This is a genomic window from Williamsia sp. z71, assembly GCF_059553375.1.
This window is the reverse complement of record NZ_JCANWX010000014.1, coordinates 1-98,849: the sequence shown is the minus strand read 5'-3', so window position 1 is coordinate 98,849 and position 98,849 is coordinate 1. Positions and strand designations below refer to the sequence as shown.

Here is a 98,849-nt window from a genome sequence, read left to right as displayed (position 1 = left end):
TCTCAAAGAACACACCCACATCCGATCTGCACACACCTTCAACAAGCGTGTCGTCCCGGCGGGATATTTTATTGTAACTTCCTCGTTGTCTCCGTCTCGGAGGCAACTTTTCAAGCTTACCGGACTCGCATCCGGTATGCAACTCGCTGCTCTCGCAGTCCGTCACCACCCGCGTTTGAACCCTCCACCGAAAGGCGGAGCACATTCACACTATGGGCGGTCTGCGTTGTTCCTTCAGGAAAAGACTTCCCTGTCGGTGTTCTCGGCTCCCGGCTTCTTGCTCTCCGGCGCCTCACTCGCTGACTTGAAGAAAGTTACGGGAACACACTGCACCACGTCAAATCGCCTGGTCAAGAGCGTATTCACGATTTGCTGGTTGGTTACCTCCGAAGCAACCGGGCTAATCGTCCACGTCGACGCCATAACCACGAGCCAGCTCCCCCAGTCCGTGGTCGTACCCCTGGCCAACGGCGCGAAGGCGCCACCGATCGTGGCGCCGGTAGATCTCGGCGATGACCATCGTGCGTTCACTGGTGGCGGCATCCAGCACTGACGACGCGACGGCCTGATCGTCGCCAACAACCTCGACCGACAAGGCCCCCACCTGACTGAACGATGCGTCGCCGTCAATGGCTACCGCGATCGCTATCCGTTTCGTCGCGTCATCCAAACAGGTCAGGTCGATGCACACTCCTTGTTCGCAGTCGCCATCAATCGAGAGGGCGACTCCCCCGCTTCCACTGATCGGCTGATTGAAGAACACGAAGTCCTCGTCGGACATCACTTGACCATCGCCATCGAGCTCGAACGCGACGACATCGATCTCGAATCCACGCACGGCGTCGGCACTCCACGCGATGTTCAGCACGTATGTCTCCCCTGACGAAGGAAGGTCCATGACAGCACCGCGGCTCAACACCTGCGCAGTATCGGCCGATGTCACGGGTTCCTGGCTATCCACCTTCGGCGAATCCGCAGAGGCTGAGGTGCCAAGTACGTCGTCGGCAGTCAGTAGTGGAAGTGCGCGTTCTCGGATCCGAGGTAGCCGCTTATCGGAGCTTCCGCCGTCCAACAGCACCACATGCGTCACGCCGGCACTGAGGTTGACGGACGGTTTGGCACCGAGCTCGATCAACTTGGTGCGTAACACCACGGCTTCGGCATGATTGTCGCCGAGAACCAGCACCCGACGCCCTGTCCACGGCCCACGTACTCCCATTTCAGCGGGCCGCGTAGTTCGGGTCCCGCGACGCACGGGTTCGTCGAGCTCGTAGGTTGCCGACTTGAGAGCTCCGGCCTGCACCGCAACCAGCAACGACAGCAGCTGGTCTTCCGAGATGACCCGGATCCCCTTCTCCCGGGCTCGCTGCAGCTTGCCGGTTCCGATGTGCGGCTGATTGCACACCACAACACTGGTCTGGCCGCTGACCGAGTTCATGACATCCAGACCGGCGGCAGTCATCCGATCCGCCAGTTCGAGTCGGGGAATCTGGGTATCCCCGGTGACCGCCACCTTCATGCCCTGGACCAGGACGCCTTGTTCACCCATACGTCCCGGGTTCTTCCACAGGCAAGGGATACGAGTCACGGCGACCGGGTAGCCACGGTTCGAAACGGAGCAGTTGACCACCGGCAGCGGCATTCCCAACGTGCGCGCCAACGCGGCGCTGTGCGCAAAGACCTGGGACGTGACCCGTGCGTCGTCGAGCGCATCGTGCGCATGTCGTTGCTGGATCTTCCAATGCTGAGCGAGCGTCGAGAGCTTGTGGTTCGGCACCTCGAGCTGGAGCCGGCGACTCAGCGCCATCGTGCACAACCGACGGTTCACGGAGTGCTCGACCCTCGCGCGGTTCAGTTCAGAGGCCAGAAATCCGTGATCAAACGAAGCGTTGTGCGCGACCATCGTCCGGCCGTGAAGCATCGCGGTGAGCTGTGGCGCGATCTGATCGAATGTCGGAGCGCCGGCCAACCGGTCCAGTGTCAAACCGTGAATATGGACCGGCCCCGGATCGCATCCGGGATTGAAGAGAGTCGTGAATTCGTCCTCCACGCGGCCCGAAGAATCAAGATTGACCACCGCGACGCTCAGAACCCGGTGGTGGTTCGGACTCAACCCCGATGTCTCAACATCGACCACAGACCATCCAGAAGTTGACTCCGACAACATGATTCATCCTGCCTACAAGCCAACTTACATTCGACCGTTTGATACTAGCCCTGATCCCGCGGTCTGCGAGCGAACCGAGCCGCACTCGCCGCCAAATCCATTCGTCCAGCAACGAATCACAGGCATCCCCATTGTCCGGCGTCCCTGTTAGCATCTCGGCAGAACGAGCGGGGGCTTGTTCGGGTACTCGAACGGGGGGATCGATGCACGTCGACGCTGCGGAATTGAAAAGTGCGGCCGCCGCAATCGGAGTCCAGGCAGAATACGCAGCGTTTTGGATTGCGCCTGACCTCGACTCTGCGGCAACAGCACTGGCTGAGACCTCCACAGGATCTGCACTGCAAGGTGCTCAAGCGACTGTGCAGCAAGCCATGACGACGGTTTCCGGGCGCTACGAGGTGATCGCAGAGAGTCTCAGCGGTGCAGCCGCCCTGATTGTTTCGACCGATGAACTCGCCGCCGCACTGCTCACCTCCATCGGCGATCTGAATCAGCCACAGGCAAGCTGAGTCATCGTGGTCTACCCCACCAAATCTCTGATCATCAGGATCGACGCCACCAGCCTCGGTGCCCAAGCCGCGGGCCTGGATGGTCTCGCCAACTCGATTGAGCACGGCGCACGCACGGTCGAAAGCACGATCGTCAACCTTGATTGGTCTGGCGGTTCCCGCGAAGCCGCGGTCGATCGTGGAACCAGCGAAAAGACTCAACAGTTGCGCGTAGCGACTGCCCTGGACTCGTTGCGAGAAGCTGCCGCAACCGGGAGTACCGGCCTGCAGACGATCATCGACGCCGTTCGACCAGCGATCCAAGACATGGAGCAGCGCGAGTTCGCTGTGTCCGAGGACTGGACAGTCACTGACACCCGGGACTATGAACTTGACGACCCAGACGTCAGTGAGGACGTCGTCAATATCAGGAAAGCCATCCAGGCGCATCGCGCCAGCGAGGCAAAGAACGCAACAGTGTCGTTCAAGTCTCAGGCAGTCTCCTTCGAAGAAATCGACGCCGCTGCATCGCAGCAGATCACCTCCGCTCTCGAGGAAATCGGCCAGTTGGCACCGGTAGTCGCTGGTCTCAGTGGCGGTGACGGTGCGACGCTCGCAAAGAAGATCGAAGCCGGAATGTCGTTGACGCCAGGCGAACTGGAGCAGTTACAGGCAGCTGGTGGACTATCCCCAGAGCAGCAGCATGCGCTCGCCGAAGGCAAACCGGCCACGATGTCGCAGGGTCAGTACGACTACCTCATGGAGATGATGCGCGAGCTTGACGACAAGTCGACCAGCGAAATCGACGCCGCACTTTCCAGCCTGCCACCCGATCAACGGGATGTGGTTCGAGGTGAAATCGGCGACGCGATCAGAATGGTCGGCAATCCGCACATGACCACCACCGCGGGCTCCAGGGGCGGGATGGACAAGCTTCCGAAGGAAATCCGCGACCTGCTGGTCGAGAGCCCGATCGTCCGCGACGTCAACGTCACCAACGGCTATACAGACCCGTACTACACGGACATCCCAAAGCTCGACCAATTCAAATCTCTGAACAACCTACTGAGCAACGGGGACCAAAGCCTGCGATTGGGATCCGACGTAGACCGCGGACTGCTGAAACAGGCTTCCGAAATCGCCGGAGCAACGGAAGGCGACGACAGCGACCGCTATTGGGGCGCATACGATTCCCGTCTCGACATCGAGGACATCAACAGCACTGTCGATGCGATGCTCAACAATGCCTCAGGCGATCACCAGGCTGTTTCTGACTTCTTGAGTGGCGAGAACATGGATGTCACCGTCACGCCCGGCAACCACTACGACGCCAACAGCCACTTCCTCGACCTGGTGACCCACCCGTGGGATGAGGACCAACTCGGTGCAGTCAACGTCATCGACTGGATCGGCGAGAATGCTGACGCGACCGGCTATGAGGGCGAGCTCGCAGGCCGCTCGGCCACCACCCTCGCAAACCTGTTGATCGATAACGAAACTCTTCTGAGCGGGCGGATGCCCGACAGCGACATTCCCGGAACGTATACATCGCTCGGCGAAGTCAATCCGAACCTTACCCAAGCCCTTGCCGTGTCGATGTCTCCATATCTCGCCAACTTTGTCGACGCGTCCGATGGCGCGCTCATCAACCATCATGCCGGCGCGATACCCGAGACCACAGACCTATCGAAGTTGTTCAAGGTGATCGACTCAGACCCCGTTGCCGCCAATGTCATTCACACCGCTGGTGCGCAGTGGCAAAACCATTTGGCGTATGAATACGGGCAGAACCCCGACGACGTCACGCTGGGGAACGATGCCGGCCAACTCGACCAGGCCCTGACCCAAGGCCTCCGCGATCAGCTTTCGGTCCTGAGACAGAACGAACAGTGGGACAACATCGTTCAATACAACCTTGATCAGCGAGACTACGACACGGCGATGGGCATCTTCAATTCAATTCCCCTCCCAACCGGAGTCGGTGAAGTTGCCGGAATTGTGAGTCCAACCATCAAGTACGAGATGTTTGACATTCCGAATGACCCAGCAATCCTTGATGACTCGCAATGGACGGCCGCATTGACGGAGATCGACAACACCGCGCTGACCGACAGCACCATTCGCGAGTACAGCCGCATCGAGGGTTACGCTGCGGCGAACGAAGAAGTGAGGGAAGACTTCACATACCCGGACAGCGTGACCGGCCAGGCGCATAGCTACTTCTTACCTGACGGTAGGCTCGATTGGAATGCAATTGCGGACAACCCTGGGCCGTTCAACATCGCAGCCGCCAAGCTTGGCCTCACCTTTGAAACGCACTATCAGAGCGGGCTCCATGACGAAAACATCACGCACGATCAGATTCCACGGCCTGCGGATCCGTCGAAACCGCCACACCCTCAGAGCGTCCAGGAGCCGTAGCACCATCCTCATTACTATCTCTTTCATTGTCGCTGTCGGTGCTGGTTGCACATCGCCAACAGACACTGCTGCACCAAAGTCATCTGCACCAGTTCAGGAAACAGTCGGCTATCAACTCCCTGCCGAAGTGAAATACTTCGACCGGTGGATGCCGACCGACGTCCTGGACCTCGATTCGGCAGACGCAACGTTTGTTCGTGCGTTCATCGAGTCCACATCCGTTGCATTCTTCGGCGGTGGAGCCGAGCACGCTTACCCCGGATTCGTACAGGCCATGCAACCTGCACTCCCACCGGATCGGTACCTGCGCACGCCACGCGATGGATACGGGGTGAGCTATTTCCGCGTCGTCGATCTTGTCAACCTCGACGGCAACCGAGTGCAAGTCATCGGTTGTGAAGCAGCCCCCAACGGTCACCCCAACACACCAATCGCAGAACCGAATAGGCCGAAAAACCACGGTATAGCTACCGCGTTCTCTCTCACCTACCAACGCCAGGGCCAGTCGCCTCCCATCGAACAGCGTGGAAACCAACGGGCTCCGTCTGAGTCAGTTTTCGGAGACTGGCACGCCCTCGAGTATGTAGGCGACTTTCACAACACAAAACCGGAATCGATAAGCCCTTGCATCGGAAGCAAGGATGAAGGCAACCCGTTTGCATCCTCACCCGGATGGCCCGACTCCCAGCCCCAGGTGTGAATTGAGCAGTGCGGTGAGGGTGCAGACGACACTTCGCAAGGAGTGCCGCGCAACCCAAAGTGGGCCCATGACAAGAACATCACGCACGATCAGATCTCGCGACCTGCCGATCCCTCAAAACCACCGCACCCTCAAAGCATCCCGAATCCGTAGTGGATTTGCGCTCATCACCGCCGCTGCGATCGTGGCACTGACGACAAATTGCAGTACGACAACCACTCCCACGCAGGAGCCATCACCCGCACCACAAAAGTCAGTCGGATATCAACTCCCTCGCGAGGTCCACATCTTCTCTCGCTGGTTACCGCCCGATGTGCTTGACCTCAACACCCCCGATGCGACGTTCGTCCGCGCCTTTGTGGAGTCGACGACAGTTGCGTTTTTCGGTGGCGGAGCAGAACATGCCTACCCTGGATTTGTGGAGGCGATGCAGCCTGCACTTCCTGCCGACAGGTACCTGCGAACGCCGCGAGATGGGTACGGGGTCGACTACTTCCGCATCACCGGGTTCGTCGAACTGGATGGTGACCGAGCGCGAGTCACCGGCTGCAAGTATTCACCCAGTGCGCACCCCAACACCCCGGTCCCGAATCCGAATGAGTTCACAAAATACGGTATCGCTGCGGCGTTCTCCATCACCTATCAACGGCAGGGTCAATCGCCACCGGCGAGCCAACGCGGCGGTCAACGCGCGCCCTCTGAATCAGTCTTCGGAGATTGGCGTGCGCTTGAATACATTGCAGATCTTCAGTCGACTGATCCCGAAGCGTTGAGACCTTGCATTGGGCAGGAGGCGTCCGGCGATCCATTTGCGCCGTCACCCGGATGGCCCATGTCCCAGCCGCAGGTCTGAGCCGACGCCCCCGGCCGGCGATGACCCTTCCTACTGCACCTCCCCGTACTTCCCCGTCACGATCCGGGCGATATTGCGCAGTGATTCCGACCCCTCGTCCCAGTACTTGCTGTGTGCGGCGGTGCTGATCCAGGAACCGTTGTCGGATGTGAAGACCTGGGCACCGAACCCGCGGTCGTGTGGGTCGGCGCCGTGGACTCCTTCGACCATGTCGATCCAGTCGTTCCTCGCCACTGTCGCCCAGACCCGGTCCGAGTTCGGCCGATCATCAGGTCCGGTCAGGTGCAGGTCGTTCACGTCATCGGGTCCGCCCAACCCGGGACTGGCAACAAACACCACGTCATCGACGTTGAGTTCTCGATCCCCACTGGCCGCCTCGGCAACGACAACCGTCCCGTAGGAATGACTGACGATGGTGTTGTGCGAGGCACTCGCCCCTTCGTGAGTCGCCCGCAGACCTACCTGCAGCTCAACGAGTGGTTGGGCCCCACGCGCGGCCGGCGCACCGGAGCCGGCCGCACCGATGTCCTGGGGTGCGTCGTAACCGAACCAGGCAATGGCCGCGGTATCTGTTGTTCCGGGCGGACTGGCGGCCCGGACCATCCGCTCCGCGCGATCGACTCCCCCGCCGATCTTGCTGAGCTTCGAGCCCGTCCCCGGCACGTAGGTGACGACGCGGTCAGCGGTATCGGGATTGTTGACCGCGACCGCTCCTCGTCCCCTGGTGTCGAGTTGCATCAGATAGCGCTTCTTCCCGCCACTCTCCTTGCCGAGCGTGTTCTGCACCCCACTCAGCGCAGCGAGGTCCCGCTCGGCCTGCGCTTGAATCGACCGCTCCGAGTCGGCATCGGCGATCACTTCGCGCGCGGCGTTCTCCAACTCGATCAAATACCGGCGGTTGAAGTGATCGCGGTCGGCGACCGGTACCCCGTCCATGTTCCCGATCTCGCGATTGCTGTTCCACAACGCTGCCTTTTCCGCCGAGGTCAGACCGTCCCAGAGTGTCTTGAGCAAGTACGGGTCGCTGGGCAGCTTGCGTCTGCCATCCACCAGTTCCTGCACCACCTGCCGAAGCGGGACGGGCGCGGTGGCTCGCTCGGCATTGAGCACCAGCTCCCCGAGAGTCTTGGTGATCTGGGCGGCCAGGACCGAATCGGCCTGACCGGCAGCTGCCAATGCCTCCGACAACCAGGCCTGGTGGCCGGCGGCTTTCCGGCCGGCCAGGGCTTGTGCCGCTTCAATAGGGAGACCGGCCGAAATGTCGGTCGGATAGCCGGGTCGAGAGCCCACCGGCGCCGTGACAGTCCCGTCGTCGGCCACGAGGTAGCCGAGCCAGGCGATGGAGTTGGCCCGGTCGCGGGCCACCCGACAGGAGTGGACGATGTCGGGCCCGAGGCGATTGATGTCGTCGGCGATGTCGAGCACGGTGATCGCCAAACGGCTACTCGCCTGAGTTTCGGCGTCGGTACGTGCCTGCGATGCTTCGGCCGCATCGCCCTGCCAGCCCTGCATAGTCGTGGTGACCGCGCGTGAGATGTCATTCATCCGCGCATCGAATGTGTCCACCGCAGAATCGATCTCGATGGCGGTGTCGGAGAGCGCTTGCGCGTGGGTCAACCACGTACGCACCTGTGTCACAGTCGGGTTGCTCATCGGTCACAGCTTCAGCAGGCCGCTGATCGAGTCGGCGTACTGATCGTCGGTCATGCCGTATGCCGAGCCGGCATCTGCGTTCTTCTGCGCCAACGCATCAACGCGAGTTGCGACCGTCGTCAAGCCGGATTCGATCTGTTCTTCCGCTGTTGCACAAGCAGCTGCGACGTCGGATCCCGCGAAACCCCGGAGCAGATCCGAAAATGCCACGTGCATGTCTATCGCCCGGATTCCATGCGCCGCGGCCCGTAGATCTGCCGCCAGGATGGCAAGCGCATCGCGATCTGCCTTGAGTACCGGTGCCATCAGAGTCCCCCCACATCGGTTTCGATGAACGAGGTCGAGGTTATTGACGGCCAGCGAACGGCCCCGGCTGATCAGCCGCAATCATGCAGCGGCTGTGGACTACCCGGTCTCCTGTTGACAACGCGTAGCGACGATCACCGAGCCGACAGCTTGGCGCCCATCTTCTCAGAGAACAGCTGTGTGGCTTTCATCGGCCGCAGCATGACGGTGATTTCGTCGATCAGGTTGTCGGGGGTTTCGTGGATGAAGTCACATCCCTCGATGGCGAGGCCGTCGACCTTGGCCTTGAAGATCAGGCCGGTGTATCCGTCGAGTGGTGAATTCAGTTCGCGCAGATAGGTGAAGTCCTCGAACGTCTCGAAGGCTGCGCGCAGGATCCCATCAACGACATCACGCCCCTTGTAGGCGTTGAAGGCGACCGGACTGTGAAACACCACGTGTTCGTCGAGCATTGCGGCGATGTCGTCGATCCGATGTTCTTCGACCGCCGAGCGGAATGCATGCATGTCCGAACCTCCTCATAGCCGCCTAGAGCAACAGCTTCTTCTGCACCTTACCCATGGCATTGCGGGGTAGTTCGTCAACTACGCGAATTTCCCTGGGCCGCTTATGGTTCGAGAGCTCAGCGGCGACAAGGTCGATGAGCTCGGTCTCGTTGACACCTTCCCCGACCACGACAGCAACGATGCGTTGCCCCAGATCGTCGTCGGGCACGCCGATCACGGCGACCTCACTGACGCTCGGATGCCCGAGTAACACGGTCTCGATCTCGCCGGCGCCGATGCGGTAGCCACCGGATTTGATGAGGTCGATCGATGCTCGTCCGACGATCCGATGCATGCCATCCGGGTCGATGACGGCGACGTCACCGGTCGCGAACCAGCCGTCGTCGAGCCACGAATCAGTGGTGGCGTCGGGCCGATTGAGGTATCCCCGCGACACCATCGGACCACGAATCTGCAAGTCGCCGATGGTTTCTCCGTCGTGAGGGACGTCGGCGCCCTGGTCGTCGCGCAACCGGGTTTCCACACCGGCGATCGGGTGACCGACCCAGCCCGGACGACGTTCACCGTCGAAGCGGGTGCTGATGGTGATCAGCGTTTCGGTCATCCCGTAGCGCTCGACGATCTCGTGACCGGTCAGCTCTTTGATCTTCTCGAACACCGGCACCGGCAAGGGCGCACTGCCCGACACCAGCAAACGAGCCGACGACAGTGCACGGGCGGACTCTTCGTCGGCAGCGATCCTGGTCCAGACGGTCGGGACACCGAAGTACATCGTGCCCGCTGCCGCAGCGTAGTTCTCGGGCGTCGGTTTGACCGTGTGGATCACAGCGCCGCCCACCCGCAGCGGACCGAGGATACCGAGGATCAAGCCGTGGACGTGGAAGAGCGGAAGGCCGTGAACCAAAACGTCATTCGAGGTCCACGCCCACGCGTCCGCCAAGGCATCGAGGCCGGCGGCGATCGCGCGGCGGGTCATCGGAACGCCCTTGGGCAGTCCGGTGGTGCCGGAGGTGTACAAGACAAACGCGGTCGAGTCGGGATGGGGTTCGGGATGGCTGTGCCACGACCGCGCGTACATCCGGACCGGGAGGACCTGCAGACCGCCGGTGTCCTCGGGCGCTGCGCCGAGCCACGCCTGCGCGCCGGAGTCGGTCAGGATGTGCTGCCGTTCGGTCGCCCCGGCATCCGGTGGCACCGGAACCACGGCCACGCCCGCGATAAGGGCACCGACCACCGCGACCACGGTCTGCGCAGTGGGCTGGGCCAGCACCGCGATGCACCGGGCCCCGCGGATCCGCTCGGCAACCGAGGTGGCCGCACCGATGAGATCACTTCGGGACAGGGCGGTGTCGCCGACCGTGACGAAGGCGGGGTCGTCCGCCCGGTTGATGAGGGAGGCCTGGGTCAACGACGGAAAGAGCATCACCCGACCACTTTGTCATATCGCCGCAGCAGGTCTTCGCCGATGCGCTCGCCGCGATCGGGCCGGCGAATGTCAGACCACCCGGGCACACTGCAGCAATGATTCCTCGCCCTGTCACCATCACCGTTTCCGGTCACGCTGACCGGCAGTTCGCCCCGAACCGCTGCACCCTGCATGTCTCGGTGCACGCCGACGGCAGCACCCGCGACAAGGCGTCCGAACCGGTGACAGCCGCGGTCGCCACCGTCACCGATCTGGTGAAGGCGCTGCACGAGCAACCCGAATCACCACTGAAGCGATGGTCGCTCGATCAGCTGCGCCACGACCGGTACCGGCCATACCACCGCGAAGCCAAGAAGCTTCCGTGGGTGTACAGCTCGACGGCGTCAATCAAGGTGACCTTCAAGGACTTCAGCGCACTGGGCGCCTTCATCGATCAGGTCTCGGAGATCGAGGCGGTATCGGTGGGTCGGATCCACTGGTGGCTCAGCCGGAAAGCCCAGGCGAAACGGACCGCGCAAGTTCGCGACCTGGCCGTCCGCAACGCCCTCGCCAAGGCCCAGGGGTACACGCAAGGTCTGGGCTACAGCGACTTCAATGCCGTGGCGATCGCAGATCCCGGGATGCTCGGCCTGGACACCGGCGGTTCGCACTTCGCGTCCGACGGCGGGATACCGCGCGCGATGGCCGTCTCCGCTGCGCCTCCCGGCGAGTTCGAAGACCGTCAGGTCATCGAACTCGAGCCTGATCGGGTCTACATCTCGGCCTCCGTCGAAGCCCGGTTCGAAGCGCTCAAGACCGAGCCGGCCGCCGGGGTCTGACGGCATTCTGAACGCCGGCCCCGAACTGTCTTGGCTCCCTGTCACGCCGGACCGGTGGCCACCGGGTTGTCGGCGTCCGAGCTCCACTGCGACCACGAACCCGGGAACAACGTCGCATCGATGCCCGCCAGTTGCAGCGCCACGAGATCGACCGCCGCGGTGACACCCGACCCGCAATACACACCCACCGGCTCAGATCCGTCCGCTCCGACACCGGCGAAGTACTCCCGCAACTGGTTCGGCGTCCGGAAGAAACCGTTGTCGTCCAGGGTGGCTGTACTCGGCGCGTTCACCGCACCCGGAATGTGCCCGGCCACCGGATCAACCGGTTCGACCTCACCCCGGAAACGTTCGGGCGCACGGGCATCCACGAGGAGGCCGGCGAAATCGGCGACCTGCTCGGCGGTCAGAGCAGGTACTGCCCCGGCGTAGAGGTCGGGTTGGGACACCACCACATCACCGGTCACCGCGGTGGCTTCTCCGGCGGCAACGGGCTCGCCGGCCTTCACCCACGCGCCGAAGCCGCCGTCGAGTATCCGGACATCGGAGATGCCCGCCGCGCGCAGCACCCACCAGGCCCGCGCGGAACCGGCGCGATTCCAGTCGTCGTAGACCACGATGGAGTCGCCGCTGTGGACACCCCAACGGCGTAAGGCCGTCTGCAGCACCTCACCCGACGGCAGCGGGTGACGACCCCGGCCCTCGACAGAGTGGTCGCTCAATTCGATCTCCAGATCGACGTAGACCGCCGTCGGAATATGACCTGCCGCAAAAGCTTCGCGTCCGTCGGGTGCAGGCAGCGACCACCTCACGTCGAGGATCCGCAGGTCGTCGCGCCCGGATGCCAATTCGCTTGCCAGGTCCGAAACACTGATGAGTGTCATACCGCCTACCTTTCACCCCGAATCGACCCTACTCAGGCGGTTCGGTATTCAGCTTGACCGTGCCGGCGCTTCGATGGAACTTTGTGCACAGACAACGCCGGGGCAAGGAGAGATCGTGGACACGCTGAATCGTAAGAAGGAACGCCGGGGCGACCGCGCGCTGCTCGACGAGATCCTCGACGAGGCGCACGTGGCGACCGTGTCCACCGTGGTCGACGGGTTGCCGTGGTCGGTGCCGATGCTGATCGCCCGGCACGGCGACACAATTCTGATGCACGGGTCCACCGGCGCGGGGGCGTTGCGCCACATCGCAGCAGGGGCACCGGTGGCGATCTCGGCGTTCATCGTCGACGGACTGGTTGTTGCCGACACCCTCTTCGACCATTCCATGAACTACCGGTCGGCAGTGGTGCGCGGCACCATCGAGAACTCCGGCCTGGATCCGCGCGAAGCACTGAACGTGCTCAGCGACAGCATCCTGCCGGGCCGCAGCACCGAGGTCCGTCCGCACACCGCCAAAGAGATCGCCGCGACGATCGTGTTGTCACTCCCGATCATCGACGGACAGTGGATCACCAAAGCACGCGCCGGTGGTCCCGGTACCGCGACCTCGGACGATTGGACCGGACACGTACCCATGCGAACCGTCTACGACGCACCCGTCAGCGAGACCGGAGGGCAGATCCCGGAGTCAGTGCGACGCCTGACCACCTAGAGCGCGCCGAGCGACTCGGTCATCTGCTTCTGCGTCTGGTCCGCCAGGCGTTTGAAGACCAGCCCGAACACCGGGTCCGACAACTTTGCGACACCGTTGAAGACGACGTGCGAGTGGTACGCAACCGAAGTCTTCGCCGGCCCCTGCGGATAGATCGAAATATCGTCGATGCTGGTGGCGGTCTTGTTACTGCCTTCGAGGGTGACCCGATCGGGATCGTCACGGGTGAGCTTGTATTTCAGATGGGTCCTGATCCCCGCGATTTTCGAGGTGTTGTCCCACTCGGTACCCAGGACCACCGGCCCGGATCCGACCTGCGTGCATCTCTGCGTTCCAGGGTCCCAGTGCTCCGCATTGGCAAAGTCGCGCAGGTAGGCGCGAACCTTGTCCGCCGGCGCTTCGACCGTGAACGTCCGTTGAACTCTAACCATCCTCCAACGGTAGACGAATTGCCGCCGCGAAACTCCTGACCTGCGTAAACAAACCGGATTGGGATCACGATTCGTCTCAGCTGACCGCGTCACCGATTCGGCGTCGGCGATCCTCGCGGCGCCGGCGGCGTTCATCGATGTCGAGCGTCTTCAGCGTCGCGAGCTCGTACGCGAGGTGCGCTCCGAGGTCGGGCAGAAAGTCCACGACGTCCGTCGTCGATTCACCGAGCACCACGTCGACGATGCCCGAGGCATGCAGGTCGATGGCCCGAATACCCTGCTGCGCAGCCAGATCCGGCGCGTGATCGGTGTCGCGGTACACGATCAGGCTCGCACCCTCCGGCGGCAGCGGCGAGAGCCAGGAGTTCTCCATCGCGATCACCCGGTCGGCCGGGAACAACGCCAGCGCTGCTCCGCCGGCCCCCTGCCCCAACAGCACCGAAATCGTCGGTACGGTCAGCGCGCTCAACTCCGCAATGCAGTGCGCGATCTCGCCCGCCAAACCACCCTCTTCGGCGTCGGCGGACAGGTCGGCGCCCGGCGTATCGATCACCGTCACCAGCGGAAGTCCCAAGCCCTGCGCCAACCGCATCCCTCGACGCGCAAGCCGCAGATCCGCAGGACCGATCAGGGCGCCGGGCACCTGCCGGTTGCGGTCCTGACCCACCACCACCGCCGTCTGCCCGCCAAAGCTCGCCAACGCCAAGATGATTCCACTTCGAGAGTCGACTTCCCCGCCACCGGCCAACTCGATCGACTCGGCAGTCGAGCGCTTCAGCAGGTCGCCGACCCCAGGCCGGTCGACGGCCCGTGATGCCGTGACCACATCCCACGCAACCGGCGCCGACACCTGCGAACCCTCGTTCGGCGTCGGCCGCATGTCGCTCTCGGATTCCCGGCGCTCCAGCAGGCCGACAATCCGGGACACCGTCGCACCCAGCCCATCGACGTCGACAACCAGATCGATCAACCCATGCGACCGCAGATTCTCCGACACCTGCACCCCGGCCGGGAACTCGTGACCGTACAGACCTTCGTAGACGCGGGGACCCAGGAATCCGACCAACGCGCCGGGCTCGGCCAGCGTCACATGCCCCAATGAACCCCAGGACGCGAACACCCCACCGGTGGTCGGGTGCCGCAAATAGACCAGGTAAGGCAGGCTTGCCGCCTTGTGGTCGACCACGGCGGCGGTGATGTTGACCATCTGCAGAAACGCCGGTGTCCCCTCCTGCATCCTCGTCCCACCGGACGCCGGAAGTGCCAGTACGGCAAGTTGTTCGGAGGTGGCGCGGCGGATCGCCGCGACCACCCGTCGTCCGGCTTCCCGGCCGATCGACCCACCCAGGAATCCGAACTCGCTCACCACCACCGCGATGCGCTCGCCGGACAGCGTGGCCTCACCGCACAGGACCGATTCGTCCAGGCCGGTCTTGTCGCGGGCACGGGCGATATCGGCGGCGTACGCCGGATCGTCCGGCAACGTGGTCAACTCGACGTCCCAGGGCCGCCAACTGCCCTCATCCACCAGCTTCGCCAGCAGTCCGACAGCCGTCATCCGATCCGGTGTACCCGTGCTCTCGCTCACGACCTCAACGGTAGGCGGTGTGCGCTCAGAAGTATTGAGCCCCGCCGTCGACCGATACGTGTTCGGCGGTCATGAACGACGAATCATCCGAGGCCAGGAACGCCACGGCACCGGCAACCTCGTCGGGCATGGCGGCGAACTGATTGAGGAAGGACGTGCCCGCTGTCGCGAACCGCGGATTGCTGGCCATGGTCTCTTCGATCCGTTTGACCATGTCGCCCGAGCCCATCTCGGTGATCACCGCACCGGGGTGAACACTGTTGACCCGGATGTTGTGCACACCGAGTTCTGCGGCGAAAGCCCTGGTCATACCGGTGACGGCGTGTTTGCTGGTGGTGTAGTGGACCATGAACGGCTGCAGTTTCTTGCCGGCCAGCGAACTGATCAGGATCACCGATCCACCGCCGCGGGTGATCAGGTGCGGCGCGGTTGCCATCACGGTGTTCCACACACCCGTGACGTTGATGTCCATGTGGTCGCGGAACATCTCCGGCGTCGACTCGTCCCAGGTCGCCGGAATGCAGATCCCCGCGTTGGCGACCACCACGTCGATACCGCCGAACTCGTCCACCGCGTCCGCGGCCAGTTCCTTGAGCGCGTCGAGGTCCCGGACATCACCCTGGCGCAGCAGTGCCTTGCGGCCCTGTGCCTCCACCAGGGCCACCGTCTCGGCGAGGTCTTCTGGCGTCGCGGAGTCGTAGGGCACGCCCGGCAACGGACCGGCCAGGTCGATCCCGACGATGTCGGCACCCTCTGTTGCCAGACGGACCGCATGCGCGCGTCCCTGACCACGGGCAACCCCGGTGATGAATGCGACCTTGTTCTCGAGACGTGGCACGAAAGCTTCCTCTTCTCCGGTGATTCCCTCCAGCTTTCGCACTGTATCGGCAGAAGTTCGGCAGCCCAGTGGTTTCACGTGGACCGAGGGACCCGCTGCTCCCCCGGGGCCGGCTCGACCAAGTCATCTTCCGGTGGCGGTGATCTCCCTCCGATCGCCGCCACCGGCCGATAGCCTCGTCCCCATGGACTTCGAGGATCAGCGAGCCGCGCTGGTGAGCGCCGCCCATCGACTGGCCCACCGTCGCCTCGTGATCGGCACCGGGGGCAACTTGTCGATCCGACTCGAGGACCGGATTCTCGTGACGCCCAGCGGTGCGGACCTCGAGTTCCTGACCCCGGATCAGGCGGTCGTCACCGATCTCGACGGCATGGTGCTCGTGGATACCGCCTACGTACCGACGTCCGAACTGCTCCTGCACCTGCAGATCTACCGGTCGACGAGCGCGAGGGCCGTGGTCCATGCACACCCGGTCGCCTCGATCGCGGTGGCCAACCTCGTCGATGAGCTCCCGGCAGTGCACTACACCGCGGCGCTGGTCGGTGGCGGTGTGCGGGTGGCGCCGCACGAGGTCTTCGGCACCCAGGAGCTGACGGACGCCGTGGCGAAGGCCCTCGTCGAACGCACCGCCGCCCTGATGCGCAACCACGGATCCGTCGCGTACGGGGACACGATCGAATCGGCCTGCCAGCGCATCGAACTCGTCGAATGGCTGGCGGAGATCTACCTGCGGACCGCAGCGGTCGGAGATGGTGCCGTCTTGAATCAGGAGCAACTCGTCGCGGTCGCGGTGGCTGCGGCGCAGCGTGGCTATTCGCCGATCAGCAGGAGATGACGATGCAGATAGTGACGTTCGGAGCCCATGTCCTCGACGTGGTGGCACATCCGGTCGACGAGATCCCGGAAGGCCAGGGTGCGGTGCTGGTTCCGCGGATCCGGCTGGTTCCGGCGGGCCCGGCCGGGGGCACGGCGGTTGCGCTCGCCAAGCTGGGTGCGGCGGTGTCGACCGTCGGCGCCATCGGAACCGACGACTCCGGCGATCTGCTGACCACCCTCCTGCAACGACACGGCGTGGTCACCGAACATCTTGTGCGCGTGCAGGATCAATCGACATCGATGAGCGTTCTACCCATCCGCAGCAACGGTGACCGGCCGGCGATCCACATGCCCGGCGCCAATCTCACCTATCCGCTCGATCGGGTTCCACTCGATCTGTTCACCACCGCCGACCACGTGCACATCGGCGCACCGGAACTGCTGAATCCGACCGAACTGGTGCCGGTCCTCGAAGCGATACATGCTGCGGGGGTGACGATCTCCGCCGACATCCTCGCACCGGGCGACCCCGGCGTCCTGGCCTGGATCGATCCGGTACTGCCGCACCTGGATTACCTACTGCCCAATGACGAGCAGGTGCTCGAATTCACCGGGGCCACCGACCTGATCGATGGGTGCCGCACCCTCATCGGCCGCGGTGTCGGATGCGTGGCGGTCACGGCGGGTGCCGACGGAGCGTGGGTCGTCACGGCGACGGCCGCCGAACACGCAGCGGCCACCGAGGTCGAGGTCGTCGACACCAGCGGATGCGGGGACGCATTCTCGGCCGGCTTCATCGTCGGCCGATTGGCCGATTTCGCACTGCTGCGGTCGGCGCAGTTGGGCTGCGCAGTCGCCGGGGTGGTGGCCACCGGACTCGGCAGCGATCACGGCGTCTTCGACTGGGCATCGTTGACTGCCACACTTCCCGGCTGAACCGGCTCCGCTCCGGACGTTCACCTGCTTTTGCCGTCAATTCAAGAAGTAATCGACCTCAATTGCATGCAGCAACAAAGAAATGCTGAATAGCACCGATGTGCCACGCACATCAGGTCGCATTTGCGATTCAATTCGCGAAAAGATCGCCATTTATTCGACTACCGTCGCGGCCGGCTCCCACCCTCGATCGACATGGCTCTGCGTACGGACACCAAATCAGGCAGCCCACGCTCCCGCTCCCCGGGCCGGCCGCCGTTTCCGGTGACATCCGACCCGCTCGACCCCGGCGCCACCGCGTACCGACTCCCGCCGCCTGCAGAGCACTTTCTCGGCCCTACCTGCAGTGATAGCCATACCGCCGAACGACGCCGGACTCCACTTCCCAAGCTTGCCGGGCTGGTACTTCGACGTGCAGCCATCACGACACCCAAGCTCGCTCGAGGGCCAACTTACACGCATAAGTAACTCGTGTGTGGCCTTTCGGCAGATGCACCCGAGCCGCTACCGACGGCCCGGTCCGGAGACGTTCGGAGAGCGAAAAAACAGTCTGGCTTACACCGGGTAGTGCGTGATAACGTGACTTCCGCTACAGGGGATTGTTGTTTCTTCCAGTCCGAAATATGGAAATCGCCTTCTTTTGTGGCCCGTGCGCTCCCGCTCGGTGTGGACCATTTCGAATTCCGTCGCAACAGCCGGCGATGGAATCGTCTCGCACCCCGGAGTCGATCACGAGGTTGCCCACTTCCCCGACCGCGCGTCATCGCGAACTGCTGCATCCGACGTCTTCATCGGCGTCACGTGAACTCAGCCAACCAGTCGAACAAATGGAGAAGTAATGTCGCTTCATACCACCAGCGCGTCGTTGTATCCGCCGGAAGGATTGGCTCCTCCGAAAGATCGTCGCGGACACGCCGTCGGCGACCTCGGACTCCCCAGCGGCACCGAGGTGTTCTCGGCGGACAACCACATCTCACTCGCCGACGACATCTTCTACGAACGTTTTCCGGCCGAACTTCAGGATAAGGCTCCTCGAGTGTGGTACGAGGAAGGGGCTTTTCAGCTGGGCCGCAAGGGAAAGTCGTTCCTGCCCGGCGACTTCAGCCACGTCCTGATGCAGTATGACCCGCTGGTCGGATCCGGCAGCGCCAACATCGAGGCCAGGCTCGACGAGCTCGCCGCCGATGGCGTCTCCAAAGAGCTCGCCTTCCCCAATGCGCTTCTGGCACTGCTGTATTACCCGGACCGCGACATCCGTGAGCGCGCGTTCCGGATCTACAACGAATACATCGCCGACCTCCAGGAGCGATCAAGCGGCCGGTTCTACGGTGTGGGTCTGATCAACTGGTGGGATGCCGCGGGCACCCGGCGCACACTGGATGAGCTGAAGTCGCTGGGCCTCAAGACATTCCTGATGCCACTGTCGGCAGGCAAAGACCTCGAGGGCACACCCATCGACTACGGCAGCACGTCGATGATCCCGGTGTGGGATGCCATCGAGGAGTCGGGCGTACCGCTCGCCCACCACATCGGTGAGGCCCCGCTGTCGAGCCCGTGCGAGATCAACAGTGTCGCCGTGGGCATGATGCACAACGTCGCACCGTTCCGCGAGATGTTTGCCAAGTACATCTTCAGCGGCATCATCGATCGTCATCCGGGCCTCAAGATCGGCTGGTTCGAGGGCGGTATCAATTGGGTTCCATCAGCCATCCAGGACGCCGAGCACATGCTCGCATCATTCCGCCACATGCTCAATCGTCCGGTGGAACACGATGTTCGACACTACTGGGACAACCACATGAGTGCCTCGTTCATCGTCGACCCACTGGGTCTGGAACTGATCGACCAGATCGGGATCGATCACGTCATGTGGTCGTCCGACTACCCGCACAACGAGAGCAGCTTCGGCTATTCGGAGAAGTCGATCGCGGCGGTCGTCGAGGCGCTCGGCCCCGACGATGCGGTCAAGGCCGTCAGTACCAACGTCGCGAACTTCCTGGGCCTGCCGCAAGAAAGCGAACCGGCATCTTGACCTCATCTGTCTTGACCGGCAACAGAACCACTTTGAGCGTCCCGGACAAACCCGACCTCGCCCGGATGCGGCGCGGGGTCGGTGCCCGGATCCGTGCGGAGATGGTCGAGCGCGGCATCGGTGCATTGATCCTCCTGGGCAACAATGCGGTTGCCTACGCCACCGGGGTGAGCTGGCCGCTGGGTGATGCCGGGCTCTCCCACGTCGAACGACCGGTGGCGGTCATCCTGCCCGACGACGAGTGGCCCTACCTCTTCTTGCCGATCCGCGATGGCGCACCGGAAGACTGGGTACTGCCCGACGACCATGTGCTGCCGCCGGTCTACCTGGAGTTCGACGAGGGTGTCGAGACCTTTGCCCGGGCACTGGCAGACCTGGTGCCGGCCGACGCCGTCTACGCAGTCGACGAGAGCACCGGGGCGATGCTGCGAGCAGCGAAGCGCTTGTTCCCGTCCGGGCCACCACGCGACGCTGCGCTCGTCATCGGTGCCGCCAAGCTCATCAAGACCCCGGATGAGCTGTCCTGCATTCGAAATGCCTGTCGCATAACGGAAGAAGCGATGGTCGAGGTGCAGGCGGCCCTGGCACCGGGCATGCGGCAGATCGACTTGTCCGCCGGTTTCGTCCGGCGGGCGTTCGAACGCGGGGCGACAGCCAACATGCTCGATGCCATCTGGCAGGTGATGCCGTCGAGCAAGGAATCGGGTGTCTGGACCATCCACGGCGACCTGGCCCTTCCGCTGTTGACCACCGAACGTCAACTTGCTGCCGGCGACGTCCTCTGGGTCGACGTGAGCATCACATATTCGGGCTATTGTTCCGATTTCGGTCGCACCTGGATCGTCGGGCAAGACCCCACTCCGCGTCAGCAGGCACAGTTCCGACGTTGGAAAGACCTGATCACCGCGGTGTTCGAGACCCTGCGGCCCGGCGTCGCGCTCTCAGATCTCGCCGCCGCCGCCATCGAGGTGAACGGCGGGACCAAACCCTGGCTCCCGCACTTCTACCTGGGCCACGGCATCGGTACCTCCGCAGCCGAAATGCCCATGATCGGTACCGATCTGGGTCCCACCTACGACAAGAACTTCATCCTGAAACCCGGGATGGTGCTGGTACTGGAGCCGGTCGTCTGGGAAGACGGCACCGGCGGCTACCGCAGTGAGGAGATCGTGGTCATCACCGAAGAGGGCTTCGCGCCGCTCACCGACTACCCGTACACGCCTTATGGCGACTGAGATCCTGGCCGATGACCGCGCTCTCCGCACCGGACGACGAGCCCGCGCACTGGCCCAGATGCAGGCCCACGACCTCGACATCCTCGTCCTGGGTCGGCAGGCCAACGTCCGCTATGTCACCGGCGCCACCCAATTGTGGGTGGCCGGCACGCGGCCGTTCGCACCGAATTGTGTCCTGTCCCGGCACACCGGCGAGGTCCACCTGCTGAGCACCTGGGATGAGGGAATCCCGGACGACATCCCCCACGATCATCTATACGGCATCGCGTGGAACCCGATGAACATCATCGCGGTGCTCAAGGACATCGACGGCGCCGCGACCGCCAGGCGAGTCGGGATCGACGCCCTCTCACCCGGATTCGCCGACCTGCTGCCCCACGCGTTCCCCAACGCCGAGCTGGTGGATGCGGAGGTCGCGCTCCGCACCGCCCGCCGGGTCAAAACCGAGGACGAGATCACGTCGATCCGTGAGGCCCTTCAGGTCGCCGAGGTGGGATTGGCGGCGGCGGTGTCCGAACTGCGCCCCGGGGTCAGCGAACAGCGGCTGACCGGCATCCTCCTGGAGGCGATGGCCGCCGGTGGTGTCAGTACACCGGCCACCCAGGACGGCGCGTGGGTGACCTCACCCGGCCACCACGGACGGCGCGCCAAGGGTTCGGGTGACGTACACACCGGTGACCTGGTGGCCTTCGCCGCCGGAGTTCTCGACAAGGGATATACCGGGGAGGTCGGCCGCACCTGGCCGGTCGGCGACGCGACCGACGGGGTCCGAGACCTGTACCGCCGCTCACAAGCGCTACGGGAGCGCCTTTTTGACGCCTGCCAGGCCGGAGCATCGGCCGGCGCACTCTTGTCGGCGTACGAGGCGGCCGGTGAGCCACTGCCCCCGACCCCGGTTGCCCACGGGCTGGGCCTGGGCTTCGACCCGCCGGTCGTCTCACCGCACCTACCGGAGACCAACGCGTCGGAGATACTCGAGCCGGGCATGGTGCTGGCCGTCACGAGTTACGTCTGGACCGAGGGCATCGGCGCGGTCTTCGGCCGCGATGCCGTCCTGGTCACCGACCGCAGGCCCGAGGTTCTCACCACAGCTCCCTGGTGGACCGGGTAACCCCAGTGGAGCCGAAACCCAGAGGGAGAGAGCGCAATATGTCGGATTCAGTCCCCAAGCCGGAGGAGATCATCCTCTTCGAGAAGGACCGAAAGACCAAGATCGCCACGATCACCTTCAACCGGCCCGACCAGCTCAACGCCCCGACCGCCGCGGCCCGTCTGCGCTACGGCGACCTGATCCACCGATGCAGCATCGACGACGACGTCAAGGTGCTCGTGGTGCGGGGTGTCGGCGACGACTTCGGCTCCGGCGCAGATCTTCCCGAGTTCATGGCCAACCAGAACGCGGAGTCGCCCGAGGCCCGGCTCCGCGAGTTCAAACTCGATGAAGACGACGTCACCGCGCCGCCGCGAGGGTCATTTCGGTTCGGCGCCTCCGTCAGCCAGTGGTATGCCAATCCACAGGCCGGTTGTCGCAGCCTGCAGGAGTTCAAGAAGATCAGCATCGTGGAAACCAAGGGCTACTGCTACGGCTGGCACTTCTATCAGGCCGCGGACGCCGACCTGCTGATCTCGGCCGACGACACCCTGTTCGGGCACCCGTCGTTCCGTTATCACGGCTGGGGACCCCGGATGTGGACGTGGGCACAGGCCATGGGACTGCGGAAGTTTCAGGAGATGGTGTTCACCGGACGGGCTTTCACCGCCGCCGAGATGGACGCCTGCGGTTTCATCAACAGTGTGGTGCCCCGCGCAGATCTCGAGGCGGAGGTCGCAAAGTACGCCTTGGCCTGCGCACGCACCCGCCCGACCGACACCGTCTTCATGCAGAAGACGTTTTTCGAGATCATGAAGCAGCAACAGGGTGAATACATGGGCAGCCTGATGTCGGCGTTCTTCGAGTCGATGGGCAGCAACATCGCGGCCGACGGCGACGAGGTGATGCTCGAGGACGAGGGCACATTCGGGCGCGGCCTCAACAACACCGTCAAAGGCAACGACGACCAGTACCCGCCGGAGTTCAGGTTGAGCAAGTCCGGCCGCAAGAAGAAGAAATAGCCCAGATGCACACTTCCGGTTCGCGATACCCACTCGACGGATACGTGGTGGTCGACCTGTCGGTGGGTATCGCGGGGGCGTACTGCACCAAGCTCCTGGCCGACGGCGGCGCCCGGATCATCAAAGTCGAACCTCCTGAGGGTGATCCGCTGCGCAGGTGGTCGGCCTCGGACGCACCGATCGCGCCGGGTTCCGATGGCGCCCTGTTCAGTCACCTGGCCTGCTCCAAGGACAGCGTCGTCGTCGACCCGGACGACCCCGGCGATGTCGAATTCCTGGAAAAGTTGCTCGCGGGAGCCGATGCCGTTGTCTGGTCGCACAACTCGCGGATCACCGAGCGCCCGTCGCTGACCGCCGACGAAATCCATCGCAGGCACCCGCAGCTGACCGTCACCGCCATCACACCCTTCGGCCTACACGGGCCGTGGAGCGATCGACCGGCCACCGAGTTCACCGTGCAGGCTGCTTCGGGCGGTATCGTCGGCCTCGGACGAGGGTCCCCGGACCGCGCACCGGTCCACGTGGGCGGCCAGGTGGGTGAATGGCTCACCGGCGCCTATGCCTGCGCAGGAACACTCACATCGAGAATCGGTACCGGCCAGAGCGGAATCGGCGACCTGCTGGACGTCTCGATGCTGGAAACCGAGATCCTCTGTCTCACCTACTATTCCGTGAGCTTCTTCGACGTTCTGCAGCGACCGTTCCGCACCAAGCGTGCCGCCGGGGTGCCCGGTGTGGCCACCGCGGCCGATGGTCTGGTGGCCCTGGGCTGCGGCACCATGCAGCAGTGGTTCGACCTCGCGGTCATGGTCGGGCATCCGGAGTGGATGGACGAGGAATCGACACTGACCCTCACCGAGCGGGCGCAGCAGCACGCGCCCGAGATCTACGCCTGGCTGTCCGAGCAGGACGTCACCGGCATCCGCGAGTTCGCCAGTGCGCTACGCATCCCCAATGCCCCGGTCGTCCACGGTGAAAATGCCACCGAGCAGGACCATTTCCGGGAACGCCGGACGTTCACGACCAATCCACGGGATGGATTCGACCAGCCCGCGTCACCGTTCCGGATGCAACCGGCGCAGCTTCGCCCTCCGGCACCGGCACCGGCCCTAGGCGAGCACACCGAACACCACCGCGCCCAGCCTCCGCGCCGGCGTACCCAGCCCACGAATCCCTCGGCCGGCGAACAGCTTCCCTTTGCCGGGCTGCGCGTGCTGGACATGACCGCGTACTGGGCCGGTCCATCCTGCACGCACTTTCTCGCGATGCTAGGCGCCGAGGTGATCCACCTGGAATCCACGCGTCGGCCGGACGGGACCCGGCTCATCGCCGGTGTGCCCGTCACCGAGGACCAGTGGTGGGAACGCTCTCCCATCTTCTCGGGCCTGAACACCAACAAGAAGAGTGTGACCCTGGACTTCTCGACCGACCGTGGGCAGCACTTGCTCCGGGAACTCGTGGCGACGTCCGACATCATCGTCGAGAACTACACACCACGGGTACTCGATCAGATCGGTCTCGACTTCGCCGGCGTCCACGCTCTGCGCCCGGACGCCATCGTGGTCCGGATGCCCGGCTTCGGACTCGACGGGCCGTGGCGGGAGAACCCCGCGTTCGCCTACGTCATCGAGGATGCGTCCGGGTTGACCTGGCTGACCGGGTATCCCGACGCCAATCCACTCGAGCCGTACTGCCTGGGCGACCCGAACGCCGGGGTCCATGCGCTGTCCGCGCTGCTACTGGCCCTGGAACACCGCAAGCGCACCGGCGAGGGTGTGCAGGTCGAGGTCGCGATGGTCGATGCGGCACTGGCCATCGCCGCCGAACAGGTCACCGAATACTCGGCCTACGGGAACATCCTGCAGCGGGACGGAAACCGTGGACCCGTGGCCGCGCCGCAAAACCTCTATCTGACCGCCGACGTGGACGAGTTCGGTCGCGACGACTGCTGGATCGCGGTGGCCGTGGCCACCGACACCCAGTGGACCGCACTGCAGAAGGCGCTCGGCGCGCCGGCGTGGGCAACGGATCCCCGGCTCGATGACGCCGCCGGTCGTCGTGAACAGCACGACCTCATCGACGCCGAGCTCGCCGCCGTCTTCCGGGCGATGAGCAGCGACACCGCCGTCGAATTGCTCTGTGACGCCGGGGTGCCCGCCGCGAAAGTCATGCAGCCGCATCGGATCACCGAGATTCCGCAGCTCGCGTACCGCCGGTTCTTCGAGCAGGTGGATCATCCGGTCAACGGCCCCGCGGCCCACAGCACCACACCGATCCGCTTCACCGACAGCATCGACCACTTCCACCAGACGCCGGCACCGCTTCTCGGCCAGCACAATCAGGAGATCCTGCGCGAACTCGGACTCACGGACGAGGAGATCGCAGCGCTGCAGTCCGACGGCATCATCGGGACCTCACCCGACCGGTGATCCCGCCCCCAGACAAACGAGCCGGGAATACGAAGACGAGCCACAAATTTGTGGCTCGTCTTCGTATTTCCGGCTCGTTTGCGCTACCAGGTGACCGGCAGCTGATAGACGCCGTAGGCCAGTCGGTCGTGCTTGAACTCGACTTCTTCGAACGGGATCGCCAGCGCGAGGCTCGGGATGCGGCGAAGCAGCGTCTGGAAGACGATCTGCAACTCCACCCGCGCGAGCTGCTGACCCACGCACTGGTGAACACCGAAACCGAAGCCGACCTGCTGGCGGGCGGGCCGCAGAATATCGAGCTTGTCGGGCTCGGGGAACTCCCTGGCGTCCCAGTTCGCCGGGGCCAGGTCGATGATGATGCCCTCCCCCGCCTTGATCGTCTTGCCGCCGATCTCGATGTCCTCCACCGCAACCCGCCGTTGCCCGTTCTGAATGATGCTCAGGTAACGCATCAGTTCTTCGACCGCGTTGGCCAGCACCTTCGGGTCATCGGAATCGCGCAGCAGCGCCAGCTGCTGCGGGTTCTGCAGCAGCGCCAGTGTGCCGAGCGAGATCATGTTGGCACTGGTCTCGTGGCCGGCGATGAGCAGTCCGGTGCCGAGCTGTGCGGCCTCCCGCATGGTGAGCTCCTCGGCGCGAACCCGCTCGGCCAGCTCGGTCACGATGTCCTCGGCAGGCTCGTCCATCTTCTTCTTGACCAGCTTGATCAGGTATCTGGCCAATCCGGTCCGACCCTCGGCCGCCTGCTCCGCAGAGGCGAACCGGCTGACCCCCGTCGTCGCGTGTGCCTGGAAGAACTCGTGATCCTCGTAGGGCACACCCAGCATCTCGGAGATCACCAGCGACGGCACCGGCAGGGCGAGGCCTTCGACCAGATCAGCGGGTTGCGGGCCGGCCAGGATCGCATCGATGTGTTCATCGGTGATCCGCTGGATGGCCGGGCGCATCGCGTCGACGCGTTTGAAGGTGAAGGGACGGGTCAACATTCGACGAAACTTGGTGTGTTCCGCACCGTCGGAGGTGAACACCGACCTCGGGCGCACATCAACCGTCGAGAGCATGCCCTCGTTCCAGTGCGGGAAGCCCGGGCGCCTGTCGTCGACGCTGACCCGTGGATCACCCATCAGCGCCTTCAGCTCGGGGTACCCCGTGACCAGCCATGGGGTGCTTCCGTCCCAGATCCGGACGCGGCTCAGCGGTGCGATCTCGGTGAGGGCCCGAACCTGCGGCGGAGGCGCGAACGGACACTGCGCCGACCGCTCCATCGGGTAGTCCGGGACATCACCGGTTCCATCAATTGTTGTGCTGGGCAGCGAATCAGACACGGTCACTCCTTAGCGGGTTATCGGAAGATCGAGGGCGGTGTGCACGGCGAGATGGGTGCGCTCATTCCTCCACGTGGATGGCCATCGCAGGACACACCGCCGCTGCTTCCCTGACGTGACCATGCAGTTCGGCGGGTGGATGATCGTTGAGCAGTTCGACGATCCCGTCGTCATCCCGTTGATCGAAAACATCTGCTGCCTCGAAGACACACTGTCCGGCAGCGATGCATTTGGATTGCTCGACTGTCACTTTCATACGGGCCTTCTTTCTCCGTTGCTGTGGGCAGCGGTGGCCGGCTTGTCCGAGAAGTTCCGCTTCTTCAGCGGTTTGCCGGCCACCGTGCCACCGTCGACCGGCAGCACCGTTCCCGTCACATACGACGACCGGTCGCTACCGAAGTACAGGGCCACTTCTGCCACGTCGCCGGGCGTGCCGTCGCGCCCCAGCGGCCGGTCGGCCTTCATGGCCTCGCGCACGCCCCTGGTGAACCGCTCCCCGGCCTCCGGCGACATCTTTGCCGCGGAAGTGGCGAGCAATGAGGTCGGAATGTTGCCCGGTGCAATGCAATTGACGCGAATGTCGTATTCGGCCAGCTCGATGGCCGCCGATTTCGTGAAGTGGATCGCCGCGGCCTTGGATGCCCGGTACGTCATCACACCACCACCGGCCAGTACGCCGCCGACCGAGGACACGTTGATGATCGAGCCGCCATCGGCAGTCGCCATGTGGCGGGCGGCATTTCGCGTACCGAGCATCACCCCGAGGAGGTTGACCCCCATCACGTGATGGAAGTCGGCCAGGTCATCCTGGAGAAAGCTCTTGTGCATGACCCCGGGGACCCCGGCGTTGTTGACCATGATGTCCAGTGCACCGAAGGTATCGACCGCCACCGCGACGAGCTGTTCCACCTGCCGCGGGTCGGAGACATCGGTCGGCTGGAACATCGCCTCGGGTCCGTGAGCAGCGGCGAGGGTTTCGCCTCCGACGAGATCTGTGTCGGCGATCACCACCCGCGCCCCTTCGGCCAAGAACCGCTCGACAGTCGCAGCCCCGATCCCCGCGGACCCGCCCGTGACCACTGCGACCTTGCCTGACAGTTCGCCCATCGCCATCACTTCCGTTGTTCGGTCGCGCGCGATTCCGCGCACTGTTTCTCGAAGAATTCGATGAGAAGCCGGCTCACCGCGGCCGGCTGTTCTATCTGCGGACAATGACCGGCCTGCGGAATCACCGCCGAGGTCCCCACCCGCACCCGGTCGGCCAGTTCCTTTGCCCAGCCAGGGGGCAAGAGTTTGTCGCACTCACCCTCGACGACCAGCGTGGGTACGCCGATCCGTTCGTAGGGCCGGTCATTCACCAACCCGCCCGAACCGGTACCGGCGGCGGCCTGCGCAGCCGTGTCCGGTCGCCGGAACCGGGCGGCGGCCACCGCTTCCCAGGCACCCGGCGCGGTCGACGACTCGTACCGTCGACGGACGAAGTCCCCGTCCGCGGGGTACGAGGCATCGTGGAAAAGGGCCTCGACGATCCGGCGCATGGCGGGCATCGTCGCGTCATAGTCATACAGCGCCTGCATGTGTGGGCCCGGCTGGATCTCGCCGCCGCCGCAGATGGCCACCAGAGTCCGCACCGGCAACACCGGACGGTCCGACGTCAGATCGGCCAACAGCATGACCGCTCCCATGGAGTTCCCGACAAAGTGTGCCGAGTCCACACCCAGCACCCGACACAGTGCGGCGACATGTCGTATGCGCAGACCTCGGCCGTCGTTGAAGTCGACCACTTTTGCCGATTCCCCGAAGCCCAGCAGGTCGGGTGCCAGAACGTGAAACCGCTCGGCGAGCGGACCGAGGATGCGCTCGAAGCCCAATTCCGCACCGGCACCGAACTCTCCACCGTGCAGGAGCACCACGGTCTCACCTACCCCGCCCTCGAGGTAGCTGGTCGAGTGCCCGTCCACCACCACATATCTGCGCACGATGTGGGCGGGTGAGGTCCGGCTGCCGGAGTTCGTCATGACTGCCGCCCACCGGCTCTCGCGAAGGCCAGCACCTGCGCGGCCAGCATGTCCAGCTGTCCCCGAACCGCCTGGTCCGTCAATTGGCCTGCGTCATCCCAGATCTGGTCGGCCGAGTTGATGGCCACACCCAGCGGTGTGGGCCACGCCCGCAGCGCATGTCCGATGGACCGGAGTTGTCCGAGCGTTCCCACCGCTGCCTGCCAGCCGTAAGCACAGGAGATACAACCCCATGGCGTGTTGTCCAGGTAGGTCCGCGGTTCGTCGCGCAGGTCCTCGATGTAGTCGATCGCATTCTTGATCAGCCCCGAGACCCCGCCGTGATAGCCCGGGGACGAGACGATCACCGCATCGGCACCGCGCAGGGAATCGACCAGTTTGCGCGCCTGTGGTGTGCGTTCGAGTTCGTGCGGCGAGTACATCGGCATGTCGAGGTCGGCGCCGCTGTAGATCTCGGTGTGTCCGCCCTGCCGCTCGATCGAGTCCAGGCAGTACCGCAACACCCGCTCGGTGGACGAGTTGGTGCGCAGCGTGCCGCCGAGTCCCACCACCAGGGGCCCGGCATCTACCGCCGCCGTGGGCGCGTCCGTCGCCGTGGCCCGGTTTGTCGCCGTCGTACTGTGCGTCATCGCCGGCTACTTGATCGCTATCGGATTGACCGGCGACCCCACGGCACCGGTGACCCGCAAAGGCGGTGCCACCAGCTGGAACTCGTAGATTCCGTCGGCCGCGCAATCGGCGGCCAGGGCAGTCAGATCCCAGTACTCGCCGAGCATCAATCCCATGTCGCGCAGACAGAGCATGTGCATCGGCAGGAACGTCCCCTCGACCGCCGACACCGGATCCTCGACCATCAGGTTGTCCGACGCGACCGCGGCGACCTCATGATCGTGCAACCACGATGCGCAGGTCCAATCGAGTCCGGCTCCGGGTTCGGATCCGGCACCGGTGGTCAGGAACCTGGCCCACCAACCCGTTCGGACCAGGACGATGTCTCCGCGTCGGATGGTGACGCCCTGTGCCCGGGCGACGTCGTCGAGTTCGGCCGGGGTGATCGTCTGGCCGTGTTCGAGGTACAGGTCGGCCCCACGGTGGCGGACCACGTCGAGGAGCACGCCACGAGAGGTGATCCCTTTGCTGTCCACCTTGTCGATCCCACAGTGCTTGGCGCCCATGCTCGTCACCGAATCCGCGGGGAAGCCGTTGTACAACTTCTCCTCGTAGTACACGTGTGAGAGGGCGTCCCACTGCGTCGCGGCCTGCAGCGGCATGATGATCATGTCGTCGTTGAACCGGAACGGATTGTCCTCACCGGCAAAGAACCCGCTCAGTTCCTGGCCCACCGAGTTGATATCCCAATCCGTACAGTGCTTGACCAGGGTTTCGGCGTCGCCGCCGTCCACCGTCATCACGTGGACGGGGTTCTGCCGAAACTTGAAGGCGCCCTGGGGTCCGGACGATCCGAAGTCGACGCCCAGCGGAAAAACCTTGCCCGCCTTGGCCAGAGATGCCCCTTCCGCCACTTTGTCGGCCGTGATGAAGTTGAGGGTGCCGAGTTCGTCGGCACTGCCCCACCGGCCCCAGTTCCGGACCTCGTCGGCAACACGGCGAAAGTCCTTCATGGTGGACATCGTGATCGGTTCGACGGTACTGACTCCACTGTGGTCGCTCATGTCAATTCCTTGTGTCATGTGTAGGTGCTTGATGGTCGGTGACCCCGAGGGTTGAGACGGGCTCACGCAGCTCGTTGCTGTTCACGATTCCGCCGTCGACCCAAACCACCTGGCCGGACACGTAACTGGCGGCGTTGCTACCCAGAAAGATCAGAACCGCAGCCTGTTCCGGCGAGGTCGACACCCGGCCCAACGGTTTCGGTATGTCGTCAAGATACTCCGGACCGTACGCGGTGCGCAGCTGATCGAGGATGGGCGTCTCGGTCACGCCCGGGGCCGTGCAGTTGATCCGGATGCCCTGCGCACCAAGGTGTTCAGAGTTCCGTATGCAATAGTGGATGATCGCCTCTTTGGACAATGTGTAGCCACCGTTGGCGTGGGCTGCCGGATGTTCCCGACACCACTGCACACCCTCGGCCATCGATCCGGTGCCGAGCAGGTCCGCGACGGTGGCCCGATTGTCGCGATACCCGGACGCGGCCATCGATGAGACGCAGGTGATCGACGATCCGATTGGCATCCGGGAGACCAATGATTCGGTCAGATGTCGCATGCCGAGAAAGTTGATCGTCACCACCAGCAGCGAGTTCCCGATCCCGGAGGACACGCCGGCAACGTTGAACAGCGCATCGACCGCGCCGCCGCCGATCGCGGCGACGGCGCGGTCGATCGACCCCCGATCAGCGAGGTCCACCTGATGGAACTCGCTGATCGGGGAATCCTGACCCGGCGCAGATATGTCGAGACCGATGACGTCGGCACCCAGCTCGGCACTCTGCCGCGCGACCTGCTCACCGATGCCCGACGAGCATCCGGTGACCACGACACGACGGCCGTCGTAGCGCAACAGCTGGTCTAGATGGCCCATGACCGGAATACCTGCGCCGTGGCGATCACTGTGCCGCCGCCTCCTTCGCGGCTTGTGCCGCCTGGACCCGGCCCTCGTTGATCTCTGCCATCGCCTCGGGAATCTCACTCGCGGTGAAGCTTCCGCCACGACCGGTCGGTAGGCCACCGAATGAGTAGTTCGGGTCGAACTCCGGCGCGCGCGATTCCGGGCGACGCGCCTGCACCTTCTCGATGACCGGGGCGAGTCGCTGAGCCTTTGCCTTGACGGCCTTTTCGTCCCGTTCGATGAACTCCGGCAGGACCTCTTTGCCCATCAGCTCGATCGATTCCATCGTCGCCTCGTGACAGCGTGGATTGAGCAGCAGGATGATCTCGTCGACCCCACTCTCCTCGTAGCCACGCAGGAACTCGCGAACCATCTCCGGCGAACCGATGGCGCCGCGACCCGGGCCGTAGGCGAGGGTCTCGTCGTTGGCCACCTCTTCGAGGTACCGCTCCCACACGCCCGTGCGGCCGGGTATGTGCTGTCCGGTCATGTAGTAGTGCATGATCCCGAACGAGAAGAAGCCGCCGCCGACTCCGAGCCGGTCGAGTGCCTGTTTCTCGGTCGGCGCGACCATCATCGACAAGTCGCCACCGATCGCGAGGATGTTCGGATTGATCTCCGGCGTCGACGGCACACCGCGCTCTTCGAACTCCTGGTAGTACGAGGCAACGCGGTCGCCGAGCGGTCCGGGCCCGGTGTAGGCGAAACTCAGTGCACCGATGGCCTTTTGCGCTGCCATCTGCACCGACGATGGACGGGTGCAGGCCACCCATACCGGCGGATGCGACTTCTGGAACGGCTTCGGGATCACGTTGCGGGCCGGCATCTCGATGTGCTCGCCCTTGAACCCGGTGAACGGCTCCTCGGTCATGCAGCGGATGGTCACCTCGAGGGCTTCCTCCCACTGTCCACGCTTGTCCGCCGGATCGATGTTGAACCCGGCGAGCTCGGCCACGGACGACGATTCACCGGTTCCGAACTCCACCCGGCCGCCGGAGATGAGGTCGAGCGTCGATACGCGCTCGGCGACCCGGGCCGGGTGATTGATCCCCGGCGGCAGGTGCATCACGCCGAAGCCGAGGCGGATGTCCTTGGTCCGCTGGCTGGCGGCGGCCAGGAACATCTCGGGTGCCGTTGAGTGGCAATACTCTTCGAGGAAATGGTGTTCGGTGAGCCACACCGTCGAGAATCCCGCCTTGTCGGCGGCCTCCACCTCGGCCAGGCCCTCCTGGAACATCTTGTATTCGTCGTCCTGCGTCCACGGGCGTGGCAGGGCGAACTCATAGAACAAGGAAATCTTCATTGGTTACCTCCGATGGGAATGAAACGGTTGCGAGGGTGAAGCGGAATCCTCCTGCGGTGCTGCGACTTCGGCCGGACCGGGATTCTGTGCGATGTGACGCGCGGCGACGTATCCGAACGTCATCGCCGGGCCGATGGTGGCCCCGGCCCCGGCGTAGCTCCGGCCCATCACCGCCCCGGAGGTGTTACCCACCGCGTACAGCCCGTCGACGTGTGAGCTGTCGTCGCGCAGGACGCGGGCGTACTCGTCGGTCTGGAGTCCGCCGGAGGTTCCGAGATCACCCAGGACCATCCGGAAGGCGTAGTACGGCGGTTTCGTCACCGGGTACAGATTGGGGTTGGGCAAGGTCGGGTCGCCGTAGTAGTTGTCGTAGCTGCTGTCACCGCGATTGAAGTCGTCGTCATGGCCTCGGCGGGCGAGGTCGTTGAAACGCTCTGCGGTTCTGGTGAGTTCGTCGACCGGTACCTCGATCTTGGTGGCGAGTTCTGCCAAGGTGGACCCTTCTTGGACAACTCCGGACTGCAACCACTCCTTCGGCATCTTGCGCCCGGTGGGTACCGGCGCGAACGGAATCTTGGGTAGCGGCAGGTGTCCTGCCACGACATACCTCGCCCACGACCGCGAGTCGGTGATGAGCCAGCAGGGAATGTGGGTCACCCCGGTCTTCTCGCCGGCGATCATCGCGTGGCTGAAGTCCATGTACGGCGCCGCCTCGTTGCAGAATCGGCGTCCGGCACCGTTGACCACGAACTGCGAGGGCATCATGCGCTCGTTGAGCATGAACTGCATTCGACCGTCAGGCCATTGGATGGCCGGAAACCACCAGGCCTCGTCGAGCAGTTCGGTTGCGGCCCCGACTTTCTCGGCCGCCCGGATCCCGTCACCGGTGGCCAGCGGATTTCCGAAGCTCCAATCCTCCGCCAAGACCGGTTGGTGTTCGCGCCGCCAGTCCATGTCGTGATCGAATCCGCCGGTCGCGAGAATCACGGCCCGTCGGGCCCGGATCCGCAGCGTGGCACCCTCATGCCCGACCACCGCACCGAGCACCGATCGATCAGGCCCTTCGATCAGCTCGATCATCGGCGAGTCCAGCCACAGCGGTATGCCCTGCTCTTTCATGGCCAGCCGCAGCCGGGCCGCCAACGATTGGCCGATCGCGGCGATCCGGTCACCGAACACATGGGCCCGGAACATGCGCCACAGCAGCTTGAAGAGCACTGCTTTACCCGTCCAGGACTGCCGGATCCGATAGAACGCGCGCAGGTCCTTCGGTCCGAGCCACACTCCCTTGGGAGCCAGTGCCAGGGGCGTCAACAGGTTCTGCTCTTCGTCGCCGAGTTCCCGCAGGTCGATGGGTGGAACGTTGATGGTGCTGCCACGTTCGGAACCCCCTGGCAGTTCCGGGTAATAGTCGGCGTAGCCCGGCTTCCAGACGAACTCCAGCCACGGGCTGGACCTCTCCAGAAAATCCATCATCTCGGGGGCGGTCTGGACGTACTGCGCGATGCGTTCGTCACTGACCAAGCCCTCGGTGATTGCGCGCAGGTACTCCTGCACACCCGCCGGTTCCGGGGAATACCCCGCGCGGCGCTGGGCGGGCGCGCCCGGAACCCAGATGCCACCACCGGACAACGCCGTGGATCCACCGAATTGTGCGCCCTTCTCCACCACCAGGGTGTCCAGTCCGGCGTCAGCGGCTGCCAGTGCCGCGGTCATCCCGCCACCGCCCGATCCGACCACCAGTACGTCGACAGTTTTGTCGTAATCGCCGGCGGGGGTGATCGCCGCTGTCTCAGAATCCGTCACTGCGTCCTCCTCTGGCGGTTGTCGGGTTCGTGTGTCATGGGCGGGCTTCGGCGCTGCTTTGGGCAGCCCGGATCGCAAAACCCGCAATCAACTCGGGCGCGGCGCGGTAGTAACGCACCGGCGTCTCGTAGGGCCCTTGAGCGGCCATCGCCGCGAAGGCCGCCACCCAGGTGCGGATCTCGTGTGCCGAATTGCCGGCGTCGGTGGTGATCTGCGTGTTGGACCAGCCGTCGATCTCGTCGAGTCGGCCGGTGTCGACGATCTCCAGGAACTCACGGTCCCAATCCGGATTCAACGGACGAAGTGGGCCACGGCCGGCGGCGAAATCCCGCGCCGCCTCGATGACCGCGCTCTGCCGCGCCGAACGCTGCTGCGGGGTCTGGTCGCCGCCGTGCACCATTCGCTCCCGGGCGCCGCCCGTCGCGGTGGCCAGTGTCGGTACCGGCGGATCATGTGACAGGCCGCCAGAGCCGATGACGAGCACCCGCTGATCCAGACCCCCCAGGTACTCACCCACCGCCTGCCCGAACGCGCGTACCCGCCGCAACGGACCGAGCGGCGCCGCAACGGAATTGACGAAGATCGGGATCACCGGCCGGGCCCGCGAATCACCGAGCAGGCGTTGCAGGGGCTGCACGGTGCCATGGTCGACGTCCATCGATTCGGAGACCGCAACATCGACCCCGGCCTCGAGCACCGACCGCGCGCACGCATCGGCGAGCTCGCGCGGCACATCCAGCGGATCGGCCTGCGTCCCGTAATCACCGACACCCCGGGCGGCGTTGCCGATGCAGAACGGCGGCATCACCCGGTAGAAGAATCCGTTGTAGTGATCCGGTGAAAAGATCACCACCACTTCAGGGTCCCAACTCCGGACGAAGTCGGCGGCCTCTTCGAGCGCGGCCCCCACGTCGTCGACGAGTTCGGGCGGTGTGCCCGGGAGTTCAAGCAGGGGGCTGTGTGACACGCAGCAGAGCGCCAGTGGCATCGGTTTCCCCTTCCCCTGATCCGGCTCGCCCAGATCTGACCTGCCCTGAGCCGAGTACGTCGAGCAGTGCCGCACTTGTCTCCGGGGCACGTTGTGCGACGCAGGCTGCGGCAATACACCGGTCCGGTCGCAGGAACAGGACGGAGTCCGTCTGTGCGTCGAACCAGCGCTTCACGTGGCCGCTGCTGTCACCGATGACGATGACATCGGGATCGTCGTGGCCGGTCCATTCGAGCTGACATCCCGGCCGGGCCGTGATGAATCTGGCGCCCTGGGCTTTCCACGCCGAGAACTGCTGCTCCCCCAGCACCGTGCGTGGATGGTTGTTCCAGCACAGCACTGCGAACCAGGTGCCCAGGACGTCGTCGAGCAGAACACCTTTGCGATCCCGCGTGTCCACGCTCGGCTGGATGAACAGGGTGCCCACCGCTGACCGGGCCGGACGGGGATCGGCATGGACCACCGCACCGTGCTCATACCGGGGCATCGGCTTGAATCGCATGGTCAGCACGTAGTTCTTCAAGGCGGGGAGCACGGATGCGCTGCGGATCAGCAGATCTCGGGCGGCGGCAATCCGCCTGTTCGTCGGCGAGATGACCTTGCCCACCATCGTCGACAGATCGATCATGGCCCGGGCGTGACTGCGACGTTCGCTGTCGTAGGTGTCCAGGAGAACGTCATCGGCACGACCGGTCACCACGGCGGCCAGCTTCCATCCCAGGTTGGCCGCGTCCCGGATCCCGCTGTTGTAACCCTGTCCCTGCCACACCGGCATCAGGTGCGCGGCGTCACCGGCCAGCAGTATCCGACCTTTCCGGAAGGCACCGGCGATGCGGGAGTGGTGGGTGTACACCCGACGCCGGATCACGTCGAGGTCGTCCGGGTACGGCACCAGGGGCGCGAGCAGTTTCGCGAGGAATTCGGGTCGCTGCGCCTCCTCGTCACTCTCGCCGGAGTGAATCATGAACTCGAACCGGCGGATGCCATGGGCGATCGACACCGACACGTTGGGTCGCGCCGGGTCCGCGGCCACCTCGATGTTCGGGTGTCCGAGCGGGTCGGTCGCCAGATCCACGACCAGCCATCGTGTCGGTGATGTCGTCCCCTCGAACGACACCCCCATCAGATGTCTTGTCGCACTACGCCCGCCATCGCATCCGACCACATAGCGCGCGTTCACGATCCGGCGTCCGCCGGTACCGGCGAGTTCCACCACCACCCCCTCGCCGGTGTCGTCGACCGCCACCATCGGGGAGTTCCAGGCCACCTGAACATGATCGAAACGCCCCAGCCCGGCCAGGAGCTCCGCGTCGACGAGCGGCTGGACGAACGCATTGCGCCGGGGCCAACCGAATGAGGTGTCGGTGGGCGCGATCTCGGCCAGCAGCCGGCGTTTGGCGTCGACAAAGCGCAGTATCTGATTCGGGCTGGTGTGCGGGAGGACCCGGTCGACGAGGCCGATCGACTGGAAGGTGCGCAGGGATTCGTCGTCCAGGCCCACCCCCCGTGGATAGTCGATCAGCGTGTTGCGCTCATCGACCACCAGCGTCCGAACATTCTGCAGGCCCAGGATGTTGGCGAGGGTGAGTCCGACCGGGCCGGCCCCGACGATCACGACATCAACCTGCGCGGTCTGCGGTGCGCGACCGACCTGATCACGGTCGGTGGCCCCGCCGTCGAGTGCAGAGGACACGGCTCACCCTCCCAACAGGAACTCGAGATGCAGCGCGTTGAACGTCTTGGCGTCCTCGTACTGCGGCCAATGCCCGCACCCGTGCATCACCTCGAAGCGCGAACCGGGGATCATGGCCGCGATCCGCCGTCCCTCGTCGACGTTCGCGGTCGGATCGTCACTGGTCCACAGCACCAGGGTCGGCGCGGTGATACGCCCGTAGTCCTTCGGGCCCATCATATTTCGGGTCCGGATGTCTGGATCTTGCAAGGCCATGATGTCGCTCATCGCATCGATGAATCCCGGTTGCCGATAGATCCGCTGCCTGCTTGCGACAATGTCGTCGTAGTCCTTCGACTTGTCCGCCATCAGCCACTTGATCCGGGCCTGCACGGTCTCCCAGGACGGATTGCGCGCGGCGGCCATCGACAGATCGATGATCCGTTCCATCACCACCGGATCCGACTGCGAACCACCGGCCGTGTTCAGCACCAACCGCCCGACGCGCTCCGGGTGATCGGCGGCAACGCGCGAAGCAACCCAGCCACCCAAAGACTCACCACTCAGACTGGCCTGCGGGGCGCCGATGGCATCGAGGAATCCGAGGTAGTGATCCACGTAGTGCGGGATTTCCAGTGGGTGTCCGGGTTTGTCTGTGTAACCGTGGCCCAGCATGTCGATCGACCAGGTCGAGAAGTGCTCGGCGTGCGCCTCCAGATTGCGCACATAGGCTTCGGCGTGACCGCCCGATCCGTGGAGCAGCACCAACACCGGCATCGTGTGGTCGCCGGCATGGAGGTAGCGGGTCCGGATGCCACCGACCGTCAGGTAACCCTGCTCGAAGGCAACACCCTGGAGGTCACCCCAGACGCTTTCATGTTCTGGCACTTGTCATCTCCGGTGTCTGGTCGGTGCAGTAGACGAGTCGTCGCGATGAGATCAGGTATCGAAGCTCTCGAGAGCCTGCGCTGTCTCCAGATCCGAGTAGGCCACCGAATAACGTTCGGCGAGTGCGATAGCGATGTCCGGCCGTTGCCACAATTCGCCGGCGCTGGCCGTGCACAGCCAAACGGCCAGACCGTGTGCCACCGAGGCGCGGTACTGCCGCCAGACCTCGTTTCGACTCGGAAGCTCGTCGGCGGGGAGCCCGAGCGCCCCGCGATACTCTTCGAGGAGGTCGCGTTCGTGATTGCGGCGGTCGTCGATTGTCAACGCGCCCTGCAGGAAGTAGCCCAGGTCGAGACCGAAGTTCCCGCGTCGAACCACCTGCCAGTCCAAGAATCCCACCTCGTCACCAGGTAACACGTACGAGTTGCCGATGTGTGCGTCACCATGCAGCAATGTCTGGTCCGACGTGGTCAGGGTGCGGATGTACGGCGCCCAGACACCATTGATGAGGTGATCGATGGTCAGTGCCCTCACCTGCGGGGGTGCCGCGTCACCGAGACGGTCCAGCGCAGCGGGCAGGGGCGCGTATTCCATCCCTGGCCACGGAACAAATGGTTCGACCCAACTCAACTCAGGACGCTTCGACCGTGCGCCCCAATACGCTCCGTGCAGTCGCGCAAGGCCTCGCACAGCACTGCCGGCCTGAGCAACCGACAGCGGGCGCGTCGCGTCACGCGGATCGGCTCCACGCGCGGTCAGATCCTCCATCACAAGGACAAAGTTGTCGTTCCCCTCGTCGGTGAGCGACGCATAGACAGTCGGATGTTCAAGGGGCAGTGCGAGGTTGGAGTTGAACAGACGAGGCTCGTGATACAGGCCGCTGGTGAGTGCGATCAGTTCGGTATGCGCCGGGTCGGCGCCCTTCACGAACACCGTCGCGGGCCCGGACCCTGACGAGTAGGTCAAACCCAACCGTGCTCGGCGGTTGGTTCCGTCGTCGCGCAGCACCACCTCGACCTGATCCACCACCGCCCCCGGGTGATGTCGCGAGATCGCAATGGTCATCCACTCACCCGTGATCTCGTCCCACGACCTGGGTACGGGCAGTTCGGTGGTTGTCATGGGTTTCACTTCCACGTGATCAGCGGATGATGGCGGGCATCGCGTCCCAACCCCGGACCGTCGAGGTCGGGGACAAGGTCGCACGGCTCAGGTCCACGTCCCATTCCGGGAATCGCTTCAGAATCTCTTCGAGGGCAATCCGTCCTTCCAGTCGGGCCAGCGACGAGCCGAGGCAGAAATGTGTGCCGATACCAAAGGCAAGGTGCGGGCGGACTTCGCGATTGATATCGAAAACATCACCGTTCGGGGGGAACTGGCGATCATCGCGGCAGGCGGAGGCCAGCAGCAACATCATCACGCTGCCCGCCGGTACGGTCTGGCCGTGGTATTCGACGTCGCGGGTCACATACCTCGACGCATGCGGCCCTGGTGGCTCGAACCGCAGCAGCTCTTCAATCGCTTTGGGTATCAAGGCATTGTCCTCGACGAGCTGACGCCGCTGATCTGGATGCTCGGCGAGAACCTTGCCGGCCCATCCGATCAGCCGGGTGGTCGTCTCGTTGCCTGCTCCGGCAACCACGTTGACATAGGTGAGCAACTCTGCGCGGGTGAGTTTGCGGGTCGTCCCGGTTTCATCTTCGAACTCGACGTTGAGCAATTCGGTCACGATGTCATCGGAAGGATGTTTGGCGCGCCAGTCGATGTAGTCGGCGAATATCTCACCGGTGTCGATCCCTTCCTCAGCGGCCTTCATCGGTTTGCCCGCCTCTGTACGCATCTGGGCATTGGCGTGTTCCCGGATGGCCACCTGATCTGCCTCCGGGATTCCGATCAGCATCCCGATCACCCGCATCGGCATCTGCGCACCGAGGTCGGCGACGAAGTCGAACTCTTCGGCACCGATCAATGGATCAAGACTGCGAGCGCAGAACTCACGGATCTTCGGTTCCAGCTCAAACACCTTGCGGGGCGTGAACATTCGAGCCAAGAGCTTTCGGTGAACGGTGTGAACCGGCGGATCCTCGAAGATCAGCACACCGGGCGGGATGTCGATGTTCGCCCTGATCAGCTCGAGAATCGCACCACGCGCAGAACTGAAGGTCGTGGGGCTTGCCAGCGCGCCGTGGACATCGGCGTAGCGACTGAGCAGGTAGAAGTCGTGTTCGCTGTTGTAGTAGAGCGGGGACTCTTCCCGGAGCCGCCGGAACATCGGATACGGATCGGCATTCAATTCCACGTCATAAGGGTCGAAATGAACATCACTATTTGCACTCACTGTCACCGGATTGCCCCTCCCTCTGTGCCGTACACCCAGGCTCGGCACGCTTCGCAGACCACCCGGAGATCCGAAAGTGGCTGATGTTCTTCGCACGATCCATCCCGGCAGCCACCCGAAATTGCGGGCCTCACATGCGCCGGGAGCATTTCAACTTGTTGCCAGGCCGGTTGTGGACTGATTCGAGCTTTGCACTGACTCGAGCTTTTGAACTGCTGGTGAGCTTACACGCGTAAGTGACTGACGTCACCGAATTTGCGGAGTTGATTCATCAGGCGATTTCAGAGGTGTTCGACCAGGCGTGATCAGGTCGATTGACGCCGGATCAACTCAAAGACGTTCGCACTGCTGGGATCCTCCTCGGGCTGATACCCGAGCTCACGCATCATCGCAGCCACGGCCGCGTCGACGATCGCACCGGCATGGATCTTCACGGTGGTCAGCGGCGGGTTGCTCACCGGCCCCAGGGTGCTGGCCTCACCACCGATGACCGCAATGTCCTGCGGGCACCGCAAACCCGCCTCACGCAACCCGTGGAGCACCACAAACGCCGCCTCGTCGCTCGCGCCGTAGATGGCGGTCACGCCGCGGTCCGCCCACTCGGTGACAATTGCCGCCGCATTCGAGCCACTGGGATCGAACGACCCGGTCGTGACCTCGGGAAGCCCTCGCTCTCGGGCGGCCGCACGAACACCGTCACGACGAAAACCGTTCAGTGCCAATTGCTTGGGCACGTCGATACCGGCAAATGCCAGGTTGCTGTGGCCCTTGGAGATCAGGTGGTCGACCACCAGCTCGCCCACGGACAGGTTCAGCGAATCGAATCCCGTCAGGTGGGTACTGACCACGTCGATATGCCGGATGCCGGCGGCTTCGACCACCGCACGGGCTTCGCCGGACAACGGAAAGATGCTGGTCACCGCAATCGGGTTCAGATTCGCGATCGCGCCGCTCATACTCGCCGGATCCCTGGTCTCGAACTGCAGCGAGACCACCACACCGTGCTTGGCCAACGCCGTGGTCAGGCGGCTGCCGACCTCGATCGGCAGCTCACTGAGCGCCATGCGGGGCAGCACGTACAGCACCACGCCACTGCCGCCCACGGCAAGATTCCGGGCCGCCAGGTTGGGCCGGTAACCGAGCGTCTCGGCGGCGTCCCGCACGACCGCCTGGGTCTGGGCGGAGATCTTCTGACCGGCGACGTTGTTCAGGACGTAGCTCACGGTCGCCGGAGAAACCTTGGCCAGGCGGGCGACATCGGCTTTTGTCGGCCTCGACGGCCCCTTGACGCCCACTGCCACCTCCGGCCTCACGCTCACGTTCGCCACCGTGGCCCACCTGGCGCGGGTGCGCCGGCAGGGGGTGCCTGTGAGTGCGAGATTATCAACACCCGGGCCGCCGCGCCGTCCACGGCTCTGCCGAAACCGGGCGAATCCGGCAGCGCGCGCCTACAGCGATGCGCCGGTTGCAGCGCGGTGACCTGCACGAAGCCCCCAGACCATGCCGGGCCCGATCGTCCCGCCTGCGCCGCCGTACGCGCGTCCGGTCACCCCCGCCATGGCGTTGCCGACCGCAAAGAGTCCGTCGATCACCCCGCCATCGACATGCAGGACCCGCGCATCACGATCGGTCCGTGGCCCACCCTTGGTACCCATGGCACCCACCGTCGCCGGGACGGCATAGAAGGGCCCGGTGTCCAGGGGTCCGAGGGTGCGCCCGGCGACGGTCGGCGCGTTCTCGTCACCCCACCATCCGTCGTAGGCACTCGAGCCCCGGCCGAAGTCCGGGTCCACCTCGGCGGCGACATTCCGATTCCACTGGGCCACCGTTTTCTCCAGCCCGTCAGAATCGATTCCCACCTTCGTGGCGAGTTCACGTAAATCCCGCGACTCCGAAAACCATTCTGGAACCGCGTCTTTCGGATCAACTCCCAAAAAGCCGAAGCGCTTGAAATGCAAAGCGTCGAACACGATCCAGCCGGGGTCGTTGACGTAACCACCTTTCGGGTCCAGATAATGAAACGCTCCGGCCATCGAATTGTATTCGGACGCCTCGTTGACAAACCGCTCACCGGCACGGTTGACCATGATGCTGCGCGGGCGGGTGCGCTCGAGCCGAACGCTTCGGCTGCGTGGTCTGCCCTCGATCAGATCACCCGGGATCCGGACGATCGGGACCCACCAGGCCTCACTCATGTTCCCGAGGTCGGCGCCGAGTGCCATCGCCATCCGAAGCCCGTCTCCGGTGCCGTTCGGCGGTGACACCGGACCATGCATCGGACCTCGAAGGTACGCCTTGACCAGCGACCGATCCCATTCGAAACCCCCGGTCGCCAGGACGACTCCCCGTCGGGCCCGGACCGCAAACTCCTTGTCGCCCTGCACCATCTGCACGCCGGCCACCCGCCCGGATTCAGTGATGAGTCGACGTGCGCGGACACCGGTCTCGGGGACGACCCCGGCATCGAGCAATCCTCGGAGCAATCCACCGATCAGGGCGGCACCGGCGACGCAGATACTCGACGAGTCCGAAACATCCACGGATGCATTGAGCCTGGCCCGGGTCTCGGCATCAAAACCGACGTTGCTCCAGTCCGCGGGAAAGGTGGTGATCCGATCCTTCCACTCCCCCAGTCGATTGAGATCGAAAGGGATCGGACTCAGCGAACGCCCACCCGACGGCCGACCACCGGGCAATTCCGGTTTGTAGTCCGGGAAGCCGTCCGCGATCTCGAACCGGAGCGCGCTGTGCGCCTCGACGAAGTCGACCATCGTCTCCCCGGTGCGGACGAAGTCCTCGACGAGGTCGTCATCCATCGAGTCCAGCGACTGCGCCCGCAGGTAGCTCAGGGCATCGGCGACGGTCAGCTCGCCATCGGGACTGCGGTGATGCGCCGGTATCCAGGCGATCCCACCCGAGACCGCACTCGTACCACCGACGGTTGCCGCCTTGTCGTAGATGACCACCGAGGCACCGGCGTGCGCGGCGGACAACGCCGCCGTCATCCCGGCGGCGCCCGTCCCCAGGACGAGGACGTCGACCTCACGGTCATATGACACTGGTTCCGTTGCGGCGGTGCGCTCGCCGACCGGACGTTCGTGGATGTCTGACACGAGATGTCCTCTCACCTGGTTGGCGACAATGGCGCCATTGATGTCGTCATGATCAGTGCGTTTGCTGCGATTGAAATAGATTCTGGCGTCGAATCAAATGCTTTTGGACTTTCCCACTCGGGGTCCTGGGAAAGTCGGCCAATTCGGCTATTTGTTCCGGCCATTTGTGGCGGACAACCCCACATTCATCGAAATGTGAACGGACATTCTCCATGGCCGGGAGTTCATATCCTTCGCGGACGCGAACGACGGCGGCAGCGTGCTCACCGAGCCGCCGATCAGGGACGGCAACCACTGCGGCCTCGGCAACCGCAGGCATCCGCAGGAGCACTTCTTCGAGTTCGAGGGCGCTGATGTTCTCACCACCCCGAATGATGAGGTCTGCTTTTCGGTCGGTGATGGTCAGGCACCCATCGGCGTCGATCACCCCGATATCGCCCGTCCGGTACCACCCATCGCCGTCGAATGCCGAGGCGGTCAACGCGTCGTCGGTGTACCCCGCAAACAGGTCCGGACCTCGACTGAAGATCTCACCGTCATCGGCCACCCGGACCTCCACACCCGGCATGGGACGTCCATCGGTCATCAGCCGGAACCGCTGCGGGGCGTCGAACGGGGAACCGGTGATCGACGGATGTTCGGTGCTCCCATACGCGCGGAACGCGACTATTCCGAGGTCGGTGAGGCGTTGCATCAGAGCCGGGGACACCGCGGCTCCACCGAGACCGACATATCGAACGTGTGCGAGATGTTCAGTGGTGAAGTCGGGGTGATCGAGCAGGCTGGTCACGAAGTACGGTGGCCCGCCGCCCACCGACAAACCGTCACGCTGCATCAATGCCAGAGCCCGGCCCGGATCCCAGACATCCATGAGGTTCACCGGCCGGCGATCGAGCACCGGTATGAGGAGCGCACCGACCATCCCGATGAAGTGGCCCACCGGAGTCGCCGTCAGCGCAGCGCCGGTGTCCTGGGCGTTCTGGGCCACCAGCTGCCGGGTCTCGCAACCGAGTGTCTGATGGCTGTGGATCACACCTTTGGGCGCGCTGGTCGTCCCCGAGGTGAATGCGATGAGCGCCGGGCCGTCCGGATCGACCGGAACTGCACCGGCCATCGGATCGTCGGCCAACAGCTCGTCGAAGTCGCGGCCGACCAGACCGACGATGGGCACGTCGGCCGCAACCTCCGGCTCATGGACCAACCGGCCGAATCGCTCCGCGGTGATGAAGACCGTCGGCTGGGCGACCGCCAGGATGTACTCGACCTCACGGCGTCCGTAGATGTGGACGATCGGCACGACGACGGCGCCGAGCAGGCTCGATGCCCAGAAAGTGGCGGCGGCCTCCATCCAGTTCGGCAGTTGAAAGGCCACCACGTCACCGGGCCCGACGCCGCGCGAGCGCAGACCGCCGGCGAGCCGGCGGGCGATCGATTCGACATCGGCGAACGTCCCCGACCACGGCCGGGCGTCGGAATGCACGATGAACGAGAGGTCCTTGGCGTCGGCCAAACCCGTGTCCAGCATCTGCCCGATGGTCTCCCCGCTCCACCACCCTTCCGCCTCGTAACGAGCGCGCACATCGCCTGGGATCTCCCGCATCATCGACGCTCCACTCCTTGTGTCGAGACCTTCGCCGGTGGCGAAAGAGGACCGACCACGGACAGATGAATTCAGTACGAATGTCCCAATATCGGCCGAAATCAGCGCTTTCCGGCGGACTCACTCACCCCTGCCCAGCCGGTCGCGGATGACCAAAAACCTTGTTGCAGAATCGACCGTAGAGTAGCATTCTCGCAAACCACAAGATCGTTCTTCCGGAATGAAATAGCATTCCTGATACCGGGGCGGCTTCGGCCCGAGGCCCTTCGATAAAAGTTACCGAGACGTACAGATCGGTGTTTACGAATAGATCTGATTCACTTTCGACACTGTGACGTAAGGAAGGACATCTCACGTGAGCGCCGAACAATCGACAGAGCAATCCACCGGCGGCCCGACGACGCGGAACGGCTTGCACTTCGATCGCCACACCCCCGAGTACCGACTCCAGTTCGAGTCGATCACCTCCGAGATGCATCAGAAGTGCCCGCTCGCCTGGACCGAAACCTACAACGGACATTGGGTGGCCGCGGGTAACAACGAGGTCTTCGAGCTCGCGCGCTCCCCCTTCGTATCGAACGACAACGACATCAACGGAATTCGCAAGGGGTACAGGGGAATCAGCATTCCCACACCCGAGCACGAAATGATCGCCCGGGGCGGCATGCTCGAGATGGATGAGCCCGAGCACCACCACTACCGCCAGATCCTCAACCCGTACCTCTCGCCCGCGGCGGTGAAGCGATGGGAACCGTTCATCAAAGAGGTGGTCGACGCCAGCATCGACGAAAAAATCGAAAGCGGGACAATCGATTTCGTGGACGATCTGGCCAATGTGGTGCCCGCCGTACTCACGCTGGCGATGCTCGGTGTGCCGCTGGACAAGTGGTCCATCTACTGCGAGCCGGTGCACGCCTCGGTGTACACGCCGGTCAACTCGCCCGAGGCGGTCCGGGTTTACGAGCTTTATCAGGAAATGGCTCTGGACCTGATGTCCAACGTGGCCGAGATCCGCGAGAACCCGCGGCCCGGGCTGATCCAGGCGCTGGTCGACATGCGGATCGACGGGGAGCCGGCACCGGACCTCGAAGTACTCGGAATGCTCGGTCTCATCATCGGCGGCGGGTTCGACACCACCACAGCCCTGACCGCACATGCCCTCGAGTGGCTCTCGGAGAATCCCGGCGAACGGACCCGCCTCAGTCAGGACCGCGACGACCTCTTGAATCCGGCCACCGAGGAATTCCTGCGATACTTCACCCCGGCGCCCGGCGACGGACGAACCATCTCGAGTGACTGCACCTTCGCTGGCGCCGACCTCAAAGAGGGTGAGCGGCTGTGGCTTTCGTGGGCGATGGCCAATCGGGACCCCGAGGTCTTCCCCGAACCGAATACCATCCAACTCGACCGCGGGGCCAACCGGCACTACAGCTTCGGCCTCGGGATCCACCGCTGCATCGGATCCAACGTCGCACGAACGGTTTTCAAGTCGATGCTCCTCGCAGTACTCGATCGCATGCCCGACTACAAGTGTGATCCCGATGCGGCCGTCCACTACGACACCATCGGTGTCATCCAGGGGATGCGCCACCTACCTGCGACGTTCACGCCGGGCCCCAAACTCGGCCCGGGTCTGGACGAGACCCTCGCCAAACTCCAAAAACAGTGTGCTGAACAGGAACTCGCCGCACCGGTCACCACGGTCCGAGAGAAGAGCAAACGATGAGGGTCAACCCGGACGGCACCACCACGCCCGTCATCGACGCCAGCGTGCACATCTTCTTCACCTCGAACAAAGACATGCGTGGCTTCCTGCGAGAACCGTTCAAGAGCCGCGGCATCCCCGACGCCGAGATGGATTGGTACGGCGCGCCCGGTGGTGAGTATGCGCCCGGCACCCGTGGTCCGGGCCGCGGGTATCCGGGCTCAGACCCGGCACTGGTCGCCGGGCACCTGTTCGTCGACCGCGGTGTCGACATCGCCATCCTGCACCCGATGACCCGCGGCATCCTTCCCGACCGGCACCTGACCAGTGCGGTGCTGGCCGCCCACAACCAGATGATGGTGTCGCGCTGGCTCGAGTCGGCAGAGTTCGGGGATCGCTTCCGGGGAACGATCCGGATAAATCCCGAGGATGTCACCGGGGCCCTCCGCGAAATCGACCGCTGGAAAGATCATCCCCGGGTGGTCCAGCTCGGTGTCCCGCTGCAGTCGCGCGAGCTGTACGGCAAACCGCAGTTCTGGCCGATCTGGGAGGCCGCGGCGGATGCAAACCTGCCGGTGGCAGCTCATATCGAGACCGGCGAGAGCATCGCGTTCCCCCCGACCCCGTCGGGTCATGCCCGGACGTACGAGCAGTACCTGGGTTTCATGGACCTGAACTACATCTATCACCTGATGAACATGATCGCGGAGGGCGTTTTCGAACGGATCCCGGGATTGAAGTTCGTGTGGGCCGACGGCGGCGCCGACCTGCTCACGCCCTTCATCTGGCGGATGGACACGTTCGGCCGCCCGCATCTCGAGCAGACGCCGTGGGCTCCGCGCATGCCGAGCGCCTATCTACCCGGGCACGTCCACTTCGTGCAGAGCAGCATCGATGGCCCCGGCAACACCGACTTCGCCGGAGAGTGGTTCGGCTACACCGGAAAAGACGACATGGTGATGTTCGGTTCGAGCTATCCCCATTGGCACTGCAACTCATTGGAGGCGTTGCCCGACTCGTTGAGCGTCGAACAGCGCGAGAAGCTCTGTTGGCAAAATGCCGCCGCTCTCTACGGCATCGACGTCTGCGCCGCACTGACGGCACCAGAGACCGCGTGAAGGAGAAGCCATGACCACCAGCGAGATCCGCGAGCACACACCCGATACCGAGATGATCCCGGTCCGGGTCGTCGACTCCGACGTCCACCCCGTTCCGCGGCGCGGCGAGCTGATCGACCACATCCCGGAGCCGTATCGCAGCGAGTACTTCCTGAGCCACCGGGTCGGGGACACGATCATCTACGACGCGCCCGACTACGCGCACTCCTACGCGATGCGGGTCGACTCGTTCCCGGCGGACGGGGAATTTCCCGGCAGCGACCCCGAGTTGGCCTTTCGCCAGCTCATCATCGATGCCGGTTCGGACATCGCGATCCTGGAACCGTCCGTCAAGGCCACGCGGCTCCCCGAAACCACCGCGGCGCTGGCGACCGGCGTCAACAGCTGGTTGGACGCCCACTGGCTCGACTCCCACAACAACTGGCACCAGCGCTGGCGGGGTTCGATCTGCGCCGGCATCGACGATCCCGCGGCCGCCGTCCGGGAAATCGAGAAGTGGGCCGGGCACGAGTACATGGCCCAGATCCTCATCAAGGCCGAACCACGCCCGGCGTGGGGTAATCCCGCCAACGACCCGGTGTGGGCGACCGCGGTCAAATACGACCTCCCGGTCAGCTGCCATCTGGGCCGCGGCGCGTTCGAGACGATGCCCATGCCGCCGGTGGGGTTCCCGAGTTACAACCACGATTTCATGGTCACCTACTCCCTCCTGGCCGCGAACCAGATCATGAGCCTGATCTTCGACGGGGTCTTCGATCGGTTCCCGGCGCTGCGAGTGGTGTTCGTCGAGCACGCGTTCACATGGATCCTGCCGCTGATGTGGCGGATGGATGCAATCTTCCAGGCCCGCAAGTCGTTCATGTCGATCACCCGCAAGCCGTCCGAGTACGTGAAGGAACACATCAAGTTCACCACCCAGCCGCTGGACTACCCGGAGGACAAGACCGAACTGACCCGCGCCTTCGAGTGGATGGAGGCCGACAAGATCCTGCTGTTCTCCTCGGACTATCCGCACTGGACGTTCGACGACCCCCGCTGGCTGGTCAAGCACCTCCCCCGGCATACCCGCGATGCGGTCATGTTCCGCAACGGCATCGAGACCTACCACCTGCCGGAGTTCGTCCCGGCCCTCGAGAATCAGGTCAGGGTGTTCTGAGATGTCAGAGGAGACGACACCGGCCGATGCCACATCAGCCCGGCTCGCGCAGGGACGTGAGCACGTGGTCGCCACGGTGGCCGAGATCCCGCCGGGTAGCTCGAAGGTTGTCCCGATCGGGCGTCACGGTGTCGGTGTCTACAACGTCGGCGGCACCTTCTACGCCATCGCCAACTACTGCCCCCACGAAGGCGGTCCGCTGTGTTCCGGCCGGGCCCGCGGGCGCACCATCGTCGACGACAGTGTGCCTGGCGATGCGGTGATGGTCCGCGACCTGGAGTTCATCTACTGCCCCTGGCATCAGTGGGGCTTCGAATTGTCCACCGGGACAACCGCGGTGAAGCCCGAGTGGAGCATCCGGACCTACCCGGTGCGGGTCGTCGGCGACGACGTGCTCGTCACCGCATGAGCACGGGAGAAACGTTGTCCAGTCCATCCGTCATGGAAATCAACGGCGGCAACGTCGTCTACGAAATCCTCGGTACCTCGGACGAACTCATCGTCCTGACCCCGGGTGGCAGGTTCGGCAAAGACATCCCGGGCCTGCGCCCGCTGGCTCAGGCACTCGTCGACGGTGGCTACTCCGTCCTGCTGTGGGATCGCCCGAACTGCGGAGCCTCCGACGTCCAGTTCTATGGCCGGTCCGAATCCCACATGCGCGCCGAGACACTCGCGAAACTACTGAACGGGCTCGGTCGCCGGCCGTGCATACTCGCCGGCGGATCCGGCGGCGCCCGGGACTCGATGGTGCTGACCATTCTCTACCCGGAACTGGTGAGCAAACTGGCCCTGTGGAACATCGTCGGTGGTATCTACGGAACGTTCAATCTCGGTGCGCACTATGTACTTCCGAGCCTGCAGGCAGTCCGCGGACTTGGCGCCGAAGGTTTGCTTCGGCTCCGCGAATGGCGTGACCGGATCGAGGAGAATCCGGCCAACAAGCAGCGATTGCTCGACCTCGACCCGGACGAGTTCGTGAAACTCTCGCTGCGGTGGCTCGGCAGCTACGTCTCGAAGCCGGGCCAGACGATCCCCGGAGTCGAAGACGAGTTGTTCGACCGCATCACCGTTCCCACCCTCATCATCCGGGGCGGGGAGAACGACCTCGACCATCCCAAACGCACCTCGCTGGAGGTCAGCTGCCTGATCAGAGGTTCCGTCCTGATCGATCCACCGTGGCCCGAAGATGCCTGGGAACGTGCGATGGAAGACCGCGCGTCGGGTAGATCCAACGGCTTCAACATGTTCGACACCTGGGTCCAGGCCGCTCCGGCGATCCTGAAGTTCCTGGCGGACTCATGAGCCGCGGAGCGGTGCGCTCACACCGGCCGGATGTGGACCTCGCAGTTGAGGGAGGCCTCGAGCGCGGTATGTATGCGGCTCTCGGGAATCCGGTCGAGATCGCTTTCCCGGATGCGGACAACCACCACATCCCAGCCATCGGGTCCGGGTGTTCTGTCGATGTCGGCGGTCAGCCCGAAGCCGGCGAGCACGCCGTGGGCATCGTCGTCGGTTCCCCGGCTGATGAAGGTCACCACCCCGGCACGCGGAGCCACCCGGAACACCCGCTCGCACAACTCGAGTCCTTGCCGATGCAGAACGCCGGGGTCGTCCCCGGACATCAGGAGCTCGATCTCGCGGCGGCCGGCCGCGGCCGACACGAGATCGATGTCGATCAGCTCGGCGCCCAGATGCGCCGCACCGGACCGGAGCTGCGCCATGCCCGCCGTTAGCTGCCGGCCGGTGAGCACACCGTCGGGATCGACGTTGATCCGTAGCACTGCCGTTCTCATGCGGGTGAGCCTAGCCGCGGATTGTGGTGACGGTCGACGGATACCCCAACGCGGCCAAGAGAATCGAGGGACATGAGCACCACTCCCACCGATGTGCCGACCGGCCGCCCGACACAGATCGAGACGGTGGTCGCACCCGGGCTCGCGCCGCGCCTCCTGCACGCCGGTCGTGGATCCACCGAGATCGAGGATCTGACCGACTACCGCCGTGGCGGTGGGTACCGGCCGCTCGACAGCCCGGACACCCTGCTGCGCGAGGTGGACGAGTCGGGGCTGCGCGGTCGCGGCGGTGCCGGATTTCCGATGGGCATCAAACTGCGGTCGGTCCGCGATCACGGTCGACGCGCAGGCGAGGCCATCGTCGTCGCCAATGGTGAAGAGGGCGAGCCCGCTTCGGTCAAAGACCGCTGGTTGATGCGACACCGCCCCCACCTGATCCTCGACGGACTCCGGTTGGTGGCCAGCATCGTCCGCGCGCATCGGGGCCACGTCTACGTTTCCGACCGCGACGCGGCCGCCACCATGGACCGCGCGCTGATCGACGCCGCCGACCTGCTCGGAGACCTCGAACTCTCCGTCTTCACCGTCGAGCCCGGATACGTGGCCGGCGAAGAGACCGCTGCGATTGGCGCCATCAACGGCGGACCGGCCAAGCCGAGCGACAAGCCGCCCCGTCCGTTCGAACAGGGCGTCGGTCAGATGCCGACGCTCGTCAGCAATGTCGAGACACTGGCACACATCACGTATATCGAGCGTTCTGGGGGCGCGGCGTTCCGGACCATCGGGACCACCACCTCGCCCGGCACGTTTCTGGCCACGGTCACCGGCGCCGGCACACCGGCCGTCCTGTACGAGATCCCGCACGGACTGCCGGTCACCGACCTGCTGGCGCTGCACGGCGTGGCACCGGACCGGGTTCGCGGCGTGCTCATGGGTGGTTATTTCGGTGGGCTCCTGAATCGAGACGTCCTGGGCGGCAACCTCGATCACGACAGCGTCCGTGCACTCGGCGGCGGACTCGGTTGCGGCGCCGTCTCGCTGCTCACCGACGAATGTCCGGTCGCGGTCGCAGCGTCGGTGATGAGCTACTTCGATCGGGAGAACGCCGGACAGTGCGGGTCGTGTTTCAACGGCACCGCGGCGATGTCGGCTGTCCTCGATGCCCTCCGCGATGGTGTGGCGGGCAAGGACGATCTCGCCCGCCTGCAGCGGTGGTCGGTGGTTCTCCGCGGACGCGGTGCCTGCGCGACGCTGGACGCCGCCACCAACGTCGCAGGCACCCTGCTGGCCTTCTTTCCGGACGCAGTGGACCGTCACCGATCCGGACGGTGCGCCACCTGCGACGCCTCGCCCTATCGGGCCCGGCGGCCATTCGCAGCAGAGAACGGAGAAGGACTGTGAGGATTCGCCTGGACCGCACGCTCTGCGACGGATTCGGCACCTGCGCAAGGCATGCGCCCGAATACTTTTCGCTCGACGACTGGGGCTACGCATCCCTCGTCGGAAACGGCGAGGTCCCGCCTGCCGACCGCGATCAGGTCATGCGCGCACTCATGGACTGCCCCGCACACGCGATCATCGAGATGACAGAGGCACGAGCAACCGGGTCCGACAGAACCGCGAAGTGAATTGCCCCTTGTGTGGCACAGTCTGCCAGTGGCACACTATGCCATGTGACCTCCGCCACACCCAGCAGTGCGGAACTGCCCCGGTACCAGCCCCGATCCACCGAGGAACGTGCCGAAAAGACCCGGCGCGCAATCGTTGACGCCGCACTGGCCGCATTCCGAATCCACGGATACGAGGCAACAACCATGGGCGCGATTGCCGCCCTCGCCGGCGTCTCGCCACGCAGCCTCTACCGGCACTACGGGAGCAAGAGCCAACTCTTCGCCGAGACCGTCGCGCTTCGCTCCGAGGATCTGATGACGTACTTCGTCGCCAATCTGGAACGAATGCCGCTGCGGGAGGCGATCCTCGATGCCGCCTGCGGGGCGACCGTCGATGCGAACGAGGAGAACCGTGAGCTCTTGCACATGGCGACCACCGAACGCGAGATGTCCCGTTTCCTCCACGTGACCACCCAACGGATGATGCCGCGTCTGGCCGACATCCTGCGTACCGCCGCCGGAGTCGACGCCGAGAACGCGGAGCCGATCGTGTGGGAGACCCGCGCAGCCGCGCTCATCGGCGCGTTGACGTGCGGTTTCGGACACTGGGCGGCAACCCCGGATTCGGATGTCCGAGAACAGATTTCCCTGGCGGTCGACACCGTCGTGCCCATTCTGCAGCCCACGTCCGGGACCGAGGAGTCAATCCGATGAGATATCAGCTCAATGTCGTGGCCCGCAGCATCACCGACGTGGTCCAGCACGCCGGAGGACTCGTATACGACCGGGTGATGGCGGGCTGGGACGTCACCGTGATACTCACCGACCGATGCGACACCCGGCCGGTGCAGATCCTCGGGGCAGATGTCGCCGACCTCGAAAGAGCCCTTGCCACCGGCGGTCTGGGCCGCCGTCCGCAGGCTCTTGCCATAGCCGCCGATCTGTTCACGAGCGATGACCGGATTCACGGAGGCGTGGTGAAGGCGCTCGCGGGTGGCAACGTAGAGGTGTCTTTCTGGGGCGATCGGTGGCCGCTCGATTCCGCCTCCGGCTCCGGCACCGTTGTCCACCGATTGAGCTTCGCCGCGCAGGCCTTCAAGTCGCACGCGCTGACCGCGGCGGCCCTACCCGGTGACATGGTCGATTACACCGAGGTGTTCCACAGCAGTGCCGGGCAACCGGCCGCATGACCATCCGCTCGAGCCCGATCAACCCGTTCACCACCGAAGAGCCGAGGCCCGCCGGGAGGGCACGATGAGCAAAGCCGATACCACCGATCTGGCAGTTCTGGAAGCCGAAGCACTCGCCGAAGCCGCCGAGGCCAGCGCGGTCGCGGCACGTGCCCGCGCCCGAGCCGCCCGACTACGACGCGAGTCCGAGTCGGAACCCGAGCCCAAGCCCGAGCCCAAGCCCGAGCCCGATCCGGCCACGATCGAAACACCGGCCGCGACGGACGATGATGCCGATGCAACCGGCACGGCCACAGCTGATCCGCCTGATGCCGAGTCGGACGATGATGCCGATGCCGCGCAGAAGCCATCCCGCACGTTACGGTCGCGGCTCCGACTCCGTCGGCCGGGCAAGAGGCTCACCGCAATGGTGCTTGCGGTCGTGGTGATCGTCGCAGCGCTGAGCGTCAGTGGGTATTTCGTCTGGCAACACCGAGAGGTGGCCGACACACAGGATCTCGAAGCCGAGTTCGACGCAGCGGCGCGGCAAGGCGTGGTCACGCTCACCTCGCTGGACTTCAATCAGGCACAGGCCGATGTCCAACGAGTGCTGGACAACTCGACCGGCGCCTTCTTCACCGAATTCCAGACGCGCGCCGATGATTTCACCAGCGTGGTCCAGCAGTCGCAGGTCACCACCAAGGGGCAGGTCAACGCTTCGGCCGTCGAGTCGATGACAGACGATTCGGCGGTGGTGCTGGTGGCGGCGACCTCCGAGGTCACCAATGCCGCCGGCGCCAAGGAAGAATCCCGGGCCTGGCGGCTCAGTGTCACCGTGACCAGAGCCGACGGGGAACTGAAGATGTCGAAAGTCGAGTTCGTCCCATGAACGAATCAAGCAAAACGGTGACCCTGACCAAAGAGCACCCCGGTCCGGACGTCGCCGACCCGGAGAACCAACAGTCGGCGCGCCGCTCGCCGTCACGGTTTCGCTCGTTACCGGGTATCGGATCGAGGCCCGGACTCAGTACCGTGGCACTTGTCCTACTGGTGGTCGCATCGTTGATCACCGCCGCTGCCGCATACTTCTTCCTGTACGCCCCGGACAAGCACTCCGATTCAGGCGCAAAGGAATCCGCGATCGCGGCAGCCGGTTCCGGCACCGTGGCACTGCTGTCGTACTCACCCGACACACTCAGCGATGATCTCGCCACCGCCAAAACCCATCTCACCGGCGAGTTCTTGACCTACTACACCGAGTTCACCGACAAGGTCGTCGCACCGGCAGCCCAGGAGAATTCGGTGGACACCCAGGCCGAGGTCGTCCGGTCCGCCGTGTCGGACATCGACAAAGACTCGGCAACGGTCCTGGTGTTCATCAATCAGACCACCACCAGCACCGACAAACCCGATCCGGCATCGACCGCCAGCAGCGTCCGGGTCGCGCTGACCAAAGTCGATGGCACCTGGAAGATCTCGGCTTTCGATCCGGTCTGATCACTTCCGTCCCCGTTGACTCAGCCCTGCGGTAGCAGGCCCTGCCAGGTCGGTCGCGGCGCTGAGTCCGCAAGGTCGGTCTGCTGATACAGCACCCCATCCGGCCCGACATAGGTGCCCGTGGTCGGCGAGTACTGCACGCTCGCCGCAGCGGGCGTGATCCCCTGCGCCTGCAGGTTCGGATCTGGCGGATAGTTGCCCAGCAGCGGCTGGGTGGGAGCCACCGGCACGAATTCCTCGTCGCTGTTGCACAATTCGGCTGTTGCCGCGCGCTTACCAGGGTTGCCGAGACAGGGGATGTTCCGCGCACCCCGCACGGCGATGTCGGAATCCTGCGGCAACTTGCAGTACAGACCCTCGGGTGTGTCGATGGTGGTCGTGTCCGACGGTGGACGCCACTGATCCGGCGGTAAGAAGCCGACCGTGCAGGCCGGTGGATCGGAGATGCCGCTGATCCGGAAGTCACCCAGACCGAGTCCGGACGCGTTGTTCTTGGGTTGTACCGCCTGGATCATCGAGATGGACGGCGGCAGGAGCACCAGCAATTGCTCCAGAGCCGCGTTGTAGGTGACCGCGAGCTGACCCACCGAGGTCAGGTTCGCCAACAGGATCGGCAACGTGAACTCGACCGATTCGAGCAGGCCGGTCACCTCGCCCGAGAAGCCCGGTCCGGACGCCAGAATCGCGCGGATCTGCGGATCGTTGATCCGCAGCTGATCGGTGACACCGGCCAGGGAACGACTCCAGATCTCGATCGCGTCCGCCGACCGCACCTGCGAGGAGAGCAACGGTTCCGCATCCTCGATCAGAGTCCTTGTCGTATCCCCCAATTCACCCAAGTCGCCGGCCAGCTCAGAGGATGTGTCGATGAGCGATTGCAACTCGTAACGCTGTCCCCCGAGCCCCCGGTACAGCTCGTCGGTGAGGCTGTTCAGTTTGTCCTTCGGGATGCTCCCGATGAGGTCGCTGAGCTCGTCGAGCATCGGTCCGACGGGTTGCGGGACCTCGGTCCTGTCGGCGGTGATCACCGATCCGTCATGCAGATACGGCCCCGAATCGGTGTTGGGCCGCAGGTCCACATACTGTTCGCCGATGGCCGACATGCTGCGGACCTGTGCCTGCAGATCCGCGGGGATCCGGACATCGCTGTCGATCGACAGCGAAGCCCGGACACCGTTGTCGGTCAACCCGACCGACACCACCCTGCCGACCTCGGCGCCCCGGTAGGTGACATTCCCGAATCGGTACAGTCCGCCCGCCGCCGGCAGGTCCACGGTCACGACCATCCGGCCCACCCCGAGCTGCGTCTGAATCTGCATGTACGAGAACAGCATTACCACCATCGCGACCGTGGACATGAGCGCGAACGCGACCAGCTGGAAACGGACGAAACCGGAGAGGATCATGATCCGCCTCCGGTGATCGGCGCGCTCAGCGGATCACGAACATGGCGGCCATATCCCGGGTCACCGACCGCGGCCTGGACAACCGCGTTGGGATCTCCCAGCGGGGTACCCAGGAGGAGTTCGCGTTGCAACCGTTCGACCGTGAGGTCGACCGTGGCGTGGAGGTTGATGTAGTCGCCGCGGACGGCGCGATCGATCGTCTTCTGCCCGTACGGGTACACGGTTGCGTAAGCGATGGCCTTGTCCAGTTGTGGACCCACATCGGCCAGGGACCGCAGGGTCGGGGCCAGGTTCTCCAGATCTGTCACCAGATCATCCTGCACCGCCGTGACCACACCGGTGGTGGTGTCGCTGAACACCCGAAGTTTCTCGAGTGCGGTGGTGATCTGCGGCCGCTGCGACACCAGGACCTCCAGCGCCGGCGGGATCTCCTGCAAGGCATCGGCGAGGACATCCCGTTGGGTGGCAAATGTTTCGGCGAGACGATTGGCGTTGGTGATCGTTGCCACGATGTTCTCGCGCTGTTGATCGAGCGCGCCGACGAACACCTCGAGCCGGGTGACGAGGTCGCGCACGGCGTCCTCCCGGCCGCTCAACGCGGTGTTGAGCGAGGAGATGATGTTGTCGATCTCCCCGAGACCACCGCCGTTGACGATGGTGGAGACCGACGCGAGCGTCTGCTCGGTGGTCGGATACGTGGCCGTCTCGTCGAGGGGAATCGTGGCGCCCGCGACCAACTGTCCGGCCGGCGGCACCCCCACCGGCGGGTTCAGTTCAAGGTGATTGGAGCCGAGCAGGCTCGTCTGACCGATGTGCGCCTGTGCGTTCCCCGGGACCACGACGCCCTTCTCGACCCAGACCTCCACGTCCGCATGCCAACCGGCGACGGTCATGTTCCCGATGCTGCCGACCACCACGTCGTCGATCATCACGGGCGAGTTCGACACCAGCGTACTGACATCGGCCATCCGGACGTGGAAGAGCTGGGAGTCGGAACCACGGCCCTCGGTGCCGGGCAACGGCAATGAGTTGACGCCCTGCCAACTGCAACCGGCAACCGTCAACGCCACACACACGACGATCATCAGCAGGTGTGCGCCTCGGCGTCTGCGGCGTCCGGGTGTCATGACGGTCGTCTTTCGATCGGCAGGAGCAGGGCATCGAGTGGATTGGTCGCTGCCGCCGGCTTCTCGGGTGTTGTCTTTGCCGGGACCAGGTCCGGTTCGGTGTAGGTGATGTTCTTCGGATCCGCTGTTGGTCCGAGCACGGGATTGAGCGGGAACGGCAGGTAATTGAATGCCAGGAGCGGCAGGACCGGTCCCAGGTACTCACGGCATTTCTCCGCGCCCTCCTCGGAGGTCAGGTTCTCCACCGCCGCGACACCCGAGCAGATGAACTGGATGGGATTGGAGAAATTGTTCAACGTGAACACCCCTGCCTCCGTGCCGGTGTCGGGGTTGTAGATGTTGTAGAAGTTGGCCATGCTCGTCGGGAACACGTGCAACAACTGCTCGATGTCCGCCCGATGATCAACCAGGTTCTGCGTCACGTTCACCAGCCGCTGCACCTGTTCGGTCACCTTGCTGCTGTTCGATGCCACGAACCGCTGGACTTCGACCACCGCAACCGAGAGATCGGTCAGTGCCGCATCGAGATCGCTCCGGCTCTCGTCGAGCACACTCGACAGCGTCGCCAGACGGTTCTCGAACCGCACGATCTGCTCGTCGCTGTCACTGAGCGTGGTCACAAATGTCTGCAGGTTGCCGATGATGTCGACGATGTCGCCGCTCCCATCGGCCAGGATCCGTCCCACTCCCGACAGTTGATCCACGGTCTGTCGGAGTTTGTCACCGTTGCCGTCCATCGCGTCGGCGGTGCTGTCGATGAACCGGCCGACCGTACTGCCGGAGACGTCGCCGGCGGGCCCCAGATCTGTTGCCAGTCGCGTCAATTGGGTCTTGATCTCGTCCCACTCGATCGGCACCCCCGTCCGTTGCAGTGGGATGACGCCATCGTCGGGCATGACCGGCCCCTCGGTCCGATAGGCCGGGGTGAGCGCGACAACCCGGTCGGCCACCAGATTCTGGGCGATGATGATCGCCTGCGCGTCGGCCGGGATCTTCACGCCGCGATCGACTTTCATGTCCAGCCGCACCGACGTCCCCTGCGGTGTCAGACCGGTGACCGAACCGACCTTGACCCCGGCGACCTGCACCTCATCACCCTCGTAGATGCCGGTTGCGGTGGTGAAGATCGCGCTGATCGATCTCGGCCCGAACGTCTTCTGGTAGACGAACACGCTGCCCGCGAGCACCACCGCCAACAGCACCACGGCGACCACTGCCCGGGCGATTCGGGTACGGGTCATCGGCCCGGCTCCACCGGAGTCCGAGCCGAGCCACCGACGGGGATCTGTCCACCCGGGATCGGGAAGGGAACACCCGGTTCGATTCCGAACGCCTTGTTGATGAACGGCTGAATCATGTGGCCGTCGATGAGGTTCGCGACGAAGGCGTTGTAGAAGGGACCGCTGGAGACCGCTTCGCCCTGGGTCAGCGACACCTTCGCCAGACCCGGCAACGCCTGCCCGATGTTGTCCCGATTCTTCTCGAGCAACGCTGCGACGGAGTTCAATCGGTCCAGGGTCGGCGCCAACTGTGCCTCGTTGTCGGCAACCAATCCGGACAATTGTTGTGCCACCGCAGAGGTGTTGGCCAGCAGGTCCACGATCTCCTGGCGCCGGTCCACCAGAACTCCCAGCAGCGCATCGGCATTGAGGATCAGCGAGTTGAGTTCGTCGCTGCGCTCGGCCAGGATCGTGGTGACCTCCCCGGTACTGCTCAGCAGGTCCCGCAACGAATCGTTGCGGCTGTTGATCGATCGCGACAGGTCGCTCAACCCCTCGAAGGTCGGACCCAGGTGCGGCGCAACCTGATCGATGGTCGACGACAACGTGTCCAGGGATTGGTTCAAGGCATCGGTGTCGATCGAGGTGACGTTGGTTGTCAGATCCCCCAGCGCATCGTTCAGCGAATACGGCGACGACGTCCGGGACCGTGGGATGACATCCGAGGGCTGCAAGACTCCGTCACCGGCGCTGTCCAGGGTCAGCATCCGCCGGCCCAGCAACGACCCCGTCTTGATCTGCGCGGTGCTCTGGGTCCCGAGACGGACACCGTCGTCCACCCAGAACTCGACCCGGACGTCACCGTTGTCCAGTGAGACCTCGGAGACCGTACCGACTTTCACGCCCGAGAGCACCACGTCGGCCCCCGACCGCAGACCACCTGCCTCTTCGAACAGTGCCTGGTACGGCAAGGAGGTGAACCAGGTGATGTATTTCTGCCCCTGCAGGCCCACGGCCACGAACAGGCAGATCAGGACCACGCCGATGAAACCGTGTCGGGCAAGACGACCACCGCGATATTTCAGCATGTCAGGGCGAGCACCTCCCGGATGTCTGTTCGATCCACGGCAGCACCACGACCTCGCCCGACGAATCGGTCACGCGCACCGTGATCGCACAGATGAAGTACTGGATGAAGTTGCCGTATGTCCCGGTCCGCACCAGCTTCCGAAAGTTCTCCGGTGCCTTCTGCAGTGCCGTGTCGAGACGGCCTTTGTCGTCGTCGATCAGTGGCGCAAGCCTGGCGAGTTCGTCGACCGAGGTGGCCAACGGGCGGCGCGCCTGCGTGAGCAGGTCGGACACCGCTGCGGTGCCGGTCTCGAGTGCCGTGATGGCGGAACCGATCGGATCCCGTTGCTGCGCCAACTCTGCCACCAGCGTGTCCAGGCGCTCGACCGCGGCCGAGAACTCGGGGCCGCTGCGGGCCAACGTACCCATCACCGTGTTGAGGTTGTCGATCAGATCCTCGATCACCACCCCGTCGTCCGCCAGTGTCGAGACAAACGAGGACGTCTTGGCGAACAGTGATCCGACCGTCCCCTCCTGGCCCTGCATGATCTCGAGCAGCGACGACGTCAGACTGTTGACCTCCTGGGGACGCAGACCATCGATGACCGGCTTCAAGCCGCCGAGCAGAACATCGAGATCGAGTGCCGGCGCCGTCTGTTCCTCGGGAATCTGACCACCAGGCGCCAGCATTCGGGTCGACCCGGCTTCGTCGGAGAGATCGAGGTAGCGGTCCCCGACGAGGTTGAGGTACTTGACCCTGGCGTGTGTGCCGGCGGTCAGGTGCACGTTCCGGTCGGCATTGAAGGTGACCTTCACGTGGTGGTCATCCTGCAGGGATACCGATTCCACCGTTCCCACCCGGACCCCGGCGACCCGGACGGTGTCGCCGGGCCCGAGCTCCGAAGCATTCTCGAAGCGTGCCGAATAGCTGTTGACCGAGCCGGTCCGGAAGTCGCCGAACACCACCACGAGAAATGCCGACAACACGATCATGACAATTGCGAAGATCCCGAACTTCACCGCTTGCGGGTTCCGGAGGACACTCATCTCGTCCGGCCGTCCATGATCGGACCGAACAATGCGCGCTGCAGGCTCTCGACGTTGACCTCGAGGCCACGACGGTCGGCCGCAAAGGGATTCGCGCCGACGTCGGCGACCACGAACGGGGGCTTCTCCTGATAGCCGACCGGCAGCACCTGGCACTGTGGTCCGCCCGACGCCGCGATTTTGGGCAGATTGTTCGGGTACTCGTACGGCTCGGTGCCCCACAGGAAGTTCGCGGACAGGCCGAGCCCGGGTACATCGACGGGCTGCGAATCGGCGAGGTACGCCATCCCGTCGAGCGAACACGTCAGGGACTCGTTGTATTCGTCGGTCAGCGCCAGGGTCGGGACGAGGACCGCCAGCGTCGAATCGAGCAACGGACCGGTGGTGCGCAATACCCGGTCCCCCACGTCCGCCAGCCCGATCACGCTGGCCAGGAAAGCATCCAGGTTCTGCTGCTCATCGACGATCGACCGACTCAGACCGGTCGCGTTGTCGACGGTGGTGACCAGCGCCGGGGCGGAGTCGGCGTAGGTCCGCAGAACCTCCGGGGCCATCTCGAGGTCACGCTCGAGCGCCGGCAGTGCCGGTTCGACGGCAGCGAGGAATCGGTCGAAGTCCACCAGCATCTGGCCGACCTGATCGCCGCGTCCACTCAGCGCCGTGGAGATCGCACCCAGGGTTTCGTTCAGCTTGTCGGGCTCGATCTGGGACAGCACGGACGTCAGTTGTTCGAAGACGGTGTTGAGTTCTACTGTGACCCTGCGGGAATCGAGGACCTGACCGGCGTACATCGGTGTCGCCGAAGGGTTCTGCGGGGGCAGGAGCTCGACGAACTTCGCCCCGAACACTGTCGATGATGCGATCTCGACCGCAACGTTGTCCGGGATGTCCGGCAGCTGGGAGGGGTTCATCTCGAGTTCGATGGACGCCTGGCCGTCGGGCAGTGTGTCGATCGAACTGACGTGGCCGACCGTGACACCGCGCATCTGCACCTTGGCGTCCGGATACATGACCAGACCGGCACGGGGTGAGAGAACCGTGACGCGAACGGTCTCGGTGAAGCCGCCGCGGAACATCGTCACGGCCACCACGAGGACCACGACCACCAGCAGTACCGAACCCAGACCGACCAAGGGACGAAGCACGTTTGACGACATCCGGTTCGCCTAACCGGACAGGTTGAAGTTGCCGTTGGAGCCGTAGACGGCCAACGAGACGAGCAGGGTGACCGAGACAACCGCGATCAACGACATCCGTACCGCATTGCCGACCGCCACGCCGACCCCGGCCGGGCCGCCACTGGCAAAGAACCCGAAGTACGTGTGGATCAAGAGGATCATCAAGGCCATCAGGAATGCCTGCAGGAACGACCACAGCAGATCGATCGGGTTCAGAAACGTCGAGAAATAGTGCTGGTACAGCCCCGACGATTGTCCGAGGATCACCACCGTGGTGAACCAGCACGCGACAAACGACGCCGTCAGCGCGATCGCGTAGAGCGGTGCCAGCACGATCATCCCGGCGATGATCCGGGTGCCGACCACATACTTCATCGGGTCGATGCCCATGGACTCCAGGGCGTCGATCTCCTCGTTGATCCGCATTGCACCCAATTGTGCTGTGGCACCGGCACCGAAGGTGGCGGCGAGCCCGATTCCGACCACCACCGGCGCAGCGATGCGCACGTTGATGAATGCCGACAGGAAGCCGGTCAGCGCCTCGATCCCGATGTCACCCAGCGAGCTATAGCCCTGGACGGCCAGTGTGCTGCCGGTGGCCAGTGTCAGGAACCCGACGATCACGACGGTCCCGCCGATCACCGCGAGGTTGCCTGCCCCCATGCTGGTCTCGGCGACCAATCGGAGCGTCTCTCGTTTGTATTGCCACGCCGCGCGCGGAGAACCGACCAGTGCCTTCGCATAGAAGATCGTGTGATCTCCGATTCCCCCGAGCGTCTTCACCGGCCGGTTCAGTTCCCGCACCGTCCGGCCGTACATCGTGCTCGGTGTCATGACATCCCCCTCATCCGGCGGTCAGCTGGACGCCGACCGCGGTGACCACGACGTTGACCACGAACAACGCCATGAACGCATACACGACCGTCTCGTTGACCGCATTGCCCACCGCCTTCGCCCCGCCGGAGACGGTCAGCCCGCGGTAGCACGCCACCAGACCTGCGATGAGCCCGAACAGCAGCGCTTTGATCGACGAGATGACGACCTCGTTGATCCCGGTCAGCAACGTGATCCCGGATGCGAAGGCACCGGGATTGACGTTCTGGACGAACACCGAAAAGACGTAGCCCCCAACCACGCCGATGATGCAGACAAGGCTGTTGAGCAACAATGCAACCAGCCCCGAGGCAACCATCCGCGGCGTCACCAGTCGCTGTACCGGATTGATCCCGAGGACTTCCATGGCGTCGATCTCTTCACGGATGGTCCGCGATCCGAGGTCCGCGCACATGGCGGTGGCCCCGGCGCCCGCCACGATCAGGACGGTGACCATCGGGCCGACCTGCGTGATCGCACCGAAGGCCGCGCCGGCACCGCTCAGATCGGCGGCGCCGAGTTCACGCAGCAGAATGTTGAGGGTGAAGCTGACCAGAACCGTGAACGGAATCGCGACAAGCAATGTGGGAACCAGCGATATTCGCGCCACGAACCAGGACTGTTCGAGCATCTCCTTACCCTGAAAGGGTCTGCGGAACAGGAACTTCACCGCATCTGCCGACATCATGAACAGGCCACCGACCGATTCGAACGGACCGGAGAGTCTGGGCCCGCGATACCCCCCGATCCGGCCGGGGCCACTGGGCTGCCACCCGGCCATCAGGATTCCACACGATCGGCGAAAGCGGCCAAACGACAACCCATTCCCCACCTGATCGACACCATTGGCGACTGCATCCGCTCACCTCATTGTGCGAAGAATCCGATTCGGCCGCAACGTCACTCGGGTTCGATGACATTGCCCGCCGGCTGTTTTGACGTACGCGAGGTCGCAACGGCATCCGTGCACCACCGGAACGCGGACACCGAACACCGTGAACCCCCCAAACCCCGTCCGGCACCCCCGGAGAAGGTGCGGGCGTCACACAAATACCGCCCGGACAGCAGACCGCCTCATCAACCTTGCGGCCCAGTCGATTTCGCCCAGCGGTCGACGATGACCACCAGAGGCATCAACCACCCCTTTCGCACCCTGAAGGCACTCATGCCGGCGGGTTCAGCGGGGGCGTGACACTCTCGCCAACTGCCTGCGAGGCTGAACTTACACGCATAAGTAGATGATGTGAGCAGAATCGTGGAGTTTTTTCCAAATCCCCGGTCGCGGCTCGCGACCACACCTGCCGACGCCGTCCAACCGAATCGGAAAATCGGACACAGCAGCACGGATTACCCAGTGCCCCAACAATAATTCGATCAATCTTCGAATCCCGCATCGACGGGAGGGCGTCCCATATATGCTCCGCAGATCTGCAAGAGCCCAACTCCCGCGTAGGAGAACAGCCCTACCCGGTCGGTCCTTCCGCAGCCGGCGGCACGTCCATCCCGAAGTCGGGGGTAGGAACCATCGGCGCCGGAAGAACGCGGCTCGGGCAGTACGGGTCATCTGGACCTGGCCACACCCTGACACCCGAGCCATCAGGAGATCGGATCGGGGGTCCGTTGGAGGAGGATGTCAGTTGAGAACACATCGCATACTTGTCGTAGCGATGGCGACCGTGCTGCTGGTCGCCGGATGCAGTGATCGCAGCGGAGATGATGGCGGAGACGGCGATGGCGGCGGCGGCGGAACCGCGGGCGCGTCCGGCGATACCGTCTCGTCCGGTTTCGGCGACCTGACGGACGTGTGCCAATCCGGTTCGGCCGCAGGCTCACCCACCCAGGGCGTCACCGACACCGAGATCCAGGTGGGGGTCTTCACCGACCTGGGATTCACCCAGAACCCCGAATTCGTGAACGCGGCGAAGGTCTTCACATCCTGGTGTAACGACCAGGGCGGTATCAACGGTCGCAAGATCGTCGCCAACACCCGAGACGCCAAGTTCATGGAGGCCCGCCAGCAGATGGTGACCGCCTGCAGCGAGGACTTCGTACTGGTCGGTGGCGGTAGCGGCCTGGACGGCCTCGGTGTCAAGGAACGTCTGAACTGTCTGCTGCCGAGCTTCCCGGCGCAGGTTGCGCAGCTCACCTCGGCCGGTTCCGACCTCGAGATCAGTGCCGATCCCAGTCTCACCCCGGGATATGACCCGTATTACGGATTCCGGAGCTGGCTGATCAACGACGCCTATCCGGAATCGAAAGGCGCGATCGGCTTCGTCAACGGTGACTCCCCTGTCACGAAGGTCCTCGGGGCCCAGGCCGTCGAGGCCATGGAGGCCGCCGGTGCAACATTCGTCTACAACGACCTGTACCCGGCGATGGGCGTGTCCGATTGGACCCCGTATGCACAGGCGATCAAGAGCAAGGGCGTCAAGGGCCTGATGTTCTACGGTGACTTCCGGCAGCTCGCCAAGCTCGAAACCGTCTTGACCGGAATGGATTACAAACTGGACTGGATCGACACCAACAACAACGCCTACGGGCCGGAATTCATCGAACTCGCCGGGACGTCGATCGATTTCCAGAACAACTACCTCGATCTCGGTGGCAATCTGCCGCTCAACAGCGACGAACCGGCGATGCAGGATCTGCTGGCGCTGTACGAACAGTACGCGCCGGACGCGAACCTGACGTTGCCGTCCATCCGCGCGATGTCATCGTGGTTGCTGTTCGCCAAGGCCGCGGCGAGCTGTGGCGATGATCTGACCCGCACCTGCATCTACAACACCGCCAAGGCAGAAACCGCATGGACCGGAGGCGGGCTGCACACCGCGCGCAACCTCGCCGAGCCGGTTCCTCCGTCGCCCTGCTTCAACGTCGCCGAAGCCGAGCCCGACGGTTGGATCGCGCCCGATTTCGGACCGGATCAGGGTTCCTACCGCTGCGACATGCCGGTCTACAAGTTCACCGGTGAATACCCGCAGCCGATGACATTGGCAGATGTCGGCAAGAGCATGGACGACGTGCAGTAGCCAGGCCCGAAAAATCCCGATACGGCAGATTCGGGGGTTGGCGGAAACCACAACCCCCGAATCTCGGCCGTTCAGTCTTGGTTCGTGCCGGTCAGACGCCCTTGACCGCGTCGGCGATCGGAGTCTCGCCGTTGACGAACTCGATCGTCGTACCGACACTCGACGGCGTCTCGAGAACTGCAGCGATGACCGCGGCGACATCGTCGCGGCTGACATCGTCACGCTCGGCGCCACGTTCCTTCGTCGCGATACGCCCGGTGCCGGGCTCGTCGGTCAGCGTGCTCGGGCCGACAATCGTCCACAGCAGTGTGGTCTTGCGCAGGTACTCATCGGCCTGCGCCTTCGACTCCGCGTATGCGAAGAATGGATTATCTTCCGGTACACCATGATCGGGGCCCGCACCGAAGTACGAGACCATCACGAATCGCGGCACATCCACCTTCAGGGCGGCGTCGATACTGCGTATCGCAGCATCGCGATCGACCGCGTACGTGCGCTCGGGACTTCCGCCACCGGCACCGGCGGAGAACACGACGGCGTCGTTACCCTTGATGACCTCGCCGATCTCATCCGTCGTCAGGTTTTCGATATCGGCAATGACCGGTTGTGCACCGGTTGCCCGGATGTCATCGGACTGGTCGGGGTTGCGGATCAACGCACTGACCTCATGGCCTTCGCCGGTCAGGAGTTTCGCCAGCTTCCGCGCGATCTTTCCATGACCTCCGATGATGGCGATCTTTGACATGTGAATCCCTTCGTCGTCGTCGACTCGCACTCTGATGGGCACTTGGTGGTCCAACAAGACCCACCCCGTCGGCATTCCATCGGGGGCGACGACACCGGAAATCAGTCGCCGCCGCCGGCCTGCGAACAGTCACGGCTGATCTCTTCCAAGACCGTGATGTGGGGGAAATGTCCGACCATGAACATGCCGGCCCGGCCGAACCGATGCAGCTCTTCAGCTACCTGTGAAGATGGGCGGGCGTCTTTCGGCCCGCGCCGCGCGGCCTTCGGCCATGTCGTTGCTCTGCCACGCCAGCACCATCGCCGCGACGTGCTCGGCCGGGGGTTCATCGCGCGCACCGTCGGCGCCCAGGACCAGCTTGTAATGCCGAAGCGTCAGGGGCGCAAGCGTTGCGATCATCGCAGCCCACCGCTGCGCCTCCCCGAGATCACCGATGCGGTTGGCGAATCCGACCACGTGGGCCCGTTCGGCACTCATCGATTCACAACCGAGCAGAATCCCCGCGGCATCCCCGGCACCGACCAGCGAGACCAGGCGCTTGATCGTCCATTCATCCACCGTCACACCGATTTTCGCAGCCGGAACGGCACAGGACGACGACGGTGCCATCACCCGCAGATCCGCGGCGAGCGCCAACTGCAGTCCGGCCCCGAGTGCCGGGCCGTTGAGGGCGGCGATCACCGGCATCGGAATGTCCTCGATCAGCCGCAACGTCGCCAACAGCTTGTCGAGGAACGACTGCTCGTAGACCGGACCGGAGAGATCGGCGCCGGCGCAGAAAACACTGCCCGCACCGGTCAGGATCACAGCCCGCGCACCTGAATCGGCGGCGTCGGTCAATGCTTGCGCCAACGCCTCGACCATTTCGTGGTTCAACGCATTCCGTTGCTGCTCACGCTGCAGTTCGATGGTCAGCACGTCGCCGTCTCGGCTGGTCCCAATCATCAGGTCAGCGTACCGCTACTGTTCGATGGTGACCGCTAACCCCTTCGGCGATTCCACCGAGACCGACGTCCTGGTCATCGGCGGCGGGCAGGCCGGACTGTCCGCCGGCCACTACCTCGGCAAGTTCGGGCTGCTGCCCCGGACACTGATGGTCGATCACTCCCCCGGCCCCGGTGGGGCTTGGCAATTCCGCTGGCCGACACTGACTTTGGCCGGAACGAATGGTGTCCACGACCTACCGGGGCTGGGCCTGTCGGAGGCATTGGGCATGGAGTGCGATCAGTGGCCCGCCTCCACCGCGGTCCGGGACTACTTCGGCCAGTACGAGGAGAAGTTCGGACTGGACATCCACCGGCCGGTCGACGTCCGATCGGTCTCGCGCCAGGATGACCGGTTCCGGGTGTCCACCGCCGACGGACACGACATCATCGCGCGCACCATCATCAATGCGACCGGCACCTGGGACCGGCCCTTCGTCCCGTATGTCCCCGGCATCGAAACGTTCACCGGCACCCAACTGCACACCCACGACTACCAACGCCCCACCGACTTCGCAGGCAAGCGGGTACTGGTGGTGGGAGCCGGCATCTCCGCAGTTCAGCTCCTCATCGAGATCGCCCGTAACGCCGAGGGGGTCCAGACATTCTGGTGCAGCCGCACCGAACCCCGGTTCAGCGACGAACCGTTCTCCCCGGACCGTGGCCGCGAGGCGGTGGCCCGGGTCGAGAAGCGGGTACGGGCCGGGTTGCCACCGGGTTCCGTGGTGTCGGTGACCGGGCTTCCGGTCACCGACTCGATCCGGGCCGCACAGGCCGACGGCATCCTGGACTGGCGGCCGATGTTCACGCGTATCACGCCCGACGGAGTCTGTTGGGACTGCGAGATCGAGGGCGAGGCACGGCAGCATCTGGATGTCGACGTCATCCTCTGGTGTACCGGATTCCGCAGTGCACTCGACCATCTGGCGCCACTGCGACTACGGGCGCCCGGGGGTGGAATCGTCATGACGGGACGTCTGGCAACCGTGGTTGCAGCCTTGCCGCACCTGCAACTACTCGGCTACGGCCCTTCGGCATCGACCATCGGCGCCAACCGGGCCGGACGCGAGGCAGCCCGGGTCGTAAAAGAACTTCTCGGTTGATTCTGGCAACAAAACATCCCCCAAATTGACAGATTGTTGTGTTTTCACAACACTATGACGTGTGAGCCCGGTCAAGAAGGCAGGACATCTGCCGATATACAACCGCATCGGCGTGCTACGCGCCGAGCGGCGGATGTCTCGGGCACAGCTCGCTGAACTGGTGGGTGTCAACGTTCAATCCATCGGATCGCTCGAACGTGGTGACAACTACCCCAGCCTCGATCTGGCATTTCGCATCTGCGATGTCTTCCACCTTCCGGTGGAGGCGGTGTTCAGCCGACACGAGTTCAGCGCGATGTCAGAACAGTTGTACCGCAACGACAATGGAGGGGCACGATGAACCATCCGAACTCCCCGATCCCGGAATCGGCGAAGCCCGGCTGGTGGCGTGGTTACGAGTCGTGGCAGGCCAGGAGTCATGAGAAGTTCCTGCGCCGCTGGGGCACCCGCTTTCCCCGCTGGCGTAATCGCCGCTCCGCCAGACGATTTGTCATCGCGCTGATCATCACCTGGATACTGGTCCTCGCGTGCAGCATTGCCGCCTTTTTCACCAGTTGGTTCGGGCTGCCGTACATCGTGCTGATCTGCCTTGTCTTCCTGCCGGTCCTGTACATCTTGCGGGCGATCACCTTGAACGTCAGCGATGCACCCGCAGGATCGCTCGACGAAATCCAGTTGGCCACCCGCAACGCGGCGCGCTCACTCGCGTACACCGCACTCTGGGTGACCATGTTCATCCCCTACCTGGTGCTGATCGTGGTCTCCGTCGGCGACAGTGTCAGTGGCCAGGTGGTCTACGGCGCGGGCACCCTGCTGATCGTCCTACTGGTGGCCGGGACCTGCCTTCCCACCTGTCTGCTCGCGTGGTGGCTCAACGATCCCGACCCGGAGGACTACGCCGTCTACGATCTTCCGGACGATACGCATGCACACCTGCCCGAGGCCCGGAACGTCGCCACAACAGAAGGATTGGATACATGACAGACCCGTTGATCGTCGATGGATTGACCAAACGATACGGATCGCTCACCGCCCTGGACAACATGAGCTTCACGGTTGCCCCCGGTGAGATCTTCGGGTTTGTCGGATCCAACGGTGCCGGTAAGTCGACCACGATGCGCATCATCCTCGGCGTCCTGTCCGCCGACTCGGGGCGCGTCCTGCTGGGCGACTCCCCCATCGACCTCGACACCCGGCGCCGCATCGGATACATGCCCGAAGAGCGCGGGCTCTACCCGAAGATGAAGGTCGGCAAGCAGCTTTCGTTCTTCGCCCAGCTGCACGGGCTGTCCCGCCGTGAGGCCGACCGCCAGGTGGAACGTTGGGTCGAGCGTCTGGGGATCGCCGAGCGCATCAACGATGACGTCAACAACCTGAGTCTGGGCAACCAGCAGCGCGTCCAGTTGGCTGCAGCACTGGTCCACGATCCAGATGTGCTCGTCCTCGACGAGCCCTTCTCGGGGCTCGACCCGGTTGCGGTCGATGTGATGAGCGAGGTGCTCGAAGAAAAAGCCGCACAGGGCGTTCCGGTCATCTTCTCCAGTCACCAACTCGAGCTCGTCCAACGACTCTGTGACCGCGTGGGCATCATCAGCAAGGGCACGATGCGAGCCCTCGGCACCGTCGATGACCTGCGTTCGGCCGGCGACATCCGGCTCGATGTCGTGGCGCCGCAGGCACCACCGGGGTGGGCCGATCAGATCCCCGGCGTGCAGAGCAGCAACCACAACGGCAGCACGACAACTGTCACGATGACGCCCGAGGGCGACGAGCAGGCAGTGCTCACCACCGCGTTGAGCACTGGCCCGGTGACACACTTCGCCGTCTCCAAACCCGACCTGACCGAACTGTTCCGCGAGGTGGTAAAGGCGTGATGACAAAAGACTCTGCAAAAGAAAACAATTCGGCAGCCTCGGACGCACATCGGCTCGGTGCCGGGCGGGCGATCCGACTGGTCGCCGGTCGCGAGATCACCACGCGCGCCGCGACCAAATCGTTTGTCGTCACCAATGTCCTGCTGCTCGTGGTGATCGTGTCCGGCATCATCGTGCTCTCGATCTTCACCGGCGACTCCAAGGCCACGAAAGTGGGTCTGGTCGGGGACGACCCGCAGATCTCGCAGACCATCGTTGCGATCGGGGACGCCTCCGGCGAGAAGATCGAGATCATTCCGATCGGCAACGTCGACGAAGCCCGGCAGCAGGCCGAGGACGGTGACGTCGAGGTCGCCCTGGTCCCCGGATCGGGGAACAACTACGAGGCCATCACCAAAGATGATCTCGACGGCACACTCGAAGGCGTCTTACGAACTGCCGTCAGCCAGGACGGGCTGACCAAGGCCCTGGCAGAGGAGAATGTCGACCTCTCGCAGATCAGCGCCGACTCATCTCTCACCGTCACCGAGACCAAACCCGCCAAACCGGATGAAGGACAACGCATCGCGGTCGCGCTGACCGGTATGTCGCTGCTGATGTTCGCGGTCCTGCAAGGCGGCGGGATGGTCGCCGGCGGTGTCGTCGAGGAAAAGACCTCACGGGTTGTCGAGATTCTCCTGGCCACGATCAAGCCGCTGCACCTGTTGTGGGGCAAGATCATCGGCATCGGTGCCATGGCGTTCGCCCAGGTGATCGTGCTCGGCGGAAGCGCGTTGATCACCGCGCTGGCAACGGGGTTGCTCGACGTTCCCGCAGCTGCCGGGTCCATGTTCGTTGCGGTGCTGGTCTGGTTCGTCCTCGGGTTCCTGTTCTTCGCCACGCTCTACGCCGCCACCGGCGCGGTGGTCTCGCGGCAGGAAGAACTCGGATCGAGTTCGGCACCGTTGACGATTCTCGCGATGGCCGTCGTTTATGCGGCGGCCTTCGGCATCAGTGCCCTCGACAGCACACTCATGCAGGTCCTGGCCTGGATTCCGCCGTTCTCGGCGTCCATCATGCCGATCCGCATTGCCACCGGCGATGCGTCGATGTTCCAGATCATCGGCACCGTGGTGTTGATGATCATCGCCTGCGCGGTGGCCGCCTGGTTCGCGGCGCGCATCTATCAGCGCAACGTCTTGCGCACCGGGGCGCGCGTGAAGTGGATCGAAGCAATCAAAGGCTGATCCCGACCCGAAAGCGGTGGAGTTCTGGTGTGCCTCACCCGGGCGAAAGATCGCCAGAATCCACCACTTTCGAGGGCCGGCGGATGAAGTAGTCGCCCTCGTCCGGAGCGGTGAGCATCCGGGTCAACGTGGCGCGGTCGAAGGGCCACAGATCGATGGCCCCGTTGTCCGTGAAATACCAGGAATTGCATCCGGTGTTCCAGACCGTGGGGCCCATCGCGTCCGCGACTTCCCGGTTGAATCGATCGGTGGCCGACTCGGTGACCTCCACCGCCGTGATTTCGTTGTCCCTGAACCGCTCCAGCCATCGAGTGATGTAACGAGCGGTGAGTTCGGCCGTGTACTGCAGGGATATCGAGCCCGTGGGTGAGTTGGGGCCGAGCACGGTGAACAGGTTGGGGAACCCCGGTATGGCGGTCATCCGGTACGCACGCGGGCCGTCGGCCCACGCTTCGTCCAAGGTGATGCCATCGCGACCCTCGATGCGCATGGGCCGCATATAGTTGTGTGCCTTGAATCCCGTGGCGAGAACGATCACGTCCACATCGTGGTGTGTCCCGGATTCCATGAGGATTCCGTCCGGGGTGATCTCTGCGATGGCATCGGAGGCCAATTCCGTGTTGGCGGCAGTGATCGCCTTGTAGTAGCTGCCCGACAGGACCTGCCGTTTGCAGAGTGGCTGATGATCCGGGGTCAGGTCCTCGCGTAACGAACGGTTGCGTACCTGCGCTCGCAGCGACCACCGAGCATAAACCTGTACCAATCGCCGTCGCCACGACGGTTTGGTGACGACATCGGCCAGAATCCCTGAAGCCCAGAGCAAATGACGATGCACGGAATCGTGGAATCCGGGGTATTTCGCCAAGACTGTCGCCAACACCGCCGGCTGCGGTAATCGCATCGGCGCCCACATGATCCACTGGGGTGAGCGGACGAAGTGGATCAGCCGGGCGGCAGAAGGCTGCAGGGCGGACACGACCTGCACACCGGTGGATCCGGTGCCGATCACCGCAATCGACCTGCCTGCGGTGACGAGGTCGTCATCCCAGCGGGCAGTGTGCACGGTGGTACCCGAAAAGGACTGCAGTCCGGGAATATCCGGAATCGCAGGATGGTGCAGGACCCCGGTGGCACAGATGACGAAGTCGGCGACCTCAGTCGAACCATCGTCGGTCGTGACATGCCACCGGCCGCCGGACGCGTCGTAGCGGGCCTCGACCACCTCGGTATTTAAGCGCAGGTACTCGTCCAGCCCGAAACGGTCGACGACGTCGCGGTGATAGCGCTGGATCTCGTCCCCATCGGCCCAGATCTGCGACCAGTCCGGATTGGGAGCGAACGAGAACTGGTAGATCTGCGACGGCACGTCGCAGGTCAGCCCCGGGTAGCGATTCCAATGCCAGACACCACCGACGTCAGTGCCCTTCTCCAGAATCGTGAAATTGCGGAACCCGGCCTTCTGCAGGGTGTAGGCGGTCGCGATCCCGGCGACCCCGGCACCGATGATCACCACGCGGGGGTCTGCCTTCGGGGCCGTCATCGCGGCATCGGATGCGGCCTGCCGGGGCCCGGCGCGGTCGGCACTGACGCCAGGTCCGCACTTGCCTGTAGTCCGTCAAACACTTCGCACAGTCCTCTCCCCTGACAACCCCGAACTCGCCGCGATGGTCCTCACCCCGAGTAACCCCGGTCTGTCGATGATGACATTGCCGTCGTGCGGCGGCTGCTGTAGGTACGTGCGCAGTAACGCCGACGTAATCCAGAAGAAACCAGAGCGGCCTAACGTCCCCGAATATGAGCCCTGCCGACTCCACGGGAGCAACACAGACGGACGTACAACCGTCCGTCGCCGCCACGAAAAGCCGCCCTTTGGGGACCGGAATCGACATATCCGGGCTCACCAAAGAGTTCAAGTCCAGCGGCCTACGTGGCGGATCATCAGTGACCGCGCTGCACGATGTGGACCTGCAGACCTCCGAGGGTGCGTTCCTGTCCTTGCTGGGTCCGTCCGGGTGTGGAAAGTCAACGGTGCTGCGGATCCTCGCCGGACTCGAAGATGCCACCGCCGGCACCGCGCTGATGAACGGCCTGTCCCCCAAAGAGCTCCAATCCCAGCACGAACTCGGTATCGCCTTTCAGGACTCCGCGCTCCTGCCGTGGCGCAGCGTGGAAGCGAACATCAAGCTTCCCCTGCAGGTCGCCGGGATGCCGGTCGACAAGGAGGCCATCAGTGACCTGATCGAACTGGTCGGACTCAAGGGCTTCGAGAAGGCAAAACCGGCGACGCTGTCCGGCGGTATGCGTCAGCGGGTGTCGATCGCGCGCGCCCTGGTCGTCAAACCGACCGCACTGCTTCTCGACGAACCGTTCGGCGCGCTCGACGACATGACCCGGCAGCGGCTCAACATCGAACTCCTTCGCATCTGGACGGAGAAACCGGCAACCACGCTGATGGTCACCCACGGCATCGGCGAAGCGGTGTTCCTGTCCGACGTCGTGGCCGTGATGAGTCCGCGGCCGGGCACCATCCTCGAGACCGTCACCATCGACCTGCCCCGCCCGCGGGTGCCGGACATGATGCGCACACCCGAGTTCCATGCCCTGCACGACCACCTCAGTGGTCTCCTGTTCGGCAGCAAGGGATCGGCGGGGGTGGCGTGAGCACCCTGACCGCGCAGCAACGTCCGGCTGGGACCCAGTTCGCCGACCGTGCGCAGCTCGCCGGAAAACGGTGGGGTGCCGGGGTGATCGGCATCGTCGCGGTACTGCTCCTCTGGTCGATGGCCGGGCACTTCGAGTGGTTCAAGGGCACCATCCCCACACCGTGGGCCGTGATCGAGACCATCAACGACAAGGGCCTGGACTACTACGTCAACAACTTCGGCCCGACCGTCGAACTGTCCCTGCGCGGCTTCATGTGGGGCAATGTGCTGGCGATCGGACTGGCCCTGCTGGTCGTGATCATCCCGCTGATCGAAGGCGTCGCAACCCAATTGGCCATCATCAGCTACTGCACACCGATCATCGCGGTGGCACCCATCGTCCAGGTCGCGTTTGCCGAGGTCCAGACGATGATCGTCTTCCTGGCCGCCATCTCGGTCTTCTTCACGACCATGATCGGCACACTGTCCGGACTTCGATCACCGCATCAGGCCAGCCTCGACCTGGTGAAGGTGTACGGCGGGGGCACAATCGCCCAGCTGGTCCGGGTCCGGATCGTCTCCGCGCTTCCCTCGACCTTCGCCGCATTGAAGATCGCGGCCCCCGCCGCCGTCCTCGGTGCGGTACTCGGGGAGTTCCTGGCAATGCCCGAAAAGGGCGCCGGCCCAGCGCTGATCATCTCCCAACAGGCCGGTGACATCCCGGCCGTGTGGGCGATCGCCCTGCTCACCGGCGCAGTGGCCGGCATCGGCTATGGGATCGTTGCCGTCATCTCCGTCTACGTCACCCGCTACAGCACCGGAATGGCAGGGACCAAATGACCGCCACCACCACCGCTCCCCCGTCGGCACCGGTCCCCGCCGACGCTGCGGACCGGGCGAACTCGGGCAACGCCAAGGCGATCACCTGGGAGATCGCCAAGTTCGTCGGCTCCCTGGTCATCTCGTTCATCCTGATCCTGGTGATCTGGTGGCTGTTCCTGCTGGCCTTCCCCGACATCGGGCCGATCATCGGCAAGACCCCGGTCGACGTCTTCCACTATCTGTTCACCGAACCGACCTCGGCGACCGACCGGGCCGAGATCATGGACAACCTCCAGATCACGTTGAAGGACGCCGGAATCGGCTTCGTCTGCGGTATGAGCGCGGCCATCGTCGCCGCGGCCCTGTTCGTGATGTTCCGTCCGGTGGCCCAGACCTTCATGCCCATCGCAATGCTGTTGCGGTCGGTGCCCCTGGTGGCGATGACCCCGCTGATCACGCTGGTTGTCGGCCGCGGCGTGGCAGTCGTCGCGGTGATGGGCGGCATCGTGGTGTTCTTCCCGGCATTGGTGATGATCATGACCGGCCTGGCCAACGCCCCGCGGCAGATCAACGACGTCATCATCGCCTATGGCGGAACACGTTTGACCGCCATGCGGATGGCATCGCTGCCGTCGGCGGTACCGGCACTGTTCGCCGCCGCGAAGGTCTCGGTGCCGGGCGCCATGATCGGCGCGACCGTCGCCGAATGGCTCGGCACCAACAAGGGCCTCGGCGCGACGCTACAACAGGCACTACCCGCGGCGGCCTACAACGAGTTGTGGGCATCGGTACTGGTCATCACGGTCGCATCGATTGTGTTGTATGCGCTGGTCGGTGTCGCCGAAAAGCTCGTCCTCGCCCAGATGGGCACCAAGACAACCTGAGCGCAGTTCGCGGCAAAGGTCTTTTGTAACAATCCAATTCGCGCCGGAAATACGCCGGAAACCGAACCGCCCTAACGTCAGCGTCGAGCAATCACAACCAAGGAGTCAACACATGGCCTACACGTTCGACCGCCGATCGTTTCTTCGGTACTCCATGATCGCCGGCGGCGCTGTGGGCAGTGCCGGCCTGCTGGCCGCCTGCAGCTCCGGTGGCAGCGACAGCAAGGGAGGCAGCACCACCAACCCGAAGGTCCAGCTGTCCTGGCAGAAGAACATCGAGTTCGCCGGTGAGTACTTCGCGATCGAGAACGGCTACTACGAGGCGGCCGGACTCGGAACACCCGAACTCATCACCGGTGGTGGTCCGGGCACCGGCGTCGAGACGGGCCTGACGGCCAACAAGGTGTGGATCGGTATGTCCGCACCGCAGTTGACCGCACCGGTCATCCTGCAGGGCGCCGCGCTCAAGACCATCGCCGCGACCTTCCAGAAAAACCCCTTCTGCATCGTCTCCAGCGAGAAGTCGCCCATTCTGTCGCCAGAAGATATGAAGGGCAAGAAGATCGGAGTGCAGGCGTCCAACGAGAACGTCTTCAAGGCTCTGCTGACCGCCAACGGGATGACCGACTCCGACGTCCAGAAGATCACCGTCCAGTACGACCCCACACCACTGACCACCGGCGAGGTGGACGGCTGGGTGTCATATGTGACCAACGAACCGATCACCCTGGCCGCGAGTGGATTCCCGAACTCCAACTTCCTGTTCGCCGATTTCAACCTGCCGCTCGTCGCCGAAACGCTTGTGGTGCGCCAGGAAACGATCGACAACGAACGCGACAAGCTCAAGGCCTTCCTCAAGGCAGATATCCAGGGCTGGTACGATGCGGTTGCCGACCCGGCCAAATCCGCCGAGCTGGCGGTGACCAAGTACGGCAAGGACCTCGGACTCGAGGTCGGTGAGCAGACGCTGGAAGCCGAGGCACAGAACTTGCTGATCGTCTCCGACGAGACCAAGGCCAATGGTCTGCTGACCATGTCACCGACGATGATCGACCTCAACCTCGAGGCCCTGTCCAAGGCCGGCTACGAGATCAGCGCCGACCAACTGTTCGACATGTCCCTGATCACCGAGGTCTACGCGGAGAACCCCGGACTGAAGCTGCCCATCTGACGACAACGCTCCACGATATCGCCGGCGCACCGAGACTTTCGGGTGCGCCGGCGATCTCGTGTCCGGTGTAGGCCCGGATTGATACGTTCTGTGGATGCCTATTCGTGAAGAAGTCCAGGGGCGAACGCTGATCGTCCACCTCGAGCGCGAAGAGAAACGCAACGCGATCAATGTCGAGATGGCGTTCGGGATCAGTGCCGCCCTGGACCGTCTCGACGATGACGACGAATTGTGGACCGGGATCATCACCGGCACCCCCAAGGTGTTCTGTGCGGGCACCGACCTACGCGAGGGAGTCGGCGCGCACACCGACCGCGGCGGTGAATACGGCGTGATCAGGCGCAAGCGGGTCAAACCCCTGATCGCGGCCGTCGAGGGTCCCTGCCTGGGTGGCGGATTGGAGATCGCGCTGGCGTGCGATCTCATCGTCGCCGCGACGACCGCGACGATGGCCCTCCCGGAAAGCCGCCGTGGTCTGGTGGCGACGTCGGGCGCCCTGTTCCGGGTCACCCGCTCGCTTCCGCTGAACATCGCCAAACAGTTGCTGATCACCGGCACCGGATTGACTGCGCAACGAGCCTTCGACCTGGGTCTGGTCAACGTCGTCAGTGAGCCCGGACAGGCGCTGACCGATGCGCTGACGCTGGCCGACGACATCAATGCGTCCGGGCCGGTCGCGGTGCGGGCGACGCTGGCGGCACTGGCCGAACAGACCGCGGAGGCCGATGTCGCGGGATGGCAGGCCACCGAGCGAGCCAAAGAAACCATCATCGCGTCCGACGACATGCGCGAAGGCGTCGAAGCCTTCTTCAGCCGACGTCCGCCGGAGTGGAAAGCCCGCTAGCCCCCTCCGCCGACCGTGCCGAAATCACCGTCGAGCGTGCCCTTATCGCCGCCGAACGTGCCAAAGCTGCACGAAGACAAGCCGTTTAGGCACGCTCGACGGTCGGTTGGGCACGCTCGACGGTCAGGGGAGGTTCTTGTAGCGGTCGAGGGCCACTTGGCGTTGGATCTTGTGGTCGACGATCGGCTCGGGATAGTCGTCGGGCCGTAGTGCGCCGGGCTCGTGCACTGCAGCCCCACTGATCCCCCGGAGTTCCGGGATCCAGCGCCGCACGTAATCCCCCGACGGGTCGAACTTCTTGCCCTGGGTGGTCGGGTTGAACACGCGGAAGTACGGGGCAGCGTCGGTGCCGCATCCCGCGACCCATTGCCAACCATGCTGGTTGCTGGCCATATCGCCGTCGACGAGCTGGTCGAGGAACCACGCCGCACCGCGTTGCCAGGGCAGGTGGAGGTCCTTGACCAGGAATGATCCGACGATCATCCGGACCCGGTTGTGCATGAATCCACTCCCCAGCAGCTGCCGCATTCCGGCATCGACGATCGGGAATCCGGTTTTGCCCTCACGCCAGGCGGCGAAGTCCGCATCGGCATCGGGGCCCGAATCATGCTCCATCGCATCGAACTTCTTGTTCAGATTCCACCAGCTGCTGTCGGGACGCTGATGCAGGACGTCGGCGTAGAAGTCGCGAAAGGCCAGTTCACGGATGTATGCCGCACGGCCGTCGCCATCGCCTGCCTCGAGATCGGCGAGCAGCGCGCGTGGATGGATGTTGCCGAACTTCAGGTACGCCGACATCCGGCTGGTCGATGCCAGGTCGGGGCGGTCGCGGTGCGTGCTGTAGTTGTCGATGTCGTCGGCCAGGAACTCCGCAAAGCGCTCGTATGCGGCACGTTCACCGGCGGGAAAGTCCAACTCGGCCTTGGCATTCGGTATCGTGATGCGGCGAACTCCGGACACGTCGTCCGGGTTGATCCACGTTGCCATACCGACGCCGGTATCGGCGGGCGCGCGCCAGCCGTGCTCGCGCCAGCGTCGAAAATAGGGCGTGAACACCCGGTAGGGTTCGCCGTCATCCTTCAGGACTCGTCCCGGAGCGACCGCGTACGGCGACCCCTCTGGACGCAAGGGTATGTCGCCCAGCGCTTTCCGGACCTTCTCGTCCCGCCGGATGCCGTACGGCGCGTAGTCGGCACTGACATGCACGGCCTGCGCGTCGACCGACCGGGCTATCGTGGGGACCAGCTTCTCCGGGTCACCACGGACGAGCAGCAGCGAACCGTCCAACTGTTCGTCGATGTCACGGAGCGAATCGTAGAGAAACGACAGGCGGCGATCACCAGAGGACGACTCGAGCGTCGGGTCGAGTACAAAACAGGCAACCACGTCGCGCCCCTGCGCGGCCAACAACGGTGGTAGGTCACTCAACCGCAGGTCCCGACGCAGCCACAGCACAATCGGTTGCTCGCTCATCACCCCATAGTGCCCACTGCGACGGCACAATGCTGCCACCGGGGCTCCCGGCCATGCACTATGGGCACGCTCGACGGCGATTTCGGCACGCTCGACGGGGGTGGCCGGCGGGTGGTTGTTCAGTCGGCGGGTGCGATCCGGAAGAGATGCCACAGCCACGGACCGAGCTCCACAAACAGCCCATCACACAGGTCATCACCACTGCGCAGATACTCGGTATCCCGCGTGGTCTCCACCAACCGGAACATGCTGCCGTGCAGATCATCCCAGTTGGTCACCACCTTCCCGACGCAGGGCCGGTCGCCGATGTTGACCACCACCAGCCAGCGACTCTCACCGCTGCGGGTCCACGCCAGCAGATCCCCGAAGGAATCATTGCCCTCCCAGCCGGTGACGGCACACGGTGTCAGGTCACCGGTGCGCCACACGGGATCTCGGAGCGTCCGCAGCAGGGCGTGATAGAACGCAGTCAGTTCCTCATCGGGCTCCTCGACCGGACCTCGACCGAGTTGCACCGGCAGCCGTGTGGCCGCACCGGAGAGTTGTCCGTCGTAGATCAGCTTGGCTCCGAGTGCAGTGAAAGTTGCCACTGCCGCGGCCTTTTCGTCGTTCACACCGAAGGTTGCCGCTGCCCGTGGTTCGTCATGGTTCTCGAGGAATCTGAGCAATCCACGCTGGTGGTCCGGATCGGAGAGCAAATTCTGCCGGATAACGTCGGCGCCTTCACGGCCGGCGAACGCGTCGTAGAGACGCTTGTCGTAGCAGTAGTCGAACCCCTGCTCCCGGAGGCGTGATTCAAGGTCCCAGTAGGCCTCCGCGATGAAGGTGAAGTCCGGATGCACCCGGCGTACCGCGGCGATGATCGTCGTCCAGTATTCGTCGGCAGGTGGCTGTCCCGCACGCACACCCCAGGTCCGGGTCACCACATCGTGAAGTGGCAGCATCGCCATATCGCAGCGGACCCCATCGCACTGCTCGGCGATCGACATCAGGGTGGAGATGCTCTGAGTGCGCAGCTCCGGAGAAAAGGTGTTGAGCTGCAACACATCACGCCAGGCCGGAAAGTATGGGTCCCGGCCGTTGGCAAAAACCGTTCCACCGACCTTCACAAACGACTCGGGATCATCGCGCAGTTCCTCCTCGGTACCACTGATGAAGTAGTCGGGATCGCTGCGGACCCACGGATGATCGGTGGCGACATGATTCGGGACGAAATCCAGGATCAGGGACAGACCCCGCTGCGCCAACGCGCGACGGGCGACCGCCAGACCCGCCGGCCCACCCAGCCGATCATCAACTCGATAATCGCGGATGCAGTATGCCGATCCGACGACGTCATCGTCGGTGAAACCCGGGAGGACCTGCTCGAAGGAACGCACCAGCGGCCCATCGGCCAGCGCGATGGTTCGCCCGGCCGGGCTCCGCTGCCACACCCCCATCAGCCATACCGCATCGAAGCCAAGATCTGCGATCGCGTCCCAGGCATCGTCGGGTACACCGGCCAGGTCGGTGCCCAGACCCTGCAGCCACGGCCACGTGTTGATCTCATAGATGAACGGCTGCCAGATCATGGTGCCAACCCGTCTCCGGCGGGAACCGGTGCCCGCGTTCCCGGCCGGGGCCCCAGCGGTAGCTGCTGCAGACAACAACAGAAAACCCTGCACGTGGACCGTGCAGGGTTTTCAGAAGAACAGGTGGGTAAGGGTTTAGCCAACACCCAGCAAGTCGATCACGAAAATCAAGGTCTTGCCCGACAACCGGTGTCCGGCGCCCTCGGGGCCGTACGCCAGCAACGGCGGGACGATGAGCTGACGGCGTCCGCCGACCTTCATGCCCGGGATGCCCTCTTGCCAGCCCGGGATCAACCGGTCGAGCGGGAAGTTCGCGGACTGACCGCGGTTCCAGGATGAGTCGAACTCTTCGCCGGTCTCGTACTCGACACCGACATAGTGCACGTCGACGACGCCACCGGCGACGGCCTCGGGGCCCTCTCCGATCACCAGGTCGGTGGTCACCAGTTCAGTGGGTGCGGGGCCTTCCGGCATTTCAATCTCAGGTTTACTCATAGGTCAGCGCTGATCCATCCGCAGGTAGTCACGTTCGGTGTATCCGGTGTAGATCTGCCGCGGGCGGCCGATCTTTCCGGTCGGGTCGGCGTTCATCTCACGCCAGTGTGCGATCCATCCGGGCAAGCGGCCCAAAGCGAACAAAACGGTGAACATCCGGGTCGGGAACCCCATCGCACGGTAAATCAAGCCCGTGTAGAAGTCCACGTTCGGGTACAGCTTGCGGGAGATGAAGTAGTCGTCCGAGAGGGCGACCTCTTCGAGACCCTTCGCGATGTCCAGCAGGTCGTCGTTGACGCCGAGGAGTTCGAGGATCTGATCCGCGGTCTCCTTCACGATCGCCGCACGCGGGTCGTAGTTCTTGTAGACGCGGTGCCCGAAGCCCATGAGCTTGACGCCGTCTTCTTTGTTCTTGACCTTGTTCATGAAGGCCTTGGTGTCGCCACCGGACGCCTTGATCTCGTCCAGCATCTCCAGAACAGCCTGGTTGGCGCCACCGTGGAGCGGGCCCCACAGCGCGTTGATGCCGCCGGAGATCGACGTGAACAGGTTGGCCTGCGAGGAACCGACCAGACGCACGGTCGAGGTCGAGCAGTTCTGCTCGTGATCGGCATGCAGGATGAACAGCATGTCGAGGGCCTTGACGATGTCCGGGTTGACCACGTAGGGCTCGGCAGGCAGGCCGAAGGTCATCCGCAGGAAGTTCTCGACCAGGCTCAGCGAGTTGTCCGGGTACAGGAACGGCTGGCCGACCGACTTCTTGTAGGCGTAGGCCGCGATGGTCGGCAGCTTCGCCAGCAGCCGAACGGTCGAGAGTTCGACCTGCTCGGGATCCTTGGGATCCAGCGAATCCTGGTAGTAGGCGCTCAGCGCGTTGACGGCGCTCGACAGGACGGGCATCGGGTGCGCGTTGCGCGGGAAACCGTCGAAGAAGCGCTTGAGGTCTTCGTGCAGCAGCGTGTGCCGGCTGATCTTGTTGGTGAAGCCCTCGAGCTCGGTCGGCGTCGGGAGCTCACCGTTGATCAGCAGGTAGCTGACCTCCAGGAAGCTCGAACCCTTTGCGAGCTGCTCGATCGGATATCCGCGGTAACGCAGGATTCCGGCGTCGCCATCGATGTAGGTGATCGCGGATTTTGTCGAAGCTGTGTTGACAAACCCGCCGTCGAAGGTGGTCAGCCCGGTGTCGGAGAGGAACTTGCCCAACCCGACCCCGTCACTGCCTTCGGTGGCCTTGACGATAGGAAGCTTGATCTCGCCGCCCGGATAGCTGAACGTGGCGTTTGCCTCCGCTGCGGCTCCATTGGCGGACACTGTTTCGGCGGACACTGGGTCTTCCCCTTTTCGACGGGCTGACCGGTCTTGTGGACCGGATACAGATGTTTTGAATCCAGAGTCGTCGAACCGGTCGGACCGGCCGCGCAACCCGTTAATAACTTAGTCGGTTTACAGCTCGCCCGCCCATGGAGGGTCCGCCCCAGACCGTGAGATGGTCACCGAGGCAGCCTTCGCGGCAAACTCCAGCGCCTCTGACCAGTCATTACGGCTCATCGTACGCATCACCACCGGGTCGAGCATGCGCCGCACCCCCAGACGGTGGAGCACCGCACCGCAAATCGTGTCGCCCGCTCCGATCGTGTCGACGACGGTGACCGGCGGGGCCTCGACCTCTACGGTGAAATCGGCTGTCATGGCGGTCAGACCATCGGGTCCCCGGGTGATCAGCACCGCGCCCACTCCGGCCTGCAGCCACTGGGCCGGTCCGGACCCGGCCGGCCCCTGCGCCAACCAGGCCGCATCGTCGTCGGAGACCTTCACGATGTCGAGGTGCGGCAGCCAGCCGGAGAATCGGCGCCGATACCCGTCCGGGTCGCCGATGACGCCGGTCCGGATGTTGGGGTCGAGAAGCGTCAGTCGGCCTTCTGCATGGCTGCGACGCAGCAGGTCTTCGTACACGCTCGCACCCGGCTCGAGCACCATCGACAGGGTCCCGAAGGCCAGGGCGCCGACGGTTCCGGGTAGTGGTCCCGGATCGCTCACCAGCCGATCGGCGGTGCCCTCGAGGTAAAAGGAATACTGCGCCGACCCGTCGGCGCCGATGCTCGCCAGCGCCAACGTTGTCGGTTCGGGCCCCCGTTGCAGCAGTGACAGACTCACCCCGGCGGCGCGCAAGGCCTCCGTCAGGGCCTGCCCGTACCCATCGGTGGACAGCCGGGAACACAGCGACACCGCCGACCCCAGACGCCCGAGGGTGATGGCCACGTTGAACGGACCGCCGCCGAGCGCCGGGACCAGTGGATCGAGCGAACCGCTTCCCGCCGGGACGAGATCGACCAGTCCCTCACCGCATACGACGATCTCTCTCACGCCTGCTCCACTCCTTGATTCCTCAGTCCCCAACTGCCGAACCACAGCTGCCCGGGCTCCAGCACGATCAGGTCCGTACCCGAGGCCAGCGCATTGGGCGGGGCCGTCATCGGTTCGATCGCGACGGCGCGCCCGCGTCCGGGATAGGCCTGATCGTTTCTGGGATCGGCGGTGAACGCCTGGACCCATCCGAAATTGAGGTCCGTCCACAGCTCGGTGGTGCCGGTCGGACCGATCAGCCGGTGGGTGATGATGCCGTCGTCGGCGACCATTGCGGTGAACGGGGTATCCAGCAGCCGTCCGGCCAGCGATCTCGGGGTCCGGTAGTCGTGGTCGGTACCGGCGACATCGACCGGATCTCCGCTCGGTAGTTGTCGCGTGGGGTCGAGCGGCTGGTATTGCTGCGCGGCCAGTTGCAGTGAACAGTCATCGGCGGGGTCATCGCCCACTCGGACAAAGGTGTGCTGTCCCAACGCATATGGAGCCGATTGCGTCCCGCTGTTGGTGGCGGTGTGCGTGACGACCAATCCGTCGGCGCCGACCACGTATTCGACGGTCAGATGGAGATCGAACGGCCATCCCGGATGTTGTCCCACCGCAACACCCAGCTTCACCGACGACGCGGTCTGATCAAGGATGTTCCAGTCGACCATGCGGACGAAACCGTGGTTTGCGTTGTTGCGGTCCGCTTCCGTGATCGGCAGATGGTAGGTGACCCCGTCGAACGTGTACGTGCCGTCGCCGGTCCGATTGGGCCACGGCGACAGGACCAGACCAGCGGACATCGGCGGTTTGACCCCCGGTTCGATCTCCCACGTCTCGGTCAGGAGCCGATCGCCCCACCGCACGGCCCGCAGTCCGGCGCCCGCCGTGGCGATCTCGGCGCTGTACCCGCCCGACTCGATGCTGTATCCACCCACGATCAGAAGTCTGCCATCACCGTCGTGTTTCTTTGCCGTGTCACCAAATCGTCCGCCAGATACTCGGCCATGCTGCCTGGTAACGTCTCGCGAATCCATTGAACACTGGGGGGCAACGGTGGGTAACAATCACGAACTCGAAGCAGACGAACACGCCATGTCTCGTCATTCCGTTGGACTTCGCAACGAAGGTGAGTTCGGTGGTCTCGAGTTTCAGCGACACCGAACCGAGATCGGCACGTTGGCCGATGCATGGCCCAGCGGCTCCAACAGCGCGATCAGAACGCTGAGTACCAACTGGGAGTCAGCTATGGCATCGATCACTCAAACCCTCTTGGATCTTGGCGCTTCGGTTGAGCAGGCCCGAGCGGTGTTCAGTTCGGTGGATGAACAGAATGCTGATGGTCTCGGCCCGAAGCATCAACCGTGACAATCACTCTGACCGAGGTCGACCGATGGAACCCGCAGACACTGGACGAGGTGTTTGATCGCTGTCAGCGAATAAACAACGAGTGCATCAGGCTCGACGACAAGCTGCACGAGTTGTCCAAACTCGAGGGCTGGGGTGGCGAGTCAGCGACCGCAGCGAGCAGCGCAATCGGCAAGGTGCGCATCGATGTCGGCGACCTGATGGTCCAGTCGACCCACATCCGCCGGGCAGTAGACAGCGCCCAGTCAGAAGTAGAGGCCGTCAAACGCCGACTCGAAGACGCACGGAAGACGGCAAGCACAAACACTCTGCTGATTTCTACAGACGGAAAGGTGACAGAAGACGTCAACAAACGCCCGTCCATGACGGGATGGACGGTCCGAATGATCGAACACTTCGCAGATGTAAAGGCGCAGAAGATCGTCGAACTCCAGGCTGAAATCGATTCGATTCTGACCGCAGCTGCTGACGCAGACGCAGATCTGGCTGCAGCAATCCTCGGTGCCACCGGCCAAATCAACACTTCCGAGATGAATCGCAGCCAAACGGCCCGAGATGCATTTCGACGGACGTTCAACAGGGACCCAGTATCTGAAGCGGACTGGAAAACAGCTTCAATGTTGAACAGAACATCGTACGATCCAAAGTACAAGGCCGTCCCGGCGGAGATAGTGGTCTCTAGAATAGAGCCTGTACCAGGTCAGGGAATTGTTCGCCTCGGACTGTTCATCCCCAGCGAAACAGTCTTCAACTTCCCATCTGACGATCTTGGAGACAATCGACGGTTCGACCAAAACTTCGGGCCAGAAGATACTCGCGCGACCGTGTACGTCGACTACGAGAACGGAGTAGTCATCACACGTCAAAACCCGTCAGTCCAAACCGATGGGCAAGTAAAAGTAGATACACCGAGTGCAACGACATGGCAATTGCCCGACGGGACGGTCATGGTGAAATACTCAGCAACGAATGCATTTGCGCCGCCTGGGTCAGGAATAGTTGACCGTGTCGTTCGCGGTTCAGTGATACTGACTCCCAGCTCCGCAGGACCTGAGTTGTACGGCCATATCGGCGACTATCCGTCAGCGGAAGCGTATTCGGAACGATCAGGCGAGCCAACCCGTACACTGCTGCTCGATCAAGCGGACAACACCGGACCGCGCGGGCCAATGCTCGAACTCGGCAGCTACCACTTGGTCGGCGAGAAGCCCGACGGTTTCGATGACCTATTCGAAGACAAAGCCGGACCGGGAAGTCGCGCCGTGACCCCCCACCCCCGCGTTGACGGCACCCCGTCCGGGGCGGCATCTGATCCACCTACAACTGTCGTGGTCAGGGAACGGTGATCAAGCGCGAGCGGACCATCGCTGAACGAGATGGCCAGTTTTGGTTCCTGTCAACCTCCCTGACGATTGTTGTGACAGGGACGGTGATGGGGTCGTGGGAAAAGTGGTCACGCAACCGTACAGATTTCGAGTCGCTGCCAAACCCGCTCATCGCATTCATCCTGTTCATTGTGGCGGACAGTACGGCACTACTGCTTATCCGTCGGCGCCGCATCACGCCGGGACTTGCCGTAGTGCACGGGATTGCAGTTGCAGGTGTCCTTCTCTCAACAGTTCCCGCCATTGATCTGATCGTGGGCGCCGGATGAGTCTGCGACACTTCTTCGGCCCCTGGACCGCGTTCGGACTGATGCTGGGACTCACCATCTGTTTCGCCGGATACTTCGTGTCACCGTTTATCTGGTGTGGCCTGTTCGTAGCGATGATCGGATTGAACTCGAAAAGACCAGTCATCACACAAATCGGCTGCGGCATTCTGGTGTTCCTACTCGTCCCACTGATCGCTCTGCTGATTTACTCGATATGACAACGACGGATCGGCAGAAAGGCCCGGGATGCGTGAACTACCCGCCGGGCGCGATGCCATGTTACTCGACTTCAGCGGTGAGCCGTACCCGTCGATCGCGACACTCAAGGCGCATTCGGTCCTGAAAGCCGCTATGTCCTCAGGGCTGCTGCCCGGCGTCCTCGATGTGATCCCGGCTGCCGAGACCGTCCTGGTGCAGGCCGAGCCCGGAGCAGGCCTGGACGAGCTGTCGGTCCGGCGGGTGCTGCGTCAGATCGACTTCACCGACGGAGCCACCGATTCCTCGGAGGATCTCGAACCGATTTCTATCCCGTTGCACTACAACGGCATCGACCTGGACGCAGCAACCGGGCGGTACGCGTTGTCCACCGCCGGAGCATCCGGCACTGTTGCGCCCGGGCGCGGTGGTCCAGCTGCCCGACATGGACGTGGGCTCATGACCGACCTCGTGGTGATCGCGCCGGGACCACTGACCACGGTCCAGGACCTGGGCCGATCAGGTTACGGGGACGTCGGCGTCCCACTATCTGGTGCTGCCGACCGACGCGCACTGCGGTTGGCAAATCGGTTGGTGGGCAACACCGAACGCGCCGCCGGCCTCGAGGTGACGCTGGGTGGACTGCGGCTCCGCAGCCGCCGCCAACTTCTGATCGCGGTGACCGGGGCACCCTCCGACGCCCGGATCGACGGCGTCGACCGTGGACACCACAACGCGACAGTTCTTCCCGCCGACACCGAACTGTTCGTACCACCACCACACAGTGGCCTACGGACGTATGTGGCGGTCCGAGGTGGCATCGACGTCGAACCGGCGCTGGGGTCGAGGTCGACCGATCTGCTGTCTGGCCTGGGGCCGGCCCCGCTGCGCGCCGGCGATGAGCTCGCCGTCGGAGACCTGGCAGAACCCTGGCCGTCGGCGACCGAAGCACCGTGGGATGTCCTCGATCCACACCGGCCGGTGCCGCTGTACGCGTCGGCGGGCCCGCGGCTGACCCATGTGGACGACCCCGCAGCGCTCTATGCCGGCATCTGGACGGTCAACCCGGCCTCCGATCGGATCGGCGTCCGCCTCGAGGGCGATCAGGAGCTCCGACGCCGCACAGACGCCGGTGAACTGCGACCGGAACCGGTGGCGCTCGGGTCGGTGCAGATACCTCCGAGCGGCCGACCGGTCATCTCCCTGGCCGACCACCCCACCACCGGCAGGCATCCGGTGGTTGCGGTTCTGGTGGCGGAGTCGATCGGCGTCGCGGCCCAGCTCGTGCCGGGCAGGCAGATCCGGTTCGTCGCGGATTAGCCGCCACGGCATCGGATTTCACCCTCCGCTCTCCTCGGGCGCGGGCGGCCCCGCAACCCGATAGCACACGTCACGACCTGGCTCAAAGTCCGGCGCGGGCCTTTCGTTCACGGTGAATCTTTCTCTTTCCCAACCTTGAAGGTCAGGATTACGGTTCCCCCATGCCTTGCACCCCGACAGTGTGGACGGAGAAAGCATGACTGTAGATGCGCCACCCGTCTCGCCGACCAGGAAGGTCGCGACCACGCGCCTCACGCCCGAAAGCGGATCGAAGCGCCGGCGCAAGATCCCCCGCTGGGCGATCAAGACGCTGAGCCCCATCGCCATCGTCGTGTTGTGGCAGATCCTCGGCGACACCGGTGTCCTGGACGAGGACACCCTGGCCACGCCCTGGCAGGTGTTCCAGACCGCGCGCGACATGTGGGAGGACGGCAGCCTGCAGGACGCGGTGAGTACATCCCTGCACCGCGTCATCTTCGGTCTGGCAATCGGTTTGGCGGTCGCGACCGTGCTGGCCACCGTCGCCGGCCTGTTCCGCCTCGGCGAAGACATCATCGATGCACCCATCCAGATGCTCCGAACGGTGCCCGTGATCGGGCTCATTCCCCTGCTGATCGTCTGGTTCGGGATCGGTGAGGAACCGAAGATCCTACTCATCGCATTGGCCGTGACGTTCCCGCTGTACCTGAACATCTATGCCGGCATCCGCGGTGTCGACTCCACCCTGATCGAGGCCGCCCGAACCCTCGGACTGAGCTGGTTCGGACAGGTCCGCAACGTGGTGTTGCCCGCCGCGCTACCCAATGCGCTCGTCGGACTTCGCTATTCACTCGGTTCGGCCTGGCTGGCCCTGGTGTTCGGCGAGACGATCAACGCCACCGCAGGTATCGGCTACGAGATGAACACCGCACGCGAGTTCTTCCGTACCGACGCCATCATCGTCTGCCTGGTGCTCTACGCGATCTTGGGACTCGTGGCCGACCTCATCGTTCGATTCCTCGAAAGGACTCTCCTGTCATGGCGACCGGCGTTCAGCGGAGCGTGACCCCCGCCCGGACCGGTGACCTACCGGTCGCGGTCCGCGGGTTGACCCGAACCTTCGGTGACAAGAACGTCATCGACAACCTCGATCTCGACATCGAGCCCGGTCAGTTCGTCGCACTCCTCGGCACCAGCGGCTGCGGAAAGAGCACGCTGCTACGGATTCTCGCCGGACTCGATCCCGACATCTCCGGGGATGTCACGGTCGCCGCCCAACGCGCGGTCGCGTTCCAGGCACCGCGACTGATGCCATGGAAGAAGGTCTGGCGCAACATCATTCTCGGCCTCAAGAACGCGAACAAGTCGACCGCACTTGCCGCACTCGACGAGGTAGGCCTGAGCCACCGGGCAACCGTCTGGCCGAAAGTCCTCTCCGGCGGAGAAGCCCAGCGAGCGTCGCTCGCCCGGGCGCTGGTCCGGGAACCCGACCTGCTCCTGCTCGACGAACCCTTCTCGGCACTCGACGCCTTGACGCGCCTCAAGATGCAGGACCTCGTCGAAAAGCTCTGGCGCAAACATGAATGCGCCATCCTGCTCGTCACCCACGACGTCGAGGAGGCGCTGATCCTCGCCGACCGGATCCTGGTGATGAAGGACGGCCGGATCGCCCACGACCTGACCATTGGGACCGACCGTCCGCGCGACATCACCGCCCCGGAACTCGCCGCCCTGCGTATCCAGCTGCTCGGCTGGCTGGGCGTGCACACCACACTTTTCGGCACAGGCGAACTCGATGCCGAACCATCCGACACCAACAAACAGGGAGCCAACTCGTGAGCATCGACGCCGACGTCGAGATCATCGGCATGATCGGAACCCAACACGTCTCCGAGATCCACGCGCCGACAACAGGTGTGGTCGATCCGGACTTCGTCGCGCGGTTCGCAAAGGTCCACGAGGAGGCCGGATTCGATCGGGTGCTCATCGGGCACAGTTCGAGCACTCCCGACGGCTTACAGGTGGCCGCATACGCTGCCGCACACACCGAGCGGCTCAAGTTCCTGATCGCACATCGTCCCGGCTTCGTCGCACCCACGGTCGCGGCCCGGGCCCTGGCCACCCTCGACCAGTTCAGTGGCGGCCGCACGTCCGTGCACATCATCTCGGGCGGCAGTGACGCCGACCAGCAGCGCGATGGTGACTTCCTCTCCAAGACGCAGCGTTACGCCCGCAGCGCCGAATTCATCGAGCTGCTCAAACTGGTCTGGACGAGTACCGAGTCGTTCGACTACAGCGGAGATCATTACCAGGTCAACGATGTTCGTTCGGAAGTCTTCCCCGTCCAGCAACCCCGGATCCCGATCTACTTCGGCGGATCGTCGGCCGATGCCTACCGGGTCGGCGGAACCCACGCCGATGTGTTCGCGCTGTGGGGCGAGCCGCTGGCGCAGACCAAGGAGCAGATCGACTCGGTCCGGGAAGCCGCGGCAGCAGCAGGCCGCACCGACGACATCGGGTTCAGCGTCTCATTCCGGCCTATCATCGGACGCACCGAGGAAGAGGCCTGGGAACGCGCGCACCGCATCCTCGAGACCATCAAATCCACGAACGGCCACTCCTTCACCGGCGCCCGCTACGACAAGAACCCCACCACCAACGTCGGCTCGCAGCGCCTCTTGCAGGCCGCCGCCGCCGGCGAACGCCACGATCGCGCCCTGTGGACGGCGACCGCGGCGGCCTCCGGCGCGAAGGGCAACTCCACCGCACTGGTGGGAACGCCCGAAACGGTGGCGGCCGCACTGCTCGACTACGTGGACATCGGTGTGAACGCACTGCTGATCCGCGGCTACGACCCCTATGACGACGTGATCGAGTGGGGCAAAGAACTGATCCCACTGGTACGCCGCGGCGTCGCCGCGCGCAAGGAATCCGCATTGGCAGGAGCACATTGAGCAACAACGACCCCCTCGTCTATGAGCCCACCGCCGCGGTCCGCGGCACCGTCGTGGTGCTGCACGGCCGGGGTGAACATCCCGGCGTGTACGAACGCTTCAGCACGCGTATCGCTTTCGACGGATACCGGGTGGTGGTTCCGCCCGTGACCGACTCACTGGATGTGGCGGCACTGTTCGCCCCGTACACCGAAGGGGGACGAATCCTCGTCGGTCATGACAACGGCGCCGCCCTCGCCTGGAATCTTGCCGACGAACTGGGCGCGGACGCAATCGTGATCAGTGGCGCGAGCCCCGAAGCCCAGTCCGTGCCAACGCTTTCTGAGCACTCCGAAGAACTCGATCTGCGATCGGCCTGCCCCGTGCACCGGGCCCGGCTCGATGCGGACGAGACCTTCGGTTGGGGCCGGCTCAGCGCCGCCCCCGCCGCCTACAACAGCAGCGGGCCATCGGTACCGGTACTGTTCGTCCACGGCGAAAACGACCTCGTCGCAGATGTCGTTCGGGCCGCCTCTCTTGCATCCCAATCGGATACCTACCGCATCTCGGTGTTCGAAGACGGTCGGCACGACGTCCTCAACGACAAGATGCATCGCAGTGTGGCCGCCACGATCATGTTGTTCCTCGAAGACGTCTGCAAGGGCATCCGGACCACCGCCACGGCGACCGTGACCGCGGAGGCGCCGCTGAGGTCGAGACGGACTGCGCCGGTGCATATCTCGGCCCGCCTGAACTACACCCTCAAAGCCCTCGCCACACTGGCCTCCGACGACGGCGGGCCGGTCAAATGTGAAACCCTCGCCCGTACCTGGGATCTGCCGCTGAACTCCTTGGTGAACATCATGGGCCAGTTGCGTCGGGCCGGGATCGTGACCAGCCAGCGCGGCTGTGACGGCGGCTATCAGCTGGCACGGCCGGCGTCCGAGATCTCGGTCGCCGAGGTGGTTCGGGCAATCGAGGGGGCGGTGGTGACCCAAAGCGTCGCCGACACCGGCCAGGCACTCTGGTCGACCCTCGAAGCCCACGTCACCGACCTTCTCCAACAGTGGAACCTGGGCCAACTGCCCGGAGTACAAGCACCAAAGGAAGCAATTCACTCATGAGTACGCACGACGGTTTTCATCCGGATCTCCACACCACGAGCAGTGACTACGGGAAGCAGTCGTTGCGCGCCCGCCTGCACCATGTGAAGGCCTCGGACGTCAACGACAACACGACGCAAACCGAAGGCATGCAACGTTTTGCCGCGATCAGTGGCACCACGGTCGGCTCGGAGAAGATCTGGATGGGCGAAACCCACGTCGCCCCCGACACGGCGTCGGACAACCATCACCACGGTGAATCCGAGACCGCCATCTTCATTCGCAGCGGCAACCCCGAGTTCGTCTTCCACGATGGTGTCGAAGAGGTCCGGATCGCAACCGCCGCAGGCGATTACATCTTTGTTCCGCCCTTCGTCCCCCATCGCGAAGAGAATCCGGACCCGAAGAATCCCGCGGTGGTGGTGATCGCCAGGAGCACTCAAGAGGCGATCGTCGTCAACCTGCCCAGCTTGTACCCACTCGAAGACGAGAAGTGAAGGCAATCGCCACACCATGAAGAACATCAGCAAAAGACTGCGCCTGTCCGTAACCGCCACAACCATCGCCGCCGGGCTGACCCTGTCGATGGTGGCCTGCTCGGATGACGAGTCGACCACCAATTCCGATGGCAGCGTCAACCTCTCCGCGGTCACGCTCAAGGTCGGCGACCAGGCCGGGATCCAACAGGCCATCGTCGAGGCCTCCGGGGCCCTCGACGGAGCCGAATACCAGGTGGAATGGGCGCAATTCCCCGCCGCCGCACCACTACTCGAAGCCGAGAAGGCCGGTGCGATCGACATCGGTTACACCGGCGACGCTCCCCTGATCAACGCGCTCGCAGCCGGCGCCGATATCTCGCTGGTCTCGGTCATGGAGAACGCCGGCGCCAACGGACTGGCGATCATCGTCCCCGAGGATTCGACCATCAAGTCGGTTGCCGACCTGAAGGGCAAGACCGTTTCGCCGACCACCCAGGGCAGCATCGGGCACTACGAACTCCTGTCCGCTCTCAAAGAAGAGGGACTGACCGCCGAAGATGTGACGGTCAGCTTCCTCGAACCGGTCAACGCGGCGGCCGCACTCAAGTCCGGCTCCATCGATGCCTGGGCCACCTGGGATCCGTACACCGCTGCGGTCGAGATCGACGACAATGCCCGGGTCATCCGTGACGCCGAAGGGATCTCGTCCAAACTCGGCCTTCTCAGCGCGAACAACGAGTCGCTCGCCGACCCCGCCACCAAGGCCGCGATGACCGACTTCATCGGTCGCTTCAACACCGCTTTGCAGTGGGCGAACGACAACGAGGACGAGTACGTGCAGATCTACAGCAAGCTGACCAAACGCCCGGAGAACATCGCCGCCCTGGTCGCGAAGCGATCACAGCGCGTGGCCGCCGCACTCGACGCCGAGCAGATCGCGAAGTTGCAGACGGTCGCCGACAACTACCTGCAGTTCGGGGTCCTCAAGAGCCAGGTCGTCATCGCCGACAACGTTCAGGATCTCGCCGTCGCACCCGTCGCCGCCGGCTAGCACTCCAGCACTGGCGAAAAGCTGTCCCCGCACCGGGTATCCGGCGCGGGGACAGTTGCGTTTGCCGGCCCGGGGATCCTGGCCGGCGCGTCGATGGGGCACGTTGACACCCCAATGAGACGGTTCTAGACTTTCGTCTCAAGCGCTGAAGCAAGTCCGTCAGCCGTCGATGAAAGGCCGTCAATGACCGACGTGCACGAGTCCGAGCAGGTTGCCGAGAAGCCCATCGCCGCCACACCCGATGTGTCTGGGCTGGGTCCCGACTCCGTGACCTGGAAATTCTTCGGTGGGTGGCACGGCATGCTCATCGGCCTGTGGTCCGGGTCGATGCAGAACATGCACCCGAAACTCGGTGCCGCGGTGTGGGAGCACTCCGACTTCTTCGGTGAGCGCTGGCAGCGCCTGAACCGATCGCTGTATCCGATCATCGGAGTCGTGTTCGACGGCACCACCGAGACCGGTCGCGAGGTCCGCGACTACCACCGCGAAATCAAGGGCACGATGCCCGACGGCAGCCGGTATCACGCCCTCGACCCCGACGTCTTCTACTGGGCGCATGCCACGTTCTGGTACGGCAACATCCGCTGCGCGGAGGTGTTCGGCCCGCCGATCACCGAGGCCGAGAAACGACAGTTGTTCGAAGAGTCGCGCACCTGGTACGCGATGTACGGGGTGAGCACCCGACCCTGCCCCGACACCTACGAGGAGTTCGGTGAGTACTGGGATCACATGTGCCGCCACGTCCTCGAGGACCATCCGGCGGTGCGCACCGTACTCGACATCTCACAGCTCCCACCGCCACCATGGCTGTCCGCGATGCCACTGCCGATCTGGAAGCTGATGGTCCGGCCGACGGAGAAGTTCTTCATCTGGCTGACCACCGGTCTCTACCACCCGGCGGTGCGCGAGATGATGGGCTTCACCTGGTCAGAAAAGGACGAGAAGCGATTTCGGCTCTTCGGCAAGGGGGTCAACGCATTCATGCACGCCCTGCCGGCGCGCTATCGTCGGCATCCACGTTGTCGCGACGCGTGGGATCGGTTGTCGGGCAGGGTTGCGGTCGACGCCCCACTACTCGAAACACCGGCACGGAACCTTCCACCCGAGGCCGTCCGGGACAAGCCGATGCACTACTGCCCGGTGACCGCCGCCCGGCGGGCGCAACTCCCCTGGCAATCCGACGAAACCGGAGAATGCCCGGTCGCGCATTGAAACCGGTTGGCATCAAAGCCGTTGATGCCAACCAGGTCGGGAATCAGTACCGCTCGGGCTCCGGGCCCAGAACGAAGCTGCGACCAGTGATCTGATCGGGAGTGATCTCGACATACTCGTACTTCAAGGTCGCGATCCACGGCGTCAGCGCCAGCTTGTCGGCTGCAAGGATTTCACTCGTGGCCACCAGGTTCCGGGCGGTTCCCCGGATGATCACACTCCACGCCCAGCCGTCGGCGGGCGAGGACGCGTCGACCTCGAACAGCACCGACGAATTGATGGTCAATTTCAGGAGTTTGCTTCCCGGTGCGGTGCGAAAGAAGATCCGACCTTCGCTCGCAACATAGTTGACGGGAAAGATGTCGATCTCGTCATCGACAGAGACGACAACCCGCCCCAATTCGATCTGTGCCAACTTCTCCCAGCACTCGTCGACGGCCATCTCTTGGACCGGACCACCCAATATCATCGACTAATCTCCTCACCTACCACCCGACCGGTCGGCATCGTGCCAACCGCTTCGATCTCGCCACCGGAGCGATCATCCGCCCGGCCACCGAACGTGGTCACCTCTGTAGCGTCGCATGACGGCGCCCCCACTGCTAGGGGAGAAATGCCCTACCATGGCCCCGAAACAACCTGACCACCTGAAGTCTGGGGAGGGCGCAGAGAGCCACGCACCCCTCCTCACCTGCGGAGGACATATGACAGTCACCACAACGCAAGCGCCCCTGACGCTGCAGAAGGTGCCACTGACCAGTGAGGCGGCGCGAATCGGGGCGACCGCCTGGCAAGCGGTCTGCGGCGGCGCCCGGTTCGCCGCTCGAGCCGTCGGGTCCGAAGATCTGGCCACCGTCGGAGCCGGTGAGACGCGCAACACTTTCGCCGCGCTCGGGCCCACCTACGTCAAGCTCGGGCAGCTGATCGCCTCGAGCCCCGGGGTGTTCCCCCGGGTGTTGTCCGATGAGTTCCGGACATTGCTCGATCGGGTTCCACCGGCAGACCCGGGCCAGGTCCGCCGACTGCTCACCGACCAGCTCGGTCGGGATCCGGACGAGGTGTTCGCCCGGTTCGATCCCGAACCGATCGCCTCGGCGTCGATCTCACAGGTACACAACGCGGTTCTGGCCACCGGCGAGCACGTGGTGGTCAAGATCCAACGGCCCGGGATCAAGGCGCGGCTGGCGGCCGATCTGCAGATCCTGCAACGTGCCGCGGCGATGGTGGAGCTCTCGCCGTACGGCCGGATGCTCAGCGCCAAGGCCGTGATCGAGGACTTCACCGCGAACCTCAACTCCGAACTCGATTTCCGGACCGAGGCCGCCGCGATGGAGGAATGGACCGACGCCATCTCCGGGTCACGTTTCGCCGATCAGGTCAGGGTGCCAAAGGTCTTCTGGGAGCACACCACCGAACGGGTGATAACGCTCGAATACGTCGACGCCATCCGTATCGACAACGCCAAGGCGATCCGTGCAGCCGGCCATGACGGCACCAAGATCGTCAAGACGTTGTTACTCTCCCTACTCGAATCGGCGTTCACCGACGGCATCTTCCACGGCGACCTGCACGCCGGGAACGTACTGGTGGATCACCAAGGTCGAATTGTCTTCCTGGACTGGGGCATCGTCGGACGGTTCGATGACCGGTCCCGGCTGATCGTGCGGGAACTTCTCGGCAACCTGATGCGCAGCAATTATGAGGCGGCCGGACAGGCCCTGGCCGCGCTGGGAACCTTCGGCAAACCGGGTTCGGTGCGAGAGACCGCGAAAGATCTGCGCCGCGTGGCAGCGCCCATCGGTGGCACCAACCTCGGCGACATGTCCTACGCCGACCTGGGCCGTCAGCTCGCCAATCTCGCCAAGACCTACGACGCCCGATTGCCCCGCGAACTGGTCCTCGTCGGCAAGCAACTCCTGTACGTCGAGCGGTACATGAAATTGCTGGCGCCGAGCTGGAAGGCCATGTCCGACCCCCAAGTTGTCGGCTACACCGCCGGGCTCCTCAAAGACTCCGCCCGCACCCGATGATGTGCCCTTCTGGCGAACAAAACCCCAGGTGAGCACCGCCAAAAGTTGCTCCTATGTCAAGCGGCGGCGGTCTGAATGGCTCGTGGTTGGGGCGCAGTGTCGGTGATCAGGCGTTGATAGACGGTGCGGACCAGGCGGCGTCGGAGTGCTCGGAGGGCTGCGGTGGTGGAGTCGCCGGCGGCGCGGCGTTTGCGGTAGTAGGTGTAGCCGTCGCTGTCTTCGAGTCGGGTTTGGGTCAGGGCGATGCGGTGCAGGGCGGTGGTGAGTTGTCGGTTGCCGCAGCGCGGTAGCCGGACGCGGCCGGCGGTGTTGCCGGACCAGACCGGGATGGGGGCGGTGCCGGCGTAGTTGGCGTAGGCGTCGGCCGAGTGGAAGCGGGCGATGCCGGCGGTTTCGCCGACGATTTTGGCTGCGGTGAGTTCCCCGCAGCCGGGTAGCTGTAGTAGCGAGGGAACCAGTTCGCGGACTCGTTTGCCGATCTCGGTGGCCGTGGTGTTGATCCGGGTGGTCAGGGAGATGATCTCGTCGAGTTCTTCGCGGGCGATGTCGGCCAGCAGTCCGGTCTCGGTGGCCAGCTGTGCGGCGAGGATCTGTTGGTGTTTGTGCATGCTCAGCGAGCGTGGTTTGGGGGCGTAGGCGGGGTTGATTTCATGGACTCGCCACAGCAGTCGGTTGATTGTTGAGGTGCGTTGTGCGACAAACACTTCGCGTCGATCGACTAGTAGACGTATCTCGCGGGATCGGGGGTCGGCGCCGGCGGCGGGCAGGTTCGGTTCGCGCAGCACTGCCCGCGCGACGGCCAGAGCGTCGATGGGATCTGATTTGCCGCGGGTACGTGCCGAGGCACGGGTGTGGGCCATCATTTTGGTGGGTACCCGCACGGCGGTCTGGCCGGCGGTGAGTAGGTCGCGTTCGAGGCGGGTCGACATCTGTCGGCAGTCTTCGATGCCCCAGAGCAGGTCGGTACCGAACTGGGTGTGGGCCCATCGCATCGCGGCATGATGGCCGGCGGTGGTGGCCGGGGCGGTGAGTTGGCCTAGCTTTTTGCCGACGGGATCGACGGCAACAAATGTGTGTGAGCTCTTGTGTACATCGACTCCAACTACAACCATGGTGGTTGCCTCCTGATTTCAGAAACAGGGACCAGGGACGGTTGGGCCGGTCGGTGGGCAATCCTCAGTTGGGGGCGTTGCCACGCTCCTATCAAGCCACATCGGCCGGTCCTTCCCACCTGGTGTTGGCATAACTTTTGCAAGACCAGACATGCGCATCAATGCGATGCCGGCAGGCACATCAAGAGCCAAACACCAGGTGACCAGGACCCAACCACCGCTCAGGCGGCAACACAAGAGTCACACTGAGGGCACATCATCGGGG

The 98,849-nt window shown here is 64.1% G+C and carries 91 protein-coding genes; 45 read left to right on the top strand and 46 right to left on the bottom strand.

Going from position 1 to position 98,849, the window contains the following annotated elements:
* Nucleotides 1-400 precede the first annotated feature (400 nt).
* Complete coding sequence (locus AC51GR_RS25075) at nucleotides 401-2,137, bottom strand: TerD family protein (protein ID WP_496327363.1); 1,737 nt, start codon at nucleotides 2,135-2,137, stop codon at nucleotides 401-403.
* 233 nt (nucleotides 2,138-2,370) lie between these two features.
* On the opposite strand from AC51GR_RS25075, the gene AC51GR_RS25070 reads away from it, so the two are divergent.
* The gene (locus AC51GR_RS25070) at nucleotides 2,371-2,676 is read left to right on the top strand and encodes a hypothetical protein (protein WP_496327362.1); all 306 of its coding nucleotides are present in this window, start codon (nucleotides 2,371-2,373) and stop codon (nucleotides 2,674-2,676) included.
* A 6-nt stretch (nucleotides 2,677-2,682) separates the two neighbouring features.
* Nucleotides 2,683-5,076, top strand: coding sequence for a TPR repeat domain-containing protein (locus tag AC51GR_RS25065; protein ID WP_496327361.1), 2,394 nt, complete (start codon nucleotides 2,683-2,685; stop codon nucleotides 5,074-5,076).
* Between the two features lie 1,583 nt (nucleotides 5,077-6,659).
* On the opposite strand, the gene AC51GR_RS25060 is transcribed toward AC51GR_RS25065, so the two are convergent.
* The 4 genes from AC51GR_RS25060 to AC51GR_RS25045 all read right to left on the bottom strand — a co-directional run bounded on the left by AC51GR_RS25060 (nucleotide 6,660) and on the right by AC51GR_RS25045 (nucleotide 10,517).
* Nucleotides 6,660-8,282 (bottom strand): alpha/beta hydrolase, encoded by a 1,623-nt coding sequence (locus tag AC51GR_RS25060; protein WP_496327360.1) that lies wholly within the window; start codon nucleotides 8,280-8,282, stop codon nucleotides 6,660-6,662.
* 3 nt (nucleotides 8,283-8,285) lie between these two features.
* Nucleotides 8,286-8,588 carry a hypothetical protein gene (locus AC51GR_RS25055; protein WP_496327359.1) on the bottom strand — a complete coding sequence of 101 codons (303 nt, stop codon included), beginning with the start codon at nucleotides 8,586-8,588 and terminating at the stop codon, nucleotides 8,286-8,288.
* 134 nt (nucleotides 8,589-8,722) lie between these two features.
* The gene (locus AC51GR_RS25050) at nucleotides 8,723-9,094 is read right to left on the bottom strand and encodes a nuclear transport factor 2 family protein (RefSeq protein WP_496327358.1); all 372 of its coding nucleotides are present in this window, start codon (nucleotides 9,092-9,094) and stop codon (nucleotides 8,723-8,725) included.
* Nucleotides 9,095-9,116: 22 nt separating this feature from the next.
* Complete coding sequence (locus AC51GR_RS25045) at nucleotides 9,117-10,517, bottom strand: acyl-CoA synthetase (RefSeq protein WP_496327372.1); 1,401 nt, start codon at nucleotides 10,515-10,517, stop codon at nucleotides 9,117-9,119.
* Between the two features lie 98 nt (nucleotides 10,518-10,615).
* Here AC51GR_RS25045 and AC51GR_RS25040 point away from each other — a divergent pair, with 98 nt between their 5' ends.
* Nucleotides 10,616-11,338, top strand: a complete 723-nt coding sequence (locus AC51GR_RS25040) for an SIMPL domain-containing protein (RefSeq protein ID WP_496327357.1) — start codon at nucleotides 10,616-10,618, stop codon at nucleotides 11,336-11,338.
* Nucleotides 11,339-11,379: 41 nt separating this feature from the next.
* Here the strand turns inward: AC51GR_RS25040 and AC51GR_RS25035 are convergent, their stop codons facing one another.
* Nucleotides 11,380-12,222, bottom strand: a complete 843-nt coding sequence (locus tag AC51GR_RS25035; RefSeq protein WP_496327356.1) for a sulfurtransferase — start codon at nucleotides 12,220-12,222, stop codon at nucleotides 11,380-11,382.
* Nucleotides 12,223-12,295: 73 nt separating this feature from the next.
* On the opposite strand from AC51GR_RS25035, the gene AC51GR_RS25030 reads away from it, so the two are divergent.
* A complete protein-coding gene (locus AC51GR_RS25030) occupies nucleotides 12,296-12,937 on the top strand; it encodes a pyridoxamine 5'-phosphate oxidase family protein (protein WP_496327355.1) in 642 nt (213 codons plus the stop codon).
* Here the strand turns inward: AC51GR_RS25030 and AC51GR_RS25025 are convergent.
* From AC51GR_RS25025 to AC51GR_RS25015, 3 genes are all read right to left on the bottom strand, one after another.
* Nucleotides 12,934-13,368, bottom strand: coding sequence for an SRPBCC family protein (locus tag AC51GR_RS25025; protein ID WP_496327354.1), 435 nt, complete (start codon nucleotides 13,366-13,368; stop codon nucleotides 12,934-12,936). The two genes, AC51GR_RS25030 and AC51GR_RS25025, sit on opposite strands and share 4 nt — an antisense overlap.
* A gap of 76 nt (nucleotides 13,369-13,444) precedes the next feature.
* On the bottom strand, nucleotides 13,445-14,926 hold the full coding sequence (locus AC51GR_RS25020; protein ID WP_496327371.1) for a carboxyl transferase domain-containing protein: 1,482 nt from the start codon (nucleotides 14,924-14,926) through the stop codon (nucleotides 13,445-13,447).
* Nucleotides 14,927-14,981: 55 nt separating this feature from the next.
* Nucleotides 14,982-15,794, bottom strand: coding sequence for a mycofactocin-coupled SDR family oxidoreductase (locus tag AC51GR_RS25015; protein WP_496327353.1), 813 nt, complete (start codon nucleotides 15,792-15,794; stop codon nucleotides 14,982-14,984).
* A gap of 184 nt (nucleotides 15,795-15,978) precedes the next feature.
* Here AC51GR_RS25015 and AC51GR_RS25010 point away from each other — a divergent pair, with 184 nt between their 5' ends.
* The 7 genes from AC51GR_RS25010 to AC51GR_RS24980 all read left to right on the top strand — a co-directional run bounded on the left by AC51GR_RS25010 (nucleotide 15,979) and on the right by AC51GR_RS24980 (nucleotide 25,354).
* Nucleotides 15,979-16,629, top strand: a complete 651-nt coding sequence (locus tag AC51GR_RS25010; RefSeq protein WP_496327352.1) for a class II aldolase/adducin family protein — start codon at nucleotides 15,979-15,981, stop codon at nucleotides 16,627-16,629.
* 2 nt (nucleotides 16,630-16,631) lie between these two features.
* On the top strand, nucleotides 16,632-17,546 hold the full coding sequence (locus AC51GR_RS25005) for a carbohydrate kinase family protein (protein ID WP_496327351.1): 915 nt from the start codon (nucleotides 16,632-16,634) through the stop codon (nucleotides 17,544-17,546).
* Nucleotides 17,547-18,384: 838 nt separating this feature from the next.
* Entirely contained in the window at nucleotides 18,385-19,578 is a 1,194-nt protein-coding gene (locus tag AC51GR_RS25000; RefSeq protein ID WP_496327350.1) for an amidohydrolase family protein, read from the top strand.
* A 65-nt stretch (nucleotides 19,579-19,643) separates the two neighbouring features.
* Nucleotides 19,644-20,813: a M24 family metallopeptidase gene (locus AC51GR_RS24995; protein ID WP_496327370.1), complete on the top strand. Its 1,170-nt coding sequence runs from the start codon at nucleotides 19,644-19,646 to the stop codon at nucleotides 20,811-20,813.
* Nucleotides 20,803-21,924: a M24 family metallopeptidase gene (locus tag AC51GR_RS24990; protein ID WP_496327349.1), complete on the top strand. Its 1,122-nt coding sequence runs from the start codon at nucleotides 20,803-20,805 to the stop codon at nucleotides 21,922-21,924. The genes AC51GR_RS24995 and AC51GR_RS24990 overlap by 11 nt, the downstream gene beginning before the upstream one ends.
* Before the next feature lie 38 nt (nucleotides 21,925-21,962).
* Entirely contained in the window at nucleotides 21,963-22,925 is a 963-nt protein-coding gene (locus tag AC51GR_RS24985) for an enoyl-CoA hydratase/isomerase family protein (protein WP_496327348.1), read from the top strand.
* Between the two features lie 5 nt (nucleotides 22,926-22,930).
* Entirely contained in the window at nucleotides 22,931-25,354 is a 2,424-nt protein-coding gene (locus AC51GR_RS24980; protein WP_496327347.1) for a CaiB/BaiF CoA transferase family protein, read from the top strand.
* 83 nt (nucleotides 25,355-25,437) lie between these two features.
* Here the strand turns inward: AC51GR_RS24980 and AC51GR_RS24975 are convergent, their stop codons facing one another.
* From AC51GR_RS24975 to AC51GR_RS24895, 17 genes are all read right to left on the bottom strand, one after another.
* On the bottom strand, nucleotides 25,438-26,679 hold the full coding sequence (locus AC51GR_RS24975) for a cytochrome P450 (protein WP_496327346.1): 1,242 nt from the start codon (nucleotides 26,677-26,679) through the stop codon (nucleotides 25,438-25,440).
* 61 nt (nucleotides 26,680-26,740) lie between these two features.
* Nucleotides 26,741-26,935, bottom strand: coding sequence for a ferredoxin (locus tag AC51GR_RS24970; RefSeq protein WP_496327345.1), 195 nt, complete (start codon nucleotides 26,933-26,935; stop codon nucleotides 26,741-26,743).
* A complete protein-coding gene (locus AC51GR_RS24965) occupies nucleotides 26,932-27,792 on the bottom strand; it encodes an SDR family NAD(P)-dependent oxidoreductase (protein WP_496327344.1) in 861 nt (286 codons plus the stop codon). The genes AC51GR_RS24970 and AC51GR_RS24965 overlap by 4 nt, the downstream gene beginning before the upstream one ends.
* On the bottom strand, nucleotides 27,792-28,697 hold the full coding sequence (locus AC51GR_RS24960) for an alpha/beta fold hydrolase (protein ID WP_496327343.1): 906 nt from the start codon (nucleotides 28,695-28,697) through the stop codon (nucleotides 27,792-27,794). The genes AC51GR_RS24965 and AC51GR_RS24960 overlap by 1 nt, the downstream gene beginning before the upstream one ends.
* Nucleotides 28,694-29,326 (bottom strand): NADPH-dependent FMN reductase, encoded by a 633-nt coding sequence (locus AC51GR_RS24955; protein WP_496327342.1) that lies wholly within the window; start codon nucleotides 29,324-29,326, stop codon nucleotides 28,694-28,696. Before AC51GR_RS24955 ends, AC51GR_RS24960 begins: the two co-directional genes overlap by 4 nt.
* Nucleotides 29,327-29,332: 6 nt before the next feature.
* Entirely contained in the window at nucleotides 29,333-30,328 is a 996-nt protein-coding gene (locus tag AC51GR_RS24950; protein WP_496327369.1) for a cyclase family protein, read from the bottom strand.
* A 43-nt stretch (nucleotides 30,329-30,371) separates the two neighbouring features.
* Nucleotides 30,372-31,238, bottom strand: a complete 867-nt coding sequence (locus tag AC51GR_RS24945) for a coniferyl-alcohol dehydrogenase (protein WP_496327341.1) — start codon at nucleotides 31,236-31,238, stop codon at nucleotides 30,372-30,374.
* A gap of 25 nt (nucleotides 31,239-31,263) precedes the next feature.
* Nucleotides 31,264-32,568: an LLM class flavin-dependent oxidoreductase gene (locus AC51GR_RS24940; RefSeq protein WP_496327340.1), complete on the bottom strand. Its 1,305-nt coding sequence runs from the start codon at nucleotides 32,566-32,568 to the stop codon at nucleotides 31,264-31,266.
* A 3-nt stretch (nucleotides 32,569-32,571) separates the two neighbouring features.
* Nucleotides 32,572-34,374 carry an FAD-binding protein gene (locus AC51GR_RS24935; protein ID WP_496327339.1) on the bottom strand — a complete coding sequence of 601 codons (1,803 nt, stop codon included), beginning with the start codon at nucleotides 34,372-34,374 and terminating at the stop codon, nucleotides 32,572-32,574.
* Nucleotides 34,375-34,408: 34 nt separating this feature from the next.
* Complete coding sequence (locus AC51GR_RS24930) at nucleotides 34,409-35,362, bottom strand: 3-carboxyethylcatechol 2,3-dioxygenase (protein WP_496327338.1); 954 nt, start codon at nucleotides 35,360-35,362, stop codon at nucleotides 34,409-34,411.
* Nucleotides 35,319-37,055 (bottom strand): bifunctional 3-(3-hydroxy-phenyl)propionate/3-hydroxycinnamic acid hydroxylase, encoded by a 1,737-nt coding sequence (locus tag AC51GR_RS24925; RefSeq protein ID WP_496327337.1) that lies wholly within the window; start codon nucleotides 37,053-37,055, stop codon nucleotides 35,319-35,321. Before AC51GR_RS24925 ends, AC51GR_RS24930 begins: the two co-directional genes overlap by 44 nt.
* Before the next feature lie 3 nt (nucleotides 37,056-37,058).
* A complete protein-coding gene (locus AC51GR_RS24920; RefSeq protein ID WP_496327336.1) occupies nucleotides 37,059-37,922 on the bottom strand; it encodes an alpha/beta fold hydrolase in 864 nt (287 codons plus the stop codon).
* Between the two features lie 51 nt (nucleotides 37,923-37,973).
* On the bottom strand, nucleotides 37,974-39,044 hold the full coding sequence (locus AC51GR_RS24915) for a phosphotransferase (RefSeq protein WP_496327335.1): 1,071 nt from the start codon (nucleotides 39,042-39,044) through the stop codon (nucleotides 37,974-37,976).
* A gap of 19 nt (nucleotides 39,045-39,063) precedes the next feature.
* A complete protein-coding gene (locus AC51GR_RS24910; RefSeq protein WP_496327334.1) occupies nucleotides 39,064-40,266 on the bottom strand; it encodes a cytochrome P450 in 1,203 nt (400 codons plus the stop codon).
* Between the two features lie 299 nt (nucleotides 40,267-40,565).
* A complete protein-coding gene (locus AC51GR_RS24905; protein WP_496327368.1) occupies nucleotides 40,566-41,555 on the bottom strand; it encodes a LacI family DNA-binding transcriptional regulator in 990 nt (329 codons plus the stop codon).
* Nucleotides 41,556-41,708: 153 nt separating this feature from the next.
* Nucleotides 41,709-43,319, bottom strand: a complete 1,611-nt coding sequence (locus AC51GR_RS24900) for an FAD-dependent oxidoreductase (protein ID WP_496327367.1) — start codon at nucleotides 43,317-43,319, stop codon at nucleotides 41,709-41,711.
* A gap of 106 nt (nucleotides 43,320-43,425) precedes the next feature.
* Nucleotides 43,426-44,973, bottom strand: a complete 1,548-nt coding sequence (locus AC51GR_RS24895) for an AMP-binding protein (protein WP_496327366.1) — start codon at nucleotides 44,971-44,973, stop codon at nucleotides 43,426-43,428.
* 355 nt (nucleotides 44,974-45,328) lie between these two features.
* Between AC51GR_RS24895 and AC51GR_RS24890 the strand changes: the two genes are divergently transcribed.
* The 5 genes from AC51GR_RS24890 to AC51GR_RS24870 are packed head-to-tail and all read left to right on the top strand — an operon-like array spanning nucleotide 45,329 to nucleotide 50,254.
* Nucleotides 45,329-46,699, top strand: coding sequence for a cytochrome P450 (locus tag AC51GR_RS24890; protein ID WP_496327333.1), 1,371 nt, complete (start codon nucleotides 45,329-45,331; stop codon nucleotides 46,697-46,699).
* Nucleotides 46,696-47,796, top strand: a complete 1,101-nt coding sequence (locus AC51GR_RS24885; RefSeq protein WP_496327332.1) for an amidohydrolase family protein — start codon at nucleotides 46,696-46,698, stop codon at nucleotides 47,794-47,796. The genes AC51GR_RS24890 and AC51GR_RS24885 overlap by 4 nt, the downstream gene beginning before the upstream one ends.
* 10 nt (nucleotides 47,797-47,806) lie before the next feature.
* A complete protein-coding gene (locus tag AC51GR_RS24880; protein WP_496327331.1) occupies nucleotides 47,807-48,952 on the top strand; it encodes an amidohydrolase family protein in 1,146 nt (381 codons plus the stop codon).
* Nucleotide 48,953: 1 nt separating this feature from the next.
* On the top strand, nucleotides 48,954-49,361 hold the full coding sequence (locus tag AC51GR_RS24875) for a Rieske (2Fe-2S) protein (RefSeq protein WP_496327330.1): 408 nt from the start codon (nucleotides 48,954-48,956) through the stop codon (nucleotides 49,359-49,361).
* Complete coding sequence (locus AC51GR_RS24870) at nucleotides 49,358-50,254, top strand: alpha/beta fold hydrolase (protein WP_496327329.1); 897 nt, start codon at nucleotides 49,358-49,360, stop codon at nucleotides 50,252-50,254. The genes AC51GR_RS24875 and AC51GR_RS24870 overlap by 4 nt, the downstream gene beginning before the upstream one ends.
* A gap of 17 nt (nucleotides 50,255-50,271) precedes the next feature.
* Here AC51GR_RS24870 and AC51GR_RS24865 read toward each other — a convergent pair whose 3' ends face one another.
* Entirely contained in the window at nucleotides 50,272-50,745 is a 474-nt protein-coding gene (locus AC51GR_RS24865; protein ID WP_496327328.1) for a hypothetical protein, read from the bottom strand.
* 72 nt (nucleotides 50,746-50,817) lie between these two features.
* Between AC51GR_RS24865 and AC51GR_RS24860 the strand changes: the two genes are divergently transcribed.
* The 6 genes from AC51GR_RS24860 (at nucleotide 50,818) to AC51GR_RS24835 (ending at nucleotide 55,021) form a co-directional block, all read left to right on the top strand.
* Nucleotides 50,818-52,146 carry an NADH-ubiquinone oxidoreductase-F iron-sulfur binding region domain-containing protein gene (locus AC51GR_RS24860; protein WP_496327327.1) on the top strand — a complete coding sequence of 443 codons (1,329 nt, stop codon included), beginning with the start codon at nucleotides 50,818-50,820 and terminating at the stop codon, nucleotides 52,144-52,146.
* Nucleotides 52,143-52,373: a ferredoxin gene (locus AC51GR_RS24855; RefSeq protein ID WP_496327326.1), complete on the top strand. Its 231-nt coding sequence runs from the start codon at nucleotides 52,143-52,145 to the stop codon at nucleotides 52,371-52,373. The genes AC51GR_RS24860 and AC51GR_RS24855 overlap by 4 nt, the downstream gene beginning before the upstream one ends.
* A gap of 45 nt (nucleotides 52,374-52,418) precedes the next feature.
* The gene (locus AC51GR_RS24850; RefSeq protein WP_496327325.1) at nucleotides 52,419-53,069 is read left to right on the top strand and encodes a TetR/AcrR family transcriptional regulator; all 651 of its coding nucleotides are present in this window, start codon (nucleotides 52,419-52,421) and stop codon (nucleotides 53,067-53,069) included.
* The gene (locus AC51GR_RS24845) at nucleotides 53,066-53,545 is read left to right on the top strand and encodes a hypothetical protein (protein ID WP_496327324.1); all 480 of its coding nucleotides are present in this window, start codon (nucleotides 53,066-53,068) and stop codon (nucleotides 53,543-53,545) included. The genes AC51GR_RS24850 and AC51GR_RS24845 overlap by 4 nt, the downstream gene beginning before the upstream one ends.
* A gap of 64 nt (nucleotides 53,546-53,609) precedes the next feature.
* A complete protein-coding gene (locus tag AC51GR_RS24840; RefSeq protein WP_496327323.1) occupies nucleotides 53,610-54,413 on the top strand; it encodes an Rv1363c family protein in 804 nt (267 codons plus the stop codon).
* Nucleotides 54,410-55,021: an Rv1363c family protein gene (locus tag AC51GR_RS24835; RefSeq protein WP_496327322.1), complete on the top strand. Its 612-nt coding sequence runs from the start codon at nucleotides 54,410-54,412 to the stop codon at nucleotides 55,019-55,021. The genes AC51GR_RS24840 and AC51GR_RS24835 overlap by 4 nt, the downstream gene beginning before the upstream one ends.
* Before the next feature lie 20 nt (nucleotides 55,022-55,041).
* Here the strand turns inward: AC51GR_RS24835 and AC51GR_RS24830 are convergent, their stop codons facing one another.
* The 8 genes from AC51GR_RS24830 to AC51GR_RS24795 are packed head-to-tail and all read right to left on the bottom strand — an operon-like array spanning nucleotide 55,042 to nucleotide 63,721.
* Complete coding sequence (locus AC51GR_RS24830) at nucleotides 55,042-56,427, bottom strand: MCE family protein (RefSeq protein WP_496327321.1); 1,386 nt, start codon at nucleotides 56,425-56,427, stop codon at nucleotides 55,042-55,044.
* Nucleotides 56,424-57,554, bottom strand: a complete 1,131-nt coding sequence (locus AC51GR_RS24825) for an MCE family protein (protein ID WP_496327320.1) — start codon at nucleotides 57,552-57,554, stop codon at nucleotides 56,424-56,426. Before AC51GR_RS24825 ends, AC51GR_RS24830 begins: the two co-directional genes overlap by 4 nt.
* Nucleotides 57,551-58,795, bottom strand: coding sequence for an MCE family protein (locus tag AC51GR_RS24820; RefSeq protein WP_496327319.1), 1,245 nt, complete (start codon nucleotides 58,793-58,795; stop codon nucleotides 57,551-57,553). Before AC51GR_RS24820 ends, AC51GR_RS24825 begins: the two co-directional genes overlap by 4 nt.
* Nucleotides 58,792-59,862 carry an MCE family protein gene (locus tag AC51GR_RS24815; protein ID WP_496327318.1) on the bottom strand — a complete coding sequence of 357 codons (1,071 nt, stop codon included), beginning with the start codon at nucleotides 59,860-59,862 and terminating at the stop codon, nucleotides 58,792-58,794. Before AC51GR_RS24815 ends, AC51GR_RS24820 begins: the two co-directional genes overlap by 4 nt.
* Nucleotide 59,863: 1 nt before the next feature.
* On the bottom strand, nucleotides 59,864-60,889 hold the full coding sequence (locus AC51GR_RS24810) for an MCE family protein (protein WP_496327317.1): 1,026 nt from the start codon (nucleotides 60,887-60,889) through the stop codon (nucleotides 59,864-59,866).
* Entirely contained in the window at nucleotides 60,886-62,046 is a 1,161-nt protein-coding gene (locus AC51GR_RS24805) for an MCE family protein (protein ID WP_496327316.1), read from the bottom strand. Before AC51GR_RS24805 ends, AC51GR_RS24810 begins: the two co-directional genes overlap by 4 nt.
* A 9-nt stretch (nucleotides 62,047-62,055) precedes the next feature.
* Nucleotides 62,056-62,901: an MlaE family ABC transporter permease gene (locus tag AC51GR_RS24800; protein WP_496327315.1), complete on the bottom strand. Its 846-nt coding sequence runs from the start codon at nucleotides 62,899-62,901 to the stop codon at nucleotides 62,056-62,058.
* Nucleotides 62,902-62,911: 10 nt separating this feature from the next.
* Nucleotides 62,912-63,721 (bottom strand): MlaE family ABC transporter permease, encoded by an 810-nt coding sequence (locus AC51GR_RS24795; RefSeq protein ID WP_496327314.1) that lies wholly within the window; start codon nucleotides 63,719-63,721, stop codon nucleotides 62,912-62,914.
* Between the two features lie 886 nt (nucleotides 63,722-64,607).
* Between AC51GR_RS24795 and AC51GR_RS24790 the strand changes: the two genes are divergently transcribed.
* Nucleotides 64,608-65,969, top strand: a complete 1,362-nt coding sequence (locus AC51GR_RS24790) for an ABC transporter substrate-binding protein (RefSeq protein ID WP_496327365.1) — start codon at nucleotides 64,608-64,610, stop codon at nucleotides 65,967-65,969.
* Between the two features lie 91 nt (nucleotides 65,970-66,060).
* Here AC51GR_RS24790 and AC51GR_RS24785 read toward each other — a convergent pair whose 3' ends face one another.
* Nucleotides 66,061-66,714 (bottom strand): SDR family oxidoreductase, encoded by a 654-nt coding sequence (locus AC51GR_RS24785; RefSeq protein ID WP_496327313.1) that lies wholly within the window; start codon nucleotides 66,712-66,714, stop codon nucleotides 66,061-66,063.
* Between the two features lie 213 nt (nucleotides 66,715-66,927).
* Nucleotides 66,928-67,659 (bottom strand): enoyl-CoA hydratase, encoded by a 732-nt coding sequence (locus AC51GR_RS24780; protein ID WP_496327312.1) that lies wholly within the window; start codon nucleotides 67,657-67,659, stop codon nucleotides 66,928-66,930.
* Nucleotides 67,660-67,684: 25 nt separating this feature from the next.
* Between AC51GR_RS24780 and AC51GR_RS24775 the strand changes: the two genes are divergently transcribed.
* From AC51GR_RS24775 to AC51GR_RS24755, 5 genes are all read left to right on the top strand, one after another.
* A complete protein-coding gene (locus AC51GR_RS24775; RefSeq protein ID WP_496327311.1) occupies nucleotides 67,685-68,800 on the top strand; it encodes an NAD(P)-binding domain-containing protein in 1,116 nt (371 codons plus the stop codon).
* A 61-nt stretch (nucleotides 68,801-68,861) separates the two neighbouring features.
* The gene (locus tag AC51GR_RS24770; RefSeq protein WP_482140074.1) at nucleotides 68,862-69,140 is read left to right on the top strand and encodes a helix-turn-helix transcriptional regulator; all 279 of its coding nucleotides are present in this window, start codon (nucleotides 68,862-68,864) and stop codon (nucleotides 69,138-69,140) included.
* A complete protein-coding gene (locus AC51GR_RS24765) occupies nucleotides 69,137-69,781 on the top strand; it encodes a hypothetical protein (protein WP_496327310.1) in 645 nt (214 codons plus the stop codon). The genes AC51GR_RS24770 and AC51GR_RS24765 overlap by 4 nt, the downstream gene beginning before the upstream one ends.
* Nucleotides 69,778-70,674 (top strand): ABC transporter ATP-binding protein, encoded by an 897-nt coding sequence (locus AC51GR_RS24760; protein WP_496327309.1) that lies wholly within the window; start codon nucleotides 69,778-69,780, stop codon nucleotides 70,672-70,674. The genes AC51GR_RS24765 and AC51GR_RS24760 overlap by 4 nt, the downstream gene beginning before the upstream one ends.
* A complete protein-coding gene (locus AC51GR_RS24755) occupies nucleotides 70,674-71,900 on the top strand; it encodes an ABC transporter permease (RefSeq protein ID WP_496327308.1) in 1,227 nt (408 codons plus the stop codon). The genes AC51GR_RS24760 and AC51GR_RS24755 overlap by 1 nt, the downstream gene beginning before the upstream one ends.
* A gap of 34 nt (nucleotides 71,901-71,934) precedes the next feature.
* Here AC51GR_RS24755 and AC51GR_RS24750 read toward each other — a convergent pair whose 3' ends face one another.
* Nucleotides 71,935-73,440: a flavin-containing monooxygenase gene (locus tag AC51GR_RS24750; protein WP_496327307.1), complete on the bottom strand. Its 1,506-nt coding sequence runs from the start codon at nucleotides 73,438-73,440 to the stop codon at nucleotides 71,935-71,937.
* Nucleotides 73,441-73,841: 401 nt separating this feature from the next.
* Here AC51GR_RS24750 and AC51GR_RS24745 point away from each other — a divergent pair, with 401 nt between their 5' ends.
* The 5 genes from AC51GR_RS24745 to AC51GR_RS24725 all read left to right on the top strand — a co-directional run bounded on the left by AC51GR_RS24745 (nucleotide 73,842) and on the right by AC51GR_RS24725 (nucleotide 78,263).
* The gene (locus AC51GR_RS24745) at nucleotides 73,842-74,561 is read left to right on the top strand and encodes an ABC transporter ATP-binding protein (RefSeq protein ID WP_496327306.1); all 720 of its coding nucleotides are present in this window, start codon (nucleotides 73,842-73,844) and stop codon (nucleotides 74,559-74,561) included.
* A gap of 119 nt (nucleotides 74,562-74,680) precedes the next feature.
* Nucleotides 74,681-75,382, top strand: a complete 702-nt coding sequence (locus tag AC51GR_RS24740; protein ID WP_496327364.1) for an ABC transporter permease — start codon at nucleotides 74,681-74,683, stop codon at nucleotides 75,380-75,382.
* The gene (locus AC51GR_RS24735; RefSeq protein WP_496327305.1) at nucleotides 75,379-76,248 is read left to right on the top strand and encodes an ABC transporter permease; all 870 of its coding nucleotides are present in this window, start codon (nucleotides 75,379-75,381) and stop codon (nucleotides 76,246-76,248) included. Before AC51GR_RS24740 ends, AC51GR_RS24735 begins: the two co-directional genes overlap by 4 nt.
* 112 nt (nucleotides 76,249-76,360) lie before the next feature.
* The gene (locus tag AC51GR_RS24730; protein ID WP_496327304.1) at nucleotides 76,361-77,419 is read left to right on the top strand and encodes an ABC transporter substrate-binding protein; all 1,059 of its coding nucleotides are present in this window, start codon (nucleotides 76,361-76,363) and stop codon (nucleotides 77,417-77,419) included.
* 94 nt (nucleotides 77,420-77,513) lie between these two features.
* Nucleotides 77,514-78,263 carry an enoyl-CoA hydratase-related protein gene (locus tag AC51GR_RS24725; protein ID WP_496327303.1) on the top strand — a complete coding sequence of 250 codons (750 nt, stop codon included), beginning with the start codon at nucleotides 77,514-77,516 and terminating at the stop codon, nucleotides 78,261-78,263.
* 123 nt (nucleotides 78,264-78,386) lie between these two features.
* On the opposite strand, the gene AC51GR_RS24720 is transcribed toward AC51GR_RS24725, so the two are convergent.
* The 6 genes from AC51GR_RS24720 to AC51GR_RS24695 form a co-directional block, all read right to left on the bottom strand.
* Entirely contained in the window at nucleotides 78,387-79,736 is a 1,350-nt protein-coding gene (locus AC51GR_RS24720; RefSeq protein WP_496327302.1) for a cryptochrome/photolyase family protein, read from the bottom strand.
* Nucleotides 79,737-79,855: 119 nt separating this feature from the next.
* Nucleotides 79,856-81,307 carry an alpha-amylase family glycosyl hydrolase gene (locus tag AC51GR_RS24715; RefSeq protein ID WP_496327301.1) on the bottom strand — a complete coding sequence of 484 codons (1,452 nt, stop codon included), beginning with the start codon at nucleotides 81,305-81,307 and terminating at the stop codon, nucleotides 79,856-79,858.
* Between the two features lie 135 nt (nucleotides 81,308-81,442).
* Nucleotides 81,443-81,802 (bottom strand): FKBP-type peptidyl-prolyl cis-trans isomerase, encoded by a 360-nt coding sequence (locus AC51GR_RS24710; protein ID WP_496327300.1) that lies wholly within the window; start codon nucleotides 81,800-81,802, stop codon nucleotides 81,443-81,445.
* 3 nt (nucleotides 81,803-81,805) lie between these two features.
* Nucleotides 81,806-83,128, bottom strand: coding sequence for a citrate synthase (locus tag AC51GR_RS24705; protein ID WP_496327299.1), 1,323 nt, complete (start codon nucleotides 83,126-83,128; stop codon nucleotides 81,806-81,808).
* A 117-nt stretch (nucleotides 83,129-83,245) separates the two neighbouring features.
* Nucleotides 83,246-84,166 (bottom strand): carbohydrate kinase family protein, encoded by a 921-nt coding sequence (locus AC51GR_RS24700; protein WP_496327298.1) that lies wholly within the window; start codon nucleotides 84,164-84,166, stop codon nucleotides 83,246-83,248.
* Nucleotides 84,163-85,086: an aldose 1-epimerase family protein gene (locus tag AC51GR_RS24695; protein ID WP_496327297.1), complete on the bottom strand. Its 924-nt coding sequence runs from the start codon at nucleotides 85,084-85,086 to the stop codon at nucleotides 84,163-84,165. The genes AC51GR_RS24700 and AC51GR_RS24695 overlap by 4 nt, the downstream gene beginning before the upstream one ends.
* A 118-nt stretch (nucleotides 85,087-85,204) precedes the next feature.
* Here AC51GR_RS24695 and AC51GR_RS24690 point away from each other — a divergent pair, with 118 nt between their 5' ends.
* The 11 genes from AC51GR_RS24690 to AC51GR_RS24640 all read left to right on the top strand — a co-directional run bounded on the left by AC51GR_RS24690 (nucleotide 85,205) and on the right by AC51GR_RS24640 (nucleotide 95,442).
* The gene (locus tag AC51GR_RS24690) at nucleotides 85,205-85,516 is read left to right on the top strand and encodes a WXG100 family type VII secretion target (protein WP_496327296.1); all 312 of its coding nucleotides are present in this window, start codon (nucleotides 85,205-85,207) and stop codon (nucleotides 85,514-85,516) included.
* Entirely contained in the window at nucleotides 85,513-86,862 is a 1,350-nt protein-coding gene (locus AC51GR_RS24685; protein WP_496327295.1) for an Rv0964c family protein, read from the top strand. The genes AC51GR_RS24690 and AC51GR_RS24685 overlap by 4 nt, the downstream gene beginning before the upstream one ends.
* On the top strand, nucleotides 86,859-87,170 hold the full coding sequence (locus AC51GR_RS24680; RefSeq protein WP_496327294.1) for a hypothetical protein: 312 nt from the start codon (nucleotides 86,859-86,861) through the stop codon (nucleotides 87,168-87,170). The genes AC51GR_RS24685 and AC51GR_RS24680 overlap by 4 nt, the downstream gene beginning before the upstream one ends.
* A 246-nt stretch (nucleotides 87,171-87,416) precedes the next feature.
* Nucleotides 87,417-88,685, top strand: coding sequence for a 5-oxoprolinase/urea amidolyase family protein (locus AC51GR_RS24675; RefSeq protein ID WP_496327293.1), 1,269 nt, complete (start codon nucleotides 87,417-87,419; stop codon nucleotides 88,683-88,685).
* 196 nt (nucleotides 88,686-88,881) lie between these two features.
* Nucleotides 88,882-89,730 carry an ABC transporter permease gene (locus AC51GR_RS24670; RefSeq protein WP_496327292.1) on the top strand — a complete coding sequence of 283 codons (849 nt, stop codon included), beginning with the start codon at nucleotides 88,882-88,884 and terminating at the stop codon, nucleotides 89,728-89,730.
* Nucleotides 89,703-90,503, top strand: coding sequence for an ABC transporter ATP-binding protein (locus AC51GR_RS24665; RefSeq protein WP_496327291.1), 801 nt, complete (start codon nucleotides 89,703-89,705; stop codon nucleotides 90,501-90,503). Before AC51GR_RS24670 ends, AC51GR_RS24665 begins: the two co-directional genes overlap by 28 nt.
* Nucleotides 90,500-91,618, top strand: coding sequence for an LLM class flavin-dependent oxidoreductase (locus AC51GR_RS24660; RefSeq protein WP_496327290.1), 1,119 nt, complete (start codon nucleotides 90,500-90,502; stop codon nucleotides 91,616-91,618). The genes AC51GR_RS24665 and AC51GR_RS24660 overlap by 4 nt, the downstream gene beginning before the upstream one ends.
* Complete coding sequence (locus AC51GR_RS24655) at nucleotides 91,615-92,721, top strand: Rrf2 family transcriptional regulator (protein ID WP_496327289.1); 1,107 nt, start codon at nucleotides 91,615-91,617, stop codon at nucleotides 92,719-92,721. Before AC51GR_RS24660 ends, AC51GR_RS24655 begins: the two co-directional genes overlap by 4 nt.
* Entirely contained in the window at nucleotides 92,718-93,197 is a 480-nt protein-coding gene (locus AC51GR_RS24650) for a cupin domain-containing protein (protein WP_496327288.1), read from the top strand. The genes AC51GR_RS24655 and AC51GR_RS24650 overlap by 4 nt, the downstream gene beginning before the upstream one ends.
* Before the next feature lie 16 nt (nucleotides 93,198-93,213).
* Complete coding sequence (locus tag AC51GR_RS24645; RefSeq protein WP_496327287.1) at nucleotides 93,214-94,230, top strand: ABC transporter substrate-binding protein; 1,017 nt, start codon at nucleotides 93,214-93,216, stop codon at nucleotides 94,228-94,230.
* Between the two features lie 183 nt (nucleotides 94,231-94,413).
* Nucleotides 94,414-95,442, top strand: a complete 1,029-nt coding sequence (locus AC51GR_RS24640; protein ID WP_496327286.1) for an oxygenase MpaB family protein — start codon at nucleotides 94,414-94,416, stop codon at nucleotides 95,440-95,442.
* 43 nt (nucleotides 95,443-95,485) lie between these two features.
* On the opposite strand, the gene AC51GR_RS24635 is transcribed toward AC51GR_RS24640, so the two are convergent.
* Complete coding sequence (locus AC51GR_RS24635) at nucleotides 95,486-95,911, bottom strand: pyridoxamine 5'-phosphate oxidase family protein (protein ID WP_496327285.1); 426 nt, start codon at nucleotides 95,909-95,911, stop codon at nucleotides 95,486-95,488.
* A 235-nt stretch (nucleotides 95,912-96,146) separates the two neighbouring features.
* On the opposite strand from AC51GR_RS24635, the gene AC51GR_RS24630 reads away from it, so the two are divergent.
* Nucleotides 96,147-97,472, top strand: coding sequence for an ABC1 kinase family protein (locus AC51GR_RS24630; RefSeq protein ID WP_496327284.1), 1,326 nt, complete (start codon nucleotides 96,147-96,149; stop codon nucleotides 97,470-97,472).
* 56 nt (nucleotides 97,473-97,528) lie between these two features.
* Here AC51GR_RS24630 and AC51GR_RS24625 read toward each other — a convergent pair whose 3' ends face one another.
* The gene (locus AC51GR_RS24625; protein WP_496323328.1) at nucleotides 97,529-98,584 is read right to left on the bottom strand and encodes an IS110 family RNA-guided transposase; all 1,056 of its coding nucleotides are present in this window, start codon (nucleotides 98,582-98,584) and stop codon (nucleotides 97,529-97,531) included.
* Nucleotides 98,585-98,849 lie beyond the last annotated feature (265 nt).

Coding starts and splice junctions, on each gene's coding strand:
- AC51GR_RS25070 (WP_496327362.1), top strand. CDS start 2,371: ATGCACGTCGACGCTGCGGAATTGAAAAGTGCGGCCGCCGCAATCGGA.
- AC51GR_RS25060 (WP_496327360.1), bottom strand. CDS start 8,282: ATGAGCAACCCGACTGTGACACAGGTGCGTACGTGGTTGACCCACGCG.
- AC51GR_RS25055 (WP_496327359.1), bottom strand. CDS start 8,588: ATGGCACCGGTACTCAAGGCAGATCGCGATGCGCTTGCCATCCTGGCG.
- AC51GR_RS25050 (WP_496327358.1), bottom strand. CDS start 9,094: ATGCATGCATTCCGCTCGGCGGTCGAAGAACATCGGATCGACGACATC.
- AC51GR_RS25045 (WP_496327372.1), bottom strand. CDS start 10,517: ATGCTCTTTCCGTCGTTGACCCAGGCCTCCCTCATCAACCGGGCGGAC.
- AC51GR_RS25040 (WP_496327357.1), top strand. CDS start 10,616: ATGATTCCTCGCCCTGTCACCATCACCGTTTCCGGTCACGCTGACCGG.
- AC51GR_RS25035 (WP_496327356.1), bottom strand. CDS start 12,222: ATGACACTCATCAGTGTTTCGGACCTGGCAAGCGAATTGGCATCCGGG.
- AC51GR_RS25030 (WP_496327355.1), top strand. CDS start 12,296: ATGGAACTTTGTGCACAGACAACGCCGGGGCAAGGAGAGATCGTGGAC.
- AC51GR_RS25025 (WP_496327354.1), bottom strand. CDS start 13,368: ATGGTTAGAGTTCAACGGACGTTCACGGTCGAAGCGCCGGCGGACAAG.
- AC51GR_RS25020 (WP_496327371.1), bottom strand. CDS start 14,926: ATGACGGCTGTCGGACTGCTGGCGAAGCTGGTGGATGAGGGCAGTTGG.
- AC51GR_RS25010 (WP_496327352.1), top strand. CDS start 15,979: ATGGACTTCGAGGATCAGCGAGCCGCGCTGGTGAGCGCCGCCCATCGA.
- AC51GR_RS25005 (WP_496327351.1), top strand. CDS start 16,632: ATGCAGATAGTGACGTTCGGAGCCCATGTCCTCGACGTGGTGGCACAT.
- AC51GR_RS25000 (WP_496327350.1), top strand. CDS start 18,385: ATGTCGCTTCATACCACCAGCGCGTCGTTGTATCCGCCGGAAGGATTG.
- AC51GR_RS24995 (WP_496327370.1), top strand. CDS start 19,644: ATGCGGCGCGGGGTCGGTGCCCGGATCCGTGCGGAGATGGTCGAGCGC.
- AC51GR_RS24990 (WP_496327349.1), top strand. CDS start 20,803: ATGGCGACTGAGATCCTGGCCGATGACCGCGCTCTCCGCACCGGACGA.
- AC51GR_RS24985 (WP_496327348.1), top strand. CDS start 21,963: ATGTCGGATTCAGTCCCCAAGCCGGAGGAGATCATCCTCTTCGAGAAG.
- AC51GR_RS24980 (WP_496327347.1), top strand. CDS start 22,931: ATGCACACTTCCGGTTCGCGATACCCACTCGACGGATACGTGGTGGTC.
- AC51GR_RS24970 (WP_496327345.1), bottom strand. CDS start 26,935: ATGAAAGTGACAGTCGAGCAATCCAAATGCATCGCTGCCGGACAGTGT.
- AC51GR_RS24965 (WP_496327344.1), bottom strand. CDS start 27,792: ATGGCGATGGGCGAACTGTCAGGCAAGGTCGCAGTGGTCACGGGCGGG.
- AC51GR_RS24960 (WP_496327343.1), bottom strand. CDS start 28,697: ATGACGAACTCCGGCAGCCGGACCTCACCCGCCCACATCGTGCGCAGA.
- AC51GR_RS24955 (WP_496327342.1), bottom strand. CDS start 29,326: ATGACGCACAGTACGACGGCGACAAACCGGGCCACGGCGACGGACGCG.
- AC51GR_RS24950 (WP_496327369.1), bottom strand. CDS start 30,328: ATGTCCACCATGAAGGACTTTCGCCGTGTTGCCGACGAGGTCCGGAAC.
- AC51GR_RS24945 (WP_496327341.1), bottom strand. CDS start 31,238: ATGGGCCATCTAGACCAGCTGTTGCGCTACGACGGCCGTCGTGTCGTG.
- AC51GR_RS24940 (WP_496327340.1), bottom strand. CDS start 32,568: ATGAAGATTTCCTTGTTCTATGAGTTCGCCCTGCCACGCCCGTGGACG.
- AC51GR_RS24930 (WP_496327338.1), bottom strand. CDS start 35,362: ATGCCACTGGCGCTCTGCTGCGTGTCACACAGCCCCCTGCTTGAACTC.
- AC51GR_RS24915 (WP_496327335.1), bottom strand. CDS start 39,044: ATGACAACCACCGAACTGCCCGTACCCAGGTCGTGGGACGAGATCACG.
- AC51GR_RS24895 (WP_496327366.1), bottom strand. CDS start 44,973: ATGCGGGAGATCCCAGGCGATGTGCGCGCTCGTTACGAGGCGGAAGGG.
- AC51GR_RS24885 (WP_496327332.1), top strand. CDS start 46,696: ATGAGGGTCAACCCGGACGGCACCACCACGCCCGTCATCGACGCCAGC.
- AC51GR_RS24880 (WP_496327331.1), top strand. CDS start 47,807: ATGACCACCAGCGAGATCCGCGAGCACACACCCGATACCGAGATGATC.
- AC51GR_RS24875 (WP_496327330.1), top strand. CDS start 48,954: ATGTCAGAGGAGACGACACCGGCCGATGCCACATCAGCCCGGCTCGCG.
- AC51GR_RS24870 (WP_496327329.1), top strand. CDS start 49,358: ATGAGCACGGGAGAAACGTTGTCCAGTCCATCCGTCATGGAAATCAAC.
- AC51GR_RS24865 (WP_496327328.1), bottom strand. CDS start 50,745: ATGAGAACGGCAGTGCTACGGATCAACGTCGATCCCGACGGTGTGCTC.
- AC51GR_RS24860 (WP_496327327.1), top strand. CDS start 50,818: ATGAGCACCACTCCCACCGATGTGCCGACCGGCCGCCCGACACAGATC.
- AC51GR_RS24845 (WP_496327324.1), top strand. CDS start 53,066: ATGAGATATCAGCTCAATGTCGTGGCCCGCAGCATCACCGACGTGGTC.
- AC51GR_RS24840 (WP_496327323.1), top strand. CDS start 53,610: ATGAGCAAAGCCGATACCACCGATCTGGCAGTTCTGGAAGCCGAAGCA.
- AC51GR_RS24835 (WP_496327322.1), top strand. CDS start 54,410: ATGAACGAATCAAGCAAAACGGTGACCCTGACCAAAGAGCACCCCGGT.
- AC51GR_RS24830 (WP_496327321.1), bottom strand. CDS start 56,427: ATGATCCTCTCCGGTTTCGTCCGTTTCCAGCTGGTCGCGTTCGCGCTC.
- AC51GR_RS24825 (WP_496327320.1), bottom strand. CDS start 57,554: ATGACACCCGGACGCCGCAGACGCCGAGGCGCACACCTGCTGATGATC.
- AC51GR_RS24820 (WP_496327319.1), bottom strand. CDS start 58,795: ATGACCCGTACCCGAATCGCCCGGGCAGTGGTCGCCGTGGTGCTGTTG.
- AC51GR_RS24815 (WP_496327318.1), bottom strand. CDS start 59,862: ATGCTGAAATATCGCGGTGGTCGTCTTGCCCGACACGGTTTCATCGGC.
- AC51GR_RS24810 (WP_496327317.1), bottom strand. CDS start 60,889: ATGAGTGTCCTCCGGAACCCGCAAGCGGTGAAGTTCGGGATCTTCGCA.
- AC51GR_RS24805 (WP_496327316.1), bottom strand. CDS start 62,046: ATGTCGTCAAACGTGCTTCGTCCCTTGGTCGGTCTGGGTTCGGTACTG.
- AC51GR_RS24800 (WP_496327315.1), bottom strand. CDS start 62,901: ATGACACCGAGCACGATGTACGGCCGGACGGTGCGGGAACTGAACCGG.
- AC51GR_RS24795 (WP_496327314.1), bottom strand. CDS start 63,721: ATGGCCGGGTGGCAGCCCAGTGGCCCCGGCCGGATCGGGGGGTATCGC.
- AC51GR_RS24790 (WP_496327365.1), top strand. CDS start 64,608: ATGGCGACCGTGCTGCTGGTCGCCGGATGCAGTGATCGCAGCGGAGAT.
- AC51GR_RS24785 (WP_496327313.1), bottom strand. CDS start 66,714: ATGTCAAAGATCGCCATCATCGGAGGTCATGGAAAGATCGCGCGGAAG.
- AC51GR_RS24780 (WP_496327312.1), bottom strand. CDS start 67,659: ATGATTGGGACCAGCCGAGACGGCGACGTGCTGACCATCGAACTGCAG.
- AC51GR_RS24775 (WP_496327311.1), top strand. CDS start 67,685: ATGGTGACCGCTAACCCCTTCGGCGATTCCACCGAGACCGACGTCCTG.
- AC51GR_RS24765 (WP_496327310.1), top strand. CDS start 69,137: ATGAACCATCCGAACTCCCCGATCCCGGAATCGGCGAAGCCCGGCTGG.
- AC51GR_RS24760 (WP_496327309.1), top strand. CDS start 69,778: ATGACAGACCCGTTGATCGTCGATGGATTGACCAAACGATACGGATCG.
- AC51GR_RS24755 (WP_496327308.1), top strand. CDS start 70,674: ATGACAAAAGACTCTGCAAAAGAAAACAATTCGGCAGCCTCGGACGCA.
- AC51GR_RS24750 (WP_496327307.1), bottom strand. CDS start 73,440: ATGACGGCCCCGAAGGCAGACCCCCGCGTGGTGATCATCGGTGCCGGG.
- AC51GR_RS24740 (WP_496327364.1), top strand. CDS start 74,681: ATGGCCGGGCACTTCGAGTGGTTCAAGGGCACCATCCCCACACCGTGG.
- AC51GR_RS24735 (WP_496327305.1), top strand. CDS start 75,379: ATGACCGCCACCACCACCGCTCCCCCGTCGGCACCGGTCCCCGCCGAC.
- AC51GR_RS24730 (WP_496327304.1), top strand. CDS start 76,361: ATGGCCTACACGTTCGACCGCCGATCGTTTCTTCGGTACTCCATGATC.
- AC51GR_RS24725 (WP_496327303.1), top strand. CDS start 77,514: ATGCCTATTCGTGAAGAAGTCCAGGGGCGAACGCTGATCGTCCACCTC.
- AC51GR_RS24720 (WP_496327302.1), bottom strand. CDS start 79,736: ATGAGCGAGCAACCGATTGTGCTGTGGCTGCGTCGGGACCTGCGGTTG.
- AC51GR_RS24715 (WP_496327301.1), bottom strand. CDS start 81,307: ATGATCTGGCAGCCGTTCATCTATGAGATCAACACGTGGCCGTGGCTG.
- AC51GR_RS24710 (WP_496327300.1), bottom strand. CDS start 81,802: ATGAGTAAACCTGAGATTGAAATGCCGGAAGGCCCCGCACCCACTGAA.
- AC51GR_RS24675 (WP_496327293.1), top strand. CDS start 87,417: ATGCGTGAACTACCCGCCGGGCGCGATGCCATGTTACTCGACTTCAGC.
- AC51GR_RS24670 (WP_496327292.1), top strand. CDS start 88,882: ATGACTGTAGATGCGCCACCCGTCTCGCCGACCAGGAAGGTCGCGACC.
- AC51GR_RS24665 (WP_496327291.1), top strand. CDS start 89,703: ATGGCGACCGGCGTTCAGCGGAGCGTGACCCCCGCCCGGACCGGTGAC.
- AC51GR_RS24650 (WP_496327288.1), top strand. CDS start 92,718: ATGAGTACGCACGACGGTTTTCATCCGGATCTCCACACCACGAGCAGT.
- AC51GR_RS24645 (WP_496327287.1), top strand. CDS start 93,214: ATGAAGAACATCAGCAAAAGACTGCGCCTGTCCGTAACCGCCACAACC.
- AC51GR_RS24640 (WP_496327286.1), top strand. CDS start 94,414: ATGACCGACGTGCACGAGTCCGAGCAGGTTGCCGAGAAGCCCATCGCC.
- AC51GR_RS24635 (WP_496327285.1), bottom strand. CDS start 95,911: ATGATATTGGGTGGTCCGGTCCAAGAGATGGCCGTCGACGAGTGCTGG.
- AC51GR_RS24630 (WP_496327284.1), top strand. CDS start 96,147: ATGACAGTCACCACAACGCAAGCGCCCCTGACGCTGCAGAAGGTGCCA.
- AC51GR_RS24625 (WP_496323328.1), bottom strand. CDS start 98,584: ATGGTTGTAGTTGGAGTCGATGTACACAAGAGCTCACACACATTTGTT.